Source organism: Salmonella sp. SAL-020 (assembly GCF_017372215.1).
Taxonomy (GTDB): Bacteria; Pseudomonadota; Gammaproteobacteria; order Enterobacterales; family Enterobacteriaceae; genus Salmonella; species Salmonella enterica.
The window spans coordinates 573,129-687,634 of record NZ_CP071690.1 but is presented as its reverse complement, the minus strand read 5'-3'; the positions used below and the strand labels follow the sequence as shown (position 1 = coordinate 687,634).

Here is a 114,506-nt window from a genome sequence, read left to right as displayed (position 1 = left end):
GCTGCACCAGGCGGCGAGTATTTGGATCAAGCGTGGTTTCGCGTAACTGCATCGGGTTCATTTCACCCAGGCCTTTGAAACGCTGTACGTTCGGCTTGCCTTTCTTACGCTTCAGTTGTTCCAGTACGCCCGCCTTCTCTTCTTCCGTCAGCGCGTAATAGACCTCTTTACCCAAATCGATACGGTATAGCGGCGGCAGCGCGACGTAGACATGACCATTCTTCACCAGCGCGCGGAAATGTCTGACAAACAGCGCGCAAAGCAGAGTAGCGATATGCAAACCATCGGAGTCCGCATCCGCCAGGATACAGATCTTGCCGTAGCGCAGCTGACTCAGATCGTCGCTGTCCGGATCGATACCGATCGCCACGGAAATATCATGCACCTCTTGCGAGGCCAGCACTTCATCGGAAGAGACTTCCCAAGTGTTAAGGATCTTACCTTTGAGCGGCATGATCGCCTGATATTCGCGATCGCGCGCCTGCTTGGCGGAACCGCCCGCCGAATCCCCTTCCACAAGGAACAGCTCGGTCCGATTAAGATCCTGCGCGGTACAGTCCGCCAGTTTCCCCGGCAACGCCGGACCGCTGGTGAGCTTTTTGCGTACCACTTTTTTTGCGGCGCGCAGTCGCCGCTGCGCGCTGGCAATCGCCATCTCTGCCAGTTGTTCCGCCGCCTGCACGTTCTGGTTCAGCCACAGGCTGAAGGCATCTTTCACCACGCCGGAAACAAATGCCGCACATTGACGCGACGACAGACGCTCTTTGGTCTGCCCGGCAAATTGCGGGTCCTGCATTTTCACGGAGAGCACATAAGCGCAGCGATCCCAGATATCTTCCGCCGACAGTTTGACGCCGCGCGGCAGAATATTGCGGTATTCGCAAAATTCGCGCATCGCGTCGAGCAGGCCCTGGCGCAGACCGTTGACGTGCGTCCCCCCCTGCATGGTCGGGATCAGGTTGACGTAGCTTTCCGTCAGTAATTCGCCGCCTTCCGGCAGCCACAATAGCGCCCAGTCAACAGCTTCCGTTTCACCGTTAAAATTACCGATAAACGGCTTTTCCGGCAGCGTCGGCAGGCCGTTTACCGCTTCGCCCAGATAGTCGTTCAGACCATCCTGGTAGCACCAGCGCTGCTCGCTGTTATTCACTTCATCTTTAAAAGTGATTTCCACGCCGGGACACAGCACCGCTTTTGCTTTCAGAACGTGCATTAAGCGAGAGACAGAAAAACGCGGGCTGTCGAAGAAACTTTCGTCCGGCCAGAAATGGACGCTGGTGCCAGTATTACGTTTACCGCAGGTGCCGACAACCTGCAAATCCTGCACTTTCTCGCCGTTTTCAAACGCGATGTTATAGACCTGACCGTCGCGGCGCACGGTCACTTCCACGCGCTTTGACAGGGCATTCACGACCGAAATCCCCACCCCATGCAGACCACCAGAGAACTGATAGTTCTTATTGGAGAATTTACCGCCGGCATGAAGCCGACAGAGGATCAGTTCTACCGCCGGAACCCCCTCTTCCGGATGGATATCCACCGGCATCCCGCGTCCGTCGTCAATCACTTCCAGCGATTGATCGGCATGTAAAATGACATCCACGCGTTTGGCGTGACCTGCCAGTGCTTCATCCACACTATTATCAATTACTTCCTGACCCAAATGGTTGGGACGGGTCGTATCGGTGTACATCCCCGGGCGGCGGCGTACCGGCTCAAGCCCAGTGAGTACCTCAATGGCATCAGCGTTATAAGTTTGCGTCATGGTTTAATTAGCAATTCGAATTGATTGTCAGCAACTGTGCAGTCCAAGAAAATCGACAATCTGGTTGAAATAATCTTCGAAGCCCGTGAATGCGTGATTACCACCCTCGGTCACTGTCTGACGGCAGGAGGCGTAATATGCCACCGCCTGGCGGTAATCCAGCACTTCATCGCCCGTCTGTTGCAGTAGCCAGATCAGGTCCGGCGCTTCCAGCGGGTCAATCTGCATGACTTTAAGATCATAAATATGGCGAGACTCTAGCACATATTGCTGCCCGGTGTAGGGGTTCTCGTTCTGACCGAGATAGTCGGTCAGTAATTCAAAGGGCCGCACGGCGGGATTCACCACCACAGCCGGCAGCATAAAACATTGCGACAGCCAGGTGGCGTAATAACCACCCAGCGACGATCCTACCAGCCCTAATGGCGCACCGCCATGCTCAAGCACGAGAGATTCCAGCAACTCCGCCGCATCGGCAGGATACGGCGGTAGTTGAGGGACGATCATCTCGACATGCGGATGACGCTCCGCCAGCCAGTTTTTTAGCTGGCACGCTTTTGCCGAGCGAGGGGAACTGTTGAATCCGTGCAAATAGAGAAGCGTAGACATCAGTATCCTTCCGAAGCGGTATCGGGTCGGAACCGGGTATCCTGCAGGCGATGCACTTCCGTCTCCAGGACGCCGTTCGCCTGGAGCTCCAGCGTACGCCAGCCCGGCGCGATAGTATCCAGCGTAAAGTTCGCGCAGTGCGGTTTGAACTGTACGCAGGTTGACGGCGACGCCAGCAGACGCCGTCCGTTCCAGTCGAGATCCAGCTCCTGGTGAATATGTCCGCATAGCAGATACTTTACACGCGGGAAATTCGCCAGCACGCTATCCAGCTCACCAGCATTACGCAAGCTGTGCTGATCCAGCCAACTGCACCCTGCCGGCAACGGATGGTGGTGCAACAGGAGCAATGTCTGTCTCTCTGGCGCATCGGCGAGCTTACGCTCAAGCCATTCCAGTTGGAACTCGCTCAGTTCGCCATGCGGGACGCCAAACACCTGGCTATCCAGCAACAAAATCTGCCATTGTTCACCGATTAACACGCGTTTAGCCGGGGAAATCCCCGCCTCTTGCAGCGCGCTGTACATTGCCGGCTGAAAATCATGATTGCCCGGTAGCCAAACGCAAGGCGCGCGAAAGCTTGCGATACCCTCAGCAAAATGCTGATAAGCCGCAGCGGATTGATCCTGCGCCAGATCGCCGGTGGCCACGATCAGATCATATTCATACTGTTGCGCCCGAATAGCCTCCAGCACGGCCTGGTAACTTTCCCAGGTATTGACGCCTAACAGCGTTTCATGCTTTTCGGCAAACAGGTGAGTATCTGTAATTTGTAAAATCCTGACTCGGGCCTCACCAGCCAGAGGTAGGGTTAACAGGCTTTCCAAATGGTGTCCTTAGGTTTCACGACGCTAATAAACCGGAATCGCCATCGCTCCATGTGCTAAACAGAATCGTAGCCAGTCGGCCAGAAACTGATTAATTTGATGCTTTTCGTCGCGTTGATGCAACTTTTTATTTGGATAATCATACCGCGCTTTGAAGCGAAAGATCTGCTGGCTTGAACACACTTCAGCCACCATCGCATCATGGTAGAGGCGCACCGTCAGCGACGGCAGGCTCCAGTAGGTGATGGCTGGCGCCGTTTGCTCGATCGTTACAAGCGTAGTGTATCGGGTCGATTCCACAATCGTTAACCGATATTGTACGTTGCCCACCTGATAGCTCACCGTTTCACCGGGGGCGTCATTGCGCGGCAGCAGGCGGCGCAATTGCGAAAAATTGGTTTCGCACAAACGCATCATTTCTGGGAAGTCAGGTGTATAACGCTTCATTTTTTCCACTCGTTTTTTAACTCTTGATGATGCAACTGAAGCCATTGCAAAGCGATGACTGCGGCTGCGTTGTCGATTTTCCCCTCTTCTACCCACTGGTATGCCTGTTCCCGGCTTACCACATGAACCCGAATATCTTCGTTTTCATCCGCCAGACCATGAATACCTACCGCGGTCGTGGCGTCCACTTCACCCACCAGAATAGATGAGCGCTCGCTGGTTCCTCCTGGACTCGCCAGGTAACTGATGACCGGTCGGGTGCGGCCTACGGTCAGCCCCGCTTCTTCCATCGCCTCCCGCCGGGCGACCGCCTCAATGGTTTCGCCTTCTTCTATCATGCCGGCGACCATCTCCAGCAGCCACGGCGTAACGCTTGTGTCGTACGCGGCAATACGAATCTGTTCGACCAGCACCACCTCGTCGCGTTCAGGGTCAAAGGGTAGCAAGACGGCGGCGTGCCCGCGCTCAAAAATTTCGCGCTTTACCTCGCCACTCATTTCTCCGTTGAATAAACGATGGCGGAATCGATACACATCCAATGAAAAAAAACCGCGATAGCGCGTTTCCCGTGCAATAATTTCTACATCGCTTTTGGTGAAAGTAACTGGCAAGTTGTCTGATTTACGCATTGTGCTGCCCTGCTAGCAATAATGATTAAATGATGAATTTCAAGGGTGGTTGACTGCTGTTTTATCACCCTTGTGGTAAATTGGTGCCAATTAAGGCTCGTATGGCACGTAACGCCAACTTTTTGCAGTGGCGGATTCTGCTAGAATCAGCAATTATTTTTACAAATTGATCAGCGCTAAATACTGCTTCACAACAAGGAATGCAAATGAAGAAATTGCTCCCCATCCTTATCGGCCTGAGCCTGTCGGGGTTCAGCACACTAAGCCAGGCAGAGAACCTGATGCAAGTTTATCAGCAAGCACGCCTGAGCAACCCGGAATTGCGTAAATCCGCTGCCGATCGCGATGCTGCATTCGAAAAAATTAACGAAGCGCGTAGTCCTTTACTGCCGCAACTGGGTTTAGGTGCCGACTACACCTACAGCAACGGTTATCGCGATGCGAACGGTATCAACTCCAATGAAACCAGCGCTTCCCTGCAATTAACGCAGACACTGTTTGATATGTCGAAATGGCGTGGGCTCACCCTGCAAGAAAAAGCAGCAGGCATTCAGGATGTCACCTATCAGACCGATCAGCAGACGCTGATCCTCAATACCGCGAACGCGTATTTTAAGGTATTGAACGCTATTGATGTGCTTTCCTATACCCAGGCGCAAAAAGAGGCTATCTACCGTCAGTTAGATCAAACGACGCAACGTTTTAACGTGGGTCTGGTCGCCATTACCGACGTGCAAAACGCCCGTGCGCAATATGATACCGTACTGGCGAATGAAGTGACCGCCCGCAACAACCTGGATAACGCGGTAGAAGAGCTGCGCCAGGTAACCGGCAATTATTACCCGGAGCTGGCGTCGCTTAACGTCGAGCATTTTAAAACCGACAAGCCTAAAGCTGTTAATGCGCTGCTGAAGGAAGCGGAAAACCGTAACCTGTCGCTGTTGCAGGCGCGTTTAAGTCAGGATCTGGCGCGCGAGCAAATCCGTCAGGCGCAGGATGGTCATCTGCCGACGCTGAATTTAACGGCCTCAACCGGCATTTCTGATACCTCTTATAGCGGTTCTAAAACCAACGCCGCCCAGTACGACGATAGCAACATGGGGCAGAATAAAATCGGCCTGAACTTCTCCCTGCCGCTGTATCAAGGCGGGATGGTTAACTCGCAGGTAAAACAGGCGCAGTATAACTTCGTCGGCGCAAGCGAACAGCTGGAAAGCGCGCACCGTAGCGTGGTGCAGACCGTACGTTCTTCCTTTAACAATATTAACGCCTCCATCAGCAGCATCAACGCGTATAAACAGGCAGTCGTTTCCGCGCAAAGTTCTTTGGATGCAATGGAAGCCGGTTACTCGGTCGGTACACGTACCATTGTTGACGTACTGGATGCCACCACCACTCTGTATGATGCCAAGCAGCAACTGGCCAACGCGCGTTATACCTATTTGATTAATCAGTTAAATATCAAATATGCGCTCGGTACGCTGAACGAGCAGGATCTGCTCGCGCTTAACAGTACGTTGGGTAAACCTATCCCGACGTCGCCGGAAAGCGTAGCGCCGGAAACGCCAGATCAGGATGCTGCCGCAGACGGTTATAATGCCCATAGCGCCGCGCCGGCAGTACAGCCGACCGCCGCTCGCGCCAACAGCAATAACGGCAATCCATTCCGGCATTGATAAGTTATTCGCTGGCGCTGCGCTTATCAGACCTGTGCCCTTGTAGGTCTGGTAAGCGCGGCGCTACCTGTCATAAAGCCGCGCCTGAACGTAAGACAACGTAAAGATCCTGCTATTCCGCCGCATTCTCGCCTTTTCTCGCTTCAATTTCGACCAGTCATCCTCTATTCTGAACGCATGTTGTATTTACCACTGGGTCCTGGAAGACAAATATGAAACGGACAAAATCCATCCATCACGCATCATTTCGCAAAAGCTGGAGCGCGCGGCATTTAACGCCGGTCGCCCTGGCGGTTACGGCTGTTTTTATGCTGGCTGGCTGTGAAAAAAGCGATGACACCGTATCGCTGTATCAAAACGCTGATGACTGTTCAGCGGCGAATCCGGGCAAAAGCGCGGAGTGTACAACCGCGTATAACAATGCGCTGAAAGAGGCCGAACGTACTGCGCCTAAGTACGCTACACGCGAAGATTGCGTCGCTGAGTTTGGCGAAGGTCAGTGCCAGCAAGCGCCCGCACAGGCTGGCATGGCGCCGGAAAATCAGGCGCAGGCCCAACAATCCAGCGGCAGTTTCTGGATGCCGCTTATGGCAGGTTACATGATGGGGCGTCTGATGGGCGGCGGCGCAGGCTTTGCGCAACAGCCGCTGTTTAGCTCGAAAAACCCGGCCAGCCCTGCATACGGCAAATATACCGATGCGGCAGGTAAAAACTACGGCGCGGCGCAACCGGGCCGGACAATGACCGTACCGAAAACCGCGATGGCGCCGAAACCTGCCACCACAACAACCGTTACCCGCGGCGGTTTTGGCGAATCCGTCGCCAAACAGAGCACCATGCAGCGTAGCGCTGCCGGTACTTCAACACGTTCGATGGGCGGCTGATACGCATGGAAAGAGTCAGTATTACCGAGCGCCCGGACTGGCGCGATAAAGCGACTGAATACGGGTTTAATTTTCACACTATGTATGGTGAACCGTACTGGTGTGAAGACGCTTATTACAAGTTAACGCTCGCCCAGGTGGAAAAACTGGAAGACGTTACCGCCGAGCTGCACCAGATGTGCCTCAAGGTAGTAGAACGCGTCATCGCCAGCGATGAGCTGATGACGAAGTTTCGTATTCCAAAACATACCTGGGGTTTTGTTCGCCAGTCCTGGCAAACGCAACAACCGTCGCTCTATTCCCGCCTCGATTTGGCCTGGGACGGCATCGGCGAGCCTAAGCTGCTCGAAAATAATGCCGACACGCCAACATCGCTGTATGAAGCGGCGTTTTTTCAGTGGATTTGGCTGGAAGATCAGATCAACGCGGGCAATCTGCCGGAAGGCAGCGATCAGTTTAATAGCCTGCAGGAAAAACTGATTGAACGCTTTGCTGAACTTCGCGAGCAGTACGGTTTTCAGTTGCTGCATCTCACCTGCTGTCGCGATACGGTTGAGGATCGCGGCACCATTCAGTATTTACAGGACTGCGCGGCCGAAGCGGAAATCGCCACCGAATTTCTCTATATCGACGATATTGGTCTGGGGGAAAAAGGCCAATTTACGGATCTGCAGGATCAGGTCATTGCGAACCTGTTCAAGCTCTATCCGTGGGAATTTATGCTGCGCGAGATGTTTTCCACCAAGCTGGAAGATGCCGGCGTGCGCTGGCTGGAACCGGCCTGGAAAAGCATTATCTCCAATAAAGCGTTGTTGCCACTGTTGTGGGAGATGTTCCCTGACCATCCGAATCTGTTGCCTGCGTATTTCGCCGAAGACGAACATCCGCCAATGGATAAATATGTCGTGAAACCGATCTTCTCCCGCGAAGGGGCGAACGTATCGATTATTGAGAACGGTAAAACGATCGAATCCGTGGAAGGCCCGTATGGCGAAGAGGGTATGATCGTGCAACAGTTCTATCCGCTGCCAAAATTCGGCGACAGTTACACCCTGATTGGTAGCTGGCTGATTAACGATCAGCCCGCCGGAATTGGTATCCGTGAAGATCGGGCGCTGATCACCCAGGATCTCTCCCGCTTCTATCCGCATATTTTTGTCGAAGGATAGATTCTCCTGTAAGCCCGATGCGCGTAGCGCCATCGGGCAATCATTCAGCGCCTTATCCGGCCTACCCCACCTGCACCGACAACATACTTATACTGCCCATCTCAATACCGTCGACCGGGATGGTGATAGGTTCCTTGCCGTCCCAGGCGCCAAGTACATACAGCAAAGGTAAAAAGTGCTCCGGCGTCGGGTTCGATAAGGCCCCCCCTTCATGTTGCAGATAATTCACCAGCGGGTGCTGTTCTACCGGCCCCTGCCACGTCAGATTGGCTTTCACAAAGTCATTAAATGACGCCGCCCAGGGATACGGTATATTGTCACCGTGCCAACGCACAGTCCGCAGGTTATGAACCACATTCCCGCTGGCCACCAGCATCACGCCTTCGTCACGCAGCGTCGCCAGTTTACGGCCCACCTCAAAATGCCATGCCGCCGGTTTGGTACTATCAACACTAAGCTGCACCATCGGGATATCCGCATTCGGATACATCTTGATCAATACGCCCCAGGAGCCGTGATCAAATCCCCACGCTTCTTTATCGAGCGCGACGGGAACGGGAGCCAACAGTTCAACCAGACGCTGCGCCAGCGCAGGCGATCCAGGGGCCGGATAATGCGTGTCATACAGCGCCTGCGGAAAACCGCCAAAATCATGGAGAGTTTGCGGCCTTTCCATCGCTGTGACGCCCGTCCCGCGGGTATACCAATGCGCCGACACCACCACTATCGCCTGTGGTCGCGGCAGGGCTTCCCCCAATCGCCGCCAGGCGCGGGTATAATCATTATCGTCCAGCACGTTCATCGGGCTGCCATGCCCCAAAAACAATGCTGGCATACACGTTAAAGACATGATGTTATCCTTACAGGAAAGACATTTTGTTAACATCACCATACGCTTTCTTCACAGAGGAAGAACTCAGATAACTATGATGAAGATCATCAGTTATTTTGAAGGTCAGGTTCGGACGGCAAATTGATAAGGAGTAATGGATGTCAGTACCACTTATTCTGACCTTACTGGCGGGCGCCGCCACCTTTATTGGCGCGTTTCTTGGCGTTCTCGGCCAAAAACCGTCTAACCGCGTGCTGGCTTTTTCGCTGGGCTTCGCCGCAGGGATCATGCTGCTTATCTCGCTGATGGAGATGCTGCCCGCCGCGCTTGATACCGAGGGGATGTCGCCTGTACTGGGCTACGGAATGTTTATTATCGGCCTGTTGGGCTACTTCGGGCTGGACCGCCTGCTTCCTCACGCTCATCCGCAGGATCTGGTGCAAAAAAGACAGCAGCCGCTTCCCGGCTCGATAAAACGCACTGCGATTTTATTGACGCTCGGCATTAGCCTGCACAACTTTCCGGAAGGGATCGCCACCTTTGTCACTGCCAGCAGCAATCTTGAACTGGGTTTCGGCATCGCACTGGCGGTGGCGTTGCACAATATTCCTGAAGGTCTGGCGGTTGCCGGCCCGGTTTATGCCGCGACGGGCTCAAAACGTACCGCGATTTTTTGGGCCGGTATCTCCGGCATGGCGGAAATTCTTGGCGGCGTACTGGCGTGGCTGATTTTGGGCAGCCTGGTTTCACCGATCGTTATGGCGGCTATCATGGCGGCAGTCGCCGGCATTATGGTGGCGCTCTCCGTCGATGAACTGATGCCGCTGGCAAAAGAGATCGATCCTAACAATAACCCCAGCTATGGCGTGCTTTGCGGTATGTCCATCATGGGGCTCAGTCTCGTCATTTTGCAGACGATAGGTATCGGTTAAGAGAAACGTCGCGCCGGATGCAGGCCTTTAGCCAAGCAACATCCGGCTGCCCGTCAAGGATATGCGCTATTTCTGCTCATTCATCACGCTGTCGCCTTCGCTCGTCTGGCGAAAACGTTTCGTTCGCGCTTCAAGTAATGCATCTCTGTCCTGCCGAAACGCTCTGCAATAACGCTTCATATGGCAAATATACCCTACTACCACCAGAACGATTAATATTATCCAATACCAGGCAATAAACATCCTTTTTACCCTTAAAATTTAACATCACTAAACATTTAACGTTAAAATTTTACATACCCTTATTTTGACGTATTCATATACTGGCATATTTGTGGAACAAATAAATGATTTTGATCATATAAATCAGTGGTGAAACACAATAATGAAAGAGGTATTAAGCAGAAAACAATGTCGATAAGATCACACTTCGTACTAATTTATATTGTTCTTAAAATATCACACTCCTACTATCGACTCACTCAGGCAATTAAAAAATATTGATACAGAATATACTTTAAAATAAGTAACAGCATCATGACTTATATTTAAAGACCAATCATTTACCTCATTTATTATTCATAAAAACATAGTATATTCAGAAGTATTATATTTAGAAGTTGTATATAAGGAGATATATCCATGTTTGACCAATACCGGAAAACAATACTTGCCGGCGCCGTCGCACTGACATGCGGACTCACCGCAGCCAGTACGTTTGCCGCAGGTTTTCAACCGGCACAGCCCGCAGGGAAATTAGGCGCAGTCGTTGTCGATCCTTACGGAAATGCCCCTCTCACCGCGCTGGTGGAATTAGATAGCCATATTATTTCAGACGTTAAAGTTACTGTACATGGCAAAGGGGAAAAAGGCGTTCCTGTTACTTATACCGTTGGGAAAGAGTCTTTAGAAACCTATGACGGTATTCCTATTTTTGGCCTTTATCAGAAATTTGCCAACAACGTCACGGTAGAATATAAAGAAAACGGCAAAGCCATGAAGGATGACTATGTGGTGCAGACGTCCGCCATCGTCAACCATTATATGGATAACCGTTCTATTTCAGATCTTCAGCAAACGAAAGTTATTAAAGTCGCGCCAGGATTTGAAGATCGCCTTTATCTGGTAAATACCCATACCTTTACGCCGCAGGGCGCTGAATTTCACTGGCACGGCGAAAAAGATAAAAATGCGGGTATTCTTGATGCCGGTCCGGCGGGCGGTGCTTTGCCTTTCGATATCGCCCCTTATACGTTTGTGGTTGACACCCAGGGTGAATACCGCTGGTGGCTGGATCAAGATACCTTCTACGACGGCCACGATATGAATATCAACAAACGCGGCTACCTGATGGGTATTCGTGAAACGCCTCGCGGCACCTTTACCGCGGTGCAGGGCCAACACTGGTACGAGTTTGACATGATGGGGCAAATTCTTGCCGATCACAAACTGCCGCGCGGGTTCCTGGATGCGTCTCATGAATCCATCGAAACCGTGAACGGCACCGTACTGCTGCGCGTCGGCAAACGCGATTACCGCAAAGAAGACGGCATACATGTTCATACGATTCGTGACCAAATCATTGAGGTTGATAAGTCTGGCCGCGTAGTAGACGTTTGGGATTTAACCAAAATCCTCGACCCTATGCGTGATGCGCTGCTCGGCGCGCTGGATGCGGGCGCAGTATGCGTGAACGTCGATCTGGCCCATGCCGGACAGCAGGCGAAACTCGAACCGGATACGCCGTATGGCGATGCGCTTGGCGTTGGTGCCGGTCGTAACTGGGCGCACGTCAACTCTATCGCTTATGACGCGAAAGACGACTCCATCATCCTTTCTTCCCGCCATCAGGGTATTGTAAAAATTGGTCGCGATAAGCAGGTGAAATGGATACTGGCACCGTCTAAAGGCTGGAATAAGCAGCTAGCCAGTAAATTGCTGAAACCGGTAGACGATCATGGTAAGCCGTTGACCTGTGACGAAAACGGCAAGTGTAAGGACACCGATTTCGATTTCACCTATACCCAACATACGGCATGGCTTTCCAGCAAAGGCACGTTAACGGTCTTTGATAACGGCGATGGTCGCGGCCTGGAGCAACCGGCTCTACCGACCATGAAATATTCCCGTTTTGTCGAATATAAGATCGATGAGAAGAAAGGCACCGTACAACAAGTTTGGGAATACGGTAAAGAACGTGGATATGATTTCTATAGTCCTATTACCTCGGTTGTTGAATATCAAAAAGACCGCGACACCATGTTCGGCTTTGGCGGTTCTATTAACCTGTTCGACGTTGGTAAACCCACAGTCGGCAAACTGAATGAGATTGACTATAAAACGAAAGAAGTGAAAGTTGAAATTGATGTGCTGTCGGATAAACCCAACCAGACTCACTATCGTGCATTACTGGTTCATCCAACGCAAATGTTTAAATAAATAACGGGAAGGAATTAATATGTCATCTAAATGGATTACCTCTTTATTTAAAAGCGTAGTATTAACCGCGGCATTAGTCACTCCTTTTGCGGCATCGGCTTTTACCGAGGGCACAGATTATATGGTTCTGGAGAAACCGATTCCTAATGCGGATAAAACGCTGATTAAGGTATTTAGCTACGCCTGCCCTTTCTGCTACAAATATGACAAAGCCGTAACAGGTCCGGTTTCTGATAAAGTAGCCGATCTCGTTACGTTCACTCCGTTCCACCTGGAAACAAAAGGCGAATATGGCAAACAGGCCAGCGAAGTATTTGCAGTCCTGATCGCCAAAGATAAAGCTGCCGGGATTTCGTTATTTGATGCTAAATCACAATTCAAAAAAGCGAAGTTCGCCTGGTATGCGGCTTACCATGATAAGAAAGAGCGCTGGTCAGATGGGAAAGATCCGGCGGCATTTATTAAAACCGGGCTGGACGCCGCAGGCATGAGCCAGGCTGATTTTGAAGCGGCGCTGAAAGATCCTGCCGTTCAGGAGACTCTGGAAAAATGGAAAGCCGCCTATGACGTTGCCAAAATTCAGGGTGTTCCGGCTTACGTCGTCAACGGCAAGTACCTTATCTATACCAAAAACATCAAATCCATCGATTCTATGGCTGAACTCGTTCGGGAACTGGCCACTAAAAAATAAGCAGGGAAACGATTATGGATTTTATTAAGGGATTATGGCGAGACCTACGCGCAAGACCAGTAGATACGCTGGTGAGATGGCAGGAACAGCGCTTTCTGTGGCTGTTAATGGCCATCGCGATGGGAGGGTTAATTATCCTGGCGCACTCGTTCTTCCAAATCTATCTCTACATGGCGCCGTGCGAACAGTGTGTTTACATTCGTTACGCGATGTTTGTGATGGTAATTGGCGGGGTGATTGCGGCGATAAATCCCAAAAATATCGTGCTGAAGCTGATTGGCTGCATCGCGGCGTTTTATGGCAGCATTATGGGCATTAAGTTTTCTATTAAGCTTAATGGTATCCATCATGCGGTACATAATGCGGACCCCGATTCACTTTTTGGCGTGCAAGGATGTTCGACTGACCCGACCTTTCCTTTCAACTTACCGTTGGCGGAATGGGCACCGGAGTGGTTTAAACCTACCGGAGACTGCGGTTATGACGCGCCTATCGTCCCTGATGGCGTAACGCTCAGTAGCGTACAGCAGTGGTTTGTCGATCTCTACCAGCAGTCCGAAGGCTGGTATCTGCTTCCGCCCTGGCACTTTATGAACATGGCGCAGGCATGTATGTTGGCCTTTGGGTTGTGCCTGATTCTGCTGCTGGTGATGAGCGGCGCCTGGGCATTGAAACTGGCCAGAGGCAAATAACCTGAATAGATAAACCAAAGCAGAGGTCTGCATTCAGGCCTCTGCTTTTCTCACAATAATTTTACCATTCAGCTTATTCGTCGTTCTTTGAAACTGAACAATATGGCACCGAAGGAATACAAAAAAGCCGATGACATCTCATCGGCTTTTTTCAACCATGATCCGTTCGATCAGCTGGCTTTGCGCTCATGCGCCTGGCGGTAAGCCACCAGATCTTCAATCGTGACTACCGCCATATTATGCTGGCCTGCAAACGCGATACACTCCGGCGCGCGCGCCATCGTCCCATCGTCGTTAGTCAACTCGCACAGTACACCTGCAGGTTTAAAACCGGCCAGCGTCATCAGATCGATGGTCGCCTCCGTATGACCCCCGCGCGTCAGCACGCCGCCCGCCTGAGCGCGCAGTGGGAAAACGTGCCCCGGACGGTTAAGATCGGACGGTTTTGCGCCATCCTTAATTGCCGCACGCACCGTAGTGACACGGTCAGCGGCGGAAACGCCGGTGGTCACGCCTTCTGCGGCTTCAATGGTCACGGTAAAACCGGTGCCGTAGGCGCTGGTGTTGTTTTCCACCATCATTGGCAAGTCGAGCTGCTTACGACGATCTTCAGTAATACACAGGCAAACAATACCGCTACCGTGACGAATGGTTAACGCCATCTGTTCTACGGTCATCGTCTCTGCGGGGAAAATCATATCGCCTTCGTTTTCACGATCTTCATCATCAAGCACCATCACACCGCGTCCTTCACGCAGCGCATCCAGTGCAAGTTCAACACGTTCAAAAGGCGTACCAAAAGAGGAAAGTAGCGTCTGATTCATGGTAAAAAAACCTCATTAACATTATGGTTACCAGAATCAGGGCAGTCTTAGGAGTGCCGACAAGCGGCAAAAAAATAACGTGAGCGGGTCCATGCCCGACTGGATCGTTACCCTCTCCCATCCGGACTTTAACCGTCGGCCCCGGAATTACACCGGATCTGCTGACCTTTTCGCTATGGCAAAAAGCGCTCGCGGGCTTTCAACCTGCTCTCCGCGTTCCGTCACGGCGCGCCGTGATGAGAAATGCGTTAAACATCGCTGATTTACCGCCGGTGGGGAATTTCGCCCCGCCCTGAGAATAAGCGGGTTAACTATAACGCTATTGATTACCTTCATCAACGCCTTTACTCCGTATGACGTCACACAATTCTGGTTTATGGCGTCCACATATCGCACTACAATAAGAGCTAACACTTACCAGTTCAGGGAAACCACAATGATTGACCCGAAAAAAATTGAGCAAATCGCACGCCAGGTTCATGAGTCAATGCCGAAAGGTATTCGCGAGTTCGGGGAAGATATCGAGAAAAAAATCCGTCAAACGCTGCAATCTCAGCTGACGCGTCTCGATCTGGTGAGCCGCGAAGAGTTTGATGTCCAGACTCAGGTCTTGCTGCGCACCCGGGAAAAACTGGCGCTGCTGGAGCAACGCCTCAGCGAACTGGAAGCTCGCGACAAGCCTGAAGAAGTAAAACCTGCGCCCGCCATCCCGCCAGTCGATCCACAAGAGTAAAAACGTGAACGGGCCTGACGGCCCGCTCATATAAGATCTGAATAATGTCCTGCGCCTGTATAAGGGAGCCTGCATTAGTGTTCTAATTCTAACCTTTTCGCCTGAGTCGCCTGCTGGCAGTAAAGCGCGTAACGCTTGCAAAACCAGTCGCGATGCTCCTCGTCCATATTGCCGGTTACCGCCTGGATATCAACAGGACGCCCCTCCGCCTGCATTCTGGCAAAACTGCGCGCCAGAAAATCAAAATTATTTAGTGAATAGACGTTATTGTTGTTCATCAGCATACCCTCCAGTTATTGAATTCTGTTAAGGCTATATGCTTTTTCTAATTTCAGTATTTCCCTATATGTACGGCGGTTTTATACATAACGTGCGCAAATTTAATGCGCAAAATCACAATATTCACCAAAGATAACGACGGATAAATCGCTTTTCGGACTTAAGGAGATATGGGTCACATGATATTGTAACGCAATGAAATAACAAGCATGAAAATTATCACGCGAACATCCTTCTGAAGGCGGCGACAAGGATAGAAAATATGACCTTATTTGCGGAGTATAACAGCCCCTATCTGTTTGCCATCGCGTTCGTTTTCTTTATCGGCGTGCTGGAGATGATTTCGCTGATTTTTGGCCACTTTCTTTCAGGCGCGCTCGACGCCCATCTCGATCATTATGACGCCCTGTCATCCGGCCCTGCGGGCCAGGCGCTTCATTATCTGAATATTGGACGCGTTCCCGCCCTGGTCGTCCTCTGTCTATTGGCCGGTTATTTCGGCCTCTTCGGTATCCTCATCCAGCATGGCGGGATCATGCTCTGGCAAGCGCCGCTCAGCAATCTGCTGCTGGTCCCGTTGAGCATTGTCCTGTCGGTCTTTGCCGTGCATTACAGCGGAAAAATCCTCGCGCCCTGGCTACCCAGAGATGAAAGCTCCGCCCTCCGGGAAGAGGAATTTATCGGCGGCATGGCGATTATTACCGGCCACGCCGCCGTCGCCGGTACACCTTGCGAAGGAAAATTTACCGATAAGTTCGGCCAGATTCACTATTTACTGCTGGAACCCGAAAAGGGAAAAGAATTTAAAAAAGGAGACAAGGTGCTGATTGTCTGCCGACTTTCCGCAACGCGTTATTTGGCTGAGCGTACCTTCTATGTTTAATTGAGAGGAACTTACATAATGGATGATGTTTTTGGCATATTGCCATCATGGATGTTTACCGCCATCGTTGCGGTTATCGTCTTACTAATTATCGGGATCATTTTTGCTCGCCTCTATCGCCGCGCATCTGCGGAACAGGCGTTTGTCCGTACCGGGCTTGGCGGGCAAAAAGTGGTGATGAGCGGCGGCGCTATTGTGATGCCAATCTTTCACGAAATTATTCCGATCAATATGAATACCCTAAAACTTGAAGTCAGCCGTGCTACCGTCGACAGCCTGATCACCAAAGATCGTATGCGCGTTGACGTGGTCGTTGCTTTCTTCGTACGTGTAAAACCCTCTGTTGAAGGTATTGCCACCGCCGCACAAACGCTTGGCCAGCGAACGCTGTCGCCGGAAGATCTTCGTATGCTGGTTGAGGATAAATTCGTTGACGCCTTACGCGCTACCGCGGCCCAGATGACGATGCATGAGCTACAGGATACGCGTGAAAACTTCGTTCAGGGCGTACAAAACACCGTTGCGGAAGATTTGTCGAAAAACGGCCTGGAGCTGGAAAGTGTCTCATTAACCAACTTTAACCAAACGTCCAAAGAGCATTTCAATCCAAACAATGCCTTTGATGCCGAAGGTCTGACGAAACTGACGCAGGAAACCGAACGCCGCCGTCGTGAACGTAATGAAGTGGAACAGGATGTGGAAGTGGCGGTGCGCGAAAAGAACCGCGACGCGCTTGAGCGCAAGCTGGAAATCGAGCAACAAGAAGCCTTTATGACTCTGGAGCAGGAGCAACAGGTTAAAACCCGCACCGCCGAACAAAACGCTAAAATTGCCGCTTTTGAGGCCGAGCGCCATCGTGAAGCAGAACAGACGCGCATTCTTGCTGAGCGGCAGATCCAGGAGACGGAGATCGAACGTGAGCAAGCAGTACGGTCCAGGAAAGTTGAGGCCGAGCGTGAAGTACGTATTAAAGAGATCGAACAGCAACAGGTGACAGAAATCGCCAACCAGACGAAATCTATCGCCATTGCCGCCAAATCCGAGCAGCAATCACAAGCAGAAGCGCGCGCCAACGACGCGCTGGCCGATGCGGTTCGCGCCCAGCAAAACGTAGAAACCACCCGCCAGACCGCCGAAGCGGATCGCGCCAAGCAGGTCGCTCTGATCGCCGCGGCGCAGGATGCGGAAACCAAAGCGGTCGAACTGACCGTTCGGGCAAAAGCAGAGAAAGAAGCGGCAGAATTGCAAGCCGCCGCCATCATCGAACTGGCGGAAGCAACGCGTAAAAAAGGTCTGGCGGAAGCCGAAGCGCAACGGGCGCTGAATGACGCTATCAACGTACTATCTGACGAACAAACCAGCCTCAAATTTAAACTAGCGCTCTTACAATCGTTGCCTGCTGTTATTGAGAAGTCTGTTGAACCGATGAAATCCATCGACGGCATTAAGATTATTCAGGTCGATGGCCTCAATCGCGGCGCGACGGCGGGCGACGTCGCCGCTGGCGGCGCTAACGGGGGAAACCTGGCGGAACAAGCGTTATCTGCCGCGCTCACCTATCGTACCCAGGCACCGCTGATCGATTCGCTGTTAAACGAGATTGGCATCGCTGGCGGCTCGCTAAAGGCGCTGACCACGCCGTTGGTTTCATCGGCAACGGATGAGATTAATCGCGAAGCAACGGTAAAAGAGCAATAACTCCCCGCTATATCTCCTGTCCCTGGCCATAAGGCCGGGGATTTTTTTATCTTTTTTCCACCTTGTCTGTACAAAGCGTTATGACCAGCAGGCCATTTTGCGTGGGCGATCCAGTAACGCAAAATCGGCGGGATAAAGCCCTTGCGCCAGACAGGCCACTCACCAACAATCGCGATGTCAGCAAGGGGCTGAAACGGGAAAGCCCCTCCCGAGGAAGGGGCTGTAATAAGGAAAGGGTTATGATGCACCAGGTCATCATACTGATTGTTCTGTTACTGATAAGTTTCCCAGCTTACTAACAGCCAATCAGAGGGGGGAGAGATCCCCTCTCACCCTTATTCCTTTACTTTAGGTCGAAAAAAAAGCAGCGTCAACCGCGAGATACGCGTCGAAACAAAATGTCCGACGCACCTTCAAAATCAGCGCCCGCAGCGTCTGTAACGCCTGATGACGCGGTTTTACTTCTCGCTCTCGGTCTGGATCTTTTTGATGATATTGGTCGTGGAACAACCATCTTCGAAGTTCAGCACCATGACTTCGCCGCCGTTGGCCCAGACCTCTTCGCTGCCCGCGATCTCTTCCGGCTTATAGTCGCCGCCTTTTACCAGCAGATCCGGCAGAATACCGGCAATCAGTCGTTGCGGCGTATCCTCTTCAAAAGAGACAACCCAGTCGACCGACTCCAGCGCGCCCAGCACGATCATACGCTGTTCGAGCGGATTAACCGGACGGCTGTCGCCTTTCAGACGTTTAGTCGAGGCGTCACTATTGACCGCAACAATCAGGCGGTCGCCCAGTTTGCGCGCGTTCGCCAGATAAGAGACGTGGCCCGCGTGCAGAATATCGAAAACGCCGTTGGTCATGACCACTTTCTCGCCACGCTTACGCGCGCTGGCGACGGCCTGTCTCAACTCCTCTTCGGTCATAACGCCGAAGCCGGTATCCGCGCGTCCGCGCACTGCGTTTTCCAGCTCAATAGGGGAAACCGTTGACGTCCCGAGTTTACCTACCACTACGCCCGCCGCCGCATTGGCGAAATAACACGCCTCTTCCAGGGTATTTCCCGCCGCCAGCGTCGCCGCCAGCACGCCGATCACCGTATCGCCCGCACCGGTAACATCATAAACTTCCTGCGCCTGCGTCGGCATATGTAGCGGCGCTTTATTCGGTTGCAGCAGCGTCATTCCCTGTTCGGAACGCGTGACCAACAGCGCGGAAAGGTCGTAATCGGCAATGAGCTTCATGCCGCGTTCAACCAGTTCGTCTTCGCTTTTACATTTCCCCGCGACCGCCTCGAATTCAGAAAGGTTTGGCGTCAGCAGCGTGGCGCCGCGGTAACGTTCAAAATCCGTTCCTTTCGGATCGATGAGCACCGGCACGCCCGCCTGGCGCGCCAGGGAAATCATAGTCTGCACGCTGGTCAGAGCGCCTTTGGCATAATCGGACAACACCAGCGCGCCGATCGATCCCAGCGCCTGGTTGATACGCTCATGCAACGGCTGCGGGTCCACCCCCTCAAAGCCTTCTTCAAAATCAAGACGAATGAGCTGCTGATTACGTGATAGCACGCGCAGTTTAGTAATTGTCGGATGCGTCGGCACAGAAACGAAGTCGCACTTCACATTGACCTCCGCCAACGTTTTGCTCAGCGCGCGCGCGGCGTCATCAATACCCGTCAGGCCGACCAGACGGGCGTTCGCTCCCAGAGACGCAATGTTCATCGCCACGTTCGCCGCGCCGCCCGGACGTTCCTCAACGGTATTTACCTTAACCACGGGCACCGGCGCTTCCGGTGAAATACGGCAAGTGGGGCCATACCAATAGCGATCCAGCATTACATCACCCACAACCATGACGCCTGCACGTTCAAACGCTGGCAGATTTACTTTCATTCCTGTCTCCTGAGAGATTCAAAATTTGCGCGCGATAATAGCATAATTCAAACGGCTACCAGCCACTTCCGCCAGCTTGCCTGCACCAGCGCGCGCTCTTTGCTAAAACACGTCTGCGCCACATGACCGGGAAGCTCCTGCAACGCCAGGTGGTGCAGTTCATCACGCAGTGTGGTGTAGGCTACCGTCAGCGCCTGCGCCTCGTGTTCATCCATAATGCCGTTTTGCGCCAGAAGCTCCAGGATGCGCACGTTATCAGACCAGCGCGTTAATTTAGGTTTTTCATGAGCGTAGCGCAGTACCAGATATTGCGCGATAAACTCAATATCCGTAATACCGCCTTCATCAGCTTTAATATCAAAACGATCACGATGCTTATTGCCGAGATGCGCCCGCATTTTCTCGCGCATTTCACGCACTTCAGTCTGCAATGTCTTGCCGTCGCGCGCCGTCGTCATGATAGTGCGGCGCACCGTATCAAACTGTGAGGTAAGCTGCGGGTCGCCATATACCACGCGAGCGCGTACCAATGCCTGATGTTCCCAGGTCCAGGCTTCATGCTGCTGATAATCGGCAAACGCGTCCGCTGAAGTCACCAGCATTCCCGCCGCGCCAGAGGGGCGTAGACGCGCATCCACCTCATACAAAATGCCGGAGGAAGTGCGCGTACTGAACAGATGCATGATGCGCTGCGCCAGGCGCAGATAAAACTGCCGCCCGTCGATTTCGCGTTCGCCGTTGGTCATGACGTCCATCGGACAGTCATGCAGGAAGATGAGATCCAAATCGGAACTGTAGCCCAGCTCCCATCCGCCCAACTTGCCATAACCGACAACCGCAAACCCCCGCCCCTGGCGCTCGTCCAGATGCGCTGGCTGACCATAACGCGCAACCATTTGCGTCCACGCCTGCTGCACCACAGCATCAATCATCGCCTCCGCCAGCCATGTGAGGTGATCGCTTACTTTCATCACCGGCAGCGTACCGGCAATATCCGCCGCCGCAATCCGCAAAAGCTGTGCCTGTTTAAACTGGCGTAATGCCTCCAGTTGTTGTTCTTCGTCCTCTTCCGGCACGCGCAGCAAATATTGGCGTAATTCGTCGCGGTAAGCGTCGGTAGCCGTCGGCTGATAAAGCGTGCCGGGGTCGAGCAGTTCATCAAGCAACAACGGATAACGCGCCAGTTGGCTCGCTATCATTGGCGAAGCGGCGCAGAGCATAATCAGGTGTTTCAGCGCGCCGGGAAATTCGCTCAGCAGCTCCAGATAGGTGGTGCGAGTGACAATCCCCGCCAGCAACGGCGTTATCCGCGATAGCGTAACAGCGGCGTCTTCGCGAGAACAGACATCAGCAAGCAGGTGCGGCATCAGTTGGTCCAGCACTTGCCGCCCGCGCGGGCCGATAGGGCGTTTATCCAGTTCCTTACGGAAGTCAGCGATGAGGGTCAGAACTTGTCGCCGATCCTCATCGGCTAAATGCGCCAGCACTGGCGTCGAATCATCCTCCTGTAGCGCATCCTGCCATACTTCACGCCACGGCTCTGAACGTTCTTCCTCCTGCGGGGTATCGGCTTCATCATCGCCAATTAATTCGTTGAATACGCGGCGTACATTAGCCATATGATCCGTCAGTTCGCCAACAAGCTGCGGCCAGTTCTCCGCCTTCATTCCCCAGGCCAGCCGCGCCCGATTCAGATCGTCGGCAGGCAACGTTTGCGTCTGTTCGTCATTGATGCTTTGCAGCAGATTCTCCAGACGACGTAGAAAAAGATAGGCCACGCGCAGTTGCGCCACGTCATTCTCAGGCAGCAAATGCAGCGCAGCGATAGCATCCAGCGTTGGCAGTAACGAACGCGACTGTAGCGACGGCTCGCGCCCGCCGCGGATGAGCTGGAATACCTGCACGATAAACTCAATTTCCCGAATACCGCCCGCGCCAAGTTTAATGTTGTCTTTCAAACCGCGGCGTCGCACTTCGCGGGCGATCATCCCTTTCATATTACGTAGCGACTGGATGACACTGAAATCGATATAGCGGCGGAAAACGAAAGGCCGCAGCATGGCGCGTAATTCACGAGACCAGGCGTCGTCGTTATCGCCCATTAGCCGCGCTTTCACCATAGCGTAGCGTTCCCAGTCGCGTCCTTGCTCCTGATAGTAATCCTCCAGCGCGGCAAAACTCAGTACCAGCGGGCCGCTGTCGCCAAACGGTCGCAGGCGCATGTCCACCCGATAGACAAAACCATCCATTGTGGGCTGATCCAGCGCTTTGATCAGCCGCTGCCCGAGACGCGTAAAAAACTGGGCGTTATCGAGTTCACGACGCCCGCCCCGAGTCTCGCCATGTTCCGGCCAGGCGAAAATCAGATCGATATCAGACGAAAAATTCAGTTCGCCGCCGCCCAGCTTGCCCATGCCTAAAATCAACAGCGGCTGCGGAACGCCCTGCGGGTTACAGGGGGTTCCCCATTCGCGGCAACAGGCGGCATACAGCCAGTCGCGCGCCCCCACAATGAGCGTCTCCGCCAGATGGCTCAACTGTTGTAAAATAGTCTCATCGTCCACCAGCGACAGCGTCTGCGCCCAGGCGATGCGTACCATGATGCGACGACGAAAAAACCTCAGTTCACGCATCAGCGAGGCGTCGTCACAGACACCTGCCAACGCCTCCTGTAACCAGCCAGCATAATGTCGCCATTCATCAGCCTGCGGCGATGCGGATTCCAGTTCGGCAAGCCACTCCGGATGCGCTATCACGCTATCCAGCGCAAAATCGCTAAATGTAAGTACTGACTTCGCCTGCACGCTAAGCGATGTCTCAGTAAATCCTTCTGGTAGGCGCTCAACAATGGTCTGCCAGTACTGCGATAAGGGTGAAGAGAGCGGCGTCATTTAGGGGATATCCTTTAAATAATGCCGGATGGCGGCGTTTCGCCTGATCCGGCCTACAAGTCCGCATACCGTAAGCCTGATAAGCGCAGCGTCATCAGGCGCTTTCTACGGTTCTGATTATCGTTTTCCGCTGTGCAACCAGAACGGCTGCTGGTTAATGGCCTCATTACGGAAATGTTCAATTTCAATACGTTGTCCGGTAAGAATGGCGTGACGCAATCCCTGCCAGTTTTCCAGCCATGCCTGCGCGACCATCGCATCATAATACCCGGCCAGCAGTAAAACGCTGTCGATATCGCGAGTCAAACGCGGCAACTGGTCGCGATACTTATCACCCAGCGGTTGTCCAAAAACTTTTTTTAATTCAGCAGCATGACGAGAAAGATGAATGTCGGCGAAACGCTTAAAAGAATCGGCCATTTTGGCCTGCGCCTTCGCGTCCAGAAATGGCTGCCAGGCTTTCGTCACCAGCCATTCCGTCAATGCCAGTTTCGCCATCGCCGTTTGCGTACTATAAACGGCTGTGACGGCGGACACCGCGGATGTCATCGTCGCTTCCGCCTGGGTAAGTAGATCACGTAAGTGAGCGCTCGCTTTACGTGGAACAATGCCACCAAAAAGCATTAAGGCATGGCGCACTAATCCCATAGCATCCAGCACATGTTCTTCCGCCGACTCGTCGCCGCGCAGCCAGAGCTCTTCATGGTACTGCCACTGTGACAACGCCAGATCCAGCGAGACCTCCAGCCCTTGCTCTACCGTGGCTTTCGCGGCAGTCCGCAGAATTGCCGTTGGTGTATTCTCTCGCGGCGCATTCCCCTGCGCCAGGTGATAACCTCGCGCCGCCTTACTCAGACTGCCCTGACGCAAACCGGTTTGCGACAGCAGTTGCTTCGCCAGTTTTAACACGGCGCGCGTATCGCCGCGAAGCAACTCAAGCTCCAGCTCACAAATCGGTTCGGCAAACTCGCCCGCTTTTACGTCGCCGAGATCGAGCGCAATTTCAATCCTGCTGCCATCAACGTCCAGACACCATTTTTCCCGGTAAAAATCGGTACTGAACAGCGGCTGTACGCTTGATGCCAGGCCGGCGGGCAGGTTACCATCCGGCCAGACCTCCGCCGGAAGTTGCGTCAGATCCAGCACGGGTTCGCTTAGCGCGACATTGTATTCGGGTCGCTGGTGCAGCCCGCCCGTTACCCGGCCGGCAATTTTCATGGTCATTTCATAGCGCCCATTTTCACCACGAATACGCAGCCCCATATCATGGCGGCGTAGCCAGTTATCAGGCGTTTCGAAGTAGATATTCAGCAACTGGCTGGGCGCATGATGCTCGCCGCCGAGCGTATGAAGATGATTTCGCAGCGCATCTACGGCGTCGTGATTGACGATAAACTTTAATTCGATTTCCTGAGCCATGGCCTTGTACTTATGGGTTATGTCACATCTGGGAAGATTCTTGGCGAACTTACCCGCATTATTTTTGTCAGTAGATAGTATTTTGCGCCAAATTGCCATGCAACGAGCAATTTGACGGGCGTAAAAGTTTGACGTAGCGGCAAAGGCGACACAGATGATTCCGATTGATGTCGACTACTTTGCGTAGCGACACTGATGCCGTTACTATCGTTCCACTTTCTCTGACAATAACGACAGCCTGATGCCAAAATTACGCCTGATTGGACTAACTTTACTTGCGCTTAGCGCCACCGCCGTCTCTCATGCTGAAGAGACGCGTTACGTTTCTGATGAACTGAATACCTGGGTCCGCAGCGGTCCGGGAGATAATTATCGCCTTGTGGGTACCGTCAACGCCGGCGAGGAAGTCACGCTCTTACAGAGCGATGCCAACTATGGTCAAATTAAAGACAGTTCTGGTCGTACTGCCTGGATACCGTTAAAAGAACTGAATACCACACCAAGCCTGCGTACCCGCGTGCCGGATCTGGAAAATCAGGTCAAAACGTTGACCGATAAACTCAACAATATTGATACCACGTGGAATCAGCGCACCGCCGATATGCAGCAGAAAGTGGCGCAAAGCGACAGCATCATCAACGGGCTAAAAGAAGAGAACCAGAAGCTGAAAAACGAGCTGATTGTCGCGCAGAAAAAAGTTAGCGCCGCGAATCTGCAACTGGATGACAAACAGCGCACCATTATTATGCAGTGGTTTATGTATGGCGGCGGCGTATTGGGTATTGGCTTGCTGTTAGGGCTGGTGCTGCCGCATATGATCCCAAGCCGTAAACGCAAAGACCGCTGGATGAACTAAATCGCCTTCTCTGCGGCACTGTCTTATCATTAGAGGATGATCGTTTTTAAAAGGAAAGTGGCGTGAAGATTTATCTGGTCGGTGGTGCGGTTCGGGATGCGTTGTTAGGGCTACCGGTTAAAGATAAAGATTGGGTCGTTGTCGGCGCCACGCCGCAGGAGATGCTTGATGCGGGCTACCAGCAGGTAGGCCGTGATTTTCCTGTGTTTCTCCACCCGCAAACTCACGAAGAATATGCGCTGGCGCGTACCGAGCGTAAATCCGGTTCCGGCTACACGGGCTTCACCTGTTATGCCGCGCCGGACGTTACCCTGGAAGCCGACCTCCAGCGTCGCGATCTGACCATTAATGCTCTGGCGCGCGACGATGACGGCCAGATTATCGACCCTTACCACGGGCGCCGGGATCTGGAGGCGCGTCTACTGCGACATGTCTCTCCCGCGTTTGGCGAAGATCCCTTGCGCGTATTGCGCGTGGCGCGTTTTGCCGCCCGTTACGCTCATCTTAGTTTCCGTATCGCCGATGAAACACTGGCGCTAATGCGCGAAATGACCGCGGCAGGCGAGCTGGAACATCTGACGCCGGAACGGGTATGGAAAGAGACGGAAAATGCGCTTACCACCCGTAATCCGCAGGTTTACTTCCAGGTATTGCGCGACTGCGGCGCCCTGCGCGTCCTGTTTCCGGAAATCGACGCCCTGTTTGGCGTACCCGCGCCGGCAAAGTGGCATCCGGAAATTGATACCGGAGTTCATACGTTGATGACGCTGTCGATGGCCGCCATGCTCAGTCCGCAGCTTGATGTTCGTTTCGCCACGCTTTGTCATGACCTGGGCAAAGGCTTAACGCCGAAAAACCTCTGGCCGCGCCATCATGGCCACGGCCCGGCGGGCGTGAAACTGGTCGAACAGCTATGCCAGCGTTTGCGCGTCCCCAATGACCTACGTGATTTAGCTAAACTGGTCGCCGAGTACCATGATCTGATCCACACCTTTCCGATACTCCAGCCGAAAACGATCGTTAAGCTGTTTGACGCCATTGATGCATGGCGTAAACCGCAGCGCGTCGAGCAGATTGCGCTGACCAGCGAAGCCGATGTCCGTGGACGTACCGGCTTTGAAGCGTCGGATTACCCGCAGGGGCGCTGGCTGCGCGAAGCCTGGCAGGTGGCCCAAGCGGTACCGACGAAAGAGGTGGTGGAGGCCGGATTTAAGGGCATTGAGATTCGCGAGGAGCTGACGAAGCGACGAATTGCAGCGGTCGCCAACTGGAAAGAGAAGCGCTGCCCGAACCCCGCCAGCTAAACGCCATCCAGCACGATAAATTGCCTGATGGCGCTGCACTTATCAGACCGACAAAACAGTTAGGCCGGACAAGGCGGTACGCCGCCATCCGGCAGGTCAATCATCAGAAGAAAACAACGTAAACGGCAGCCGCCACCACAAAGCGGTAAATCGCAAACGGAATAAACGAGATACGCTTAATCAGTTGCAGGAAGGTCTTGATAGCGATCAGCGCCACCACAAACGCCGTCACAAAGCCCACTGCGAACATCGGAATATCCGCTGCGGTCAGGAATGACCAACTTTTGTAGAGATCCAGAACCGTTGCGCCCATCATCATCGGCACAGCCAGTAAGAACGAGAACTCAGAGGCGGCGTAACGGCTGACGCCCATCAGCATCCCACCGGAAATGGTCGCTCCGGAACGCGAGAAGCCCGGCCACAGCGCCAGACACTGGAAACAGCCAATCATAAACGCCTGACGATACGTCATATCATCCAGCCCCGGCGCGCGCGGTTCTTTCGGCTTCAGGCACTCGGCGGCAATCAGCAACAGACCGCCTACCACCAGCGCGTACATCACGTTAATTGGGTTAAATAGCGACTTGATCGTGTCATGAAAGACTAACCCCAGCACCACCGCCGGAATCATGCCCAGCAGGATGTGAATCAACGTTAATCGACCTTTACTTTCACCTTCACGCTGTAGCGGGCGGCCAAAGTGAATACCGATGAGGCCAAACAACCGCCGCCAGAACATCACCACGACCGCCAGAATAGATCCAAGTTGAATCACCACTTCGAATGTCTTGGCCGTATCGCCTTCAAACCCCAGCAGATGACCCACAATAATCATATGGCCCGTGCTGGATACCGGCAAAAACTCCGTCAATCCTTCGACCACACCCAAAATTGCCGCTATCAGCAGCGAGTGCATATCGCTCATCAATAAACCCCTAAAATGAAAAACACTGCAAAAATGGATCTCGCGTTAAGACCCCATATATAACCGTTTGGTTTAAAAAATATAAAATTATTTATTTTTATTTCAGATTATTGCCACGCTCAATAATTACCCCTACGTTCGCCGCGCGCGCGACGGCGCCAGGCTTGCTCAGTTTGATGCGAACCCACGGAGAATTGAATCGGCTAAGCAGCAGATCCGCCACCTCTTCCGCCACGCGCTCGACCAGAGCAAAACGCCCGCCTTCGACATGATTTATCACCGTGTCGGCGATATCCGCATAACTTAGACAATCTGCGACATCATCGCTTTTCGCCGACTTACGGTTATCCCACGCCATTTCGATATCGAACACCAGTTTTTGCTCGATAGTCTGTTCCCAGTCGTAAACACCGATAGTGGTGATTACCGAAAGTTGCTCTATAAATACAATATCCATCACGACCTGCCTGCTTTTTGGCTAACCCGGATACCACTTCCGGCGAAATGTGCGTATTATCCACAGAAATAGTAAATAAAACGACACTTTCAATACGGAACAGCTTATGAGTGCAATCGCGCCTGGAATGATCCTCTTCGCGTACCTCTGCGGCTCAATTTCCAGTGCCATTCTGGTTTGCCGCATCGCCGGGCTGCCCGATCCGCGAGAAAGCGGCTCCGGCAACCCGGGCGCGACGAACGTATTACGAATCGGTGGCAAGGGAGCGGCTGTCGCGGTACTTATTTTTGACATCCTTAAAGGCATGTTGCCCGTCTGGGGCGCGTATGCGTTAGGCGTTACCCCTTTCTGGCTGGGGCTTATCGCTATCGCCGCCTGTCTGGGGCATATCTGGCCGGTCTTTTTTGGCTTTAAAGGCGGGAAAGGCGTAGCAACCGCGTTTGGCGCCATTGCGCCCATCGGCTGGGATTTAACCGGCGTCATGGCTGGCACCTGGCTGCTGACGGTCCTGTTAAGCGGTTATTCATCGTTAGGGGCGATTGTCAGCGCCTTGATTGCGCCGTTTTACGTCTGGTGGTTTAAACCGCAGTTCACCTTCCCGGTATCGATGCTGTCATGTCTCATTTTGCTGCGCCATCATGACAACATCCAGCGTCTGTGGCGTCGCCAGGAGACGAAAATCTGGACGAAGCTGAAAAAGAAACGCCAGAAAGATTGAGCTGGAACTGCGTCTGGAAGAGGGCCTCAACCGTCTGGGGATCGGCTCACAAGGGTTGACCGGCAATAGCTTGGTGATGGGCGTACATATCGAATCCGCCGCGCGTCACCCTTCCACCATTGGCGTGGTTAGGCGCGATTTTCGGCCTGATCTTCCTGGTGCTGCTGATCGTCTCCAGGCTGTTGTGGATGCCCGTCGTTTTGCTGTAAACCCGTTGGGGCGGCATGATGTCGCCCCCTTTCTCCGCTTTTACGCCGCCGGCAGCTCGGCCAGCGGCCAGCGCGGACGTACCGTTACGCCAAGATCCGCCGTAACGCCCGCCTTAAACCGCACCATTCCGGCATAGGCGATCATCGCCCCGTTGTCAGTACAAAACTCCGGACGCGCATAGAACACTTCGCCGCGGCGTTTTTGCATCATTTCGGCAAGCTTCGCGCGCAGCGTGCGGTTAGCGCTGACGCCGCCCGCCATGACCAGACGCTTAAAACCGGTGCTTTCCAGCGCGCGCTTGCACTTGATCATCAGCGTATCCACGACCGCATCTTCAAAAGCGCGCGCGATATCAGCGCGAGTTTGTTCGTCGCCGCCATTACTACGAATGGTGTTAGCGGCAAAGGTTTTCAGACCGGAAAAACTAAAATCCAGCCCCGGGCGATCGGTCATCGGGCGCGGAAAGACAAAACGTCCCGCCGTCCCCTGCGACGCCATTTTCGACAGCATCGGGCCGCCAGGATAATCCAGCCCCAACAATTTGGCGGTTTTATCAAACGCTTCACCGGCGGCATCGTCAATCGACTCTCCCAGCAGTTCGTACTGACCGATTCCGGTCACGCTAATGAGCTGCGTATGTCCGCCGGAGACCAGTAGCGCCACAAACGGGAATTCCGGGGGATTATCTTCCAGCATTGGCGCCAGCAGATGACCTTCCATATGGTGTACAGGAATGGCCGGCACATTCCAGGCAAATGCCAGCGAACGCCCGACGGTTGCGCCGACCAGCAGCGCGCCGACCAGGCCCGGGCCTGCGGTATAGGCCACCGCGTCGATATCGCTCGCCGTCAGACCGGCTTCTTTTAATGCCGCCTGAATCAGCGGCACGGTTTTACGCACATGATCGCGGGAAGCCAGTTCAGGCACTACGCCGCCGTAGTCAGCATGTAATTTCACCTGACTATACAATTGGTTGGCTAACAGACCTTTTTTGTCGTCGTAAATAGCGATGCCGGTTTCATCGCAGGATGTTTCAATACCCAGTACACGCATGACTTGTTTTACCTCGCTCTAATACCGCGCAGTGTAGGTCGAATGCGGGTGGATGTATACCCTCAGTCCCGACTTCGTGTATACTCCCTCACCTTATAAAAGTCCCGTTCAAAAAAGGCCGCGGTGCTTTACAAAGCAGCAGCAATTGCAGTAAAATTCCGCACCATTTTGAAATAAGCTGGCGTTGATGCCAGCGGCAAACCGAATTAATCAAAGGTGAGAGGCACATGCCGGTAATTAAAGTACGTGAAAACGAGCCGTTCGACGTAGCTCTGCGTCGCTTCAAGCGTTCCTGCGAAAAAGCAGGTGTTCTGGCGGAAGTTCGTCGTCGTGAGTTCTATGAAAAACCGACGACCGAACGTAAGCGCGCTAAAGCTTCTGCAGTGAAACGTCACGCGAAGAAACTGGCTCGCGAAAACGCACGCCGTACTCGTCTGTACTAATCTTTTGAGAGCGGGCTGCTCTCAATTCAGATCGAGTTGTAGTTGTAAGGCCGTGCTTCCGAAAGGAATGCGCGGCTTGTTTTCGTTTATGCATTAGCATATACACAAAATCATTCATGCTGCGTCCAGGCGGCAAGAGAGCAAGTCCCCGGCGCTTACGCAAGTCAGCGACAGGGGTGAGCAAACGTAGCCAACACTACGCAGCCTGAAGAATGACGTGTATAAAAGGGGCATATGGCTGGACGAATCCCACGCGTATTCATTAATGACCTGCTGGCGAGAACCGATATCGTCGATCTGATCGACGTGCGCGTAAAACTCAAGAAACAGGGCAAGAACTATCACGCGTGTTGTCCATTCCATAATGAGAAAACCCCTTCTTTCACCGTAAACGGTGAAAAACAGTTTTATCACTGCTTTGGATGCGGCGCGCATGGCAATGCGATCGACTTTTTAATGAATTACGACAAACTCGAATTTGTCGAAACCGTCGAAGAATTAGCGGCCATGCATAACCTGGAAATTCCCTATGAAGCAGGCACCGGGCTTAGCCAGATAGAGCGCCATCAACGGCAAAACCTCTATCAGTTGATGAATGGTCTGAATGACTTTTATCAGCAGTCGCTTACCCATCCTGCGGCAAAACCTGCGCGTGACTATCTGCAAAAGCGCGGTCTGAGCGCTGAAATTATTCAGCGTTTCGCCATTGGCTTCGCGCCGCCAGGGTGGGATAACGCGTTAAAGCGCTTCGGTAATAACAGCGATAACAAGGCATTGTTGCTGGATGCCGGGATGCTGGTCAATAACGAGCAGGGCAGCACTTACGATCGTTTCCGTAATCGGGTCATGTTCCCTATTCGGGACAAACGCGGCAGGGTGATTGGTTTTGGCGGTCGAGTACTGGGGAACGACACGCCGAAATACCTTAACTCTCCGGAAACGGACATTTTCCATAAAGGCCGCCAGCTATATGGTCTTTATGAGGCTCAGCAATATAGTGCTGAACCGCAACGCTTGCTTGTGGTCGAAGGTTATATGGATGTCGTCGCACTAGCGCAATACGACATTAACTATGCGGTCGCTTCGCTGGGTACCTCAACCACGGCAGACCATATGCATATGTTATTCCGGGCGACGAACAACGTAATTTGCTGTTACGACGGCGACCGGGCTGGCCGTGATGCCGCCTGGAGAGCGCTGGAAACAGCAATGCCTTATATGACCGACGGTCGGCAGGTACGCTTTATGTTTTTACCTGACGGCGAAGACCCGGATACGCTGGTGCGTAAAGAAGGCAAGGCGGCTTTTGAAGCGCGGATGGAGCAGGCGCAGCCGCTCTCTACGTTTCTGTTTAATAGCCTCCTGCCGCAGGTGGATTTAAGCTCGCCGGATGGCAGCACGCAGTTAGCCGCACTGGCGCTGCCGCTCATTAATCAGGTGCCTGGCGACGCACACCGTATTCAGTTGCGCCAGACGTTGGGGCTGAAGTTAGGCATTTTCGATGATAGTCAGCTTGATCGTTTAGTGCCAAAACAGGCGGAAAGCGGCGTTTCCCGCCCGGCTCCGCAGCTAAAACGCACGACCATGCGTATACTGATAGGATTACTGGTGCAAAATCCGGATCTCGCGCCGTTAGTGCCGCCCTTAGACGCGCTGGATCAGAATAAGCTGCCTGGACTTGGCTTATTTAAAGAATTGGTCAAAACTTGTTTGGCTCAGCCAGGTCTTACTACCGGACAACTTCTGGAACTCTACCGTGGCACAAATGATGCTGCGACCCTTGAAAAATTATCGATGTGGGACGATATAGCAGATAAGGCGATTGCCGAAAAGACCTTTACCGACTCACTCAACCATATGTTTGATTCGCTGCTGCAACTGCGACAAGAAGAGCTGATCGCTCGCGATCGCACTCACGGTTTAAGCAGCGAAGAACGCCGAGAGCTCTGGACGTTAAACCAGGAGCTGGCCAGAAAATGAATTTAACGGCTTAAATGCCGCATATCGATCGGGAAGCCCCCGACAGCCGCAGTGAGAGGCAGCGGCCAAAATATAAGTATGCCCTCGCTTTAAATGTCGACAGCTATACCGTCGACACCAATCAAACGAATAAGTGTGGATACCGTCTTATGGAGCAAAACCCGCAGTCACAGCTGAAACTTCTTGTCACCCGTGGTAAGGAGCAAGGCTATCTGACCTATGCTGAGGTCAATGACCATCTGCCGGAAGATATCGTCGATTCAGATCAAATTGAAGATATCATCCAAATGATCAACGACATGGGTATTCAGGTAATGGAAGAAGCGCCTGATGCCGATGATCTGCTGCTGGCTGAAAATACCACCAGCACCGATGAAGATGCGGAAGAAGCTGCTGCACAAGTTCTGTCCAGTGTTGAGTCTGAAATCGGTCGTACGACTGACCCGGTACGCATGTATATGCGTGAAATGGGCACTGTTGAACTGTTGACCCGGGAAGGCGAAATCGACATCGCTAAACGTATCGAAGACGGGATCAACCAGGTTCAATGCTCCGTTGCCGAATACCCGGAAGCCATTACCTATCTGCTGGAACAGTACGATCGCGTTGAGGCTGAAGAGGCTCGTTTGTCCGATCTTATCACCGGCTTTGTCGATCCGAACGCGGAAGAAGAGATGGCGCCGACCGCAACTCACGTCGGTTCTGAACTCTCCCAGGAAGACCTGGATGATGACGAAGACGAAGATGAAGAAGACGGCGACGATGACGCCGCCGATGACGACAACAGCATTGACCCTGAACTGGCACGCGAAAAATTCGCTGAGCTGCGCGCGCAATACGTCGTTACGCGCGACACCATCAAAGCGAAAGGCCGCAGCCATGCTGCCGCGCAGGAAGAGATTCTGAAGCTGTCTGAAGTGTTCAAACAGTTCCGTCTGGTACCGAAGCAATTCGACTATCTGGTCAACAGTATGCGCGTGATGATGGATCGCGTGCGTACCCAGGAACGTCTGATCATGAAGCTCTGCGTCGAGCAGTGCAAAATGCCGAAGAAGAACTTTATCACGCTGTTTACCGGTAACGAAACCAGCGAAACCTGGTTCAACGCCGCTATCGCGATGAACAAACCGTGGTCGGAAAAACTGCACGATGTCGCGGAAGAAGTGCAACGCTGTCTGCAAAAACTGCGGCAGATTGAAGAAGAGACCGGTCTGACCATCGAACAGGTGAAAGACATCAACCGTCGAATGTCCATCGGGGAAGCGAAAGCCCGCCGTGCGAAGAAAGAGATGGTTGAAGCGAACTTACGTCTGGTTATTTCTATCGCTAAGAAATACACCAACCGTGGCTTGCAGTTCCTTGATCTGATTCAGGAAGGCAACATCGGTCTGATGAAAGCGGTAGATAAGTTTGAATACCGTCGCGGCTACAAGTTCTCCACCTATGCAACCTGGTGGATCCGTCAGGCGATCACCCGTTCTATCGCCGATCAGGCGCGCACCATCCGTATTCCGGTGCATATGATTGAGACCATCAACAAGCTCAACCGTATTTCTCGCCAGATGCTGCAAGAGATGGGCCGCGAGCCAACGCCGGAAGAGCTGGCTGAACGGATGCTGATGCCGGAAGATAAAATTCGTAAGGTGCTGAAGATTGCCAAAGAGCCAATCTCCATGGAAACGCCGATCGGCGACGATGAAGATTCGCATCTGGGTGATTTCATCGAGGATACCACCCTCGAGCTGCCGCTGGACTCTGCCACTACCGAGAGCCTGCGTGCCGCCACTCACGACGTTTTGGCTGGCCTGACCGCTCGTGAAGCGAAAGTGCTGCGTATGCGTTTCGGTATCGATATGAACACCGACCACACGCTGGAAGAAGTGGGTAAACAGTTCGATGTTACCCGCGAACGTATCCGTCAGATCGAAGCGAAGGCGCTGCGTAAACTGCGCCACCCGAGCCGTTCTGAAGTGCTGCGCAGCTTCCTCGACGATTAATTCGCCGCACACGTATAAACGCCGCCGCAAGGCGGCGTTTTTTTATCAGGCCATGCGCAAGCGCCCTATTTGGCCTGCAGAATTTCTACACAGCGCGAGTATTCGCGCCCTCATTCCCCATTGCTATAGCCCACGCATAATGAGCGCTTGATCCAGTTCGCGATAGGCCTCGACCAGTTTTTCCGTTTTAATTCGGTTTAAGCCACTGGGATTCGGCAACACCCACACCATCGTCGCGCCAATGGCGATCTTTTGTTTACCCCAGGCGATACCACGCTGGCTGAATCCCTGTTCAAAAGCCTGTTTACCAAGCACCGCCAGCGCTGCGGGCTGGTAGTCCTCTATTTTTTCAATCAGGTTGCGTCCGCCGCTACGTAATTCATGCAACTTCACCTCAGTCGCTTGTACCGTCGGTCGATCGACGAGTTTCGTTACCCCGCAGCGAAAATCCAGTAATTTTTCCGCCTCTTCCGGTTTCAACTGTCGATCGGTGAAACCGGCCAAATGAATAACTTTCCAAAAACGATTCGCGGGATGCGCAAACGGAAAGCCGGTATTCGCCGAGGAGAGTCCCGGATTGATGCCGCAAAAAACCACCCGTAGCCCTGGCGCCAGTATGTCCTTAACCATTATTACTCCTGAGCAATACAACGTTCTTTAAGTATAACGGGTTGAAAACACATTGTTTATAAAAACAGCACCCGCACGGTTACGGCTGGATTACAGCGTAAAGTTACATTATAATCCACCGCCACGGCCCCTTAGCTCAGTGGTTAGAGCAGGCGACTCATAATCGCTTGGTCGCTGGTTCAAGTCCAGCAGGGGCCACCAAATTTTAGCTTTAAAATCATATAATTAAGCCACTCTAAAGAGTGGCTTTTTTGTTTCTGACAGGGCTCGCCCCATACCGCTATTTACGATGCCAATAGGCTGCCGCACGTACCAGGTGTGGATCAAACCCCTTTTCAAAGCACTGACTTAAACGTTTTACCGTTTTGCCTTCGCCAGTAATCCAGATGAAATAGTCTGATTCTGGTATTGTCAGCTGCGACAGGCGCGTTTGCATTGCCTGTTCATCGCCGCCAACAACATATTCCACAGTAATATCCGTCAAATGGGCGAGATAATCGCGGTATGCCGCATCCTGAATGCTCACCAGCGCGGTTACCGCAGGGCGCACAGGCAGACGGCTAAGCGATTCCAGACGACGACGTAGCGCAGGCATACCGGACTCATCGCAGACATAAACCTGACAGGCATACTCTTCCGGCACCACCAGCGAACCGCGCGGCCCGCCGATCGTCAGTGTATCGCCTTCACGGGCTTCCATTGCCCAACGGCTGGCTACGCCGCCATCGTGGATAAAGAAATCCAGCGCCAGCTCGCGACGCGCCTCGTCATACAGCGGCGTGTAATCCCTGGAGACCGGGCGAACGCCCTCCCCCCAGATAATGCCTTCCTCAGTGACTGTCGGAGGCGTAAAGCGACAGCCTGGCTCAGGGAAAAAAACTTTCGTGTGATCGTCAAAGCCCAGGGAGATGAAACCGTCCAGCGCCTCGCCGCCAAGTACGATCCGCTGAAATCCTGCGCTAATACGTTCTACCCGCAGAACGATCAGCTCGCGAAAACGCAGCTCATTACGAACACGCTGTGGGTAGCGTACGGATGATGTCGTCATTTTTTGCCTTCGTGAAGTAATACGATATATCTAAATTAAAGTTTTAAATGATAATGATTGTTAATCAGTAAAAATGCAACTGTTTTTTGATAGTGTTCTGGCAACACATCGCTAATCACAACTTCAAAATAAAACGTTATAAATTAATAGATTATATCAACAAGCGCTTTTATCCTTGCTAAAAACCATCATTTAGATATAAATTAGATATATCTAAATAAGCAGGAGGCAATGATGCAAAATCAACATGAAGGGTGTTGCAAAAACCGGGATCATATGCACGATGGTTGCTGCAAAGATCGAGAACATCAGCATGAAGGCTGCCATAGCGCGCATCAGCATGAGAACGCCAGTTGCGGCGGCGAGCACCGTCACGGACACGGCTGTGGTCGTCATGGACAGGGCGGTGGTCGACGTCAGCGATTTTTTGGCCACGGGGAACTTCGGCTGGTCATTCTTGATATCCTGACCCGGGACGCCAGCCACGGCTATGAACTGATTAAAGCGATAGAAAACCTGACGGGGGGCGGCTATACGCCAAGCGCTGGCGTGATCTACCCTACGCTGGATTTTTTACAGGATCAGCAATTTATCACGATTAGCGACGAAGAAGGCGGGCGGAAAAAAATCGCGATTACCGCGAACGGCGCGCAATGGCTTGATGAAAATCGCGAACACCTGACGCATATTCAGGCGCGGCTAAAAGCCCGTTGTGTGGGCATGGAGTTACGTAAAAATCCGCAGATGAAGCGGGCGCTGGATAACTTCAAGGCCGTGCTGGATCTGCGGATAAACCACAGCGATATCAACGACGCGCAAATCAAACGCATTATCGGCGTGATTGATCGCGCGGCGCTGGAAATCGCCGAACTGGATTAAGCGGGCTGCGTGTCCTCTTCGCGGACGCGGAACACGTTAACCAGCTCTTTTAAATGTAACGCCTGTTCGTTCAGCGACGCCGCGGCGGCAACAGACTCTTCCACAAGGCAGGAGTTTTGTTGCGTGGCGGCGTCAATCAGGCCAATCGCGCTGTTAATCTGCGAAATACCGTCAGTTTGCTCGCGGCTGGCCTGCCCAATCTCACGTAATATCACATCCATCTCTTCGACGTTATCCACCATGCCATTAATCAGGGCGCTGGCTTTCTCCACCAGGTGCATCCCTTCCTGAGTCTGACTGGTTGAATCTTCAATCAAATTACGGATTTCACTGGCTGACGAGGCGCTCTTTTGCGCCAACTGGCGAACCTCTCCGGCGACAACGGCAAAACCACGTCCATGTTCGCCCGCGCGCGCCGCTTCAACCGCCGCGTTCAGCGCCAGAATATTGGTCTGAAAGGCAATGGAATCAATGATATTGATGATATCCGACATACGATTTGCCGTATCGTTAATGACGCGCATTTTCTGCGTCACTTGATTCATCATCTCCCCATTGTTTTTCACTACGCTGGCGGCGCCGGCAGAGAGTTTGGTCGCTTCACTGGTATGGTCAGCCGTATTTTTAACCGTGGCGGTAATCTGTTCCATCGACGCCGCCGTTTCTTCAACCGAGCTGGCCTGCTCTTCCGTACGCGCCGCCAAATCCTGGTTACCGGCGACAATTTGCGCCGCCGCTGTGGAGATACTTTCCGAACCGTTTTGCACTTCCTGTACGATATCCAGTAGACGCGTTTTCATCGCCATTAACGCTTGCAGTAGTACGCCTGTTTCATCTTTATAGTCGGTGGTGATATGGCGAGTCAGATCGCCATCGGCAATCGCCTCGGCAAAGCGTACTGCGTCATCAAGCGGCCGGGTAATAGAACGCACAATATACCATCCCATTACGCCTCCGGCGGCGATGCTTATCAGCGCCAAAGTGATTAACAGCGTCCGATTATTTTTAAAATCCTCTTTGACCTGCACGCTCGCTTCATGCATCTGCGCGTCCTGAACAGCGATAAGTTCCTGGACTTTGTCCTTATAGACTTTTTGCACCTGCACCGTTCTGGTCATCATCTCCTGAATGGCCGCCTGACGATTATTGCTTTGAATATCTTTCAAAATACGGAATCTGGACTCCAGGTATTGCTGGCGCGCTTCACGGATCTCATTAATGATTTTCTGTGAATCCGCATCGTGACTATTTTCCCTGGAAAGCTCATCCAGTAGCGCCGAAATGCGCTGGCTTATCTCACTGAGTTCTTTCTGCGAGCTCTGGCTCCAGCGCCCCTCTTCATCCAGTAACATGAGCTGCTGCGCGATGATGAAATCATTAAAATTATCGATTAACAGATTGGCTTTTACCGTGGTGGGATAATCATTGGTAATAATGTCCTGCATACCCGTATTAGCCCGATCAAGGCTAAACAAAGACAGAGCGGAACTCACCACCATGAGAACAATGAATAAGCCAAAGGCCATAAATAATTTTGAACGTATTTTAATGTTATGCAAAAACATATTTTCTCCCTGGGATTGCATATCCTCATACAGGAAGATTTATCGGCAATAATGTTACTAACTTTATGATATTGATCGCTTTTTATTTCTGAACATTATTAGTAAGTAATTTTTATTGTTCACAGAAAGATGAACCAAAAGTGACATAAATTGGCACTAATAATGAAAGAAATACGCTAAAAGGTTAACCATTTCTTATTTATTAACTGAGTTTATACCTATTAATAGGTAGGAAAGGGAGAAGGAATAAATATCACATTATTTTTAACATCACAGGCCACTGGTACTCTCTATGGTGGCAGGCACCGCCTTCTATCAGAGCGCATCCGCCCGGTAAGCTTATTGCTACCGGGCGGATGTCATTACCGTTGCTACCTACAAATAAACTTAATGCAGTACCGTGACCGCATCCTCCAGCCGGCTGGCACGGTGTTTTACCATTGCGGAGACTTGTGCGCTCTCTTCCACCAGCGCCGCATTCTTCTGGGTTATGCGGTTCAACTCGTCCACGGCGCGAGTCAGGCTGGAAAGCCCATCTGTCTGTTCCTGCGTCGACTGGCTGATCCGTGCGATAAGCAGGGTGACATTTTGCACCTGGGCTACAATGTCATCCATGGTACGGCCTGCGGCGTGAACCTGCTCGGAGCCTGACTGCACCTTTGTTGCGCTGGCGTCAATTAATTTACGAATATCGTTCGCCGCATTAGCGCTACGGCTGGCAAGATGACGTACCTCGCCAGCAACCACGGCAAACCCTTTCCCCTGCTCGCCCGCTCTCGCCGCTTCTACCGCCGCATTCAGCGCCAGGATATTCGTCTGAAAAGCGATATCGTTAATTAGCGTGGTGATCGTCCCGATACGTTGCGTACTGTGAGCGATATCATCCATCGTTTTAATCACCGTATCCATCGCCTCACCTCCCTGAGTCGCCGCGCTACTGGCCGCCATGGAAAGCTTATCCGCAGCGGAAGCCGTCTCGGAATTGAGCTTCACGGACTCCGCCATCTGGTTCATGGTCGTTACCGTTTCCTGAACATTCTCCACGGTCTGACGGGTGTGTTCGTTCAGATCATTGTTACCCTTCGCCAGCCTTTCACTGCCGTTTCTGACGCTGGAAACCTGACTTGATACGTCATTGATCAGCCAGCGGCACATCAAGCCAAGCTGCCCCACGGCCCTCAGCATCAGCCCCAACTCATCGCTACGATTAAGGTGTTGTACGCTGTTGCGTTCGCCGGTCGCCACTTTCAGCGCCTGCGTCGCCACATTTTCAATGGGACGCACAATTTGCCATTCAAATAGCGCCGTACCTGCCAGCATCGCCAACGCGCCCAACAACAACGCCTGCCATGAGGCATCCGTACCGAACAGCGCCAACGCCAGCATTACGGCCATTAGCCCCATAATACTACGCACTCGCCAGCGAACAGGCATAGCGGGCAGTTTGCCCAGCAAGCCCTGACGAACCACCAGGCCTTTATGAATACGTTTACTACACCGCCCTTCATTTAGCGCCTGATATAAAGGCTCGACGGCGGCAATCTCATCATCCGTGGCGCGGGTACGGATCGACATATATCCCGTCACACGCCCTTCACGTATCATCGGTACCGCGTTGGCCCTCACCCAATAATGGTCGCCGTTTTTACGCCGGTTTTTCACAATGCCGCTCCACGGTTCGCCCTGTTTTAGGGTGTACCACATATCTGCGAAGGCAGCTTTCGGCATATCCGGATGACGCACCAGATTATGTGGCTGCGCCAGTAACTCGTTTAACTGATAGCCGCTCACCTGGACAAAAGTGTCATTGGCGTGAGTGATATAGCTTTCCAGGTCGGTCGTAGACATCAGAGTGGTATCATCATCCAGCGGGGTATTTAGCTGGCTGACGTAGGGATGAGAAGACATGATAGCGTCCTGTGCAGGTTATCTGGATGTTAATTTTTCGCTCAGATGTTATTTCGGCGCTAATCTATTTATCTTTAGTTGTTAAAATTGCTCTGGATCGCAATTTGCGATTAATCCTTAATATTTGTACGATTTTCACCTCATCCTGCGCCTTATTTTCATTATGAAATTGTTTAGCGTGGACAACCTTTTTCTTTAAAATCTGCCCTGGCTCACCTTTTTCTCACGCCGCTGCTAACGCAACACACCGTAAACCATAAAACAAGATCTGCTCAAAATGCATCCAATTGTTAACACATGACATTAAATGTTGTGTAAATGTGATTATCCCTGGTGTTTATCCCGATTTTCACTATGGGCTTAGACCCCCGCTAATCCCTGCAATACTTAATTCAGTATCATGTGATACACGGCCCTCTGGAGCTCATTTTGAACAGGTTACCTTCCAGCGCATCGGCTTTGGCCTGTAGCGCGCACGCACTGAATCTCATCGAGAAGCGAACGCTAAACCATGAGGAAATGAAAGCACTAAACCGAGAGGTCATTGACTACTTTAAAGAGCATGTAAATCCAGGATTTCTGGAATACCGGAAATCTGTTACCGCCGGCGGGGATTACGGAGCCGTAGAGTGGCAAGCGGGCAGTTTGAATACGCTTGTCGACACCCAGGGGCAGGAGTTTATCGACTGTCTTGGGGGGTTTGGCATCTTTAACGTGGGGCACCGTAATCCTGTTGTGGTATCCGCCGTCCAGAATCAACTCGCAAAACAACCTCTCCACAGCCAGGAGTTACTTGACCCCTTGCGGGCGATGCTGGCAAAAACGCTGGCGGCGCTGACACCGGGGAAACTCAAGTACAGCTTTTTCTGTAACAGCGGCACCGAATCCGTCGAAGCGGCGCTAAAACTGGCAAAAGCGTATCAGTCGCCACGCGGCAAGTTTACCTTTATCGCCACCAGCGGCGCATTTCACGGCAAATCATTGGGCGCGCTCTCCGCCACGGCCAAATCCACCTTCCGCAGACCCTTTATGCCTTTACTGCCGGGCTTCCGCCATGTGCCGTTTGGCAATATCGACGCGATGAGCATGGCATTTAGCGAAGGCAAAAAAACGGGCGACGAGATAGCAGCCGTGATTCTGGAGCCTATTCAGGGTGAAGGCGGCGTGATCCTGCCGCCGCAGGGATACCTGACAGAGGTACGTAAGCTCTGTGACGAATTCGGCGCGCTGATGATTCTGGATGAAGTACAAACCGGCATGGGGCGTACCGGCAAGATGTTTGCCTGTGAGCACGAAAATGTGCAGCCTGATATTCTGTGTCTGGCGAAAGCCCTGGGCGGCGGCGTGATGCCGATTGGCGCCACCATCGCGACTGAAGAGGTGTTTTCGGTTCTGTTCGACAATCCCTTCCTGCATACCACCACTTTTGGCGGTAATCCGCTGGCTTGTGCTGCCGCGCTGGCGACCATTAACGTCCTGCTGGAGCAAAATCTCCCGGCCCAGGCGGAACAAAAAGGCGATACGCTCCTGGATGGTTTTCGACAACTTGCGCGTGAATATCCCAATCTGGTACACGATGCGCGCGGCAAAGGTATGTTGATAGCCATTGAATTTGTCGATAACGAAACGGGCTACCGTTTTGCCAGTGAGATGTTCCGTCAACGCGTGCTGGTCGCTGGTACGCTGAATAATGCGAAAACAATTCGTATCGAGCCACCGCTCACGCTAACCATTGAACTGTGCGAACAGGTATTGAAATCAGCGCGTAATGCGCTGGCGGCAATGCAGGTGAGCGTTGAAGAGGTTTAAAAACGATGCCGGATGGCGCTGTGCTTATCCGGCCTGTTTTCTCCGGGTCGCGGCCTCTTTTTTGAATCCCATCACAATCACCACATTCCCCTTTTCCCTTTTATCTCGCGACGGCTACAGTAGTAACTCATCCGACCACATAACAATAATTTTACATACTGGATACGCTTATGAGCTACCCATCGCTGTTCGCCCCGCTCGATCTGGGCTTTACTACTCTCAGAAACCGCGTGCTGATGGGATCGATGCACACGGGTCTGGAAGAACATCCTGATGGCGCCGAGCGCCTGGCGGCATTTTATGCCGAGCGCGCGCGACACGGCGTAGCGTTAATCGTCACCGGCGGTATTGCGCCCGTTCCCTCCGGGGTCGTGATGACCGGCGGCGCGATGCTGAACGACGCCAGCCAATTAACGCCTCACCGCGTGGTGACCGATGCCGTACATGCGCAAGGCGGTAAAATCGCGCTGCAAATTCTGCACACCGGACGTTACAGCTATCAGCCGCACCTGGTCGCGCCGTCGGCAATTCAGGCGCCAATCAACCGCTTTATGCCGCATGAACTGACGCATGATGAAATCTTGCAGTTAATCGACGACTTCGCGCATTGCGCGCAACTGGCGCGGGAAGCAGGCTACGACGGCGTAGAGGTGATGGGATCAGAGGGCTATCTGATTAATGAATTTCTCACCCGGCGAACTAACCATCGCGATGACGAGTGGGGCGGCGACTATACCAGCCGTATGCGCTTCGCGGTTGAGGTAGTACGCGCGGTACGCCAGCGGGTAGGGAACGACTTTATTATTATCTATCGCCTGTCGATGCTCGATCTGGTGGAAAATGGCGGCACGTTCGACGAAACGGTACAACTGGCGCAAGCCATTGAAGCCGCAGGCGCAAGCCTAATTAATACCGGCATTGGCTGGCATGAGGCGCGAATCCCGACCATCGCCACGCCAGTACCGCGTGGCGCCTTTAGCTGGGTGACGCGGAAACTCAAAGGTCATGTGTCGGTTCCGCTGATCGCGACCAATCGCATTAACGATCCGCAGGTCGCCGAGACGATCCTGACGCGCGGCGATGCCGATATGGTGTCGATGGCGCGTCCCTTCCTTGCCGATGCCGAATTCCTGACTAAAGCGCAATCCGGACGCGCAGATGAGATCAACACCTGTATCGGCTGTAATCAGGCCTGTCTGGATCGGATCTTCATCGGCAAAGTGACCTCCTGTCTGGTGAACCCACGCGCCTGTCACGAAACCCACATGCCGATAGCGCCGGCCATACGCAAAAAGAATCTGGCCGTTGTCGGCGCAGGCCCGGCGGGGCTGGCTTTCGCGATTAACGCCGCGTCGCGCGGCCATCATGTCACGCTGTTTGACGCCCAGAGTGAAATTGGCGGCCAGTTTACTATCGCCAGGCAGATCCCGGGTAAAGAGGAGTTTTACGAAACGCTGCGCTACTACCGTCGAATGATCGATGTTACTGGCGTTACGCTGAAACTGAGCCAACGGGTGAACGCAGAGGATCTTCAGCCGTTTGACGAAGCGATCCTCGCCTGCGGAATAGTACCGCGCCGCCCGCCGATAGACGGTATCGATCATCCAAAAGTATTGACCTACCTGGAGGTATTGCGCGATAAAGCGCCGGTTGGTAAGCGAGTGGCGATCATTGGCTGCGGCGGGATCGGTTTTGACACGGCCATGTATCTGAGCCAGCATGGCGAATCCACCAGCCAAAATATTGCTGAATTTTGTACGGAATGGGGAATTGATACCAGCCTGCAACAGGCAGGCGGTCTGCGCCCGGAAGGCCCGCGCCTGGCACGTAGTCCACGGCAAATCGTCATGCTGCAACGCAAAGCCAGCAAGCCGGGCGAAGGGTTAGGTAAAACCACCGGCTGGATCCATCGCGCGACGTTACTGGCGCGCGGCGTGAAGATGATCCCGGCGGTCAGTTACCAGAAGATCGACGACGACGGATTACATCTCTTGATCGGCGGCGAACCGCAGTTGCTGGAAGTGGATCATGTGGTGATCTGCGCCGGACAGGAACCTCGCCGCGAGCTGGCGGACCCGTTACGCGCCGCAGGTAAAACGGTACATCTTATCGGCGGATGCGATGTCGCGATGGAGCTGGATGCCCGACGGGCGATTGCCCAGGGCATCCGACTGGCGCTGGAGATTTAACGACTTTACCTGATGGCGCTGCGCTTATCGGGCTTACGCCGTCATACCGGTTTTATAGGCCGGTATGACGCTTGAGCGCCTTATCGACGGTGTCCCTGCTTCACCGCTTTCAAAATAACAAACTTATTGTTGGTTGCTATCGTCGCGCAATTACCGAAAATCTTCTTCAGCTTGTGGAAATAGTCCAGATGGCGGTTCGCCACAATATACAGTTCGCCGTTGATTTTCAGGCAGCGGCGGGCATGATGGAACATCTCCCAGGCGATATTATCCGTCAGCGCATGTTTCTGGTGGAACGGCGGGTTGCAGAACACAGCGTTAAAACGGAACGGCTCCACGCCGGAGAGCGCGTTGTTGATCATAAATTCGCAGCGTTCGAATGCTTCCGGCAGGTTCGTTTCTACATTCAAACGGCTGGAATCTACCGCCATCGGCGATTCATCGACAAATACTACGTTCGCCTGCGGATTTTTCGCCAGTAAGCTCAGGCCAATCACCCCATTGCCGCAGCCGAGATCGACAATCTCCCCGTCGAGGTTTTCCGGCAAATGCTGCATAAAGAAGCGCGCGCCGATATCCAATCCGGTACGAGAAAACACATTCGCGTGGTTGTGAATCGTCCAGCCTGTATCTTCCAGTTTCCAGCTTAGCGTTTGCGGCGCGTCGGCCAGTTGCGGATGACTGAAGGTACAGTTAATCAGGCGCGCTTTCTTCCACGCCAGCGTCGTCGTGGTTGGGCCCAGCACTTTTTCAAACAGTTCCAGCGTAGAGGTATGAATATCACGCGCTTTCGCGCCGGCGATAATACGCGTTTGCGCCGTAACGACCTTACGCAAAGCGCGTAACTGCTGTTCCAGCAACGCCAGTGTTTTCGGTACTTTAATCAATACCACGCCCGGTGCCTGCGGGTAGTCAGCGGTACTGTCGAGAAACGTTACGCTGGACTCCGCGATGCCGTTATGGCGTAAATTCTCTCGCGTACCCAGTTCGCTTAAATACGAATCGCCAATACTGTATGGCGAATGCTCCGCCAGCGCACAGCTTAGCGCGCCAAACGTATCATTCAGGATCAGCACCGGGCCGCGAATTTCCGTCTCATCCAACTGTTGCAGCAGATACTCATCGGCCGCCTCCCACGCCAGAAGCGGGTTAACATCATCCGTTTGCGGAAAACGTTTCAGCGTCAGTGAACGGAAACCGTCGTCTACGTGGCTCATTAGGCCTCCTGAATGGTAAAATTGCGGCGTTATCCCTGAAAAGGGTGCGTGAGTATACACTTTTTATCAGCAACATGGAGCTTTGATGACCTCACTAACTTACCTTCAGGGGTATCCGGAACATCTCCTTGCCCAGGTGCGCGCCTTAATCGCCGAGCAGCGCCTGGGAGCAGTGCTGGAAAAACGTTATCCCGGCGCGCATGATTACGCTACTGACAAAGCGCTATATCACTATACTCAGGAACTGAAAAGTCAGTTTCTGCGCAATGCGCCGCCCATCAATAAAGTGATGTATGACAGCAAGATCCATGTGCTGAAAAATGCGCTGGGACTGCATACCGCTGTCTCGCGCGTTCAGGGCGGCAAGCTCAAGGCAAAGGCGGAGATCCGCGTCGCCACCGTGTTTCGCAACGCCCCGGAGCCATTCTTACGGATGATTGTGGTTCACGAACTGGCACACCTGAAAGAGAAAGATCATAACAAAGCGTTTTATCAGCTCTGCTGCCATATGGAACCGCAGTACCATCAACTGGAGTTTGATACGCGACTGTGGCTGACGCATCAGGCGCTGTCGGCACAATAAATTCTGAAAATGCCCCTTCCCCCGTATCTTTTTAACGGCGTGGGCATAAAATCGGCGCGTTCACATTTCGCTCATTGCCTGCCGCCACGTCAAGGATGACGATCTGTAGAGGGTATTTTTTATCCACCGCCAACGGAACCGCGCAACAACCATGCTCTCACAATGTGCCCGTTTTATCCGCCGCCTCTGTTTTACACGCCGGGCGTTAACAGTGGCGTGTTTTCTGCTTGTCGCAGCAGGCGTCGCGCTTTTCTATTCCAACTGGCTTATCGTCAACGCCTCACAGCATCTGACATGGAATGGCATTCAGACCGTTCCCGCCCGCAACGTCGGGCTGGTGTTAGGCGCTAAACCCGGCAATCGGTATTTTACCCGGCGGATTAATACTGCCGCCGCGTTGTATCACGCCGGTAAAGTGAAGTGGCTGTTAGTCAGCGGCGACAATGGCAAAAAAGAGTACGATGAACCTTCGGCGATGCAGCAGGCGCTGATAGCGAAAGGTGTGCCGGAAGCGGCCATTTTTTGTGATTATGCCGGATTCTCCACGCTGGACTCCGTAGTTCGCGCCCGGAAAGTGTTTGGCGAAAGCCGCATTACGATTATCTCGCAAGCATTCCATAATCAACGGGCGATCTGGCTGGCGCAACAATATGGCATAGACGCTATCGGCGTTAACGCGCCGGATCTGAATAAAAGGCACGGAACCTACACACGACTTCGGGAAAAGCTGGCGCGGGTTAGCGCGGTGCTGGATGCCAAAATTTTGCACCGTCAGCCTAAATATCTGGGCGCTGGCGTCACTATTGGGGCTGATAGCGCACACGGGTGCCCTTCTCGCCAGTAAAATGCCAGAGTGCGTCGCAGCGCACTGGCAAGGGCGGAAAGGCGTGCTACATTGACGAAAAATCCCTTTCTGGAGTCCGCTGACGTTTATGATACGTTTCGCTGTAATTGGGACTAACTGGATCACGCGCCAGTTTGTCGACGCCGCCCATGAAACCGGCAAATTCAGGCTCGCCGCCGTTTACTCCCGTAGTCTTGAACAGGCGCAGTCTTTCGCAAATGATTATCCCGTCGAGCATCTGTTTACCTCGCTGGAAGCGATGGCGCAAAGCGACGCGATTGAGGCGGTTTATATCGCCAGCCCGAATTCCCTGCATTTCTCCCAGACGCAGCGCTTTTTGCAGCATAAAAAACATGTCATGTGCGAAAAGCCGCTGGCTTCTAACCTGGCGGAGGTTGATGCCGCTATCGCCTGCGCGCGCGATAATCAGCGGGTACTGTTTGAAGCCTTTAAAACCGCCTGCCTGCCCAACTTCCTGCTGCTGCGGGAATCGTTGCCGAAAATCGGCAGAATGCACAAAGCATTCCTAAATTACTGCCAGTACTCTTCACGTTATCAGCGCTATCTGAACGGTGAAAATCCGAATACGTTTAATCCGGCCTTCTCCAATGGTTCGATTATGGATATCGGGTATTACTGTCTGGCGTCGGCGATCGCGCTATGGGGCGAGCCGCGCAGCGTTCAGGCGTCGGCGAATTTATTGGAAAGCGGAGTAGATGCACACGGCGTCGTGGTTATGGATTACGGCGATTTTAGCGTCACGCTACAGCATTCCAAAGTCAGCGACTCGGTACTGGCCAGTGAAATTCAGGGCGAGAGGGGATCGCTGGTCATTGAAAAGCTGTCGGAATGCCAGAAAGTGTGTTTTGCGCCGCGCGGCGCGCTGATGCAGGATCTGACCCAGCCTCAGCATATTAATACCATGCTGTATGAAGCCGGGGCGTTTGCCCAGCTTATTGAAAACCATGCCGTGGAACATCCGGGGTTGTCGCTAAGTCGCGCCACGGCAAAATGGCTGACAGAAATACGCCGTCAAACCGGGGTCATCTTCCCGGCGGACGATCTGACTCATCCCCTTACTGCGTAAAATTATGTAAATCATATGTTACAGGCCATTGACTCTACGCGTGGCCTGTCATACTTTGTTACGCGCAAAGGGGAGTAACTTCATTGCCGGTCGATCGTCATTACGATGTGTGCAAAACCACATCCGGTCACCGGGCAGCCATAAAGGAATGCGTCAGCGTATTCCTTTATTGTTGTAAGTGAGACCTTGCCGAATGGCAAGGTCTATGCATAAAAGCAACGGCTAATGCCATTCGGCGTTAGCCGTTTTTTTTTTGCATAGGGAGAAATAATGAATACTGTTGGTACGCCATTATTATGGGGTGGATTCGCGGTTGTTGTGGTGATAATGCTATCCATCGACCTGTTGTTGCAGGGACGCCGTGGCGCACATGCGATGTCGATGAAACAAGCGGCAGGATGGTCAATCCTGTGGGTAACGCTCTCGCTACTGTTTAACGCCGCTTTCTGGTGGTATCTGGCTGAAACGCAAGGGCGCGAAGTTGCTGACCCGCAGGCATTGGCGTTCCTTACCGGCTATCTGATTGAGAAGTCGCTGGCCGTAGATAACGTCTTTGTCTGGCTGATGCTGTTTAGCTATTTCTCCGTCCCTCCGGCTCTGCAACGCCGGGTGCTGGTGTATGGGGTTCTTGGCGCGATCGTGTTGCGTACTATCATGATTTTCGCCGGTACCTGGCTTATCACTCAGTTCGAATGGCTGCTGTATGTGTTCGGCGCCTTCCTGCTGTTTACCGGCGTAAAAATGGCGCTGGCGAAGGAAGATGAATCCGGCATTGGCGAAAAACCGATGGTGCGTTGGCTGCGCGGGCATCTGCGCATGACCGATACGATCGAGAACGAGCACTTTTTCGTACGTAAAAACGGCCTGCTGTATGCCACGCCGCTGCTGCTGGTGCTGATTATGGTTGAGTTCAGCGATGTGATCTTCGCCGTTGACAGTATTCCGGCGATCTTTGCGGTCACCACCGACCCGTTCATCGTACTGACCTCTAACCTGTTTGCCATCTTAGGACTGCGCGCGATGTACTTCCTGCTGTCCGGCGTGGCGGAACGCTTCTCGATGCTGAAATATGGTCTGGCGGTCATTCTGGTCTTTATCGGCATTAAGATGCTGATCGTCGACTTCTACCATATTCCTATCGCGATTTCGCTGGGCGTAGTGTTTGGCATTCTGACCATTACGCTGGTGATTAACGCCTGGGTTAACCATCAGCGCGATAAGAAACTACGAGCGCAATAATCTTTTATCGGGGTAAACCTGCCCCATCAAAAACGCCCGGCAGCGCACACCTGCCGGGCGTTTTTGTTTAACATGTCACAATACTGTTAATATAAAGTTATAAAACATGATCACAGCAAAAAATCCAGGATATTTCGCTTCCCGAACCTTCAACTTTCCTTATACTCAACCAGGCAAACACTTTGTTACATCCTGAAAGATGCGCCGTAAGAGCGTGCAGGGGATGACCAGCAACACAATACAAGGAACATGAAATGGCTACGCAACGAGCATCAGGGCTACTGCAGCGTTTAGCGCAAGGCAGTCTGGTTAAACAAATTTTAGTGGGTCTGGTACTGGGGATTTTACTGGCATGGATTTCTAAGCCTGCGGCAGAAGCGGTTGGCTTGCTTGGCACCCTGTTCGTCGGCGCCTTAAAAGCGGTCGCCCCCGTTCTGGTGCTGATGCTGGTAATGGCCTCGATCGCCAACCACCAGCACGGCCAAAAAACCAATATTCGCCCTATTCTCTTTCTTTACCTGCTAGGCACCTTTTCAGCCGCGCTGGCGGCCGTTGTGTTCAGCTTCGCCTTCCCTTCAACGCTGCATCTGTCCAGTAGCGCCCAGGATATCGTGCCGCCGTCCGGCATTGTAGAAGTCTTGCGCGGTCTGCTGATGAGCATGGTGTCGAACCCCATCGACGCGCTGCTGAACGCTAACTATATCGGGATTCTGGTGTGGGCCGTCGGTCTGGGATTTGCCCTGCGTCATGGCAATGAAACCACCAAAAACCTCGTGAACGATATGTCTAACGCCGTGACCTTTATGGTGAAACTGGTGATCCGTTTCGCGCCAGTCGGTATTTTTGGTCTGGTTTCATCAACGCTTGCAACCACCGGCTTCTCTACCCTGTGGGGTTATGCGCACCTGCTGGTCGTCTTGATTGGCTGTATGCTGCTGGTCGCGCTGGTGGTCAACCCGCTGTTGGTATTCTGGAAAATTCGTCGCAACCCTTATCCGCTGGTGTTCGCCTGCCTGCGTGAAAGCGGCGTTTATGCCTTCTTTACCCGCAGCTCTGCCGCCAATATTCCAGTGAATATGGCGCTGTGCGAAAAGCTGAATCTGGACAGGGATACTTACTCCGTTTCCATTCCGCTGGGCGCCACTATCAATATGGCCGGCGCGGCAATTACCATTACGGTTCTGACGTTGGCGGCAGTCCATACGTTAGGCGTCCCGGTGGATCTGCCTACAGCGCTGCTGCTGAGCGTGGTGGCCTCGCTGTGTGCTTGCGGCGCCTCCGGCGTGGCAGGCGGTTCATTGCTGCTGATCCCGCTGGCGTGCAACATGTTTGGCATCCCGAACGATATCGCGATGCAGGTAGTAGCGGTCGGCTTTATTATCGGCGTATTGCAGGATTCGTGTGAAACGGCGCTGAACTCGTCTACCGATGTTCTGTTCACTGCGGCAGCCTGCCAGGCAGAGGACGAACGTCTGGCGAATAACGCCTTGCGTAGCTAAGTGATTATCGATGCCGGATGGCGTATGCCATCCGGCGTAACGATAGATCTGAATCTCCCAATCCATAGGCTGTGATGGAAAGCGAATTGATGTTCACGCGCAACATCCTCGCGTAACGTTATATGTAGATGGCGTCTGCCACGGCGCTCGGTCAGCGTAAAGTATAAAGTGTCAGCCTGTGTAAATCCTCTCGCCACCCTCCCTTGCGATAAGCAAAATCAAAGCTCAACGACGCGTAATTTCTATAACGGACTTCGTTGACCTTTGTTACAATTAGATGCATTTTGAATTTTTGTGTGTTAGTGCTTGCTTACTTCACAATTTAACAAGGAATAGTTCAGGCCGCGAATTTGCCGTTTCCGCAACGCTGATAAAAACTCCAACTCTGTTGCGGCAGTGCAAACCTCAGATCACCGGCGTGACGTTAACCGATTCTCCAGGAATACTGAATGGAACTACTGACTCAATTGCTGAATGCCCTGTGGGCTCAGGACTTTGAAACACTGGCCAATCCTTCCATGATTGGCATGTTATATTTTGTGTTATTTATGATTTTGTTTCTGGAAAATGGGCTGCTCCCTGCCGCCTTTTTGCCTGGCGACAGCCTGTTGATCCTGGTCGGCGTGCTGATCGCCAAAGGCGCGATGGGTTTTCCACAAACCATTTTGCTGCTTACCGTCGCGGCCAGCCTGGGTTGCTGGGTGAGCTATATTCAGGGCCGCTGGCTGGGGAATACCCGCACCGTGCAAAACTGGCTCTCTCATCTCCCCGCACATTATCATCAACGCGCCCATCACCTTTTCCATAAACACGGCCTGTCGGCATTATTGATAGGCCGTTTTATCGCGTTTGTCAGAACACTGCTGCCCACCATTGCCGGCATATCCGGCCTGAATAACGCGCGCTTTCAGTTCTTCAACTGGATGAGCGGCTTGTTGTGGGTGCTTATCCTGACGTCGCTGGGCTATCTGCTGGGCAAAACGCCCGTCTTTATGAAATATGAAGATCAGTTAATGTCATGCCTGATGCTGCTGCCCGTGGTGCTGCTCTTTTTTGGCCTGGCGGGTTCACTGGTCATGCTGTGGAAAAAGAAGTATGGGAGCCGGGGATAACTTATGCTTAAACCACGCATAACTGCCCGACAACTCATTTGGATCAGCGCTTTTCTACTGATGCTGACCATACTCATGATGACGTGGTCAACGCTGCGTCAGCAAGAGTCGACGCTGGCCATTCGCGCGGTTAACCAGGGCGCCAGTATGCCAGACGGCTTCTCAGTTCTGCATCATCTGGATGCGAACGGCATTCATTTTAAAAGCATTACGCCTAAAAATGACATGTTGCTCATTACCTTCGATTCCCCTGCGCAAAGCGCCGCAGCAAAAACAGTGCTTGATCAAACGTTACCACACGGTTATGTCGTCGCTCAGCAGGACGATGACAACGAAACGGTACAGTGGCTGTCCCGCTTACGGGAAAGCTCACACCGCTTTGGCTAATCTCCAGGAATCCGAATCATATCACTCACTTTGGTGATTTCATTGTTTAATGACTATGATTAATAAAGCGGTGTTTAACCCACCGCGTTATTATCGGGATCACCGCCCCGGACAACGGGTCCGAACATAAGGGAAAGTTCAGGAATGAAATACCGCATCGCTTTGGCTATCACGCTTTTTACACTTAGCGCCGGTAGCTACGCTAATTCGCTTTGTCAGGAAAAAGAGCAGGATATACAAAAGGAAATTAGCTACGCTGAAAAGCACAACAATCAGCGCCGTATTGAGGGTCTGAACAAGGCGCTCAGCGAAGTACGCGCCAATTGTACTGACAGCAAGCTGCGCGCCGAGCATCAGAAAAAGATCGCTGAGCAAAAAGAAGAGGTAGCCGAACGCCAACGTGATTTAGCCGAGGCAAAAGCAAAAGGCGATGCGGATAAAATAGACAAACGTGAACGTAAGCTGGCCGAGGCTCAGGATGAGCTAAAAAAACTTGAGGCCAGAGACTACTAAATTAACGCCGAATGTAAATACTCACTCACCTGGAGAAAACTATGTCGAAAGATAACACTACGGAACATCTGCGCGCTGAGTTGAAATCCCTGACCGATACGCTTGAAGAAGTGCTGAGCTCTTCGGGCGAAAAGTCGAAAGAAGAGTTGAGTAAGATTCGTAGCAAAGCCGAGCGCGCGCTGAAAGAGAGCCGTTACCGCCTGGGCGAAACGGGTGATGTGATTGCCAAACAGACTCGCGTCGCCGCCGCCCGCGCCGATGATTATGTGCGCGAAAATCCCTGGACAGGCGTAGGCATTGGCGCCGCTGTCGGTCTGGTGTTGGGCGTACTGCTGACGCGTCGTTAATTATGGCGGACTCTCGACAGGCACAAGGACCAGGCAAAAGCGTACTGGGTATCGGGCAGCGGATTGTCACCATTATCGTTGAGATGGTGGAAACCCGGCTGCGACTGGCGGTAGTAGAACTGGAAGAAGAGAAGGCGAACCTCTTTCAGCTTTTGCTGATGGTAGGTCTTACCATGCTCTTCGCGGCGTTTGGCTTAATGAGCCTGATGGTTCTGGTCATCTGGGCTATCGATCCTCAGTACCGTTTGAACGCGATGATCGCTACCACTGTTGTGCTGTTAGTGCTTGCGCTAATCGGCGGCATCTGGACTTTGCGCAAAGCGCGTCAGTCCACGCTATTGCGCCATACGCGGCACGAACTGGCTAACGATCGGCAAATTCTGGAGGACGATCAGTCGTGAGCAGCAAAGGCGAACGCGAAAAACGTAAAGCGCTGCTTCTCAGTCAGATCCAGCAGCAACGGCTGGATCTGTCCGCCAGCCGTCGCGACTGGCTGGAGACCACCGGCGCGTACGATCGCGGCTGGAATACGGTGTTAAGCCTGCGCTCCTGGGCGCTGGTCGGTAGCAGCGTAATGGCCATCTGGACCATCCGTCATCCTAATATGTTGGTACGCTGGGCGAAACGCGGCCTGGGTATCTGGAGCGCCTGGCGCCTGGTAAAAACTACCCTCCGTCAACAACAGCTCCGCGGTTAATATCTTTTCTTTTATAGCATCGCGCCATCAGGTTATCACCCGATTACACCTGGTGGCGCGATACTTTTATGCATATAGTCTCTTTACCAATCACTCAAATTTTTTGAAAAAATTTGGCAATTTTCCTTGCTAACAATTTCTGTATGCCACGTTTATGATTCTCTCCAGCGATAACAATGACGCGCCAAACCGCGTCATTGCTCATGAAAATAGCAGCAGCCGCCGAGTCGGCCCCCTGGAGAATAAAATGAAAAAATTAGAAGATGTTGGTGTACTGATAGCGCGTATTTTAATGCCAGTTCTGTTTATTACCGCAGGATGGGGAAAAATTAGCGGCTATGCGGGCACACAGCAGTATATGGAAGCGATGGGCGTACCAGGATTCCTGCTGCCGCTCACCATACTGCTTGAGTTCGGCGGCGGTCTGGCGATTCTGCTGGGATTCCTCACCCGCACCACTGCGCTTTTTACCGCTGGTTTTACGTTGCTGACGGCATTGATCTTCCATAGCAATTTTGCAGAAGGTGTAAACTCGCTGATGTTTATGAAAAACCTGACCATTGCCGGCGGATTCTTATTACTGGCGTTAACCGGGCCTGGCGCGTTCAGCCTTGACCGTCTGCTGAATAAAAAGTGGTAAGCAATCTATACTCAATTAAAAAAGCGAGGGAATAGCGCCTCGCTTTTGTCATCTGAAGGAGAGAGACATGGGACAACTGATCGATGGCGTCTGGCACGACACCTGGTATGACACCAAATCTTCCGGGGGGAAATTTCAGCGTTCAGCGTCGGCTTTCCGCAACTGGCTTACCGCTGACGGCGCGCCCGGACCTTCCGGCGAAGGCGGATTCGCCGCAGAAAAAGATCGTTACCATCTGTACGTTTCCCTTGCCTGCCCCTGGGCGCATCGCACGCTCATTTTCCGTAAACTGAAAGGTCTGGAGCCGTTTATTCCGGTTTCCGTCGTGAATCCATTGATGCTGGAAAACGGCTGGACGTTTGATGATACTTTTCCGGCGGCCACCGGCGATACCCTCTATCAGCATGAATTTCTCTACCAGTTGTATCTGCACGCCGATCCACACTACAGCGGCCGCGTCACCGTACCGGTCTTATGGGATAAAAAAAATCATACTATCGTCAGCAACGAGTCCGCCGAAATCATTCGTATGTTTAACTCCGCCTTCGATGGGCTGGGCGCTAAAGCCGGGGATTACTATCCCCCCGCGCTGCAAAGCAAAATTGACGAGTTAAACGGCTGGATTTATGACAACGTTAATAACGGCGTTTATAAAGCAGGCTTCGCCACCAGCCAGCAAGCGTATGATGAAGCGGTAGAAAAGGTGTTTACTGCGCTGGCGCGCCTGGAGCAGATTCTCGGACAGCACCGCTATCTGACGGGCGACCAGTTGACCGAGGCGGATATCCGCTTATGGACGACCCTGGTACGCTTTGATCCGGTTTACGTGACTCATTTCAAATGCGACAAATACCGAATCAGCGACTACCTGAATCTGTACGGTTTCCTGCGCGATATCTATCAAATACCGGGCATTGCTGAAACCGTTAATCTTGACCATATTCGTCACCACTATTTCCGTAGCCATAAAACGATTAACCCCACGGGTATCATTTCCATCGGACCGTGGCAGGATCTGCTCGAACCTCACGGGCGCGACGTACGCTTTGGCTAATTTCAGGCGTCCTCCGGGACGCCTTATTAATAAATACCACAAATATTTACCAACATTTCATTCGCGGCTATTCTTAGTTTGATTACTTTAAAAACAAGTGATTGAACCATTATTGAGGCGAAAATGGATTGGTATTTAAAGGTTTTAAAAAATTATCTGGGATTTGGCGGCCGCGCGCGACGCAAAGAGTACTGGATGTTTATTCTGGTCAATATCATCTTTACCTTTGTGTTGGGCCTGCTGGACGCCATGCTTGGCTGGCAACGCGCCGGGGGTGAAGGCGTTCTGACCACCATTTACGGCGTTCTGATCTTTTTACCGTGGTGGGCCGTGCAGTTCCGTCGTCTGCATGACACTGACCGCTCCGCATGGTGGCTACTGTTGCTACTTATCCCCATTATCGGCTGGCTTATCATCATCGCGTTCAACTGCCAGAATGGTACGCCGGGCGACAACCGCTTCGGCCCCGATCCGAAACGTTTTTCCTGATGGCGGCGCGGCGCCGCTTTTAAAGCGCCGCGCGCTATTTATTTTCCGGCGAATAGCTTAGGTATTTCCCGCAGGCACCAGGCTTTTGCCTCCCCCATACTGTCGCGCCGCCAGGCCATAATAATATCGATTTCGCTGGTCGATTCCGGGCTGACCACGCGTAGCCGCCCTTCGGCAATATCCTGTTCCACCATCGAATATGGCATAGTCGCGACGCCAAGCCCGGCCAGCAGCGCCTGACGTTTATCTTCAATCGTGCTTACCGTCAGACGTGGCTGCTTATCCAGCAGTTGCACCGTTAATACCGGCCGCTCGCGCGCGGTATCCGCTACCGCTACGCCGCGGTATTTAACCCGCGTCACTTCCGAAAGCGGCTCCGGCTCCTGATGAATAGGGTGGTCAGGCGCGGCGACATACACATTCATTAACGAATACAACTTACGGGAGTTAATTTCCGACGACGATCGAAAATGCATATCCGGGGCGATAACGATATCCGCCCGTCCCTGCTCAAGCCGCTCCCATGCGCCAGCCAGTACTTCGGTAATCAATGAAAGCTGCGTATTGGCTTTAGCGGCCAGCCGGTCGATCAGCGGAAAAAAAGCAGGCGTCGGTACCAGAGCTTCAGTGACCAGCGTCAGATGCGTTTCCCAACCGCGGGCCAACGCTTCAGCATCCGTCGTTAACTTGTCTGCCGCTTCCAGCAATACCCGCCCGCGTTCCAGCAGCATACGTCCGACGTTGGTGAATTTTGTACGATGGCCGGAGCGATCGAACAGTACAACGTCCAACTCTTCTTCCAGCTTCTGCATGGTGTAACTCAGCGCGGAGGGCACCCGCCCCAACTCATCAGCCGCTGCGGCAAAACTGCCCCGGCGGTCAATGGCGTCCATCACACGCAATGCTTCAAGCGTCAGCGCTCTCTCTTTAGCCATAACGTTCTCATTCAGGAAATTTGAACATACCGGGCAGAATATCTGGCTAACAATGCAGCGTCCAGCCCCTTAACATAAAAGGAAGTAAAGAGAGGTTAATAACGATGATTACGACCCGAACCGCCAAACAATGTGGACAGGCAGACTACGGATGGCTACAGGCCCGCTATACCTTCTCCTTTGGACACTATTTCGACCCTACACTGCTGGGCTACGCGTCGTTGCGCGTACTGAACCAGGAAGTGCTGGCGCCGGGCGCCTCTTTTCAGCCTCGAACTTATCCAAAGGTGGATATTTTAAACCTGATTCTGGACGGCGAAGCGGAATACCGCGACAGCGACGGCAACCATGTACAGGCTAAAGCGGGCGAAGCGTTGCTGCTCGCCGCGCAGCCGGGCATTAGCTACAGCGAACATAATCTCAGCAAAGTTAAGCCGTTAACCCGAATGCAACTGTGGCTTGACGCCTGTCCTGAACGGGAAAACGCGCTGGTACAAAAAATCCCACTCTCGACGGCGCAACAACAGCTTCTTGCCTCGCCCGACGGTGAGCAAAACAGCTTACAACTGCGCCAACAGGTCTGGGTACATCATATTACGCTGGAGAAAGGCGAATCGCTTAACTTCCAGCTTCACGGGCCGCGCGCCTATTTGCAGTCGATTCACGGTACGTTCCACGCGATGACGCACAACGAAGAACGCGAGGCGTTAACCTGCGGAGATGGCGCATTTATTCGTGATGAACCTAACATTACGCTGGTTGCCGATACGCCGCTGCGCGCATTACTGGTAGATTTACCGGTGTAGCCAGCCAGAAAAGGAGTCGCAAGATGAGCAAAAAATCGGCGAAGAAACGTCAGCCCGTGGTAAAACCTGCCGTACAGGAGACGATGAGCGCCACTGTGCCGCTGGGCTATGAAGAGATGCTAACCGAACTGGAAGCCATCGTGGCGGACGCCGAAGCCCGGCTGGCAGAAGAAGAGGCCGCAGCCTGAAATCATGCCGGATGGCGGCGCAAGCGCCCGATCCGGCTGATAACGGGTAGACCCGATAAGCGCAGCGCCATCGGGCAACACGCTGCCCCGACGTCATGCCGGGGCGTTATTATTAATGCGCTTTACTGGCCATAATCTCGATGATCTGCTTGTCTGTCTGCTGCATTGAGCGACACGCCAGCGAACACAAATTCGCAATAGATTGTTCGACATTGTGCGCCACAATCCCTTCGTTTCCGGTCACCGCCGTATCGTCCAACGCCATCAGTACGGCTTTCCACGCCGCCGACGCGCTGGTAGAGACTTTCATCGCGCAGCTATTCGACGCGCCATCGCAAATCATCCCGCTGACATCACCAATCATACTGCTGATAGCCATTGCGATAGTGTCGTAACGACCATCTATCAGCCACGCCATACCCGCCGCCGCGCCCATCGCCGCCGTGGTTGCCGCGCACAGAGCCGACAAACGCGGAAGCTGATGGTGAATATAGATAGCGCTCAAATGCGATAACATTAGCGCGCGCGCCAGGCGCTCGTCATCGGCGCCGACATGTTCAGCAACCACCATGACTGGCACCGTGGCGGTAATCCCCTGGTTGCCAGAACCGGAGTTGCTCATCGCGGGCAACGTGGCGCCGCCCATTCTGGCGTCTGACGCCGCGCTGGTACGGATCAAAATCGCCGTGGAGAGATCTTTCGCCAGCAGACCGCGATCGCACTGTTTGGCCAGCGTCGAACCGATATGCAGCCCCCAGGAACCACGCAGTCCCTCCTGCGACAACGCGCCGTTTAGCCTGGCCGCATCGAGAATAAAGCGAATAGCGTCAAAGGGCACCGCATTCACAAACGCCAGGATCTCTTCCAGCGAGGTATGAGACAGCACTCCCAGTGGCGAGTTTTTTTCTTCTTCCTGCGCATTATCGGCCTGGGTAAATACCACACCCTTGTTGGTTTCTATCCGCACAATATTTGTATGATCGCCGACGATCGTGACACATGCCCAGCTATCGCCGCTATACACTTTCGCCCGTGAAAACAGGATATCGTTACATGGCTCCTGCAACATCACCGCGACATGTCCAGCGGCCAGCATCGCTTTTGCATCGGCAACGGCTTTAGCGGAAGCGTCTTTTAACACCTCCAACCCGGCTTTCGCATCACCGCCCAACGCGCCCAACGCCGCGGCGATCGGTAGCCCTACCATTCCCGTTCCTGGAACGGTAACACCCATACCATTTTTCATCAGATTAGGCGAAACCCACGCGTCAATGCGTTCAACTGTGCCGTCAAGTTCAGCCGCCGCCGCCGCTGCCGCCAGCGCCAGTGAAATTGGCTCAGTACACCCCAGCGCCGGTTTTACTTCTTCCTGTACGGCCAGGATAAAACTTTGCCACAATGGATTTATTTTAGATTCAAACATAACAACAACCTTAATCTCAGGTATATCAAGAGAATGCCAGGAACGGAGAAACGCATAGCAGCAGACCGGTAATAATAATCAGGTACAACGAAGCGCCTTTATATTTGTGCAATGCGGGAACCTTGTAGACCAACCATGCCGGAATTAAACAGCCCACCATACCGAAGATAGGGCTACAAATAGAGGTGAAGCTCAGTACCGGCGCATTGAGCACAATGGCGCTCCAGGCCAGCAAAATAGCGAAAATCATAATGCCGCGCTGTACCAGATTTTCCTTAATCTTCTCGGCGGGCATTTTACGGCGCAGGATATTCATCACAATGCCTTGCGTCGCTTCGCGGAATCCTAAATAAACGCCAAAGAAGGCGGTCATGACGGCAAAGATGTTCAGAATTACGCTAACCACTTTGACCCAGCCTGCGCCATCGCCGCTAATAAATTGCGCGGCGATCGCCAGGGCGGAAATATTCTGCTCGTAGGCTTTCACCGCTTCGTCATGCCCCATCGCCAGGGTGAAGGAAACCGCATAGAAAAATACGGTAACGAACAGGATGCCAAACGCAATATTCATGGCACGCAGCGCTTTATGGCGTGCGACCTCAATAGATTTTTCGCGTGAACGGTAAGAGATCACCATTGGGCTTAACGTCTGGATAAATAAAATCGAGGTCAGCGTAAATGGCAGGGTAATAATGGCGTTTTTAATCAGCATGGCCATCGGCGGCAGCGCGCCAATGTTATACAGATGCCACATACCCACCATAGAGACGCCCAGCGCCGCCACTACCAGTAGCTTGGTCAGCACCATGCCGGTGGAGATTTTGAACAGTAATTTTTCACCGCGTGAGGAAATCGCCACCAGGATGCAGATCAGCACCAGACCATAAAACGGACTATCGGAAAGTAATCCTTCCGTTACGCCGAAAGTATGCAGATAAGAGGCGCTGTCGTTAGTAATTGCCGTAGAATAGACGAACATCCAGATGACGAGCATTACAAAGTACAGCGCGCCTAATAAAATACCCCAGTTTTTGCCCAGATAGCCGCTGATCACGCTGGGGTAGTCTTTACATTCCGGGGATTCCGCCAGCGTATTAATAAACAGCCGCTGGAACAGGTACATGGCCGGATAGCCAATAATAGAAGAGAGTAAAAAGACCCAAAGTCCCATCAGGCCAACCTGGACAGGAAGAAAAACGATCCCTGCGCCGATCGCCATCCCGATACTCATAATGACCCAACCGGTGTCGGTACTATCAAATTTGATGGCTTCACGCCATTCGCTTTCTGTCATCCCTGCCCGACGCGCCGGGGCTGATGCGTCGAGGATTACGCTGGTATTACTAGCCGATTCCATAAAATTCTCGCTCAATGTGTAGGTAGAGGTTTTTTTATTTTTCGTGCCGCAGCAAGGCGATATGCAGAACGTGAGGTGCAGGTACTTTCTTGTAATAAGAAAATCATACGCGCACGATAAGAGAAAAACTTACCAATAAAACGCCTGCATTTCTTGTGGGTTAAGAATTATTTTCTATTTACTATTTATTTAATATTGTTATTTTCTCTATTTGACGCGTATCACAACAAAAAAGGGCGCACGTTGGTGCGCCCTTTTCTCAGCTTCTGTCTTCTGCGTTATCCCATAGCCTGCTCACGCTGCGCCTGTCGGGCCTATCCACAAACGACTTTAATCGCCAGACCGCCGCGCGACGTCTCGCGATATTTGTCGTTCATGTCTTTACCCGTTTCGTACATGGTTTCGATCACTTTATCGAGCGAAACCCGCGGCTCAGAGGTACGGCGTAGCGCCATTCGCGCCGCATTCACCGCTTTAACGGCGTTAATCGCATTACGTTCAATACAAGGGATTTGTACCTGACCCGCCACCGGGTCACAGGTGAGGCCAAGGTTATGCTCCATCGCAATTTCCGCCGCAATACAGACCTGCGCAGGGCTGCCGCCCAGCAGTTCTGTCAGCCCCGCCGCCGCCATCGAACACGCGACGCCAACCTCACCCTGACACCCCACTTCCGCGCCGGATATCGAGGCGTTCATCTTGTACAGCATGCCAATCGCCCCCGACGACAGCAGATAGCGGGCGATAGAGTTGGCATTGACCGGGCGACGGAATTTGTCGTAATAGGCCAGCACCGCGGGAATAATGCCGCACGCGCCGTTGGTCGGCGCGGTGACCACTCGCCCGCCCGCCGCGTTCTCTTCGCTCACGGCCAGGGCGAACATGTTAATCCAGTCAATGACGTTCATCGGATCGCGGGAGAGATTATCGCTGGAGACCAGCAGACGCCGTAACGCTACCGCGCGGCGTGGAACGTTCAGCGGCCCCGGCAGCACGCCCTCAGTATTCATGCCACGTTCAATTCCGGTCGCCATCACCTGCCAGATGCGGGCAAAGCCAGCGTCAATCTGCTCTTTGCTCCGCAACGCCAGTTCATTTTGCATCATCAGGCCGGAAACCGAGAGCCCCTGTCTTTCACACAGCGTCAACAGTTCGCTGGCGGAATGAAAATCATACGGCACCGATTTTTCTACGTCGTGCGACTGACCAAAACGCTCCTCTTCGACAATAAAGCCGCCGCCAATAGAGTAATACGTTTTGTGTAAAAGCGGCGCTTGTCCGTTCCAGGCGGTAATACGCATACCGTTTTCATGGCGCGCCAGGGTTTCAGCGTGAAAGAGAATACTGTCGGCGACGGGAAAATCCACCACATGCGCGCCACCCGCCACCGATAAACGGCTGCTGCGGGCAACCTCCTGGATAAACGCCGGAATGCTATCAATATTGACATCCTGCGGCGTATTGCCCGCCAGGCCCATAATGATGGCGGTATCGGTCGCGTGGCCTTTGCCCGTCAGCGATAGCGATCCGTAAAGATCAACCGTGATGCGCGTCGTTCGCGGCAGGTCGCCGCTGTCGATCAGCCGATCGATAAAACATTTTCCTGCATTCATTGGCCCTACGGTATGGGAGCTTGAAGGTCCAATGCCAATCTTAAAAATATCAAATGCGCTAATCATATCTCCCCCTAAGATTACCGTTCAGTGAAGATCCGTCGCGGGGCGATCCACACGATCGCCCCGTTCACGTTACATCGCCTGAGTAAAGGTGCGCGAAATAACGTCCTGTTGCTGCTCACGCGTCAGCGCATTGAAGCGCACGGCATAGCCGGAAACGCGGATCGTCAGGTTCGGGTAGTTTTCCGGATGTTCAATCGCATCCAGCAACATTTCACGGTTCATGACATTGACGTTCAGATGCTGCCCGCCTTCTACCTGTGCTTCATGATGGAAATAGCCGTCCAGCAGGCCGACAAGATTGGTTTTCCGCACCGCATCTTCTTTCCCGAGCGCCGCAGGCACAATCGAGAAGGTGTACGAAATACCGTCTTTGGCGTAGGTAAACGGCAGTTTCGCCACCGACGTCAGCGAGGCCACTGCCCCTTTGCGGTCACGACCATGCATCGGGTTCGCCCCCGGCGCGAACGGCGTTCCGGCGCGGCGTCCATCCGGCGTATTGCCGGTCTTCTGCCCGTACACGACGTTCGAGGTGATGGTCAAAATGGACTGCGTCGGCACCGCATTGCGATACGTCGGCAACACGCTAATTTTTTGCATAAAGCGTTTCACCAGGTCGCAGGCGATGCTGTCCACGCGCTCATCGTTGTTGCCGTACTGCGGATACTCGCCTTCAATAGCAAAGTCGATGGCAAGGCCATTTTCGTCGCGAATCGGCTTCACCTGAGCGTACCTGATGGCGGACAGGGAATCCGCCGCCACCGACAGTCCGGCGATGCCGCACGCCATCGTCCGATACACATCACGGTCGTGCAGCGCCATCAGCGAAGCTTCATAGCTGTACTTATCGTGCATGTAGTGAATGATGTTCAGCGCGCTAATGTACTGCACCGCCAGCCAGTCCATAAAGTGGTCGAGGCTCTCCATTACCGCGTCGTAATCCAGCACCTCATCCATTAATGGCGCGGTTTTCGGCCCGACCTGGATTTTCAGTTTCTCATCAACGCCGCCATTGATAGCGTACAGCAACGTTTTGGCAAGGTTGGCGCGCGCGCCGAAGAACTGCATCTGCTTACCGATGACCATCGGGCTGACGCAACAAGCGATGGCGTAATCGTCGCTGTTAAAGTCGGTACGCATTAAATCGTCGTTTTCATACTGCAAAGATGAGGTCACGATGGAGACCTGCGCAGCATATTTCTTGAATGCCACCGGCAACGCTTCTGACCACAGTATGGTCAGGTTCGGCTCCGGCGCTGGTCCCATCGTGTGCAGGGTATGCAGATAACGGAAGGAGTTTTTCGTCACCAGAGTGCGGCCATCGAGCCCCATCCCTCCAATAACTTCGGTGGCCCAGATCGGATCGCCGGAAAAGAGCGAATCAAATTCCGGCGTGCGCAGGAAGCGCACCATGCGGATCTTCATGATGAAATGGTCGATCAGCTCCTGCGCCTGCTGCTCTGTCAGAAGGCCCGCGTTGAAATCGCGCTCAATGTAGATATCAAGGAACGACGCGGTTCTTCCCAGCGACATTGCACCGCCATTTTGCGATTTTACCGCTGCCAGGTAGGCGAAGTAGAGCCACTGTACCGCTTCCTGCGCGTTCCGCGCCGGGCGGGAGATATCATAGCCGTATTTCGCCGCCATCTCCTGCATTTGCAGCAGCGCGCGACGGTGCTCCGCCAACTCCTCACGCAGGCGAATCGTCGCCTCAAGATTCTGTCCCTGCTCCAGATTCGACTGCAGGTCGGCGAATTGCAGCTCGCGTTCGCGTACCAGATAACGGATGCCATACAGCGCGACGCGACGATAATCGCCAATAATGCGCCCGCGACCATAACCATCCGGCAAACCGGTTAATACGCCGGATTTACGGCAGCGCAGCATATCCGGCGAGTAAACATCGAATACGCCCTGATTATGGGTTTTCCGCAGGTCGGTAAAGGTATATTCAAAATCGGCGTCCATTTCGCGGCCATAGGCGTGGAATGAACTTTTGATCATGTTAACGCCGCCAAACGGATGCAAAGCGCGTTTAAGCGGCTTATCCGTTTGTAAACCGACGATTTTTTCCAGCTCTTTTTCAATATACCCCGCATCGTGCGCGGTAATCGTCGTCGCGATGTTGGTATCGAAATCCACCGGCGCATGGGTCGCGTTCTCGATACGTATTCCCGCCATCACCTTTTCCCACAGCGCCGTGGTCGCTGGCGTCGCGTCGGCGAGAAAAGATTCATCCCCCTCATAGGGCGTATAGTTATGCTGAATAAAATCACGGACATTAATTTCTTCTTTCCAGTCCGTACCTTTAAAATCACGCCATGCTTCGGCATACAGCATATCGCTGGTATCGATATTTACCTTCATGAAAAATAATCTCTCTACAGAACAGCCGTTAAGTTATGCAAATTCCACTGGTGCTTCCACGTTGCCTAAATGAATGGCATCAAGGGCAATCATTTTCTCTTCATTCGTGGGAATAACAGCGCAAATAACCTGAGAAGGGTTAGCGGAAATAATGCGCTCGCCGTGAGAATTCGGCTGCTTATTCATTTCAACGTCTAACGTAAGCCCCAGTACGCCCAAATGTTCAATGACCAACTGGCGAATTAATACTGAATTTTCACCAATACCGCCGGTAAAAATAATGCCATCCAGCCGATGTAACGATGCCGCGTGTCCGGCAATATGACGGGCGATACGGTGGACAAACGTTTTTATCGCTAACCGGGCGCGCTCATGTCCTTCGTGCCAGGCTTTTTCCAGGACTCTAAGGTCGGATGACAACCCGGAGATGCCGAGCAAACCGGACTCTTTATTCACCACTCGCTCCAGATCGCTCAACGTCTGCCCGGTTTCTTTGGCTATCCACGCCATCGCGCCGAAATCAACGTCGCCACTGCGAGTGCCCATCATCAGCCCCTCAAGCGGCGTCATCCCCATTGAGGTATCCACGCTCTGACCATTGCGTACCGCGCAGATAGACGCCCCATTGCCCAGATGCGCGACAATCAGACCCGAGTTTTTTTCATCGAGGTCAAGCAGTTCATACGCGCGCCGCGAAACATAGCGATGCGACGTACCGTGAAAGCCGTAGCGACGCACACCCAGGCTGGAAAAATATTCCCACGGCAATCCGTACAAATAGGCTTCCGGCGCCAGCGTCTGGTGGAAACTGGTATCAAATACCGCCACCTGACGCACGGCCGGGAAAAGGTGCCGCGCCGCGTCAATGCCGCTTAAATTAGCGTAATTATGCAGCGGCGCTAAAGGTGATACCCGACGAATATTATCGATAATCTCATCGGTAATAATGACGGACTGCGTAAATAGCTCTCCACCGTGCGCGATACGGTGACCAATTAATGCCACGCTATCCGTTAAATCACGTTTTTCCAGCTCAAAGGCAATGGCTTTTAACGCGTCCTCATAATTAGAGTGCGAGAGGTTTATCGGCTTATCGCCATTAATAGATAAAAAGGCGTTTTCAGTATTCATTCCATCTGCTATTCCCGCCATTAAAACATCACAGGTAGCGAAATCCAGTACAGAGAATTTGATAGAAGATGATCCGCAATTAATGACCAGAACGACCGGAAATTCATTCATGTAGTGCCTCCGTCGATGTCAGCCTGCGTCCACGCCCTGGGGCGGAACGCAGGCTAAACGTGAGGATTAGAACAATTTGTAGACAATATTCAGGATGGTCAGCAGACCAATCAGGGTGACGAACACGTTATCCAGACGACCACGGTACTTCGCCAGCGACGGCGCTTTACGAATGGCGTACATCGGCAGCAGGCATAACAGCGAGGCGATAATCGGCGCGCCCATCGCTTCAATCAGGTCCAGAATGTTCGGGTTTGCGTAAGCTACGACCCAGGTAGACCCCATAATGAAGATCATGCTGATGGTGTTAAGCTTGCCCATAGAGACTTTGGTTTTATCGCCTTTATAACCGAATTTCAGCACCAGGCCGTTCAGCCCTTCCAGCGTCCCCAGGTAGTGACCGAAGAAAGATTTGAAAATAGCAACCAGCGCGATGATAGACGCGCCATACTCCAGCACCGTTGCAAAAGTAGATTTTGTCCCCGACAAAGAGGCGAAATGGTTAGCCAGGTAGGAAAGTACCGGAATGTTCTGCGCTTTCGCATCCGCCATGTTCTGCGGGGAGAGCGTAAACAGACAGCTAAAGGCGAAGAACATCACCACGGCGACCATCAGCATACTGGCGCGCGAGATGATCTGTGAACATTTACGCTCGGTAAATTCGCGGCCAAACTCTTTCTCATACTCTTCACGCTTAGACACCACGAAGGAAGAGACGATGGGCGAAAAGTTAAAGGAGAACACCATGATAGAGATGCCCAGCCACACCGTAACCAGTATGCCATCGTGCCCAGTCAGCGCGATATTACTGAGATCAACCTGATCGATAACCGCCGAGTTCCAGTAAGGAATCAGCGATAATGAGATTAGCACCAGACTGGCGATAAACGGCCATACCAGGTAACTCATCACCTTAACCATCAGATCTTTACCAAACCAGATCACAAAGGCCATCAGCAGCAGCAAGAACAGCGCCACGAAACCGCGATTCAACGCTGGCATCTGCAACTGGTTTTCCCAAAACGTCATGAACGTGTTAGTGATGGTGACGCCATAAATCCACAGCAGCGGACAAATCGCAAAGAAGTAAAGGAACGTGATAACTACCCCGCCCGTTTTACCAAAGTGCTCTTCGACCGTTTCCGTAATATTGCCGGACGGATTAGATCCGGATAAACACAGACGCGCCAGCGCCCGGTGACAATAGAACGCAATGGGGTAAGCTAAAACCAGCATCAGCAGAATGGGGATAAGCCCACCAAACCCGGCGCGGATAGGGAAAAACAGCACCCCGGCGCCGATGGCGGTACCAAATAAACCCAGCGTCCACGTCGTGTCCGATTTACGCCATGACGACTGTTTTGCCTGGCTGGATACAATGCTATCAGTAGTACTCATATCCTATCCTCACGAAAAGATTAAGCGTCAACTAAACCCGTAATTTGTGATACCCGAGAAAGATCGATATTGCCGCCAGAAATAATACTGACCGTTTTTCTGTTCTGAATATGGCTATCTAATTTCCCACTTAATAGTGCGGCGCAAGCCAGAGCGCCAGCGCCTTCAGTAATAACCTTATTGCGCTGAATTAAAGCGATCATGCTGTTACGAATTTCATCTTCGCTAACCAGGACAATGTCATCGACTAATTCACGAACGATTTCATAGGTTAAATTACCCGGGCGGGAGACATCACAACCATCCGCCAGGGTGCCGGTCGTTCGGTGCGTGGTTATTTCGCCAGCGTAATAAGACGCCGCCATACCGTGAACATTTTCGGCCTGTACGCCGATAACTTTAATGGTCGGGTTAATCGATTTAATCGCAATGGCAATACCTGCAATTAAACCGCCGCCGCCAATAGGCACGATGACATTATCGACATCGTACAGATCTTCCATAATTTCCAGACCAATAGTGCCCTGTCCGGCAATGACTTTTGGATCGTCGTAAGGCGGAATAAAAATGCGGCCTTCGGTTTCGACAATTTCACTCACCTTAGCGATGGTGTCATTGAAGTTGTCACCGTGGAGCACCACTTCCGCCGAATAATCACAGGTGGCCGCCACTTTTGACTTTGGCGCGCCCTTCGGCATCACGACTTTGCCGTCAATACCCAGCATTGCGCAAGAAAGAGAAACGCCCTGTGCATGATTACCTGCGGAACAGGCCACGACGCCTTTACGTTTTTCCGCCTCCGTTAACGAGCTAAGTTTGTTAAAAGCGCCACGAATTTTAAATGAACCCGTACGCTGCATATTTTCAAACTTGAGAAATATTTCGCCTTTGCAACGTTCACTAAAATAGTTAGAGCGAGGCATTCCCGTTTTATATATCTTCCCCGCCAGTCTTTTTTTCGCTTCGAGGATATCTTCAATTGCAACCGGGAGATCGTATGTAATGTGCATTATAACCTCTTAACCTGGGTATTAAAAATAAGTTACCGTTGCCCACTGTTCAAAAGAAACAGGTGACGTCAATTTCGCTAAATATGTTTATTCCATATCATTCAATTTCTATTAACTGCCTGCGTCTGCATCCATTATATGATGAATATTGTTTAGCCAATTCTACTAATACTGAAGCGGCTTTTTTGATACGATAATTTTTAGACCATACCGCCGCATAACGTGCGACGGGTAACGTGTCTTTTATGGGTATCGTGATAAATTGATTAGAGCCAAAAGGCGTGGTCATATCGCAGGGAATAACAGTTAAGAAATCAGCATTGAGAACAAGATTATATATTGTGACAACGGAATCTGTTTTAACAATGTTTTCGATGCTGATGCCATTTCGTTGTAGAGTGGTGAGTAATTCGCTGTAGTAGCCCATATTCGTTTGCGGCAACACCCACTGTTCGTCCTTTAACGATTCCAGTGTGATGGTGCCGGTGCATGTTCGGGACTTGCTGGCTACCAGGACAAACTCTGATTCAAACAGCGGCTCGACATGCAGATCCTGTAGTTGCATTTCATTACTGAGCGTACCGATAGCAAAGTCCAGCCGCCCGTCGCGCAGGGCCGGCAGGAATGAAGAGAGCTGGGCTTCGTACATGGATACCTGCGCTTTTGGAAATACCTCTTTGAACTTATGAATCATATCGGACATGAAGGTAAAGCCAATCAGCGAAGGAAAACCAAACGAGACGTCGACAACGGTATTGCACGTCATACTGTTCATCTCGTTGATCATGTTTTTCATTTCGCGGGTGATAGATTCAGACCAGGAAAGCAGTACCTGTCCCGCTTCGGTCAACGTAACGCCGGTATTTTTGCGTACAATTAGCTCAACGCCAAAATAGGCCTCAACATCGCTAATGATTTTACTGACGGCGGGTTGGGTTAACCCTAACGATTTTGCGGCAGAACCGATAGAACCACTTCTAATGACTTCCTGAAAGACCACCAAATGCTGTGTTTTAGGGAGAACAAGAGTATTCATATCTACCGCTCTGAAATAACATTGTGAACGGCAGGAAGTGTAGCAAATTAAATCTTAAAGGTTATGTGCGACCACTCACAAATTAACTTACCGCAATTTTTACATGGTCTTTATTAAATAAAGAAAACCTATTACTTCAATTAGTTACAAAAATAAAACAGCAACTTAGCCTGATTTCAATCAAAAAATAGGGTCGGGATAACGATATATTATGGCGATAACCAGCCTATTTTATCTCCTATTTTCGACATCCCATGAAGACGATATTTCAATCAATTACGGGACATTTTATCGGCAATTCCAGCGTTAAATTTAAAGCGTAATTTCTCAAATTTAAGTATAAACCGAAGGTAAATGCGCTTAAAAACCGTTACGCGTCACATTTTTTTACCTTATTTGTTTGTAAAGAAACATTTAATAAAATTTTAACCAAAATATTTCATACATTTAATTTTCATTTACAACAAATAATTTACACCGCTTTCTTGCTGTTTTTCAGGATGTAATTTTGTGAAAGAAATCGATTGCTTTTCACTTCAACTAAAAAGAGCGCAATCCATAGCGTTTTGTGTTTCTCATCACAAAAACGAATAATATTATGTCACCACGGCTGTCAATTAATTGCCGGATAGTGACGCTGGCGTCTTCTGCAACCTCTATACCCTTCACCGGCCAGATAAGCAAAAACCCGCCGAAGCGGGTTTTATGAAGAGATGAAACTGACCGATAAGCCGCTTTCTTTTGGGTATAGCGTCGTGGACAGTCATTCATCCTGCCGCCCTGTAAAAGCAAAAACCCGCCGAAGCGGGTTTTATGAAGAGGTGAAACTGACCGATAAGCCGGGTTCTGTCGTGGACAGTCATTCATCTAGGCCAGCAATCGCTCACTGGCTCAAGCAGCCTACCCGGGTTCAGTACGGGCCGTACCTTATGAACCCCTATTTGGCCTTGCTCCGGGTGGAGTTTACCGTGCCACGGACTGTTACCAGCCGCGCGGTGCGCTCTTACCGCACCCTTTCACCCTTACCTGATCCCACTTGCGTGGGCCATCGGCGGTTTGCTCTCTGTTGCACTGGTCGTAGGTTTCCCCCCCAGGCGTTACCTGGCACCCTGCCCTATGGAGCCCGGACTTTCCTCCCCTCCGCCCGTCTCCCCGAAAGGACGACGACGAAGCGGCGACTGTCTGGTCAGCTTCGGCGCGCAGTATAGAGGGTTCGCGCGACTTTGTCACCCTGCGCTGCGCATTCCTATCGCCAGAGCGGCAGCAACATTTCTGGATGCCCGATAAATATTGTCAAAAGCGCCCCGAAAAGCCTCCTCCAGCGTCACGATGCGCGTGAGTACGCTAAAGACAGCGTCGATGCCATAATGATGCACTATCCCTACATCGTGCGTCAGGCTGCCGGCAATGCCAATCACTGGCTTATGATATTTTTTCGCCACATTCGCGACGCCAATCGGCACTTTACCGCGAATACTTTGGCTATCAATCCGCCCTTCTCCCGTCACCACCAGCGTACAGTCGTGGATATGCTCCTCCAGGTTCAGTGCCGCCGTGACAATTTCGATCCCGCTGCGTAATTCCGCACCGAGAAAAGCCATTAACGCCGCCCCCATACCGCCTGCCGCGCCTGCGCCGGGCGCCGCCTTTACGTCGACATTCAGCGATTTTTTTATGATGTCGGCATAGTGAGCAAGATTTCTGTCCAGCTCAACAATGTTCTCTTCGGTCGCGCCTTTCTGCGGCCCAAAAATTCGTGATGCGCCGTTGTCGCCGATCAGAGGATTAGATACATCGCATGCGACACGAATCGCGCAGAGTTTTAAACGGGGATCGAGCTCTGAAATATCAATGTCGCTTAGACAATGAAGGCTTCCGCCACCGTAACCGATATCCGCGCCGTTTGCATCGCGCAGTTTTGCGCCTAACGCCTGCATCATCCCTGCGCCGCCGTCATTTGTCGCGCTGCCGCCAATGCCGATAATGATATTGCTTGCGCCGCTTTCCAGCGCCTGCAATATCAGCTCCCCCGTTCCCCGCGAGGTAGTAATCAAAGGGTTGCGTTTTTCTGGTGGAACCAGCGCCAGTCCGCTGGCCGCCGCCATTTCAATAAACGCGGTTTTACCATCCCCGGACATTCCCCAGCAGGCTTTCACTTTTTCACCCAACGGCCCGGTCACCCATGCGGTGCGTTCAACGCCCTGCGTCGCGGCAATCATGGCTTCGACCGTTCCTTCGCCGCCATCGGCAACCGGAACAGAGACATATTGCGCATCGGGGAAAATTTCCCGAAATCCTTTTTCTATCGCCTGCGCTACCTCGGCGGCAGAAAGGCTTTCTTTGTAGGAGTCGGGGGCAATTACGATTTTCATAGTGGTAGCCTGTTACTGCACAACGCCGGATGGCGTTTCACTTATCCAGCCTGAAATTCAGGCCCGGATCGCTACACGCCATCCGGGCACAACGTCGTTAGCGAGTGACTTCCACTTTCGCCAGTTTTTCGTAGTAGCACGCCAGCGCGCTATGGTCGTCATTACCGTGTCCATCCGCGCGTAACGCCTGCATCATTTCCATAACGGCGGCGGTCAGCGGGAGCTGCGCGCCAACGCCGTGGGAGGTATCCAGCGCATTCGCCAGATCTTTAATGTGCAGATCGATACGGAAACCTGGCTTAAAGTTTCTGTCCATGACCATCGGCGCTTTCGCATCCAGTACCGTGCTGCCAGCCAGACCGCCGCGAATCGCCTGATAGACCAGATCCGGGTTGACGCCCGCTTTAGTCGCCAGCGTCAGCGCTTCAGACATGGCGGCGATATTCAACGCCACGATCACCTGGTTAGCCAGTTTTGTGACGTTGCCTGCGCCGATATCGCCAGTATGCACCACGGAACCCGCCATCGCTTTCATCAGGTCGTAGTACTTGTCGAAAATGGCTTTATCGCCCCCCACCATCACCGACAACGTGCCATCAATCGCCTTCGGCTCGCCGCCGCTGACCGGCGCATCCAACATCTCAACGCCCTTCGCCTTCAGCGCATCGCTGATTTCACGGCTTGCCAGCGGCGCGATAGAACTCATATCAATCAATACGGTTCCCGGCTTCGCGCCTTCGATGATACCGTTCTCGCCCAGCGCAACCTCTTTCACATGCGGAGAGTTAGGCAGCATCGTGATGATGACGTCACACTGTTCAGCGATCGCCTTCGCCGTAGAGGCCGTTTCCGCGCCTGCGGCAATGACGTCGGCAATCGCTTCAGGATTACGATCGGACACCACCAGCGAATACCCTGCTTTCAGTAAGTTTTTGCTCATGGGCTTACCCATGATGCCTAAGCCAATAAAGCCAACTTTCATCGTCATAGCGTTCTCTCTTTCCATACCAGGATTATTTTTTAAAGGTGTCGGCAAGCTTCTGCGTGCTGGCGCGGAATGCGCCTAAATCGCTGCCAACGGCGACAAAGGTCGCACCCCATTCCAGATAACGGCGGGCATCCGCCTCTACCGGCGCCAGAATGCCGCACGGTTTACCGTGCGCTTTAGCGCGGGCGAAAATATGTTGAATCGTCTGCTGCACGTCAGGGTGAGAAGCATTGCCGAGATGACCCAGCGCGGCGGCCAAATCGCTTGGGCCGACAAAAATGCCATCAACGCCTTCCGTTGCGGCGATGGCATCAACATTGTCGACACCCAACTGGCTTTCGATTTGAACAATAATGGTGATGTTTTTGTTCGACTGCGCAAAGTAATCAGGCACCGTACCGAACATATTCGCGCGGTGAGAAACGGAGACGCCGCGAATGCCTTCCGGCGGGTAACGCGTCGAGGCGACGGCGCGAGCCGCTTCCTCTTGCGTTTCAACAAAGGGGATCAGGAAATTATAAAACCCAATATCCAGCATCCGTTTGATAATGACCGGTTCATTGGTTGGCACACGTACCACAGGCGCGCTGGCGCTGCCTTTCAATGCCATTAACTGCGGAATTAAGGTGGTCACATCGTTCGGCGCATGTTCGCCATCCAGCACCAGCCAGTCAAATCCCGCCAGACCGAGAACTTCGGTGGTGATTGGGCTTGCCAGTGCAGACCAGCAGCCAATCTGTACCTGTTGCGCCGCCAGCGCCGCTTTAAACTTATTCGGGAAAATAGCGTTATTCATCGCTTATACCTTCGCTTATTTCTTTAATTCTCTACATGTGATGCCGCCACCATAACTTATAGCAACGACAATAAAATGCTTATCTGAAATCAGAATGGGTCTCCGCATTCTATTTCTAATGTGGTACACATCCTGTAGCACAATATACCGTTCTGATATCTTTATCGTCTTTTATTATTATCATGGTATTTTCAAATAACTCGTCAGATACACTGAATTCGCCATTCAGTATAAACAGCCTATGGCGGATAATCATTGTGCAAACGCTCATTAAAAAGGGATTATTTAACGCTTATTTTTGAGCATACGCCCATGATACTGGGCGCTAATGCACACATTTACGCTTTACCCGGCCTACATAAAAAATTTCATAATTTGCGGTGATCTGGATCACATTCTTATATTTATACTCCTGTCATTCTTATTTCATTATGCATGAACTTTATTTCTTATATTGAGATTTAACGATTTAACCATAACCAAAATAGATAATCCTATTTCTATCATCCAGGCTGGAGAATGTTGAACAATGGCCAATATCGAAATTCGCCAGGAATCGCCATCGGCGTTTTATATAAAAGTACATGAAACCGATAATGTCGCAATTATTGTTAATGACCACGGTCTTAAAGCCGGAACACGTTTTCCGGATGGCCTGGAACTGACTGAACATATTCCGCAAGGCCATAAAGTTGCTCTGACGGATATCCCCGCTCACGGCGAAATCATCCGTTATGGCGAAGTCATCGGTTATGCGGTACGCGACATCCCGCGCGGAAGCTGGATCGACGAGTCGCTGGTTGAACTGCCAAAAGCGCCGCCGCTGAATACGCTACCGCTGGCGACCAAAGTACCGGAACCGCTGCCGCCGCTGGAAGGCTATACGTTTGAGGGCTATCGTAACGCCGATGGCAGCGTCGGCACCAAAAATCTGCTTGGCATTACCACCAGCGTGCACTGTGTGGCGGGCGTGGTCGATTATGTGGTGAAAGTGATTGAGCGCGATCTCCTGCCCAAATACCCGAATGTCGATGGCGTTGTAGGGCTAAACCATCTGTACGGCTGCGGCGTGGCAATCAACGCGCCGGCGGCGGTCGTGCCGATTCGCACGATTCATAATATCGCGCTCAACCCCAATTTTGGCGGCGAAGTGATGGTGATTGGCCTCGGTTGCGAAAAACTGCAGCCGGAACGGCTGCTGGAAGGCACCGAGGATGTTCCCGCCATCGCCGTTGAAAGCGCCAGTATTGTGCGTTTACAGGACGAGCAGCATGTCGGCTTTAAATCAATGGTCGACGATATTTTGCGGGTCGCCGAACGCCATCTGACGAAACTGAACCAGCGCCAGCGCGAAACCTGCCCGGCCTCCGAGCTGGTCGTCGGGATGCAGTGTGGCGGCAGCGATGCGTTTTCTGGCGTCACGGCAAACCCGGCGGTGGGTTATGCTTCCGATCTGCTGGTACGCTGCGGCGCGACCGTCATGTTCTCGGAGGTCACCGAAGTGCGCGATGCCATTCATCTTCTGACGCCGCGCGCCATCAACGAAGCCGTGGGTAAACGCCTGCTGGATGAAATGGCCTGGTACGATAACTATCTTGATATGGGGAAAACCGATCGCAGCGCTAACCCGTCCCCTGGCAACAAAAAAGGCGGCCTGGCGAACGTCGTGGAAAAAGCGTTGGGCTCTATCGCTAAATCGGGTAAGAGCGCCATTGTCGAAGTATTATCGCCGGGCCAGCGCCCCACCAAACGCGGCCTGATTTACGCCGCGACGCCCGCCAGCGATTTCGTCTGCGGCACGCAGCAGGTCGCTTCCGGCATTACCGTACAGGTCTTTACCACCGGACGCGGCACGCCGTACGGGCTGATGGCGGTGCCGGTCATTAAAATGGCGACGCGTACCGAGCTGGCGAACCGCTGGTATGACTTAATGGATATCAATGCAGGCACCATCGCCACGGGTGAAGAGACAATCGAAGATGTGGGCTGGAAGCTATTTCACTTTATTCTCGATGTCGCCAGCGGCCGGAAAAAGACTTTCTCAGATCAATGGGGATTGCATAACCAGCTGGCAGTGTTTAACCCCGCACCTGTGACCTGATCCAGTCAGTACCCTTCTCCGACCAGGGTATAACCGCATAATCTGTAGACCGGGTAAGCGCCAGCGCTACCCGGTATTTTTTCGCCCTTAGTCTGTAGCCTGAAGTATGTCTGCCCGACATGCTTTTTTTACTCCTGACTTTCGATAACTTCCATTTTATTTCGAAACTTTCATTTATCAGATCAAAATCACAAAAAAACATTCCGAAAGCCTATAAATTCTTTCAAAGAAAACAAACGAAAGATTTCGGAGGAAGGATGTTTATCATTTCAGGCAGAACAATGCTAAAGAAGGCGCAGCAGGAAGGCTATGCTGTGCCGGCGTTTAACATCCACAACCTGGAGACATTGCAAGTGGTGGTGGAAACCGCCGCAGAATTGCGCTCTCCGCTGATTGTCGCCGGTACGCCAGGCACCTTTAGCTACGCAGGCGTCGGTAATATCGTGGCCATCGCCGCAGAACTGGCGAAAAGCTGGAACCATCCTCTCGCGGTACATCTCGATCATCATGAAAAACTGGCCGACATCAAAATGAAAGTCGCCGCCGGGGTACGCTCGGTCATGATCGACGGGTCGCATTTCCCCTTTGCCGACAATATTGCGCTGGTGAAAAGTGTGGTTGATTACTGTCATCGCTACGATGTCAGCGTTGAAGCTGAACTTGGGCGTCTCGGCGGGCAGGAAGACGATCTTATCGTTGACGGTAAAGATGCGCTTTATACCCATCCGGAACAGGCCCGGGAATTTGTAGAAAAAACGGGTATCGACTCGTTAGCCATTGCTATCGGCACCGCTCACGGCCTCTACACCGCTGAACCAAAACTTGATTTTGAACGACTGACGGAAATTCGTCAGCGGGTTGATGTCCCCTTAGTCCTTCACGGCGCCTCTGGCCTGCCGACCCGCGATATTACCCGCGCTATTTCGCTGGGCATCTGCAAAGTTAACGTCGCGACCGAGCTTAAAATCGCCTTTTCCGGAGCGCTTAAAAACTATTTAACGCAACACGCAGAGGCCAGCGATCCCCGCCATTACATGATCCCGGCGAAAGCGGCCATGAAAGAGGTTGTACGTAAAGTGATTGCCGACTGCGGTTGTGAAGGGAAGCTCTAAAGCCCCCGGATTTAGCACGGCAAAGGGCGTTTTCATAGCTGGATCACGAAAGCCATTATTATCCTTTGCCTTCAAACCAAAAATATTATGAAGATAAACAAAAGATATCGGAGCCAGAAGTGAAAGAAATAATTTCTCGTCACAAAGCAGGGGAACAGATAGGGATCTGTTCCGTATGTTCAGCACACCCGCTGGTGATTGAATCCGCATTACGTTTTGACCTGAATAGCGGGAACAAAGTTCTGATCGAGGCGACCTCTAACCAGGTTAATCAGTTTGGCGGTTATACCGGCATGAAACCGGCTGACTTTCGTGATTTTGTCTATGGCATCGCCCAGGAAGTGGGTTTTCCACGCGAACGGCTTATTTTAGGCGGCGATCACCTGGGACCTAACTGCTGGCAAAACGAACCTGCGGATACGGCGATGGAAAAATCCGTCGAACTCATTAAGGCTTACGTCGCTGCCGGGTTTAGCAAAATCCATCTTGATGCCTCTATGTCCTGCGCTGACGACCCGACGCCGCTGGACCCAATGGTTGTCGCTAAACGCGCCGCCTTGCTTTGCCAGGCAGCGGAAACGACGGCGACCGACGAACAAAAACGCCATTTAACCTATGTTATCGGCACTGAAGTTCCGGTTCCGGGCGGGGAAGCCAGCGCCATTAACGCCGTGCATGTTACCCGCGAACAGGATGCGGCCCGCACGCTGCAAACGCATCAGGCTGCTTTTCGCGCCCTGGGGCTGGATGAGGCATTGAACCGGGTTATCGCGATTGTCGTACAGCCGGGCGTTGAATTTGATCATACCCAGATTATTCATTATCAGCCGCAGGCGGCACAGGCGCTCTCCGCATGGATAAAAGAAACGCCGATGGTCTATGAAGCGCATTCGACTGATTATCAGACGCGACAGGCCTACCGTGCGCTGGTACGCGATCATTACGCCATTCTGAAGGTCGGCCCGGCGCTCACTTTCGCGCTGCGCGAAGCCATTTTCGCACTTGCGCAAATGGAAAACGAGCTGATCTCCCCGGAACAACGTAGTCGGGTACTGGAGGTCATTGATGAAGTTATGCTAAACGAACCGGGCTACTGGAAAAAATACTACCGTCCAACCTGGAGCCAGGCGATGGTCGACATCCACTTTAGTTTGTCTGACCGTATTCGCTATTACTGGCCGCACCCGCGTATTCGTCAAAGCGTAGAGAAGTTAATCGCCAATCTGAACAACGTCACATTGCCGCTGGGATTAATTAGCCAGTTTATGCCCGTACAGTTTGAACGCCTGTCTGAGGGCGTGCTCACCCCTACGCCGCATAACCTGATTATTGACAAAATTCAGGATGTTCTGCGCGCTTATCGCTTCGGTTGCACGCCGGATGTCGCCTGAATAATGGAGAATTTATGAGCCAACTATTTGTCCGAACCGGAATCACATTCGACTCGAGCCAACAGGCGCTGGTGCACATTGGCAAAGAGATGCTGGCGAAAGGCGTGGTACATGATAGTTATCCGCAGGCGCTGGTGGAACGTGAAGCGTCTTTTCCTACCGGCATTGCGCTGGAGCGTCACGCCGTCGCTATCCCTCATTGCGAGGCGGTTCATGCGAAATCACCCGCTATCTATCTGATTCGTCCAGATAAGCCGGTCATGTTTCAACAGGCGGATGATGACGAAGAGATTGCCGTTTCGTTAATCATCGCCTTAATCGTTGAAAACCCGGCGGCACAGCTAAAACTTCTGCGCCGCCTGTTTAGTGAGCTACAGAACCCGAGCACCCTCGATGCCCTGTTAAGCGCGCCGGATGCCGAACTGGCGATACGCTTTCAGGAAACCATCCTTGAGCCTGAGCAGTGCGTCCAGGTTTGATAATAAATTGATAATAATGAGGAATACCCTATGAAACGTAAAGTAATTGTGGCCTGTGGCGGTGCGGTTGCAACCTCAACGATGGCTGCGGAAGAAATTAAAGAGCTATGTGATGCCAACCATATTGAGCTCGACTTAGTGCAATGCCGGGTCACCGAAATCGAAACCTATATGGACGGCGCCGATCTTATCTGTACCACTGCCAGGGTCGATCGCGCCTTTGGCGATATTCCCGTCGTTCACGGTATGCCTTTTGTTTCCGGCGTGGGTATTGAAGCATTACAGCAAAAAATTCTGTCCATTCTCATGGGGTAACGTATGTTTAGCGAAATAATGCGTTATATCCTCGACTTAGGCCCAACGGTGATGTTGCCTCTGGTGATCATCGTGTTCTCTAAACTGCTGGGAATGAAGCTTGGGGATTGTTTTAAATCGGGTTTGCATATTGGTATCGGCTTCGTGGGTATTGGTCTGGTCATCGGCCTGATGCTGGATTCTATCGGCCCCGCGGCGAAAGCCATGGCGGAACATTTCCAAATCAATCTCCACGTTATTGACGTCGGCTGGCCAGGTTCATCGCCCATGACCTGGGCGTCACAAATCGCGCTGGTCGCGATCCCTGTCGCCATCGGGGTTAACGTCCTGATGCTGGTGACCCGCATGACCCGCGTGGTGAATGTTGATATCTGGAATATCTGGCACATGACCTTCACGGGCGCCATGCTGCATCTGGCGACCGGTTCATACTGGCTGGGGATTCTGGGCGTTGTGGTTCATGCCGCCTTTGTCTACAAACTGGGGGACTGGTTTGCCAAAGATACCCGCGACTATTTTGGCCTCGAGGGGATTGCTATCCCACACGGTTCATCCGCGTACCTGGGCCCCGTGGCGGTACTCGTTGATACCATTATCGAGAAAATTCCTGGTCTCAATCGTATTCACTTTAGCGCAGACGATGTCCAGAAACGCTTCGGACCGTTTGGCGAGCCGGTGACTGTCGGCTTCGTGATGGGGCTGGTGATTGGTGTACTGGCAGGCTACGACGCCAAAGCCGTTCTGCAACTGGCGGTCAAAACCGCAGCGGTGATGCTGCTTATGCCACGCGTCATTAAACCTATTATGGATGGCCTAACGCCTATCGCGAAACATGCGCGTAAACGTCTACAGGCTAAATTTGGCGGGCAGGAGTTCCTGATAGGCCTTGATCCAGCGCTACTGCTCGGTCATACCTCTGTTGTCTCCGCGAGCCTGATATTCATTCCGCTGACCATCCTGATTGCCGTCTTAGTACCGGGGAACCAGGTGCTGCCGTTCGGCGACCTCGCCACCATCGGTTTCTTTATTGCGATGGCGGTCGCGGTACACCAGGGCAACCTGTTCCGCACGCTGATTTCAGGTGTCATTATTATGGGTATCACCCTGTGGATAGCCACCCAGACGATTGGCCTGCATACCCAACTGGCTGCCAATGCCGGAGCGCTAAAAGCTGGCGGACAAGTCGCCTCGCTGGATCAGGGCGGTTCTCCCATCACCTGGCTGCTGATTCAACTTTTTACCTGGCAGAATATCGTCGGCTTCGCCGTCATTGCCATTATCTATCTGGCCGGCGTACTGCTGACCTGGCGTCGCGCCCGACAGTTTGTCGCGGCTGAGAAAGCCACGGCGCTACAGCAAAGTCAAATCGCCTCTTAATTTTAGGGGAGCAATCGCTCCCCTCACCTTCCTGGAGAATGTTATGAAATCAGTGGTTATTCACGCTGAGGGAGACGTGCGCGTTGAAGAACGTCCCTTACCACAACTGCAAGCCGAGGACGATGTGTTGGTCAAAGTCGTTAGCTCAGGGCTTTGCGGGTCGGATATCCCGCGTATTTTCGCGCAGGGCGCCCATTATTATCCTATTACGTTAGGCCATGAATTCAGCGGCTACGTTGAATCCTACGGCACAGGCGTAACGGATATGCAGCCTGGCGATGCCGTCGCTTGTGTCCCGCTTCTTCCCTGCTTTCGCTGTCCGCAATGCGAACGCGGTTACTTTTCTTTATGCAAACAGTATCAGTTTGTAGGATCGCGCAGCGAAGGCGGTAATGCGGAATATGTGGTGGTCAAACGGGCCAATCTTTTCCGCTTGCCGTCTGATATGCCGATTGAAGATGGCGCGTTTATCGAACCAATTACCGTGGGCTTACACGCCTTTCATCTGGCGCAGGGCTGCGAGGGGAAAAACGTAATTATCGTTGGTGCCGGGACAATTGGCCTGCTGGCCTTACAGTGCGCGCGGGAACTGGGCGCGCGAAGCGTAACGGCGATTGATATCAATCCGCAGAAACTGGAACTTGCGAAAGCGCTCGGCGCAACGCATACCTGTAATAGCCGGGAAATGACCGCCGACGACATCCAGACCGCGTTGTCCGACATTCAGTTTGATCAACTGGTTCTCGAAACGGCAGGAACTCCCCAGACCGTCTCGCTGGCTATCGATATCGCCGGGCCGCGCGCGCAACTGGCGCTGGTGGGGACGTTACATCACGATCTCACCCTGACAACGCGTACATTCGGGCTAATTTTGCGTAAAGAGCTCACGCTCCTCGGCAGTTGGATGAACTACTCCGCGCCATGGCCAGGAGAAGAATGGGAAACCGCAGCGCGCCTGTTGGCTGAAAAACGTCTTCAACTGACCCCTCTCATTGCCCATCGCGGCGATGCGGAAAGCTTTGCAGAAGCAGTCAAAGCGCTTAATGGCGCGCCCATGCAGGGCAAAATCCTACTTCAACTTTCCTGATGGTACGAGCCAGCAACCTGCGCTGGCTCACATTTCCTTTCGAAATTTAGCGTTCACCTTTCGCAATCCTTCGTTTAAACTAGTTACAGTTAATTATCAGGCAAATCAATATGAACTCATTTGAGCGAAGAAATAAAATTGTCGACCTGATTAATACGCAAGGCAGCGTGCTGGTGATGGACCTTTCAAATACATTTGGTATTTCTGAAGTGACTATCCGTGCTGACCTGCGTCTGCTGGAAGAGAAAGGCCTTGTCACCCGTTTTCATGGCGGCGCGGCAAAACCGGGAAGTCATCTGGCGGAAGGCGACAATCAGGAAGTCATTCTGGAAGATCGGTATCAACTCGCCAGCGATCCGAAAAAGCGGATTGCCCAGGCGGCTGCGGCAATGGTTGAAGAAGGAATGACCATCATTCTGGATAGCGGGAGCACAACATTACTGATTGCGGAAGCGCTCGCGCGAAAAAGCAATATTACGGTGATCACTAACAGCTTGCCTGCCGCTTTTACGCTATCAGAAAATAAAGATCTCACGCTGGTGGTCTGCGGCGGTACGGTACGGCATAAAACCCACTCAATGCACGGCACGATTGCGGAACGATCGCTACACGGCATCAGCGCCGATTTAATGTTTGTCGGGGCGGATGGCATTGATGCGACAAACGGTATTACCACGTTTAACGAAGGTTATTCCATTAGCGGCGTCATGGCGGCGGCGGCACACAAAGTTATCGCGGTACTGGACGCGACCAAATTTAACCGTCGCGGCTTTAACCAGGTATTGCCGATGGACAAGATCGACTGTGTGATAACCGATGACACCATCAGCAAACAGGATAAAGCGGCATTAGCGAAAACAGGCGTGGAATTAATGATCGTCTAAAAAGGAGTCGGTTATGCGTTGCTGATCGCGAGAGTAAGCCCGAAGGAAAGGTCCGGCCCGCTATCACCGCCCAATGCCCCCATCAATTTACCCACATCAATCACCTGATTGAGTATTAACGCGATGGCGATAAAAGGCGGTTCCCGGGCGCTCGCTTTTATTCTTCCTGCTGCTCCAGCGCATACTTATACAGCGCATTTTTCTTCACGCCGTGAATTTCTGCTGCCAGCGCCGCCGCTTTTTTCAGCGGCAGTTCTGCCTGTAGCAGCGCCAGCGTGCGCAGCGCGTCGGCGGGCAGGTCGTCTTCTTGCGCTTTATGGCCTTCGACAATCAGCACCATTTCGCCTTTGCGACGGTTTTCATCTTCTTTGACCCACGCCAGCAGCTCGCCAACGGGCGCGCCGTGAATGGTTTCCCAGGTTTTGGTCAGCTCACGCGCCAGCACCACATAACGGGATTCTCCCAATACCGCGACGATATCTTCCAGGCTATCTAACAGGCGGTGGGTTGACTCATAAAAAATCAGCGTTCGCGGTTCCGTTTCAATGGCTTTTAGCGCATCACGGCGGCCTTTTGATTTGGCAGGCAGGAAGCCTTCATAACAAAAACGATCTGATGGTAAACCCGCGGCGCTTAATGCAGTGATAGCAGCACACGGCCCTGGTAGCGGCACCACGCGAATCCCCGCTTCACGGCAAGTACGCACCAGATGGTAGCCCGGATCGTTAATCAGCGGCGTACCGGCGTCGGAAACCAGCGCAATGTTCTGCCCTTCTTTTAGCTTCGCGACCAGCGTTTCCGCTTTTTGTTGTTCGTTATGGTCGTGCAGCGCGAACAATCGGGCATTAATCCCAAAATGTTGCAGCAATAAACCGGTGTGACGAGTATCCTCGGCGGCAATCAGATCTACAGCCTGTAACACCTCCAACGCACGCTGGGTAATATCCGCCAGATTACCGATAGGAGTAGGTACAATAAAGAGTTGGCCCTGAGAATTATCCGCCGATTCGTTTTGTTTCATTGTGTCGTCCGTATTGCCGATTTAATATTGAGCATTGCGTAAAAAAATATCACTGGATACAGTATGGTACCCTCAACATTTTCTCGTTTGAACGCCGCGCGCGCGCTGCCTGTCGTCCTGGCTGCGCTACTTTTCGCCGGGTGCGGCACCCAGGCGCCAGATCAAAGCGCAGCCTATATGCAGGGTTCAGCGCAAGCTGACTCCGCCTTTTACCTGCATCAGATGCAGCAAAGCGCAGATGATAGCAAGACCAACTGGCAATTACTCGCCATTCATGCACTGCTGAAAGAAGGAAAAAGCCAGCAGGCCGTCGACCTGTTCAACCAACTCCCGCAAAATCTGAACGATGCCCAGCGTCGCGAACAGTCTTTATTAGCGGTAGAAATCAAACTGGCGCAAAAAGATGTCGCAGGCGCGCAGGCCTTGCTGGATAAACTAAAACCTGCCGACTTTGCGCCAAATCAGCAAGCGCGTTACTGGCAGGCGCAGATCGTTGCCAGCCAGGGACGCCCGTCGCTTACCCTGTTGCGGGCGTTAATCGCCCAGGAACCGCTACTGGCGGCGAAAGATAAACAAAAAAATATCGACGCCACCTGGCAGGCGCTCTCCGCCATGACGCCGGATCAGGCCAAGACGTTAGTTATCAACGCCGATGAAAACGTGCTTCAGGGCTGGCTGGATCTGCAACGCGTCTGGTTTGACAACCGCAACGATCCGGACATGCTGAAAGCCGGGATCGCCGACTGGCAAAAACGCTACCCGCAAAATCCGGGGGCGAAAATGCTGCCGACGCAGCTCGTCAATGTGCAACGTTTCAAACCGGCTTCCACCAGCAAAATCGCTCTGCTGCTGCCGCTGAACGGTCAGGCTGCCGTGTTTGGCCGTACCATCCAGCAAGGTTTCGAAGCCGCGAAAAACCTCGGCACCCAGGCGGTGGAGATGCAGCCTGCCGCCGCTCCTGACGCGCCGGTCGAACCTGGCGTGGAGGAGACGCAACCACAAATGACCAACGGCGTCGCCAGTCCGTCGCAGGCCTCGGTGAGCGATCTGACTGATGACGCTCCAGCCCAGTCCGCTACGCCAGTCAGCGCGCCACAAACTCCCCCTGCTACAGCAAGCGCGCCGGCGGATCCCTCCGCTGAATTAAAAATCTACGATACCTCTTCCCAGCCGTTGGATCAGGTGCTCGCTCAGGTTCAGCAAGACGGCGCCAGTATCGTGGTCGGGCCGCTGTTGAAAAACAATGTGGAAGCGCTGATGAAAAGCAACACGCCGCTCAACGTGCTGGCGCTCAACCAGCCGGAAACGGTACGTAGCTTCCCTAATATCTGCTATTTCGCGCTCTCTCCAGAAGATGAAGCCCGTGACGCGGCGCATCATATTTATGACCAGGGCAAGCAGTCGCCGCTGCTGTTGATTCCACGCAGCGCGCTTGGCGATCGCGTGGCGAACGCCTTCACCCAGGAGTGGCAAAAACTGGGCGGCGGCATCGTGTTACAGCAAAAATTCGGCTCCGTAGCCGAGCTGAAAATGGGCGTGAACGGCGGCGCGGGTATCGCGTTGACGGGCAGTCCGGTCGCCGCCAGCGTGCCTGCGCAGCCTGGCGTCACCATTGGCGGTCTGACCATCCCTGCGCCGCCGACCGACGCGCAAATCACCGGCGGCGGACGCGTAGACGCGGTCTATATTCTGGCTACGCCGGAAGAGATTGGCTTTATCAAACCGATGATCGCCATGCGTAACGGCACCCAGAGCGGCGCGACGCTGTATGCCAGCTCTCGCAGCGCGCAAGGCACCTCCGGCCCCGACTTCCGTCTGGAAATGGAGGGTTTACAATACAGTGAAATTCCTATGCTGGCAGGCGGCAATATGCCGTTGATGCAGCAGGCGCTGAGCGCTGTACATAACGACTATTCTCTGGCGCGGATGTACGCCATGGGCGTGGATGCCTGGACGCTGGCGAACCACTTTTCGCAGATGCGTCAGGTGCAGGGATTTGAGATCAATGGTAATACCGGCGCATTAACCGCCAGCCCGGATTGTGTGATTAACAGGAAGTTATCATGGCTCAAATACCAGCAAGGGGAGATTGTTCCCGCCAGCTAACGCGTAAACAGGCTGGCGACGCGTGGGAAGCTGCCGCGCGTCGCTGGCTGGAAAGCAAAGGACTGCGGTTTATCGCCGCCAACGTGCGCGAGCGCGGCGGCGAAATCGATCTGATCATGCGCGACGGAAAAACGACGGTTTTTGTTGAGGTCCGCTATCGGCGCTCCGGGCTTTATGGCGGCGCGGCGGCTAGTGTGACCCGCAGCAAGCAACACAAATTATTACATACTGCCCGCTTGTGGCTCGCCCGCCAGAATGGGAGTTTTGATACTGTGGATTGTCGGTTCGATGTGTTAGCCTTCACCGGAAATGAGATTGAGTGGTTTCGGGATGCGTTTAACGACCACTCATAATTGAAGATTTTAAGGATTAGCGTGCTCGAAAGAATCAAAGTTTGCTTTACAGAAAGCATTCAAACTCAAATTGCTGCGGCGGAAGCGCTTCCGGATGCCATTTCCCGCGCCGCCATGACGCTGGTTCATTCCCTGCTTAACGGCAACAAAATCCTCTGTTGTGGAAACGGGACGTCCGCGGCCAACGCACAGCATTTTGCTGCCAGCATGATTAACCGCTTTGAAACGGAGCGACCCAGTTTACCCGCCATTGCACTAAATACCGATAATGTGGTCTTAACTGCGATCGCTAACGATCGCCTGCACGATGAAGTTTATGCAAAACAAGTCCGGGCGCTGGGACATGCAGGCGATGTTTTATTGGCGATCTCTACGCGTGGTAATAGTCGCGATATCGTAAAAGCCGTTGAAGCAGCCGTCACACGTGACATGACCATTGTGGCGCTAACCGGGTATGACGGGGGTGAGCTGGCCGGACTATTAGGGCCGCAGGATGTCGAAATTCGTATCCCTTCACACCACAGCGCGCGCATTCAGGAAATGCATATGCTGACGGTAAACTGCCTGTGCGATTTGATCGATAACACGCTTTTTCCTCACCAGGATGATTAAGGAGTACACATGAAGGCATTTTCGCCGCTCGCAGTCCTTATTTCTGCGTTGCTATTGCAAGGTTGCGTCGCCGCCGCGGTAGTGGGTACGGCAGCCGTCGGCACCAAAGCCGCAACCGACCCGCGTAGCGTGGGCACCCAGGTGGATGACGGAACGCTGGAACTGCGTGTCAGCAGCGCGCTGTCGAAAGATGAGCAAATCAAAAAAGAGACGCGCATCAATGTCACGGCTTATCAGGGCAAAGTTTTGTTAGTGGGCCAGTCGCCAAACAGCGAACTCTCCGCACGCGCTAAACAGATAGCGATGGGCGTTGAAGGCACCACCGAGGTCTATAACGAGATTCGCCAGGGTCAGCCTATCGGCCTGGGGACCGCCTCTAACGATACCTGGATCACCACGAAAGTTCGCTCACAGCTACTGACCAGCGATCAGGTAAAATCGTCAAACGTGAAAGTCACCACCGAAAATGGCGAAGTGTTCCTGCTGGGCCTGGTGACTGAACGTGAAGGTAAAGCGGCAGCGGACATCGCCAGCCGGGTGAGCGGCGTGAAACGCGTGACCACCGCCTTTACGTATATTAAGTAACCGGTGTGCCGGGTGGCGATAAGAATGTGTAAACCGCGTCGCCATCCGGTAAATCATCCGGCTTCGCTATTCCGCTTTTTCCCGCAGTTGCGATGAGGTCAGAATCGTCACGCCTTCTTGTGCTGGCGCCAGCGCTTCCGCCAGCATGGCCCGCGCCACATCCCGCGCATCAATCGATTTCCAGTTTCCTGGCAACAGCCGGAATAGCGGAGCGAAAAGCGTTTCATTCACCCGCCGCGTTGTTCTGTCGCCGAGCAGCATAGAAGGCCGGGCAATCGTCAAACGAGGCCAATTTTGCGCGATTAACGCCTCCTCCATTTCTCCTTTCACCCGATTGTAGAAAAACGGAGAGTGCGCGTTTGCTCCCATTGCGCTGACCACCAACATGTGCTGCGCGCCCAGTCGACGCCCGGTCAGCGCGGTATCAACCACCAGCGTATAATCCGCATGAATAAACGCCGCTTTACTTCCCGCTTCACGCCGGGTCGTGCCCAGGCAGCAAAAAACAATATCCACCGGGTCGGTCACCTGAGCTAACGCGTCGGTAAGCTGCGGATCGTGAGGGTTATAAACGCCGACAATATCCGTCAGCGGGCGACGCGTCGGCGCGGCGATAGCGCTCACCTGCGGCGTGTTGATTAACATTCTCAGCAGATGTCCGCCGACCAGTCCGGTCGCGCCGGTAATCAGTACCTGACTCATCCTCGCTCCTTTACAGATTTGTCCACCTTGCACTCTCGGCCCTATCGACCAGGCTTAATAGTCTACGAGGTAAGTATCCATCATTGTGGAAAATTTGCCTTACCCGACGCCACCACTGCGGAGGAAACGCATGAGTAAGAAAATTGCCGTTTTGATTACCGATGAATTTGAAGATTCAGAATTTACCTCGCCGGCAGCAGAATTCCGTCAGGCCGGCCATGAGGTCATCACCATCGAAAAAGAGGCGGGTAAAACGGTGAAAGGAAAAAAAGGCGAGGCCAGCGTCACCATTGATAAGGCTATTGATGACGTTCGTCCCGACGAGTTCGACGCCTTGCTATTGCCGGGAGGTCATTCGCCGGACTACCTGCGCGGCGACAGCCGTTTCGTGGATTTTACCCGCGATTTCGTTAACAGCGGTAAACCGGTTTTTGCCATTTGCCACGGCCCACAGTTGTTGATCAGCGCCGATGTCATTCGTGGCCGCAAACTCACGGCGGTGAAACCGATTATTATCGATGTGAAGAATGCGGGCGCGGAATTTTACGATCAGGAAGTCGTCGTCGATAAAGATCAGCTGGTGACCAGCCGCACGCCTGACGACCTGCCGGCATTTAACCGCGAGGCGCTACGCCTGCTGGGCGCGTGAGTCGCGTAACCAGTGCAGTTTTTTACCAAACCCCAGCGTGTTGTCGGTGAATTTAATTTCATCCAGCCGGATTTCCCATACCGGCGCTGGCAGCACCCTGGCGACCGGGAAGCGACGAAGGTAAGCTTTACGCGCGGCGTCGCTCTCCTGCCCCTCCAGACGGCGAATTTCCCCTTTAAACTGTACGCCGCGAATGCGCGCCACCGTTTTCGGCTGACCATTGACCGTTCCCGCAACTGGCGCGCACGCGCCAGACATTTGCGCATGGCGGGTTTTATCATCCGTTAACAGATACAGCGCGACGTTTTGCGCATCAAACAAATAAAACGCATTGGCGCACCACAGCTCTCCCTCATGGTGTACGCACCAGGTCACCACGTGTTGTTTCGCCAGCCAACGGCCAATAGCGGTAAGTGTGTCCATCTTTATTCTCGCTTATACTGGGAACCTGAAAATTATCATGCTGATGGCGACAATGACACCCTGGTATCTGTATCTGATTCGTACTGCAGACAATGCGCTTTACACCGGAATAACCACCGATGTGGCGCGTCGTTACAGGCAGCATCAAACGGGAAAAGGCGCAAAAGCATTACGGGGAAAAGGCGAGTTAACGCTGGCGTTTGCGGCGCAGGTCGGCAATCGCTCGCTGGCCCTGCGCATAGAGTATCGCATCAAACAGCTCACAAAGCGCCAGAAGGAGCGCCTTGTGACGGAACGCGAAGCGTTTGAGGCGCTGCTGTCCAGCCTGCAAACGCCGGTGCTTAAAAACGATTGAAGTGGTCGTGATACTCCACCAGCCCCGTCACGCCCTCCAGCGCATCCTCAGCCAAACGGTGTACCTGGAAAGCGCTTTCCGTACCGGGCCAACGGCAGTGAAGATCGTAATGTGCGGCCAGTTCAAAACCGAAGCGGCTATATAACGCCGGATCGCCCAGCGTCACGACCGCCGCGTAGCCGAACTCGTTGAGCGAATCCAGCCCTTCATACACTAACTGGCGCGCCAGCCCTTGCCCGCGATACTTTTCATCGACCGCCAGCGGCGCCATGCCGACCCACTGTAAATCTTCGCCCTGCACATCAACCGGGCTAAAGGCGACATAGCCCACCACCTGACCTTCATCATCCGTGGCCACCAGTCCGAGCGTCAGAAAACCATCTTCACGCAAATCGTGAACCAGCTTCGCTTCCGCATCGCTTTCGAATGAACGGCGTAACAGCGCATCAATACCAGGCGCATCAATGGGAATTTCTACTCGAATTAGCATGGTTCACCTACCGAGGTCTGTTTGGTTTCCGGCGAGTTTTTCATTCCCGCCTCAACAAAATCCGCCAGTTGCAGCAGCATAACGCGTAACGCTTTCGGCATCTGCTCCAGTTCGATGGCGTCCATCAGATTCTTCACATACAACCCTAACTCAGTATCGCCTTCAATGACCAGTCGACGCTGGAAAAAGAGCGTATCCGGATCCTGTTTACGGGCGGCGATCATTAGCAGATCGCTGGCGTCGGCGCTAAAACTGACGTCAGCATCCGCCTGCTGGCTAACGATCAGCTTTTCATTTTCAACCGTGGTATACCATTTTAAGTCGATGTCACGAACATGAATGCTTAACCAACGACCTTCGAGGAATTCCAGCTCTCCATCGGCCAGCGCCTGACGAAACTGCCAGCTCAGAACCTGTTCCAGAACCTGGCGCTTTAGCGCAAAGGGCGTCAGTTTAACCGGTACACTCATCAGAGACGGGCCAGCATGGACTAAGCGTGAACGCAGTTTATCTAACACGAGCTTTACTCCCTGTTTCAATAGTCCTGTTATTTTGCCATATCCAATAAATCACATGGCGGCGTAAATCAACAATTGGGTCTGATTTTCTACCCCATTATTGGTGTTACCAATACGCCTTTAACTGCCTTAAATCAAAAATTGTCGCAGCAAGGTTAACTAAAATCCCTGTTCGTTAACAATTTTGCGTCTCAGACGTAACCCTCAGGATAAATTATGGAGCTGCTCTGCCCTGCCGGAAATCTCCCGGCGCTGAAGGCGGCCATCGAAAACGGCGCTGACGCCGTTTATATCGGGTTAAAAGACGATACCAATGCCCGTCATTTTGCCGGCCTTAACTTTACCGAAAAAAAATTGCAGGAAGCGGTGAGTTTTGTTCACCAGCATCGCCGCAAATTACACATCGCCATTAATACTTTTGCGCATCCGGACGGCTATGCCCGCTGGCAGCGCGCCGTGGATATGGCGGCGCAGCTTGGCGCCGACGCGTTGATTCTCGCCGACCTCGCTATGCTGGAATATGCCGCAGAGCGTTACCCGCATATTGAGCGCCATGTTTCCGTTCAGGCCTCGGCAACCAACGAAGAGGCGATTCGCTTTTATCACCGCAACTTTGATGTCCACCGTGTAGTACTGCCGCGTGTACTGTCGATTCACCAGGTAAAACAACTGGCCCGCGTCACGCCGGTGCCGCTGGAGGTATTCGCGTTTGGCAGCCTGTGCATTATGGCGGAAGGTCGCTGCTATCTTTCTTCCTACCTGACGGGGGAGTCGCCCAATACCGTCGGCGCCTGCTCTCCCGCCCGCTTTGTCCGTTGGCAGCAAACGCCGCAGGGGCTGGAATCGCGCCTGAATGATGTCCTGATTGACCGTTACCAGGATGGCGAAAACGCAGGCTACCCAACGCTGTGTAAAGGCCGCTATTTAGTGGACGGCGAGCGCTATCACGCGCTGGAGGAGCCAACCAGCCTGAACACGCTGGAACTGCTGCCGGAGCTCATGGCGGCGAACATCGCTTCGGTGAAGATCGAAGGCCGCCAGCGCAGCCCGGCCTACGTCAGCCAGGTGGCGAAAGTGTGGCGCCAGGCGATCGATCGCTGCAAAGCCGCCCCGCAAAACTTCGTTCCACAGCGCGACTGGATGGAGACGCTCGGCGCGATGTCCGAAGGCACCCAAACCACGCTTGGCGCATATCACCGTAAATGGCAGTGAGAGGAGCTATGAAATATTCCTTAGGACCGGTGCTTTATTACTGGCCGAAAGAGACGCTGGAAGATTTTTATCAGCAGGCCGCAAAAAGCAGCGCTGATGTCATTTATCTGGGCGAAGCGGTGTGCAGCAAGCGTCGCGCGACCAAAGTCGGCGACTGGCTGGAAATGGCGAAATCCCTCGCCGCCAGCGGTAAGCAGGTGGTGCTCTCCACCCTGGCGCTGGTACAGGCGTCATCTGAATTAAGCGAGCTGAAACGCTATGTGGACAACGGCGATTTTCTGCTGGAAGCCAGCGATCTTGGCGTGGTGAATCTGTGCGCCGAGCGCAAACTGCCGTTTGTCGCCGGCCATGCGCTGAACTGCTACAACGCGGTCACGCTGCGCCGGTTGCTGAAAGAAGGCATGGTACGCTGGTGTATGCCGGTGGAGCTGTCCCGCGACTGGCTGGTGAATTTGCTTAATCAGTGCGATGAACTGGGCATCCGCAATCAGTTTGAAGTGGAAGTGTTGAGCTACGGGCATCTGCCGCTGGCCTACTCCGCTCGCTGCTTTACCGCCCGTTCGGAAGACCGCCCGAAAGATGAGTGCGAAACCTGCTGTATCAAGTATCCAAACGGTCGTGACGTGCTCTCGCAAGAGAATCAGCAGGTGTTTGTGCTTAACGGTATTCAGACCATGAGCGGCTATGTCTATAACCTTGGCAACGAACTGACGTCGATGCAGGGATTGGTCGATATCGTGCGGCTGTCGCCGTTGGGTACGGAGACATTTGCCATGCTTGATGCCTTTCGCGCTAACGAAAACGGCGGCGCGCCATTAGCGCTTGCCGCGCATAGCGACTGCAACGGCTACTGGAGGCGGCTGGCCGGGCTGGAGCTACAGGCCTAGCCGGATGGCGGCATAAAGACCTTATCTGGCCTACAAATAGCGATCCCGTAGGCCCGATAAGTGCAGCGCCATCGGGCATTGTTTTTGCCGTCAGTCTCATAAAGCTCACTTTGTTAACAACATTCGCTAATCTTTAATGCAGTATTAAAAGATTAACCGGTAACAAAGTGAGCCGTTATGACTGACAAAACTATTCCGTTCTCGGTGCTGGATCTGGCGCCGATCCCTGAAGGATCTTCGGCAAAAGAAGCCTTCACGCACTCGCTTGATCTCGCACGGCTGGCTGAAAAGCGCGGTTATCACCGCTACTGGCTGGCGGAACATCACAACATGACCGGTATCGCCAGCGCGGCGACCTCGGTATTGATTGGTTATCTGGCGGCCAATACCACAACATTACATCTTGGCTCCGGCGGCGTGATGCTGCCTAACCATTCACCGCTGGTGATTGCCGAGCAGTTCGGCACGCTGAATACGCTCTACCCGGGACGTATCGACTTAGGGTTGGGACGCGCGCCGGGTAGCGATCAGCCGACGATGCGCGCGCTGCGTCGCCATATGAGCGGCGATATCGATAACTTTCCACGCGATGTCGCAGAGCTGGTGGACTGGTTCGACGCTCGCGCCCCTAATCCGCATGTGCGCCCGGTGCCCGGCTACGGCGAGCAGATCCCGGTCTGGCTGTTGGGCTCCAGCCTGTATAGCGCACAGTTGGCGGCCCAGCTTGGCCTGCCGTTCGCCTTTGCTTCGCATTTCGCGCCGGATATGTTGTTCCAGGCGCTGCATCTGTACCGTACCCAGTTCAAACCTTCAGCGCGGCTGGAAAAACCGTACGCGATGGTGTGTATCAATATTATCGCCGCCGACAGCAACCGCGACGCCGAATTCCTGTTTACCTCCATGCAGCAGGCTTTCGTGAAGCTACGCCGTGGGGAAACCGGCCAACTGCCGCCGCCGATTGAGAATATGGAGACCTTCTGGTCGCCATCCGAGCAGTATGGCGTGCAGCAGGCGCTGAGTATGTCGCTGGTCGGTGATAAAGCGAAAGTCCGCCACGGGCTGGAATCCATCCTGCGGGAGACCCAGGCGGATGAAATTATGGTAAACGGGCAGATTTTCGACCACCAGGCACGCCTGCATTCGTTTGATTTAGCGATGGATGTTAAGGAAGAGTTGTTGGGCTGATTTTATAACGCCGATTTTCAACGGTGATGGTTGGCAATCGGCGATTTTTTTCGAAGTAATCATAGCCGGGCTTCAACATACGCCAGAAATTATATTCCGGCCATGCTTGCGCCTGGCGCATATTTTCGTCATTCATCGTAAATGGGAAGATATGGACAGGCACGCGCTTCTGCCCGCTGTTTAGCGCCTGCGCCACCAGTTGATAAATCTCTTCAATACCGGCATCGGTCATGGCATAGCAACCGGCCGAAACGCAGTTCCCGTGAACCATAATGAAATCACCGGTGTAGCCATTTGCCCGATCGTAAGCATTCGGGTAGCCAATATTAAATGCCAGATGATAGCGGCTGTTTGGGTTAAGCAACCCTTTGTTGGTGGCATAAAAGCCTTCCGGGCTTTTACCGTCTCCCTGTTTATGTTTTGGCCCTAAGCCACCAGACCATGCGCATATAGTCCAGGTTTTGTAGAGTTTGTAAGGCTTGTTATTGGCGCTTGCCCACAGTTCCAGCTTATCTTCCGCTTTCAGAATGCGGATAAATAACTGGTCGCCGGGGTGAATGATTTTTAAAGACGATGCGACAGGTTTTTCCACTGGCAGGTAAACGTCTTCATCGTACGGAGTGAGCCAGAAAAATTTTAAAATAAAAGCGATAAACAGGCTCAATAATACAATAGCGAGTAGTCCTTTACGCCCCATTTTCGTATTCCGCTTATTCTGAACCAGTTCAAGTATATATTTTCCTATGATATGAAATAGAGGAAAGGTCCAGTTCTGTACTTTTATAAAATAGTAATCGTTTTATCATGGCCGAACAGGGATATGAATAAATCGACTTATTACCAGAGAAAATCATCATGAGTGAACCTGCTTCCTTTTTTCTTCATGCACATATTACCGAGAGTAACCTCAAGAAATTTTTCCATTCACCGGCAACAAATATTAAAGACTATGACGACTGGTTGCCATGGTTTACTGAGGAGCAAAGGTTGTACGGCGATCCTGCAAAAATGCTTAACAATCTTGCCACATGTAATTCTGGTGAAAGTGAAAAGAATATTTATGCTGAACATATCAACTTTAATAAAGAAACACAGATAGTCACGATGGATCACATATTTCTCTCAGAGAGCTATGAAATCTTCATGCCACTCATGGCCTGTGTGCGGGGAATCGAGAAATTTATTACGCTAGGGGAAAATAATTTTGCGCTAATTTATTATTACTGGTGGGGTTCGGAGATCGCCATCGCGCTCGAATTTGGCGCCAATGGTAGCAGAATAACGGCAAATCCTAAGGCAGAAAATTTAACTATCGCCGATGCTTTTTTCGATGAACACGGGGAAGCACTCGCCGAAGAACTTTATAATAAACAGGGTTTTATTTGATACCATTTCGCGGACTTGTGAAATATTGCCAGATGAAAACAGCTCATCCGGCTCGTTCAATTACTGGTACACCGGCAGCAAATTAAAGCTCGACAGAATATGGATAACCGCGTTGCCAACACCGAAGACCAAAATCAGGGCAATCATCGGTTTACCGCCCCAGACGCGAAATTTCGGGCTGCCGAAACGTTCGCGAGATTTACGTGCCAACAGCGCAGGCACAATGGCCGCCCAGATAGTTGCAGCTAAACCTGCATAGCCAATGGCGTACAGAAAACCGTTCGGGTACAGCAGGCCACCAATCATCGGCGGCAGGAAAGTCAGCAGCGCCGTTTTAAAACGCCCCATTGCCGAGTCATCAAAACCAAACAGATCCGCCAGATAGTCAAACAGCCCCAGCGTCACGCCAAGGAAGGAACTGGCGACCGCAAAGTTAGAGAACACCACCAGCAGCAGATCCAGGCTGCGGCTGTTCAGCACGCCGCTCAACGCCTGTACCAGCACATCAATATTGCCGCCTTTCTGCGCAATGCCGATAAATTCCGGACGCGGGATGTTGCCCATCGTCCCCAGCAGCCAGACGGAATAGAGCGCCAGCGCCAGTAACGTCCCATAAATCAGGCATTTGACGATGGTACGCGGATCTTTGCCGTAATATTTCATCAAGCTCGGTACGTTACCGTGATAACCAAAAGAGGCCAGACAAAATGGCAGCGTCATCAGCAGGTACGGCGTATATGACGCGTGGCTTTCAGCCACGTTAAACAACGTGGCAGGCTGAACGTGCCCCAACAGGCTGCCGAAGGTCAGGAAGAAAGTAATCACTTTCGCGCCCAGCACAATCGCCGTCATCCGACTGACCGCCTTCGTACTCAGCCACACTACAAACGCCACCAGCAGCGCAAAGGCAAAACCTGCCGCTCGCGCCGGAACGTTCAACGACATCTCAGCAAAGGTATGATGCAGAATCGAGCCGCTCGCCGAGATATAGGCGTAAGTCAGGATGTAGAGCACAAAGGCAATGGAAATACCGTTGACAATGTTCCAGCCTTTCCCCAACAGATCTTTGGTGATGGTGTCGAAACTCGAACCAATGCGGTAGTTAAGGTTGGCTTCGAGGATCATCAGCCCGGAGTGCAGCATACAAAACCAGGTAAAGACCAGCGCCGCCATCGACCAGAAGAACCACGCCCCGGACATGACCACCGGCAGGGAGAACATCCCCGCGCCAATGATGGTGCCGCCGATAATCACCACGCCGCCAAGCAGCGAAGGTGACGTTTGGGTGGTGGTAAGTGTTGCCATTCAGCTCTCTCTCCAGTCATTTATAGTGTGACTATCTCTCAATACGCTGCACTGTACCAGTACACGAGTACAAAAGAAATAAAAAAAGCCCCGATTGTGACGATCGGGGCTGTATATTTTACTTTACGCTGTGAATGCGCAGGTCAGCGTGAGTTACGCATCACCGCCGAAACGACGGCGACCGGTAGAGTCATCACGACGCGGACCACGGCTTTCACGACGCTCGCCGCTGAAGCGACGACCATCACCACGACCACCTTCACGACGTTCGCCGCTGAAATTACGACCGCCTTCACGACGTTCGCCACTGAAGCTACGACCACCGCCGCGACGTTCGCCGCCCGCGTGCGGAACCGCATCACCCAACAGCTGCATATTCATCGGCTTGTTCAGAATGCGGGTACGCGTGAAGTGCTGCAACACTTCGCCCGGCATACCTTTCGGCAGCTCGATGGTGGAGTGAGACGCGAACAGCTTAATGTTACCAATGTAACGGCTGCTGATGTCGCCTTCGTTAGCGATAGCGCCCACGATATGACGAACTTCAACGCCGTCATCACGGCCCACTTCAATGCGGTATAACTGCATATCGCCAACGTCACGACGTTCACGACGCGGACGTTCTTCACGGTCGCCACGCGGGCCACGGTCATTACGCTCGCGCGGACCACGGTCGTCACGGTCACGGAATTCACGCTTAGGACGCATCGGCGCATCCGGCGGCAGAATCAGCGGACGCTCGCCTTGCGCCATTTTCAGCAGTGCGGCGGCCAGCGTTTCGAGATCCAGCTCTTCGCCTTCAGCAGACGGCTGGATTTTCGCCAGCAGCGCACGGTACTGATCCAGATCGCTGCTTTCCAGTTGCTGTTGAACTTTCGCGGCGAATTTTTCCAGACGGCGTTTACCCAGCAGTTCTGCGTTCGGCAGTTCCACTTCCGGAATGGTCAGCTTCATGGTGCGTTCGATATTGCGCAGCAGACGACGCTCGCGGTTCTCAACGAACAGCAGCGCGCGACCGGCGCGACCCGCACGGCCGGTACGACCGATACGGTGAACGTAGGACTCGGAGTCCATCGGAATATCGTAGTTCACCACCAGGCTGATACGTTCAACGTCCAGACCACGTGCCGCAACGTCGGTAGCGATCAGGATGTCCAGACGACCATCTTTCAGGCGTTCCAGAGTCTGCTCACGCAGCGCCTGGTTCATATCGCCATTCAACGCGGCGCTGTTGTAGCCGCTACGTTCCAGCGCTTCTGCTACTTCCAGGGTCGCGTTTTTGGTACGCACGAAGATAATCGCCGCATCAAAGTCTTCCGCTTCCAGGAAACGCACCAGCGCTTCGTTTTTACGCATGCCCCAGACAGTCCAGTAGCTCTGGCTGATGTCAGGACGGGTAGTCACGCTGGACTGAATGCGCACTTCCTGCGGCTCTTTCATAAAGCGGCGGGTAATGCGACGAATCGCTTCCGGCATGGTGGCGGAGAACAGAGCGGTCTGATGACCTTCCGGGATCTGCGCCATAATAGTTTCAACGTCTTCGATGAAGCCCATACGCAGCATTTCGTCGGCTTCATCCAGCACCAGACCACTCAGTTTAGAGAGGTCGAGAGTGCCACGTTTTAAGTGATCAAGCAGACGTCCCGGCGTACCGACAACGATCTGCGGCCCCTGACGCAGGGCGCGTAACTGCACGTCATAACGCTGACCGCCGTACAGGGCAACCACGTTTACGCCGCGCATGTGTTTAGAGAAATCCGTCATGGCTTCGGCAACCTGTACCGCCAGTTCGCGGGTTGGCGCCAGCACCAGAATCTGAGGTGCCTTCAGCTCAGGATCAAGATTGTTGAGCAGCGGTAAAGAGAACGCTGCGGTTTTGCCGCTACCGGTCTGGGCCATGCCCAGCACGTCGCGACCGCCCAGCAGATGCGGAATGCACTCTGCCTGGATTGGAGATGGTTTTTCGTAACCCAGATCGGTAAGGGCTTCAAGGATAGGAGCCTTCAGCCCCAGATCTGCAAAAGTGGTTTCGAATTCAGCCATGTAGTACGTGTGCCTCAAAATTAATGGCGGCCAGTCTACATAACTCATCATGAAATTGATCTGCAATTTTCATTGAAAAGTGTGAACCGGCTCAAAGTAGGTGTATTAACGAACAACAACGCCCTCACCCGCGAAGGTGATGGCAATCAAAAAGATTACGGGCTGATATGTTCGTCAGCTATTGCTGGTCCGATTCTGCCAGGTCATCTTGGTCCTGGCCCAGGAGCGATAATTCCAACAATGCGTATCGGTGCTCAACAAAGTTATGAACGTTGTTGGCCACCGCCAGTTTGAACAGAGCCGTGGCGCTGTCCAAATCCCCCAGACTTAGGTAATACTTACCTAAATAGAAGTTGGTTTCACTGAGATGCTCAGCGAGCGAGGTGTTATCCGTTGCGTCCGCCTTGAGCCTTTCCATCAGCGTTGCTTCGCTAATGTCGCCCAGGTAGAACTCGACAATGTTCCATCCCCATTGCTCTTTATCCGATTTTTCAAAGCGTGCTTTTAACGCTTCTTTCGCCTGCTTCTCATTAAGCTTCTGCTCAACAAGATACAGCCACAGGCTGCGGTAAGGATCATTGGGATCGTCTTGATAAAACGCCAGCAGATCATCTTGCGCTAACTTATCACGGCCGCCGTAATACAATGCGATACCGCGGTTTAAGTGCGCGTAGTTGTAAGTTGGATCAAGCTCTAGTACAGAATCAAACGCTTCATAGGCAGCATCAAAATTGCCTGCCTGCGTTAAATAAATGCCTAAGTAATTGAATACTTCAGGCATATCCGGTCTGATTGCCAGCGCTTGTGAAAAATCATTTCGCGCTAATGCCCTCAAACCAAGACTATCATACAACACTCCGCGCTCATATAAAAGCTGTGCGCGTTCGTCATCGGTTAAAGCCCGACTGGCAAGAATCTGTTCCATACGCGCCAGAATCACTTCCTGCTGTAAAGTCGGTTGCAATGGTACTGCGAGGACTTCACTTTTACGCCAGGCGGAATTACTGCATCCTGCAAGCGTAAGTGCTGTCGCAACGAAACACCAGCGCAAAAAAGGCTTCATTTCCCACTCCCGAAGACAACGATTGAATGAACGTCCTGTTCCCCGGTGGCTCAACAAGGCGTCCAGCCAGGTCTAAAGCCCTCCGCACTGCGGAGGGCAAAAGGCTACCTTACTCGGCCTGTTCGCTCGCCGGAGCTTCCGGCGCAGCCGCAGGTTGAGACTGCTCGGTTGCTTCTTTAATGCTCAGACGTACACGGCCCTGGCGGTCAACTTCCAGAACCTTAACCGGGACTTCCTGACCCATCTGCAGATAATCGGTCACTTTCTCTACACGCTTATCCGCGATTTGAGAGATGTGAACCAGACCTTCTTTACCGCCGCCGATGGCAACAAACGCGCCAAAGTCAACGATACGGGTCACTTTACCATTGTAGATACGGCCGACTTCGATCTCTGCGGTAATCTCTTCGATACGACGGATAGCGTATTTCGCTTTTTCACCGTCGGTCGCCGCGATCTTCACAGTACCGTCATCTTCGATTTCGATGGTGGTGCCGGTCTCTTCAGTCAGCGCGCGGATCACAGAACCGCCTTTACCGATCACGTCTTTGATCTTGTCCGTGCTGATCTTGATGGTATGGATACGCGGCGCAAATTCAGAGATATCGCCGCGCGGCGCGTTGATCGCCTGTTCCATCACGCCCAGGATGTGCAGACGCGCACCTTTAGCCTGGTTCAACGCAACCTGCATGATCTCTTTGGTGATACCTTCAATTTTGATATCCATCTGCAGCGCAGAGATACCGTCGCGGGAACCCGCCACTTTGAAGTCCATATCGCCCAGGTGATCTTCGTCGCCCAGAATGTCAGACAGTACAACGTAGTTGTCGCCTTCTTTCACCAGACCCATAGCGATACCTGCTACGGCGGCTTTAATTGGCACGCCAGCGTCCATCAGCGCCAGAGAAGCGCCGCACACGGAAGCCATAGAGGAAGAACCGTTGGATTCGGTGATTTCAGACACCACGCGAACGGTGTACGGGAATTTATCCATGTCCGGCATCACTGCCAGCACGCCGCGCTTCGCCAGACGACCGTGACCAATTTCACGACGCTTCGGAGAACCGACCATGCCGGTTTCGCCTACGGAGTACGGAGGGAAGTTGTAGTGGAACAGGAAGCTGTCAGTGCGCTCGCCCATCAGTTCATCAAGCACCTGCGCGTCACGGGCAGTACCCAGAGTCGCGGTAACCAGCGCCTGCGTTTCACCACGGGTAAACAGAGCGGAACCGTGAGTACGCGGCAGTACGCCAGTGCGCACGTCCAGACCACGGATCATGTCTTTTTCACGGCCATCAATACGCGGCTCGCCTGCCAGTACGCGGCTACGCACCACGTTTTTCTCGATGGCGTGCAGGATTTCGCCCAGCTCGTTAGCATCCAGAGTTTCATCTTCTGCAATAAGCTGCTCGATGGTTTCGGATTTGATTACGTCAACCTGAGCATAGCGTTCTTGTTTATCGGTGATGCGGTACGCGTCGCTCAGACGAGATTCAGCAAGCGCAGCAACACGCGCGTTCAACGCGTCGTTGACGGCTTCCGGCTGCCAGTCCCAACGCGGTTTACCGGCTTCTTTCACCAGATCGTTGATCGCCTGGATAACAACCTGCTGCTGCTCGTGACCGAATACCACCGCGCCCAGCATAGTGTCTTCGCTCAGCAGTTCAGCTTCGGATTCCACCATCAGCACAGCCGCTTCGGTACCGGCAACCACCAGGTCCAGCTTGCTTTCTTTCAGCTCGTCCTGGGTCGGGTTCAGCACGTACTGGTCATTGATGTAACCTACGCGCGCCGCGCCGATTGGGCCGTTGAACGGAATGCCGGACAGCGACAGCGCAGCGGATGCGCCGATCATGGCAACGATGTCTGGGTTAACCTGCGGGTTAACGGAAACGACGGTCGCAATAACCTGCACTTCGTTAACGAAGCCTTCCGGGAACAGCGGACGAACCGGGCGGTCAATCAGACGCGCAATCAGGGTTTCGCCTTCGCTTGGACGGCCTTCACGACGGAAGAAGCTGCCCGGGATACGACCAGCAGCGTAGGTACGCTCCTGATAGTTAACGGTCAGTGGGAAGAAGTCCTGGCCTGGCTTGGCTTTTTTCTGGCCGACAACGGTAACGAATACGGCGGTGTCATCCATGCTTACCATAACAGCGGCAGTGGCCTGACGCGCCATCATGCCAGTTTCCAGCGTAACGGTATGCTGACCGTACTGGAATTTACGAACGATCGGATTAAGCAAAATAATATCCTTTCCAATTTTTGACGGCATAATACGCGCCGTCGTTAATACCCGATCTTCTGCGCATCCTCGCGACTAATGACAACCCTAACCCTGATATGGGTAAAGCCTCTCATTAGCCGCGCGAACCTCTGCAACGGAAGATCATTCATAGCAACAATACATTAGTTTCCAGCGAATTGCTGCCATCTGCTGGAAAAAAGGGGCCATGAAGGCCCCCTCTTTCTGAAACTCGAAAGAATTAGCGACGCAGACCCAGACGCTCAATCAGCGCGGTGTAGCGTGCAACATCTTTACGTTTCAGGTAGTCGAGCAGTTTACGACGCTGAGAAACCATACGCAGCAGACCACGACGGCTGTGGTGATCTTTTTTATGCTCTGCAAAGTGACCCTGCAGGTGGTTAATCTGTGCAGTCAACAGAGCAACCTGAACATCGGTAGAACCGGTGTCGTTTGCGTCACGACCGAACTCAGAAACGATTTTAGCTGTAGCTTCAGTACTTAGAGACATTTTAAAACTCCAAAGTATTTAAGAATGAGAGGACGCCGATCTCTAATTCAGCGATCCCAGTGTACGCCGCGTAAACTGTTAAATAATTTACGCGACGTTAAGCGGCGGTATTCTACTCGCAGCGCTCTTTTATCGCAAGACGAAGCGACATTACGCTGGGTACTCTACTACCAGCCGACGAGGCGCGACACGGCCTTCGTCGTCAATTTCGCCCATACCGATAAATTTATCGTCTTCACCTTCCGTCACACGAACCAGTCCCTTCAACGGCGCGCCCGTGGTACGAACCGGGTTGCCATTTTTGAAGTATACCGAAGATGTTAACGGCAGATTAACAACAGGGTAGTCCGAAGCTGGACTGTCCATTGGCATCAATAATGGATCGAGCAACTGCGCCGCCGGAACGCCCTGCTGCTCCGCCTGTGCTACCAGCGTCTGCAAATGCTCCAGCGTCACCATACGATCCACCGGATACTTGCTGACCGTCAGACGACGCAGGTACGTTACGTGCGCGCCACAGCCCAGTTTTTCACCTAAATCATCAATAATGGTACGAATATAGGTGCCTTTGGAGCAATGAACTTCCAGCTCCAGCTCGTTACCTTCATGGCGAATAAACAGCAGCTCATAGACGGTAATCGGGCGGGCTTCGCGCGGCACTTCGATACCCTGGCGGGCATATTCGTACAGCTTCTTGCCCTGATACTTCAGCGCCGAATACATCGAGGGAATCTGTTCGATATCCCCACGAAAGGTCTCCAGCGCGCTCGCAAGCTGCTCAGCGCTGAAAGTCACCGGACGCTCCTGCACGATTTGACCATCGGCGTCAGAGGTATCCGTGCGCTGCCCCAGACGGGCAATAACACGATAGCGTTTGTCAGAATCCAGCAGGTACTGCGAAAATTTTGTCGCTTCGCCGAGGCAAATCGGCAACATGCCGGTCGCCAGCGGGTCCAGCGCGCCGGTATGCCCGGCGCGGTTGGCATTGTAGATGCGCTTAACTTTCTGCAGCACGTCATTGCTGGACATACCCTGCGGCTTATCCAGCAGCAGAACGCCGTGAATGTCGCGGCCACGACGACGAGGACGACTCATCAGTCCTCCTTGCTGTCGTCCGGGTTCACACGACGTTCTTCGTCATGTTTCACCACGTTAGTTACCAGGTTGGACATACGCATCCCTTCCACCAGCGAGTTGTCGTAGAAGAAGGTCAGTTCCGGCACGATGCGCAGACGCATCGCTTTACCCAGCAAGCTGCGGATGAAACCAGACGCTTCCTGCAACGCTTTGATGCCCGCTTTTACTGCGTCTTCATCTTTGTCGTTCAAAAAGGTGACAAACACTTTGGCATAGGCCAGGTCACGGGACATTTCGACACCGGAGACGGTAGTCATCATGCCCAGGCGCGGGTCTTTAATTTCGCGCTGCAGGATGATTGCGATCTCTTTTTGCATCTCTTGCGCTACGCGCTGAGGGCGACCAAATTCTTTCGCCATAATAAATTCTCCAGAATAAAGACAAAAAAGGGGCCATAAGCCCCTTTTTAAATTTCTTGCCGGGTGGCGCTTCGCTTACCCGGCCTACGCCTAATCATCTTCTAAGGATTTTGGATTGCAACAAGGCGGCAAGCTCGTAAATCCCCGGGAGCATAGATAACTATGTGACCGGGGTGAGCGAGCGCAGCCAACGCCGTTGCGGCCCAAAAGACGACGAAGATTAAGCGATGGTACGTTGGATCTCGATAATTTCGAATACTTCAATCATATCGCCAACGCGAACGTCGTTGTAGTTCTTCACGCCGATACCACATTCCATGCCGTTACGGACTTCGTTAACGTCATCTTTGAAGCGGCGCAGGGATTCCAGCTCGCCTTCATAGATAACCACGTTGTCGCGCAGTACGCGGATTGGGTTATGGCGTTTAATCGTACCTTCGGTAACCATACAGCCCGCGATCGCGCCGAATTTCGGCGATTTGAACACATCGCGCACTTCAGCCAGACCGATAATCTGCTGTTTCAGTTCCGGAGACAGCATACCGCTCATCGCCGCTTTCACTTCGTCGATCAGGTTATAGATGACGGAGTAGTAACGCAGATCCAGGCTTTCAGATTCGATCACTTTACGCGCAGAGGCATCGGCACGAACGTTGAAGCCAACCAGAATGGCGTTGGACGCCGCAGCCAGGGTCGCGTCGGTTTCGGTGATACCACCTACGCCAGAACCGATGATCTTCACTTTCACTTCGTCGGTAGACAGTTTCAGCAAAGAGTCGGAGATCGCTTCCACAGAACCCTGTACGTCGGCCTTCAGCACGATGTTCACTTCGTGAACTTCGCCTTCGGTCATGTTGGCGAACATGTTCTCAAGTTTAGATTTCTGCTGACGCGCCAGTTTAACTTCACGGAATTTACCCTGACGATACAGAGCAACTTCACGCGCTTTCTTCTCGTCGCGAACGACGGTCACTTCGTCACCCGCAGCCGGAACGCCGGACAGGCCGAGGATTTCCACCGGAATGGACGGCCCCGCTTCCAGCACTTCCTGACCCAGTTCGTTACGCATCGCACGCACGCGGCCGTATTCGAAGCCACACAGCACGATATCGCCCTTATGCAGCGTACCTTCGCGTACCAGAACGGTAGCCACCGGACCACGACCTTTATCCAGGAAGGATTCGATCACCGCACCGCTCGCCATACCTTTACGAACGGCTTTCAGTTCCAGAACTTCGGCCTGCAGCAGGATAGCGTCCAGCAGTTCGTCGATACCGGTGCCCGCTTTCGCAGACACGTGAACGAACTGGCTCTCGCCGCCCCACTCTTCCGGCAGAATGCCGTACTGGGACAGTTCGTTCTTAACGCGATCCGGATCGGCTTCCGGCTTATCGATTTTGTTCACCGCAACCACGACCGGCACACCTGCCGCTTTCGCGTGCTGGATAGCTTCGATAGTCTGCGGCATCACGCCATCGTCTGCCGCTACCACCAGAACCACGATATCCGTTGCCTGGGCGCCGCGAGCACGCATAGAAGTAAACGCGGCGTGACCCGGGGTATCCAGGAAGGTGATCATCCCGTTGTCAGTTTCAACGTGGTAAGCACCGATGTGCTGGGTAATGCCGCCCGCTTCGCCAGAGGCTACTTTCGTGGAACGAATGTAGTCCAGCAGAGAGGTTTTACCGTGGTCAACGTGGCCCATGATGGTCACAACCGGTGCGCGCGGTTCAGCCGCAGCGCCGGTATCACGGTCGCTCATTACCGCTTCTTCCAGTTCGTTTTCACGACGCAGGATAACTTTGTGGCCCATCTCTTCGGCAACCAGTTGTGCGGTTTCCTGGTCGATAACCTGGTTGATGGTGGCCATAGCACCCAGCTTCATCATCGCTTTGATGACCTGAGAGCCTTTAACCGCCATCTTGTTCGCCAGTTCGCCAACGGTGATGGTTTCACCGATCACCACGTCACGGTTAACGGCCTGAGCGGGCTTCTGGAAGCCTTGCTGTAAAGAAGACCCTTTACGCTTGCCGCCTTTACCGCCGCGAACCGCAGCACGCGCTTCTTCGCGATCGGCTTTGGATTCGGCATGTTTGCCTTTTTTCGCCGGACGCGCTGCTTTTGCATTACGGCCACGACCACGACCGCCTTCAACTTCACGATCGTTTTCGTCTTCGGCCTGGCGAGCGTGCTGAGAAGTGGTGACATGATAGTCACTGGTGTCTTCTACTGGCTCAGGCGTTGCGGTCCATTTGTTTTCTTCCGCCATGCGGCGAGCTTCTTCTGCTACACGACGCGCTTCTTCTTCGAGTTTGCGACGTGCTTCTTCTTCCGCTTTACGCTTCAGCTCTGCAGCTTCATTCTCACGGCGGGCTTTTTCGGCCTGGGCGGTTTTGGTCATATCGTCAGTCTGTTGATTGCTCACTTTGTCTTTTTCCGCAGCTTCACGTTTCGCTTTTTCAGCGGCTTCACGCTTAGCTTGTTCTGCGGCCTCGCGTTCAGCTTTTTGTTGCGCCTCGCGTTTGGCCTGTTCTTCTGCCTCACGACGGGCTTGCTCTTCCGCTTCACGCTGCGCCTGCTCTTCCGCGGCCAGGCGTTCAGCCTCTTGCGGATCGCGTTTCACAAAGGTGCGCTTCTTGCGGACTTCGATTTGTACCGATTTACTTTTTCCACCGGTACCTGGAATGTTCAGGGTGCTGCGCGTCTTACGCTGCAGCGTCAGTTTATCGGGACCAGAAACCGCTTCGCGGTTCAGGTGCGCCAGTAAAGTCTGTTTTTCTTGTGCGGACACAGAGTCGTCAGCAGATTTCCGGATACCTGCATCAGCAAACTGCTGTACCAGGCGATCCACGGAAACCTGTCTCTCTGCGGCCAGCGCTTTTAGGGTTACATCTGTCATGCTGTTCCTTCCTGCTACAGTTTATTACGCTTCGTCGCCGAACCAGCAAATATTACGGGCAGCCATAATCAGCTCACCGGCTTTTTCGTCGGTCAACCCTTCGATATCAGCCAGATCATCAATGCCCTGGTCGGCGAGATCTTCCAGCGTACAAACACCACGAGCCGCCAGTTTGAAAGCCATATCGCGATCTAATCCTTCCAGATTCAGCAGATCGTCAGCCGGTTTGTTATCACCGAGGCTTGCTTCCTGGTCCTGCGCCAGAGTGGCCAGTGCGTTTTTAGCACGCTCGCGCAGTGCTTCAACGGTCGGCTCATCAAGGCCGTCAATTTCCAGCAGTTCTTTCATTGGCACATAGGCCAGTTCCTCGAGCGTGGAGAAACCTTCTTCTACCAGAACGGTCGCGAACTCTTCATCAATATCAAGATATTTAGTAAAGATCTCGATAGCGGCATGTGCTTCAGCCTGATGTTTAGCCTGCAAGTCATCAACGGTCATTACGTTGAGTTCCCAGCCGCTCAATTGCGAAGCCAGGCGGACGTTCTGACCATTACGTCCGATCGCCTGCGCCAGATTACCGGCTTCAACGGCGATATCCATGGTATGTTTATCTTCGTCCACCACGATAGACGCGACGTCTGCCGGCGCCATCGCATTAATGACGAACTGCGCCGGGTTATCATCCCACAGCACGATATCGATACGCTCACCGCCCAGTTCGGTAGAGACCGCCTGAACGCGCGCGCCGCGCATCCCCACGCAAGCGCCGACCGGATCGATACGTTTATCGTTGGTTTTCACTGCGATTTTCGCACGAGAACCCGGATCGCGAGCCGCCGCTTTAATTTCAATCACTTCTTCGCCGATTTCCGGCACTTCGATGCGGAACAGTTCGATCAGCATTTCCGGCTTGGAACGGGTGACGAACAGCTGCGCGCCACGCGCTTCTGGACGTACAGCGTACAGAACACCGCGGATGCGGTCGCCCGGACGGAAGTTTTCACGCGGCAGCATATCTTCACGCAGAATCACCGCTTCAGCGTTACCGGCCATCCCTTCGGATTTAATTTCCAGAGAGATATTGTCGCGGTTCACTTTCTTCACCACGCCAGTGACAATTTCGCCTTCCTGGTCGCGGAACTGATCGACAACCATCGCGCGTTCAGCTTCACGGACCTTCTGTACGATAACCTGTTTCGCAGTCTGCGTGGTGATACGGTCAAAGGTGACAGATTCAATCTGATCTTCAACATAGTCGCCGACATTCAGGCTTTCGTCTTCAAAACGCGCCGCTTCCAGCGTAATTTCCTTCGTCGGCATGGTCACTTCTTCAACGATCAACCAACGGCGGAAAGTATCAAAATCACCGCTTTTACGATCGATTTCTACACGAACATCGATCTCCTGCTCATATTTTTTCTTTGTTGCTGTCGCCAGCGCACTTTCCAGCGCTTCAAAAATTTTTTCGCGTGGCAGCGCTTTTTCGTTGGAGACGGCTTCAACAACAGCCAAAATTTCTTTGTTCATCGCGGGCTTTTCACCTCATCCAGACTGTTAAAAGTGGGGAACCAGGTTCGCCTTCTGGATATTACTCAGCGCGAACACTTCATCTTTGCCTTCGACTGTGACGGTAATCATTTCACCGTCCACCGCTTTGATAATGCCCTGCCACTTGCGACGGTTCTGTACCGCCATGCGAAGAACCAGCGCGACTTCTTCACCCTGGAAACGCGCATAATGATCGGCAGTGAACATAGGACGGTCGAGACCCGGTGACGAGACTTCAAGGTTGTAAGCCACGGAGATAGGATCTTCAACGTCCAGCACCGCGCTTACCTGGTGGCTCACATCAGCACAATCATCAACATTGATGCCATCTTCACTATCAATATAGATGCGCAGTGTGGATGTGCGACCGCGAATAAATTCGATGCCGACCAGCTCGTAGCCTAAGGCTTCAACTGGTGCTGTAATCATCTCTGTTAATTTTTGCTCTAATGTGGACAAGCCCACCCCCAAGACATAAAAAAAGGGCCTAAAGCCCAGTTATTCTGTAGTCAGATAACAAAAAACCCCGATAAATCGGGGCTTTAGATAACTGAACCCTATAACCGCAACGGCGGTCTGGTGTACCTTCCGAAAGAATTTTTTTCAAATCCAGCTACGAAGGACATAATCTTCACAGTATATTTGAAAAAGAACTCTAAGGGAAAGTGGTTGCGGGGGCCGGATTTGAACCGACGACCTTCGGGTTATGAGCCCGACGAGCTACCAGGCTGCTCCACCCCGCGCCTGAAACGTGGCAAATTCTACTCGTTTTGGGCAAAATTTGCAAATACTGCTGGGATTTGGTACCGAGGACGGGACGTAAAATCTGCGCACAGTATAGTGACCAGGCATGAGTTATGTCAACCCTATTCCCAATATGCAGATGAATGAATATCACTCTTCGTTATACTCATCCCACCTCTCCGGCTTATACACGCATTTCACAACGTTATTTCAGTAAACCTTCACTAAACGCTTCCTGTCTCTGCTAAAAGATGATTAAATGAAAACTCAGTTATTTTGCATAAAAATGCACTAAAGCAGAAACCGATCTCATTATCAGTCAATCAAGCAGGGTTCTATTCTATGACGACGATTCTTAAGCATCTTCCAGCAGGTCAACGTATTGGTATCGCTTTTTCCGGCGGTCTGGACACCAGCGCCGCGCTGCTGTGGATGCGACAAAAAGGAGCTGTCCCATATGCTTATACTGCGAATCTGGGACAACCGGATGAGGATGACTATGACGCCATTCCTCGTCGCGCAATGGAGTATGGCGCAGAGAATGCTCGCCTGATTGATTGCCGCAAGCAGTTGGTTGCAGAAGGGATCGCAGCGATTCAGTGCGGCGCTTTCCATAATACGACTGGCGGACTGACCTATTTCAATACCACGCCTCTGGGCCGTGCCGTAACCGGCACGATGCTGGTCGCCGCGATGAAAGAAGACGGCGTGAATATCTGGGGCGACGGCAGTACCTATAAAGGCAACGATATTGAACGTTTCTATCGTTACGGCCTGCTGACGAATGCTGAATTACAGATTTACAAACCGTGGCTGGATACCGACTTTATCGATGAGCTGGGTGGTCGCCATGAGATGTCTGAATTTATGATTGCCTGCGGTTTCGACTATAAAATGTCCGTTGAAAAAGCCTACTCCACCGACTCCAACATGCTCGGCGCCACGCATGAAGCGAAAGATCTGGAGTTTCTTAACTCCAGCGTCAAGATCGTCAACCCGATTATGGGCGTGAAGTTCTGGGACGAGAGCGTGAAGATCCCGGCAGAAGAGGTGACCGTCCGCTTCGAACAGGGCCACCCTGTTGCCCTGAACGGTAAAACCTTCAGCGATGATGTTGAGATGATGCTGGAAGCAAACCGCATCGGCGGCCGTCACGGCCTGGGCATGAGCGACCAAATTGAAAACCGCATCATTGAAGCAAAAAGCCGCGGTATTTATGAAGCCCCCGGAATGGCGCTGCTGCACATCGCTTACGAGCGTCTGTTGACCGGTATTCACAACGAAGACACCATTGAACAGTATCATTCTCATGGTCGTCAGCTGGGTAAACTGCTGTATCAGGGCCGCTGGTTCGACTCGCAGGCGCTGATGCTGCGTGACGGCCTGCAACGTTGGGTCGCCAGCCAGATTACCGGTGAAGTGACGTTGGAGCTGCGTCGCGGCAACGACTACTCCATCCTGAACACCGTGTCCGACAACCTGACCTATAAGGCTGAGCGTCTGACCATGGAGAAAGGCGAGTCCGTATTCTCACCGGACGATCGTATCGGTCAGTTGACCATGCGTAATCTGGACATTACCGATACCCGCGAGAAACTGTTCGGCTACGCGAAAGCGGGTCTGTTAACCGCCTCTTCCGCGACCGGTCTGCCGCAGGTTGAGAATCTGGAAAACAAAGGCAAATAAGCCCGCGTCGTTGATGCAACAGGCCGCGAAAGCGGCCTTTTTTATTGCCAGCTTAGGCTCACATAATTTTTAAGTAAAACTAAATTGAAATTTACTAAAATAAAATCAATAATAAATTCACTTAATTAACGGTTTTATTTACTAAAAAGGTAGAAAAATGAACAGTGAACACTTTGTACGCCTAGCCTTAGATATCCTTAAATGCAGCCAAAAAGAACTTGCTGGAAAGCTAGGGGTTTCCTCCACTCAAATTAGCAAGTGGAAAAAAGGTGAACATATGTCTGATGATATGGAAAAGAAATTCAGAAAAATCACCAACATAGGCGAGTATTCTCCACTGCTTGTTGAGTGGGCAGGCTCCGTCAGTAATGCAGAAAAATGGGATCGTCTGATGCATTTTATTGCTGATAGAGTACATGACAGAGCAGAAACCGGCTACGTCACAACACCTCTACTCGACGAAGAAGGGTTCTTATGTGAAGAAACGATTGATACATTGGAAAAAATGGGGTTATCCGCTCCAAAATCGTTCCCTGTTGAATTAGATATCAACTATGAGAATACAGATGATGAAGAAACTGAAGATCTATGGGACTCCATCAGCAATAACCCTCACAGTTCAATTATTGAAAAAATCTATAACTCGCTGAATGATGTCTATGGCTTTTATGCTGCTTATGTTGATGAATTAATACAAGATGAAGGGTTGGATATCTATTCAACTGATGCCATCAATATTATGTATTCTTTGATGTCGCTTGCAGCTTGCAAAATTGAGATTGATTCAGCAACAGCACCGAATTTTCGACAATTCCGTTATGAAGTTGAGAAGGATTATGAAAACTGGTTAAGCCAACTCAAACTTCTGGCATTCCGTGCAGGAATTCCATTACGAGCAGAGCTCCTCCAGATGGTTTACGATAGTGCAGATGATCTGAGTGTTGCAGCTGAGGCTGAAAGCTTAGATTTAAATAAATCACGAATCCACCCAGATATCTACATGAATGAAATACTGACTGGTATGCGAATCATTCACCAAGTTCTCCCTGTAATTATGGAAAAACTTGAAATTACAGATTTCGAGTTGGATGAAAGCGCCTTACACATAGGAAGATAACTGAGGCGGCCCTAAGTTAGTAAAGGGCCTCCGTTTTCAACAGACGAAAAAAAGACGCTTTTCAGCGTCTTTTTCCTGGAATATTGGTACCGAGGACGGGACTTGAACCCGTAAGCCCTATTGGGCACTACCACCTCAAGGTAGCGTGTCTACCAATTCCACCACCTCGGCACGGATACTGCTATTAGCGCGGGATATCGCTGGTCGGCTGGGCCGGTGCAGCAGGTTGAGTCTGCTCGGTCTTCGCCGGCGCGCTCAGATTTTCCCACTCGCTTCCTTTATTGGTTTTGTTGCTATTGATATTACCCAACACCAGACTGATGATGAAGAACAGCGTCGCCAATACCGCCGTCATTCGGGTCATGAAGTTACCAGAACCACTTGAACCAAATAGCGTAGCGGAAGCGCCTGCTCCGAAGGAGGCTCCCATATCAGCGCCTTTACCTTGCTGCAGCATGATCAGACCTACAAGGCCAATTGCCACAATAAGGAAAACAACTAAAAGAGCTTCGTACATAATCAACCTGTTCCTTGCGGAGTTGCCGCGTACCAATGCTTCTACCAATAAAGCGGGATTTTTACTGTTTCCCACTGAAGCGGGTGTGAATACTAACCAAAGCGAATGACCTTCGCAAGGGCAATTTAAGCGCATTGTATCAACTGCGGAAAAAAACAGCAAAAGCGTTGTTTTTTGCGGGCCGTAAGGCGGCAACCGCCGCCTTTTTAGTCACTTAAACGCTTAAACGGCTTTTACCGCATCCGCGATACGATGGGCGAATGCCGTAACCTGCGCTTCATCCTCGCCTTCCACCATCACGCGAATCAACGGTTCGGTACCGGATTTACGTAGCAGTACCCGCCCACGATTGCCGAGCGTGGCTTCTACGTCCGCCGTTACCGCTTTCACCGCTTCATTTTCCAGCGGATCGCCGCTACCGGCGGTGTAACGCACGTTAACCAGAATCTGCGGGAACATTTTCATACCGCTGCACAGATCGTGCAGACTCATATGATTACGCACCATCGCCGCCAGAACTTGTAGCCCCGCTACAATACCGTCGCCAGTGGTCGTTTTATCCAACAGAATAACGTGACCAGAGTTTTCCGCGCCGATGCGCCAGCCTTTTTCCTGCAATTTTTCCAGCACGTAGCGGTCGCCCACTTTCGCCCGGGCAAACGGAATGCCAAGCTGCTTGAGCGCCAGCTCCAGCCCCATATTGCTCATCAGCGTCCCCACCGCGCCGCCGCGCAGTTGCCCCTGGCGCAGCCCTTCGCGCGCGATGATATACATAATCTGATCGCCATCGACTTTATTGCCTTCATGGTCAACCATGATGACCCGGTCGCCGTCGCCGTCAAGCGCGATGCCGAGGTCCGCCTTCTCCGCCAACACGCGCGCCTGCAACGCGCGCACGTCGGTCGCGCCCACTTCTTCGTTAATGTTGACGCCGTTTGGCTCACAGCCGATGGCGATAACGGTCGCGCCCAGCTCGCGCAGCACATTCGGTGCGATATGGTAGGTAGCGCCGTTGGCGCAATCCACAACCACTTTCAGGCCATTGAGGCTCAGTTCGTTCGGGAAGGTGCCTTTACAGAACTCAATATAGCGTCCGGCGGCATCGACGATGCGGCTCGCTTTCCCCAGCTCGGCGGAGTCTACGCAGGTGATCTCTTTTTCCATTTCGGCTTCGATGGCTTCTTCCACATCGTCAGGCAGTTTCGTACCGTCGATAGAGAAGAATTTAATGCCGTTATCATAGAACGGGTTATGCGAAGCCGAGATAACGATACCCGCCTCCGCGCGGAAAGTCCGCGTCAAATAGGCGACGGCTGGCGTTGGCATAGGTCCGGTAAACGAGGCCGACAGCCCCGCAGCGGCAAGGCCCGCCTCCAGCGCGGACTCCAGCATATAGCCGGAAATACGCGTATCTTTACCGATAATGATTTTACGCGAGCCATGACGCGCCAGCACTTTTCCGGCAGCCCAACCCAGTTTAAGCACGAAATCAGGTGTAATGGGGGCATTGCCTACACGTCCGCGAATCCCATCGGTACCGAAATATTTACGATTACTCATAGCGTTTGTTTCCCTTTGCAGACAGAGTGGCTTCTACCACCCGCATCGCCTCTACGGTTTCTTTGACGTCATGGACGCGAATGATCTGCGCGCCCTGCATCGCGGCAATTACCGCGCACGCAAGGCTGCCGTTCAGACGGTCTGATGGTCCCACGTTAAGTAACTGACCAACCATCGTTTTACGTGACATGCCCACCAGCAGCGGCAGGTTAAAATGATGAAACTCACCCAGTCGCGCCAGTAAGGTATAATTGTGAGAGAGATTTTTACCGAAACCGAATCCGGGGTCGAGCAACAATTTCTCTTTTGCGATGCCGGCCTTCTCACAACGTGCTATTTGCTCAATAAAGTAGCGATTCACCTCGGCAAAGACATCGTCATATTTCGGCGCCTCCTGCATGGTTTTGGGGTTGCCCTGCATGTGCATAAGACTGACCGGCAAGCCGGTTTCCGCTGCCGCTTCCAACGCGCCGGGCTCGGAGAGCGAACGGACATCATTGATAATATGCGCGCCCGCCCTTGTCGCTTCACGGATCACCTCGGGTTTAGAGGTATCCACAGAAATCCACACTTCAAAACGTTGCGCGATTGCTTCCAGTACCGGAATAACGCGATCCAGCTCTTCTTCCACGCTCACTTCCGCCGCGCCTGGTCGCGTTGATTCCCCCCCCACATCAATAATTGTCGCACCGGCATTCACCATTAAATTCGCATGTTTCACCGCCTCAATCAGCGTGTTATGCGCGCCGCCGTCGGAGAACGAATCCGGCGTTACGTTCAGGATACCCATAACATGCGGATGAGTGAGATCGAGCGTGGCGCCCTGAGCGAAGAGTTTCATGGTCAAAATCCCTGTTTTATTTGTGGTGAGTTAAAAAAAGAAAAACCCCGGGGCAAGCCCCAGGGTTTCGGTGAGCGCTAAACATAATGTTGTACAACAAACGTTTATTTGTCGCCCAGCTGCTCTGACATCGTGTTGCCCGGGTTCGGCGTGCGTGGTTCATCAACCGGACGCGGCGCCTGAGGCGTACCATTGCTGTCAGAGTTATTGGTGCCGT

Annotated in this window: 109 protein-coding genes, 3 tRNA genes, 1 other RNA gene, 1 pseudogene and 1 riboswitch (2 of these 115 cut by a window edge); of the genes and pseudogenes, 58 read left to right on the top strand and 56 right to left on the bottom strand. The window is 52.8% G+C overall.

Going from position 1 to position 114,506, the window contains the following annotated elements; all coding sequences use genetic code 11:
• The 5 genes in view from parE to nudF are tightly spaced (at most 27 nt apart) and all read right to left on the bottom strand, a layout consistent with a single transcriptional unit that may run on beyond the window.
• Positions 1-1,765 carry the 5' portion of a DNA topoisomerase IV subunit B gene (gene parE / locus J1G48_RS03290; protein WP_000195318.1) on the bottom strand. Its footprint begins 128 nt before the window's first position, so the window shows 1,765 of its 1,893 coding nt (coding positions 1-1,765); the start codon lies at positions 1,763-1,765; its stop codon lies off the left edge, out of view.
• A 27-nt stretch (positions 1,766-1,792) separates the two neighbouring features.
• Positions 1,793-2,374, bottom strand: coding sequence for an esterase YqiA (yqiA, locus tag J1G48_RS03285; protein WP_000105725.1), 582 nt, complete (start codon positions 2,372-2,374; stop codon positions 1,793-1,795).
• Complete coding sequence (cpdA, locus tag J1G48_RS03280) at positions 2,374-3,201, bottom strand: 3',5'-cyclic-AMP phosphodiesterase (RefSeq protein ID WP_000444734.1); 828 nt, start codon at positions 3,199-3,201, stop codon at positions 2,374-2,376. Before cpdA ends, yqiA begins: the two co-directional genes overlap by 1 nt.
• A gap of 24 nt (positions 3,202-3,225) precedes the next feature.
• On the bottom strand, positions 3,226-3,648 hold the full coding sequence (locus J1G48_RS03275; protein WP_000833404.1) for a DUF1249 family protein: 423 nt from the start codon (positions 3,646-3,648) through the stop codon (positions 3,226-3,228).
• Positions 3,645-4,277, bottom strand: a complete 633-nt coding sequence (gene nudF / locus J1G48_RS03270; RefSeq protein WP_001231952.1) for an ADP-ribose diphosphatase — start codon at positions 4,275-4,277, stop codon at positions 3,645-3,647. Before nudF ends, J1G48_RS03275 begins: the two co-directional genes overlap by 4 nt.
• Before the next feature lie 200 nt (positions 4,278-4,477).
• Between nudF and tolC the strand changes: the two genes are divergently transcribed.
• The 3 genes from tolC (at position 4,478) to J1G48_RS03255 (ending at position 8,006) form a co-directional block, all read left to right on the top strand.
• Positions 4,478-5,953 (top strand): outer membrane channel protein TolC, encoded by a 1,476-nt coding sequence (gene tolC, locus J1G48_RS03265; RefSeq protein WP_001575014.1) that lies wholly within the window; start codon positions 4,478-4,480, stop codon positions 5,951-5,953.
• A 212-nt stretch (positions 5,954-6,165) separates the two neighbouring features.
• Positions 6,166-6,837, top strand: a complete 672-nt coding sequence (locus J1G48_RS03260) for a DUF1190 family protein (protein WP_000831522.1) — start codon at positions 6,166-6,168, stop codon at positions 6,835-6,837.
• Positions 6,838-6,842: 5 nt separating this feature from the next.
• Entirely contained in the window at positions 6,843-8,006 is a 1,164-nt protein-coding gene (locus J1G48_RS03255; protein WP_000442833.1) for a glutathionylspermidine synthase family protein, read from the top strand.
• A gap of 61 nt (positions 8,007-8,067) precedes the next feature.
• Here the strand turns inward: J1G48_RS03255 and ygiD are convergent, their stop codons facing one another.
• Positions 8,068-8,856, bottom strand: a complete 789-nt coding sequence (ygiD, locus tag J1G48_RS03250; RefSeq protein WP_001520560.1) for a 4,5-DOPA dioxygenase extradiol — start codon at positions 8,854-8,856, stop codon at positions 8,068-8,070.
• Positions 8,857-8,996: 140 nt separating this feature from the next.
• On the opposite strand from ygiD, the gene zupT reads away from it, so the two are divergent.
• Positions 8,997-9,770 (top strand): zinc transporter ZupT, encoded by a 774-nt coding sequence (zupT, locus tag J1G48_RS03245; RefSeq protein WP_000115874.1) that lies wholly within the window; start codon positions 8,997-8,999, stop codon positions 9,768-9,770.
• Positions 9,771-9,836: 66 nt separating this feature from the next.
• Here zupT and J1G48_RS03240 read toward each other — a convergent pair whose 3' ends face one another.
• Positions 9,837-10,013, bottom strand: a complete 177-nt coding sequence (locus tag J1G48_RS03240) for a hypothetical protein (protein WP_000469259.1) — start codon at positions 10,011-10,013, stop codon at positions 9,837-9,839.
• 399 nt (positions 10,014-10,412) lie between these two features.
• Between J1G48_RS03240 and J1G48_RS03235 the strand changes: the two genes are divergently transcribed.
• From J1G48_RS03235 to dsbI, 3 genes are read left to right on the top strand one after another with little or no spacing between them, the layout of a single operon-like run.
• Positions 10,413-12,209, top strand: coding sequence for an aryl-sulfate sulfotransferase (locus J1G48_RS03235; protein ID WP_000460259.1), 1,797 nt, complete (start codon positions 10,413-10,415; stop codon positions 12,207-12,209).
• Between the two features lie 19 nt (positions 12,210-12,228).
• Positions 12,229-12,900, top strand: a complete 672-nt coding sequence (locus J1G48_RS03230) for a thiol:disulfide interchange protein DsbA/DsbL (RefSeq protein ID WP_000096230.1) — start codon at positions 12,229-12,231, stop codon at positions 12,898-12,900.
• A 14-nt stretch (positions 12,901-12,914) separates the two neighbouring features.
• Entirely contained in the window at positions 12,915-13,592 is a 678-nt protein-coding gene (dsbI, locus tag J1G48_RS03225) for a protein-disulfide oxidoreductase DsbI (protein WP_000345576.1), read from the top strand.
• A 170-nt stretch (positions 13,593-13,762) separates the two neighbouring features.
• Here the strand turns inward: dsbI and ribB are convergent, their stop codons facing one another.
• Positions 13,763-14,416 (bottom strand): 3,4-dihydroxy-2-butanone-4-phosphate synthase, encoded by a 654-nt coding sequence (gene ribB / locus J1G48_RS03220; RefSeq protein ID WP_001076978.1) that lies wholly within the window; start codon positions 14,414-14,416, stop codon positions 13,763-13,765.
• Between the two features lie 105 nt (positions 14,417-14,521).
• Positions 14,522-14,720: riboswitch (FMN riboswitch) on the bottom strand.
• Between the two features lie 132 nt (positions 14,721-14,852).
• Here ribB and ubiK point away from each other — a divergent pair.
• Positions 14,853-15,149, top strand: coding sequence for a ubiquinone biosynthesis accessory factor UbiK (ubiK, locus tag J1G48_RS03215; protein WP_000566824.1), 297 nt, complete (start codon positions 14,853-14,855; stop codon positions 15,147-15,149).
• Between the two features lie 74 nt (positions 15,150-15,223).
• Here ubiK and glgS read toward each other — a convergent pair whose 3' ends face one another.
• Positions 15,224-15,433 carry a cell surface composition regulator GlgS gene (gene glgS, locus J1G48_RS03210; protein ID WP_000928927.1) on the bottom strand — a complete coding sequence of 70 codons (210 nt, stop codon included), beginning with the start codon at positions 15,431-15,433 and terminating at the stop codon, positions 15,224-15,226.
• Positions 15,434-15,690: 257 nt separating this feature from the next.
• On the opposite strand from glgS, the gene J1G48_RS03205 reads away from it, so the two are divergent.
• The 3 genes from J1G48_RS03205 to J1G48_RS03195 all read left to right on the top strand — a co-directional run bounded on the left by J1G48_RS03205 (position 15,691) and on the right by J1G48_RS03195 (position 18,308).
• A complete protein-coding gene (locus J1G48_RS03205) occupies positions 15,691-16,311 on the top strand; it encodes an OB-fold-containig protein (protein ID WP_000171739.1) in 621 nt (206 codons plus the stop codon).
• An 18-nt stretch (positions 16,312-16,329) separates the two neighbouring features.
• The gene (locus J1G48_RS03200) at positions 16,330-18,009 is read left to right on the top strand and encodes a flotillin family protein (RefSeq protein WP_000342879.1); all 1,680 of its coding nucleotides are present in this window, start codon (positions 16,330-16,332) and stop codon (positions 18,007-18,009) included.
• A 239-nt stretch (positions 18,010-18,248) separates the two neighbouring features.
• Entirely contained in the window at positions 18,249-18,308 is a 60-nt protein-coding gene (locus tag J1G48_RS03195) for a type I toxin-antitoxin system Ibs family toxin (protein WP_192936148.1), read from the top strand.
• 159 nt (positions 18,309-18,467) lie between these two features.
• On the opposite strand, the gene hldE is transcribed toward J1G48_RS03195, so the two are convergent.
• The 3 genes from hldE to J1G48_RS03180 all read right to left on the bottom strand — a co-directional run bounded on the left by hldE (position 18,468) and on the right by J1G48_RS03180 (position 24,211).
• Positions 18,468-19,901 (bottom strand): bifunctional D-glycero-beta-D-manno-heptose-7-phosphate kinase/D-glycero-beta-D-manno-heptose 1-phosphate adenylyltransferase HldE, encoded by a 1,434-nt coding sequence (hldE, locus tag J1G48_RS03190; RefSeq protein ID WP_000867680.1) that lies wholly within the window; start codon positions 19,899-19,901, stop codon positions 18,468-18,470.
• 47 nt (positions 19,902-19,948) lie between these two features.
• On the bottom strand, positions 19,949-22,792 hold the full coding sequence (gene glnE, locus J1G48_RS03185; RefSeq protein ID WP_000188292.1) for a bifunctional [glutamate--ammonia ligase]-adenylyl-L-tyrosine phosphorylase/[glutamate--ammonia-ligase] adenylyltransferase: 2,844 nt from the start codon (positions 22,790-22,792) through the stop codon (positions 19,949-19,951).
• A 117-nt stretch (positions 22,793-22,909) separates the two neighbouring features.
• The gene (locus J1G48_RS03180; RefSeq protein WP_000046227.1) at positions 22,910-24,211 is read right to left on the bottom strand and encodes an inorganic triphosphatase; all 1,302 of its coding nucleotides are present in this window, start codon (positions 24,209-24,211) and stop codon (positions 22,910-22,912) included.
• Positions 24,212-24,452: 241 nt separating this feature from the next.
• Here J1G48_RS03180 and J1G48_RS03175 point away from each other — a divergent pair, with 241 nt between their 5' ends.
• Both J1G48_RS03175 and J1G48_RS03170 read left to right on the top strand, forming a co-directional pair.
• Positions 24,453-25,067, top strand: coding sequence for a TIGR04211 family SH3 domain-containing protein (locus tag J1G48_RS03175; RefSeq protein WP_001125341.1), 615 nt, complete (start codon positions 24,453-24,455; stop codon positions 25,065-25,067).
• A 62-nt stretch (positions 25,068-25,129) separates the two neighbouring features.
• Complete coding sequence (locus J1G48_RS03170; RefSeq protein WP_000708447.1) at positions 25,130-26,371, top strand: multifunctional CCA addition/repair protein; 1,242 nt, start codon at positions 25,130-25,132, stop codon at positions 26,369-26,371.
• A 103-nt stretch (positions 26,372-26,474) separates the two neighbouring features.
• On the opposite strand, the gene bacA is transcribed toward J1G48_RS03170, so the two are convergent.
• Together bacA and folB are read right to left on the bottom strand one after the other, a co-directional pair.
• On the bottom strand, positions 26,475-27,296 hold the full coding sequence (gene bacA, locus J1G48_RS03165) for an undecaprenyl-diphosphate phosphatase (protein ID WP_001281933.1): 822 nt from the start codon (positions 27,294-27,296) through the stop codon (positions 26,475-26,477).
• 97 nt (positions 27,297-27,393) lie between these two features.
• A complete protein-coding gene (gene folB, locus J1G48_RS03160; protein ID WP_000355776.1) occupies positions 27,394-27,753 on the bottom strand; it encodes a bifunctional dihydroneopterin aldolase/7,8-dihydroneopterin epimerase in 360 nt (119 codons plus the stop codon).
• Positions 27,754-27,859: 106 nt separating this feature from the next.
• Between folB and plsY the strand changes: the two genes are divergently transcribed.
• On the top strand, positions 27,860-28,471 hold the full coding sequence (gene plsY, locus J1G48_RS03155; RefSeq protein ID WP_001272784.1) for a glycerol-3-phosphate 1-O-acyltransferase PlsY: 612 nt from the start codon (positions 27,860-27,862) through the stop codon (positions 28,469-28,471).
• Positions 28,470-28,598, top strand: a pseudogene (locus J1G48_RS03150) (fumarate hydratase); the annotation flags it as partial. The gene plsY and the pseudogene J1G48_RS03150, both read left to right, overlap by 2 nt.
• Positions 28,599-28,720: 122 nt before the next feature.
• On the opposite strand, the gene tsaD reads toward J1G48_RS03150, so the two are convergent.
• Positions 28,721-29,734, bottom strand: coding sequence for a tRNA (adenosine(37)-N6)-threonylcarbamoyltransferase complex transferase subunit TsaD (gene tsaD / locus J1G48_RS03140; protein WP_001264394.1), 1,014 nt, complete (start codon positions 29,732-29,734; stop codon positions 28,721-28,723).
• A gap of 227 nt (positions 29,735-29,961) precedes the next feature.
• On the opposite strand from tsaD, the gene rpsU reads away from it, so the two are divergent.
• From rpsU to rpoD, 3 genes are all read left to right on the top strand, one after another.
• Positions 29,962-30,177, top strand: coding sequence for a 30S ribosomal protein S21 (rpsU, locus tag J1G48_RS03135; RefSeq protein ID WP_001144069.1), 216 nt, complete (start codon positions 29,962-29,964; stop codon positions 30,175-30,177).
• Positions 30,178-30,411: 234 nt separating this feature from the next.
• The gene (gene dnaG, locus J1G48_RS03130) at positions 30,412-32,157 is read left to right on the top strand and encodes a DNA primase (protein WP_000918865.1); all 1,746 of its coding nucleotides are present in this window, start codon (positions 30,412-30,414) and stop codon (positions 32,155-32,157) included.
• A 149-nt stretch (positions 32,158-32,306) separates the two neighbouring features.
• Positions 32,307-34,154 (top strand): RNA polymerase sigma factor RpoD, encoded by a 1,848-nt coding sequence (rpoD, locus tag J1G48_RS03125; protein WP_001519776.1) that lies wholly within the window; start codon positions 32,307-32,309, stop codon positions 34,152-34,154.
• Positions 34,155-34,277: 123 nt separating this feature from the next.
• Here the strand turns inward: rpoD and mug are convergent, their stop codons facing one another.
• A complete protein-coding gene (gene mug, locus J1G48_RS03120) occupies positions 34,278-34,784 on the bottom strand; it encodes a G/U mismatch-specific DNA glycosylase (protein ID WP_000237776.1) in 507 nt (168 codons plus the stop codon).
• Positions 34,785-34,909: 125 nt separating this feature from the next.
• On the opposite strand from mug, the gene J1G48_RS03115 reads away from it, so the two are divergent.
• Positions 34,910-34,985, top strand: a tRNA-Ile gene (locus tag J1G48_RS03115).
• A gap of 79 nt (positions 34,986-35,064) precedes the next feature.
• On the opposite strand, the gene J1G48_RS03110 is transcribed toward J1G48_RS03115, so the two are convergent.
• Positions 35,065-35,832, bottom strand: coding sequence for a siderophore-interacting protein (locus J1G48_RS03110; protein ID WP_000213760.1), 768 nt, complete (start codon positions 35,830-35,832; stop codon positions 35,065-35,067).
• A gap of 231 nt (positions 35,833-36,063) precedes the next feature.
• On the opposite strand from J1G48_RS03110, the gene J1G48_RS03105 reads away from it, so the two are divergent.
• The gene (locus J1G48_RS03105) at positions 36,064-36,711 is read left to right on the top strand and encodes a PadR family transcriptional regulator (RefSeq protein ID WP_000983441.1); all 648 of its coding nucleotides are present in this window, start codon (positions 36,064-36,066) and stop codon (positions 36,709-36,711) included.
• Here the strand turns inward: J1G48_RS03105 and J1G48_RS03100 are convergent.
• Entirely contained in the window at positions 36,708-38,276 is a 1,569-nt protein-coding gene (locus J1G48_RS03100; protein WP_000478462.1) for a methyl-accepting chemotaxis protein, read from the bottom strand. The two genes, J1G48_RS03105 and J1G48_RS03100, sit on opposite strands and share 4 nt — an antisense overlap.
• A 387-nt stretch (positions 38,277-38,663) precedes the next feature.
• Positions 38,664-40,184, bottom strand: a complete 1,521-nt coding sequence (locus tag J1G48_RS03095; protein WP_000094642.1) for a PAS domain-containing methyl-accepting chemotaxis protein — start codon at positions 40,182-40,184, stop codon at positions 38,664-38,666.
• Between the two features lie 429 nt (positions 40,185-40,613).
• On the opposite strand from J1G48_RS03095, the gene ygjG reads away from it, so the two are divergent.
• Positions 40,614-41,993: a putrescine aminotransferase gene (ygjG, locus tag J1G48_RS03090; protein ID WP_001576371.1), complete on the top strand. Its 1,380-nt coding sequence runs from the start codon at positions 40,614-40,616 to the stop codon at positions 41,991-41,993.
• Positions 41,994-42,163: 170 nt separating this feature from the next.
• Positions 42,164-44,182, top strand: coding sequence for an NADPH-dependent 2,4-dienoyl-CoA reductase (locus J1G48_RS03085; RefSeq protein ID WP_000121528.1), 2,019 nt, complete (start codon positions 42,164-42,166; stop codon positions 44,180-44,182).
• Between the two features lie 80 nt (positions 44,183-44,262).
• On the opposite strand, the gene rlmG is transcribed toward J1G48_RS03085, so the two are convergent.
• Positions 44,263-45,399, bottom strand: coding sequence for a 23S rRNA (guanine(1835)-N(2))-methyltransferase RlmG (gene rlmG / locus J1G48_RS03080; RefSeq protein WP_000019988.1), 1,137 nt, complete (start codon positions 45,397-45,399; stop codon positions 44,263-44,265).
• An 85-nt stretch (positions 45,400-45,484) separates the two neighbouring features.
• Between rlmG and J1G48_RS03075 the strand changes: the two genes are divergently transcribed.
• The 14 genes from J1G48_RS03075 to J1G48_RS03010 all read left to right on the top strand — a co-directional run bounded on the left by J1G48_RS03075 (position 45,485) and on the right by J1G48_RS03010 (position 55,890).
• Complete coding sequence (locus J1G48_RS03075; protein ID WP_000202966.1) at positions 45,485-45,982, top strand: M48 family metallopeptidase; 498 nt, start codon at positions 45,485-45,487, stop codon at positions 45,980-45,982.
• A 151-nt stretch (positions 45,983-46,133) separates the two neighbouring features.
• Positions 46,134-46,826, top strand: a complete 693-nt coding sequence (locus tag J1G48_RS03070; protein ID WP_000951050.1) for a vancomycin high temperature exclusion protein — start codon at positions 46,134-46,136, stop codon at positions 46,824-46,826.
• 88 nt (positions 46,827-46,914) lie between these two features.
• Positions 46,915-47,913 (top strand): Gfo/Idh/MocA family oxidoreductase, encoded by a 999-nt coding sequence (locus J1G48_RS03065; RefSeq protein WP_000617682.1) that lies wholly within the window; start codon positions 46,915-46,917, stop codon positions 47,911-47,913.
• 270 nt (positions 47,914-48,183) lie between these two features.
• Positions 48,184-49,152 carry a TerC family protein gene (locus tag J1G48_RS03060; protein ID WP_001098833.1) on the top strand — a complete coding sequence of 323 codons (969 nt, stop codon included), beginning with the start codon at positions 48,184-48,186 and terminating at the stop codon, positions 49,150-49,152.
• Positions 49,153-49,406: 254 nt separating this feature from the next.
• Complete coding sequence (sstT, locus tag J1G48_RS03055; RefSeq protein WP_000235363.1) at positions 49,407-50,651, top strand: serine/threonine transporter SstT; 1,245 nt, start codon at positions 49,407-49,409, stop codon at positions 50,649-50,651.
• Positions 50,652-51,100: 449 nt separating this feature from the next.
• Positions 51,101-51,763 carry a DedA family general envelope maintenance protein YqjA gene (gene yqjA / locus J1G48_RS03050; protein ID WP_000422141.1) on the top strand — a complete coding sequence of 221 codons (663 nt, stop codon included), beginning with the start codon at positions 51,101-51,103 and terminating at the stop codon, positions 51,761-51,763.
• Between the two features lie 3 nt (positions 51,764-51,766).
• Positions 51,767-52,150, top strand: coding sequence for an EnvZ/OmpR regulon moderator MzrA (gene mzrA / locus J1G48_RS03045; protein WP_000917516.1), 384 nt, complete (start codon positions 51,767-51,769; stop codon positions 52,148-52,150).
• A gap of 144 nt (positions 52,151-52,294) precedes the next feature.
• Positions 52,295-52,663, top strand: a complete 369-nt coding sequence (locus J1G48_RS03040) for a DUF1090 domain-containing protein (protein WP_000877297.1) — start codon at positions 52,295-52,297, stop codon at positions 52,661-52,663.
• A 41-nt stretch (positions 52,664-52,704) separates the two neighbouring features.
• On the top strand, positions 52,705-53,010 hold the full coding sequence (locus tag J1G48_RS03035; protein WP_000031219.1) for a YqjD family protein: 306 nt from the start codon (positions 52,705-52,707) through the stop codon (positions 53,008-53,010).
• A 2-nt stretch (positions 53,011-53,012) separates the two neighbouring features.
• Positions 53,013-53,411 carry a phage holin family protein gene (locus J1G48_RS03030; protein WP_000785626.1) on the top strand — a complete coding sequence of 133 codons (399 nt, stop codon included), beginning with the start codon at positions 53,013-53,015 and terminating at the stop codon, positions 53,409-53,411.
• Positions 53,408-53,707 (top strand): YqjK family protein, encoded by a 300-nt coding sequence (locus tag J1G48_RS03025; RefSeq protein ID WP_000095496.1) that lies wholly within the window; start codon positions 53,408-53,410, stop codon positions 53,705-53,707. Before J1G48_RS03030 ends, J1G48_RS03025 begins: the two co-directional genes overlap by 4 nt.
• 247 nt (positions 53,708-53,954) lie before the next feature.
• Positions 53,955-54,347, top strand: coding sequence for a DoxX family protein (locus J1G48_RS03020; RefSeq protein ID WP_001592732.1), 393 nt, complete (start codon positions 53,955-53,957; stop codon positions 54,345-54,347).
• A gap of 67 nt (positions 54,348-54,414) precedes the next feature.
• On the top strand, positions 54,415-55,401 hold the full coding sequence (locus tag J1G48_RS03015; protein WP_000531162.1) for a glutathione S-transferase family protein: 987 nt from the start codon (positions 54,415-54,417) through the stop codon (positions 55,399-55,401).
• Between the two features lie 123 nt (positions 55,402-55,524).
• On the top strand, positions 55,525-55,890 hold the full coding sequence (locus tag J1G48_RS03010) for a DUF805 domain-containing protein (protein WP_000384139.1): 366 nt from the start codon (positions 55,525-55,527) through the stop codon (positions 55,888-55,890).
• Positions 55,891-55,928: 38 nt separating this feature from the next.
• Here the strand turns inward: J1G48_RS03010 and yhaJ are convergent, their stop codons facing one another.
• Positions 55,929-56,825 (bottom strand): DNA-binding transcriptional regulator YhaJ, encoded by an 897-nt coding sequence (gene yhaJ / locus J1G48_RS03005; protein WP_001041023.1) that lies wholly within the window; start codon positions 56,823-56,825, stop codon positions 55,929-55,931.
• A gap of 104 nt (positions 56,826-56,929) precedes the next feature.
• On the opposite strand from yhaJ, the gene J1G48_RS03000 reads away from it, so the two are divergent.
• A complete protein-coding gene (locus J1G48_RS03000; protein WP_000633552.1) occupies positions 56,930-57,631 on the top strand; it encodes a pirin family protein in 702 nt (233 codons plus the stop codon).
• Positions 57,632-57,654: 23 nt separating this feature from the next.
• Positions 57,655-57,819: a hypothetical protein gene (locus J1G48_RS02995; protein WP_000039327.1), complete on the top strand. Its 165-nt coding sequence runs from the start codon at positions 57,655-57,657 to the stop codon at positions 57,817-57,819.
• A gap of 112 nt (positions 57,820-57,931) precedes the next feature.
• Here the strand turns inward: J1G48_RS02995 and J1G48_RS02990 are convergent, their stop codons facing one another.
• The 12 genes from J1G48_RS02990 to garL form a co-directional block, all read right to left on the bottom strand.
• On the bottom strand, positions 57,932-59,242 hold the full coding sequence (locus J1G48_RS02990) for a serine dehydratase subunit alpha family protein (RefSeq protein ID WP_000463074.1): 1,311 nt from the start codon (positions 59,240-59,242) through the stop codon (positions 57,932-57,934).
• A gap of 25 nt (positions 59,243-59,267) precedes the next feature.
• Entirely contained in the window at positions 59,268-60,599 is a 1,332-nt protein-coding gene (locus tag J1G48_RS02985) for an amino acid permease (protein ID WP_000443192.1), read from the bottom strand.
• 314 nt (positions 60,600-60,913) lie between these two features.
• A complete protein-coding gene (gene tdcG, locus J1G48_RS02980; RefSeq protein ID WP_000622076.1) occupies positions 60,914-62,278 on the bottom strand; it encodes an L-serine ammonia-lyase in 1,365 nt (454 codons plus the stop codon).
• 69 nt (positions 62,279-62,347) lie between these two features.
• On the bottom strand, positions 62,348-64,642 hold the full coding sequence (gene pflB, locus J1G48_RS02975) for a formate C-acetyltransferase (protein WP_000867321.1): 2,295 nt from the start codon (positions 64,640-64,642) through the stop codon (positions 62,348-62,350).
• 33 nt (positions 64,643-64,675) lie between these two features.
• Positions 64,676-65,884, bottom strand: coding sequence for a propionate kinase (tdcD, locus tag J1G48_RS02970; protein ID WP_001001844.1), 1,209 nt, complete (start codon positions 65,882-65,884; stop codon positions 64,676-64,678).
• Positions 65,885-65,950: 66 nt separating this feature from the next.
• The gene (tdcC, locus tag J1G48_RS02965) at positions 65,951-67,282 is read right to left on the bottom strand and encodes a threonine/serine transporter TdcC (RefSeq protein WP_000108129.1); all 1,332 of its coding nucleotides are present in this window, start codon (positions 67,280-67,282) and stop codon (positions 65,951-65,953) included.
• Positions 67,283-67,302: 20 nt separating this feature from the next.
• Positions 67,303-68,292: a bifunctional threonine ammonia-lyase/L-serine ammonia-lyase TdcB gene (gene tdcB, locus J1G48_RS02960; RefSeq protein ID WP_000548368.1), complete on the bottom strand. Its 990-nt coding sequence runs from the start codon at positions 68,290-68,292 to the stop codon at positions 67,303-67,305.
• Between the two features lie 97 nt (positions 68,293-68,389).
• A complete protein-coding gene (tdcA, locus tag J1G48_RS02955; protein WP_001094907.1) occupies positions 68,390-69,328 on the bottom strand; it encodes a transcriptional regulator TdcA in 939 nt (312 codons plus the stop codon).
• A gap of 819 nt (positions 69,329-70,147) precedes the next feature.
• Positions 70,148-70,522, bottom strand: an RNA gene (rnpB, locus tag J1G48_RS02950) — RNase P RNA component class A.
• Between the two features lie 32 nt (positions 70,523-70,554).
• Positions 70,555-71,700: a glycerate 2-kinase gene (gene garK / locus J1G48_RS02945; RefSeq protein ID WP_000706464.1), complete on the bottom strand. Its 1,146-nt coding sequence runs from the start codon at positions 71,698-71,700 to the stop codon at positions 70,555-70,557.
• A gap of 97 nt (positions 71,701-71,797) precedes the next feature.
• Positions 71,798-72,688: a 2-hydroxy-3-oxopropionate reductase gene (garR, locus tag J1G48_RS02940; RefSeq protein WP_000178106.1), complete on the bottom strand. Its 891-nt coding sequence runs from the start codon at positions 72,686-72,688 to the stop codon at positions 71,798-71,800.
• Positions 72,689-72,713: 25 nt separating this feature from the next.
• On the bottom strand, positions 72,714-73,484 hold the full coding sequence (gene garL, locus J1G48_RS02935; RefSeq protein ID WP_001057715.1) for a 2-dehydro-3-deoxyglucarate aldolase: 771 nt from the start codon (positions 73,482-73,484) through the stop codon (positions 72,714-72,716).
• Positions 73,485-74,013: 529 nt separating this feature from the next.
• On the opposite strand from garL, the gene garD reads away from it, so the two are divergent.
• The 8 genes from garD to J1G48_RS02895 all read left to right on the top strand — a co-directional run bounded on the left by garD (position 74,014) and on the right by J1G48_RS02895 (position 82,230).
• The gene (gene garD, locus J1G48_RS02930) at positions 74,014-75,585 is read left to right on the top strand and encodes a galactarate dehydratase (RefSeq protein WP_001273723.1); all 1,572 of its coding nucleotides are present in this window, start codon (positions 74,014-74,016) and stop codon (positions 75,583-75,585) included.
• A 257-nt stretch (positions 75,586-75,842) separates the two neighbouring features.
• Positions 75,843-76,697: a tagatose bisphosphate family class II aldolase gene (locus tag J1G48_RS02925; protein ID WP_000469979.1), complete on the top strand. Its 855-nt coding sequence runs from the start codon at positions 75,843-75,845 to the stop codon at positions 76,695-76,697.
• A gap of 119 nt (positions 76,698-76,816) precedes the next feature.
• Positions 76,817-78,088 carry a tagatose-bisphosphate aldolase subunit GatZ gene (gene gatZ, locus J1G48_RS02920; protein ID WP_000658738.1) on the top strand — a complete coding sequence of 424 codons (1,272 nt, stop codon included), beginning with the start codon at positions 76,817-76,819 and terminating at the stop codon, positions 78,086-78,088.
• A gap of 14 nt (positions 78,089-78,102) precedes the next feature.
• Positions 78,103-78,567 (top strand): PTS galactitol transporter subunit IIA, encoded by a 465-nt coding sequence (gatA, locus tag J1G48_RS02915; RefSeq protein WP_000080447.1) that lies wholly within the window; start codon positions 78,103-78,105, stop codon positions 78,565-78,567.
• Positions 78,568-78,597: 30 nt separating this feature from the next.
• Positions 78,598-78,882, top strand: coding sequence for a PTS galactitol transporter subunit IIB (gatB, locus tag J1G48_RS02910; protein WP_000824293.1), 285 nt, complete (start codon positions 78,598-78,600; stop codon positions 78,880-78,882).
• A 3-nt stretch (positions 78,883-78,885) separates the two neighbouring features.
• Positions 78,886-80,259 (top strand): PTS galactitol transporter subunit IIC, encoded by a 1,374-nt coding sequence (locus tag J1G48_RS02905; protein WP_000490601.1) that lies wholly within the window; start codon positions 78,886-78,888, stop codon positions 80,257-80,259.
• 43 nt (positions 80,260-80,302) lie between these two features.
• Positions 80,303-81,346, top strand: coding sequence for a galactitol-1-phosphate 5-dehydrogenase (gatD, locus tag J1G48_RS02900; protein ID WP_000844185.1), 1,044 nt, complete (start codon positions 80,303-80,305; stop codon positions 81,344-81,346).
• Between the two features lie 110 nt (positions 81,347-81,456).
• Positions 81,457-82,230: a DeoR/GlpR family DNA-binding transcription regulator gene (locus tag J1G48_RS02895; RefSeq protein WP_001083896.1), complete on the top strand. Its 774-nt coding sequence runs from the start codon at positions 81,457-81,459 to the stop codon at positions 82,228-82,230.
• Positions 82,231-82,387: 157 nt separating this feature from the next.
• Here J1G48_RS02895 and rsmI read toward each other — a convergent pair whose 3' ends face one another.
• Positions 82,388-83,251, bottom strand: coding sequence for a 16S rRNA (cytidine(1402)-2'-O)-methyltransferase (rsmI, locus tag J1G48_RS02890; protein WP_000812295.1), 864 nt, complete (start codon positions 83,249-83,251; stop codon positions 82,388-82,390).
• Positions 83,252-83,314: 63 nt separating this feature from the next.
• On the opposite strand from rsmI, the gene J1G48_RS02885 reads away from it, so the two are divergent.
• Genes J1G48_RS02885 through dolP form a run of 4 tightly spaced genes read left to right on the top strand, consistent with a single transcriptional unit; the run spans position 83,315 to position 86,907 of the window.
• A complete protein-coding gene (locus J1G48_RS02885) occupies positions 83,315-85,357 on the top strand; it encodes a penicillin-binding protein activator (protein ID WP_000249224.1) in 2,043 nt (680 codons plus the stop codon).
• Positions 85,315-85,710 carry a YraN family protein gene (locus J1G48_RS02880; protein ID WP_000057285.1) on the top strand — a complete coding sequence of 132 codons (396 nt, stop codon included), beginning with the start codon at positions 85,315-85,317 and terminating at the stop codon, positions 85,708-85,710. Before J1G48_RS02885 ends, J1G48_RS02880 begins: the two co-directional genes overlap by 43 nt.
• 21 nt (positions 85,711-85,731) lie before the next feature.
• Positions 85,732-86,322 carry a DnaA initiator-associating protein DiaA gene (gene diaA, locus J1G48_RS02875; RefSeq protein WP_000893481.1) on the top strand — a complete coding sequence of 197 codons (591 nt, stop codon included), beginning with the start codon at positions 85,732-85,734 and terminating at the stop codon, positions 86,320-86,322.
• A 9-nt stretch (positions 86,323-86,331) separates the two neighbouring features.
• A complete protein-coding gene (gene dolP, locus J1G48_RS02870) occupies positions 86,332-86,907 on the top strand; it encodes a division/outer membrane stress-associated lipid-binding lipoprotein (protein WP_000643280.1) in 576 nt (191 codons plus the stop codon).
• Between the two features lie 66 nt (positions 86,908-86,973).
• On the opposite strand, the gene J1G48_RS02865 is transcribed toward dolP, so the two are convergent.
• Positions 86,974-87,609 (bottom strand): NAD(P)H-binding protein, encoded by a 636-nt coding sequence (locus J1G48_RS02865; protein ID WP_001530791.1) that lies wholly within the window; start codon positions 87,607-87,609, stop codon positions 86,974-86,976.
• A 130-nt stretch (positions 87,610-87,739) separates the two neighbouring features.
• On the opposite strand from J1G48_RS02865, the gene yhbO reads away from it, so the two are divergent.
• Positions 87,740-88,258 (top strand): protein/nucleic acid deglycase, encoded by a 519-nt coding sequence (gene yhbO, locus J1G48_RS02860; RefSeq protein WP_000037599.1) that lies wholly within the window; start codon positions 87,740-87,742, stop codon positions 88,256-88,258.
• Here the strand turns inward: yhbO and J1G48_RS02855 are convergent.
• Positions 88,238-88,681, bottom strand: a complete 444-nt coding sequence (locus J1G48_RS02855; RefSeq protein ID WP_000380404.1) for a YhbP family protein — start codon at positions 88,679-88,681, stop codon at positions 88,238-88,240. The genes yhbO and J1G48_RS02855 overlap by 21 nt on opposite strands.
• A 37-nt stretch (positions 88,682-88,718) precedes the next feature.
• Here J1G48_RS02855 and J1G48_RS02850 point away from each other — a divergent pair, with 37 nt between their 5' ends.
• Positions 88,719-89,036: a GIY-YIG nuclease family protein gene (locus J1G48_RS02850; protein ID WP_000928383.1), complete on the top strand. Its 318-nt coding sequence runs from the start codon at positions 88,719-88,721 to the stop codon at positions 89,034-89,036.
• On the opposite strand, the gene J1G48_RS02845 is transcribed toward J1G48_RS02850, so the two are convergent.
• Both J1G48_RS02845 and J1G48_RS02840 read right to left on the bottom strand, forming a co-directional pair.
• Positions 89,023-89,526 carry an N-acetyltransferase gene (locus J1G48_RS02845; RefSeq protein ID WP_000908562.1) on the bottom strand — a complete coding sequence of 168 codons (504 nt, stop codon included), beginning with the start codon at positions 89,524-89,526 and terminating at the stop codon, positions 89,023-89,025. The two genes, J1G48_RS02850 and J1G48_RS02845, sit on opposite strands and share 14 nt — an antisense overlap.
• Entirely contained in the window at positions 89,520-90,044 is a 525-nt protein-coding gene (locus J1G48_RS02840; RefSeq protein WP_000884721.1) for an SCP2 domain-containing protein, read from the bottom strand. Before J1G48_RS02840 ends, J1G48_RS02845 begins: the two co-directional genes overlap by 7 nt.
• A 216-nt stretch (positions 90,045-90,260) precedes the next feature.
• Between J1G48_RS02840 and J1G48_RS02835 the strand changes: the two genes are divergently transcribed.
• From J1G48_RS02835 to J1G48_RS02825, 3 genes are all read left to right on the top strand, one after another.
• Positions 90,261-91,256, top strand: a complete 996-nt coding sequence (locus J1G48_RS02835; protein ID WP_000421309.1) for a peptidase U32 family protein — start codon at positions 90,261-90,263, stop codon at positions 91,254-91,256.
• Positions 91,247-92,143 carry a U32 family peptidase gene (locus J1G48_RS02830; RefSeq protein WP_016700141.1) on the top strand — a complete coding sequence of 299 codons (897 nt, stop codon included), beginning with the start codon at positions 91,247-91,249 and terminating at the stop codon, positions 92,141-92,143. The genes J1G48_RS02835 and J1G48_RS02830 overlap by 10 nt, the downstream gene beginning before the upstream one ends.
• Positions 92,144-92,320: 177 nt before the next feature.
• Positions 92,321-93,328 carry an LLM class flavin-dependent oxidoreductase gene (locus J1G48_RS02825; RefSeq protein WP_000130424.1) on the top strand — a complete coding sequence of 336 codons (1,008 nt, stop codon included), beginning with the start codon at positions 92,321-92,323 and terminating at the stop codon, positions 93,326-93,328.
• Here the strand turns inward: J1G48_RS02825 and J1G48_RS02820 are convergent.
• Positions 93,306-94,025, bottom strand: a complete 720-nt coding sequence (locus J1G48_RS02820) for a murein L,D-transpeptidase family protein (protein WP_000532744.1) — start codon at positions 94,023-94,025, stop codon at positions 93,306-93,308. The two genes, J1G48_RS02825 and J1G48_RS02820, sit on opposite strands and share 23 nt — an antisense overlap.
• A 158-nt stretch (positions 94,026-94,183) precedes the next feature.
• Between J1G48_RS02820 and J1G48_RS02815 the strand changes: the two genes are divergently transcribed.
• The gene (locus J1G48_RS02815; RefSeq protein WP_001294026.1) at positions 94,184-94,714 is read left to right on the top strand and encodes a hypothetical protein; all 531 of its coding nucleotides are present in this window, start codon (positions 94,184-94,186) and stop codon (positions 94,712-94,714) included.
• A 60-nt stretch (positions 94,715-94,774) separates the two neighbouring features.
• On the opposite strand, the gene mtr is transcribed toward J1G48_RS02815, so the two are convergent.
• The 12 genes from mtr to J1G48_RS02755 form a co-directional block, all read right to left on the bottom strand.
• On the bottom strand, positions 94,775-96,019 hold the full coding sequence (gene mtr / locus J1G48_RS02810) for a tryptophan permease (RefSeq protein ID WP_000224372.1): 1,245 nt from the start codon (positions 96,017-96,019) through the stop codon (positions 94,775-94,777).
• Positions 96,020-96,172: 153 nt separating this feature from the next.
• Positions 96,173-98,062, bottom strand: coding sequence for an ATP-dependent RNA helicase DeaD (gene deaD, locus J1G48_RS02805; protein WP_000807252.1), 1,890 nt, complete (start codon positions 98,060-98,062; stop codon positions 96,173-96,175).
• A complete protein-coding gene (gene yrbN / locus J1G48_RS02800; protein ID WP_010723222.1) occupies positions 98,055-98,135 on the bottom strand; it encodes a protein YrbN in 81 nt (26 codons plus the stop codon). The genes deaD and yrbN overlap by 8 nt, the downstream gene beginning before the upstream one ends.
• A 105-nt stretch (positions 98,136-98,240) precedes the next feature.
• The gene (nlpI, locus tag J1G48_RS02795; protein WP_000802069.1) at positions 98,241-99,125 is read right to left on the bottom strand and encodes a lipoprotein NlpI; all 885 of its coding nucleotides are present in this window, start codon (positions 99,123-99,125) and stop codon (positions 98,241-98,243) included.
• A gap of 109 nt (positions 99,126-99,234) precedes the next feature.
• Positions 99,235-101,370 carry a polyribonucleotide nucleotidyltransferase gene (pnp, locus tag J1G48_RS02790; RefSeq protein WP_001670767.1) on the bottom strand — a complete coding sequence of 712 codons (2,136 nt, stop codon included), beginning with the start codon at positions 101,368-101,370 and terminating at the stop codon, positions 99,235-99,237.
• Between the two features lie 241 nt (positions 101,371-101,611).
• Positions 101,612-101,881: a 30S ribosomal protein S15 gene (gene rpsO, locus J1G48_RS02785; RefSeq protein WP_000059465.1), complete on the bottom strand. Its 270-nt coding sequence runs from the start codon at positions 101,879-101,881 to the stop codon at positions 101,612-101,614.
• A gap of 150 nt (positions 101,882-102,031) precedes the next feature.
• Entirely contained in the window at positions 102,032-102,976 is a 945-nt protein-coding gene (gene truB / locus J1G48_RS02780) for a tRNA pseudouridine(55) synthase TruB (protein ID WP_000089674.1), read from the bottom strand.
• Positions 102,976-103,377 (bottom strand): 30S ribosome-binding factor RbfA, encoded by a 402-nt coding sequence (gene rbfA / locus J1G48_RS02775; protein ID WP_001040199.1) that lies wholly within the window; start codon positions 103,375-103,377, stop codon positions 102,976-102,978. Before rbfA ends, truB begins: the two co-directional genes overlap by 1 nt.
• A 220-nt stretch (positions 103,378-103,597) precedes the next feature.
• Complete coding sequence (gene infB / locus J1G48_RS02770) at positions 103,598-106,276, bottom strand: translation initiation factor IF-2 (RefSeq protein ID WP_000133064.1); 2,679 nt, start codon at positions 106,274-106,276, stop codon at positions 103,598-103,600.
• A 24-nt stretch (positions 106,277-106,300) separates the two neighbouring features.
• Positions 106,301-107,803, bottom strand: a complete 1,503-nt coding sequence (nusA, locus tag J1G48_RS02765; RefSeq protein ID WP_001031038.1) for a transcription termination factor NusA — start codon at positions 107,801-107,803, stop codon at positions 106,301-106,303.
• 27 nt (positions 107,804-107,830) lie between these two features.
• Positions 107,831-108,283, bottom strand: coding sequence for a ribosome maturation factor RimP (rimP, locus tag J1G48_RS02760; RefSeq protein ID WP_000105461.1), 453 nt, complete (start codon positions 108,281-108,283; stop codon positions 107,831-107,833).
• A gap of 207 nt (positions 108,284-108,490) precedes the next feature.
• Positions 108,491-108,567 (bottom strand) — tRNA-Met (locus J1G48_RS02755).
• 343 nt (positions 108,568-108,910) lie between these two features.
• Here J1G48_RS02755 and argG point away from each other — a divergent pair.
• Both argG and J1G48_RS02745 read left to right on the top strand, forming a co-directional pair.
• Complete coding sequence (gene argG / locus J1G48_RS02750; protein ID WP_000207646.1) at positions 108,911-110,254, top strand: argininosuccinate synthase; 1,344 nt, start codon at positions 108,911-108,913, stop codon at positions 110,252-110,254.
• A 157-nt stretch (positions 110,255-110,411) separates the two neighbouring features.
• A complete protein-coding gene (locus J1G48_RS02745; RefSeq protein WP_001083598.1) occupies positions 110,412-111,371 on the top strand; it encodes a helix-turn-helix transcriptional regulator in 960 nt (319 codons plus the stop codon).
• Between the two features lie 84 nt (positions 111,372-111,455).
• On the opposite strand, the gene J1G48_RS02740 is transcribed toward J1G48_RS02745, so the two are convergent.
• The 5 genes from J1G48_RS02740 to ftsH form a co-directional block, all read right to left on the bottom strand.
• Positions 111,456-111,542, bottom strand: a tRNA-Leu gene (locus J1G48_RS02740).
• A gap of 13 nt (positions 111,543-111,555) precedes the next feature.
• Positions 111,556-111,888, bottom strand: coding sequence for a preprotein translocase subunit SecG (gene secG, locus J1G48_RS02735; RefSeq protein ID WP_000272680.1), 333 nt, complete (start codon positions 111,886-111,888; stop codon positions 111,556-111,558).
• Positions 111,889-112,110: 222 nt separating this feature from the next.
• Positions 112,111-113,448, bottom strand: coding sequence for a phosphoglucosamine mutase (glmM, locus tag J1G48_RS02730; RefSeq protein ID WP_000071169.1), 1,338 nt, complete (start codon positions 113,446-113,448; stop codon positions 112,111-112,113).
• Positions 113,441-114,289, bottom strand: a complete 849-nt coding sequence (gene folP / locus J1G48_RS02725; RefSeq protein WP_000764713.1) for a dihydropteroate synthase — start codon at positions 114,287-114,289, stop codon at positions 113,441-113,443. The genes glmM and folP overlap by 8 nt, the downstream gene beginning before the upstream one ends.
• Before the next feature lie 104 nt (positions 114,290-114,393).
• Positions 114,394-114,506, bottom strand: partial view of an ATP-dependent zinc metalloprotease FtsH gene (gene ftsH, locus J1G48_RS02720; protein ID WP_001107481.1) — the 3' end only. The gene runs 1,822 nt beyond the window's last position; the window shows 113 of its 1,935 coding nt (coding positions 1,823-1,935); the start codon falls outside the window, past its right edge; it ends in the stop codon at positions 114,394-114,396.

What these genes read in the sequence shown, in the direction of transcription:
- yqiA (WP_000105725.1), bottom strand. Translation starts at nt 2,374, where the DNA reads ATGTCTACGCTTCTCTATTTGCACGGATTCAACAGTTCCCCTCGCTCG.
- J1G48_RS03275 (WP_000833404.1), bottom strand. Translation starts at nt 3,648, where the DNA reads ATGAAGCGTTATACACCTGACTTCCCAGAAATGATGCGTTTGTGCGAA.
- nudF (WP_001231952.1), bottom strand. Translation starts at nt 4,277, where the DNA reads ATGCGTAAATCAGACAACTTGCCAGTTACTTTCACCAAAAGCGATGTA.
- tolC (WP_001575014.1), top strand. Translation starts at nt 4,478, where the DNA reads ATGCAAATGAAGAAATTGCTCCCCATCCTTATCGGCCTGAGCCTGTCG.
- J1G48_RS03260 (WP_000831522.1), top strand. Translation starts at nt 6,166, where the DNA reads ATGAAACGGACAAAATCCATCCATCACGCATCATTTCGCAAAAGCTGG.
- J1G48_RS03255 (WP_000442833.1), top strand. Translation starts at nt 6,843, where the DNA reads ATGGAAAGAGTCAGTATTACCGAGCGCCCGGACTGGCGCGATAAAGCG.
- ygiD (WP_001520560.1), bottom strand. Translation starts at nt 8,856, where the DNA reads ATGTCTTTAACGTGTATGCCAGCATTGTTTTTGGGGCATGGCAGCCCG.
- zupT (WP_000115874.1), top strand. Translation starts at nt 8,997, where the DNA reads ATGTCAGTACCACTTATTCTGACCTTACTGGCGGGCGCCGCCACCTTT.
- J1G48_RS03240 (WP_000469259.1), bottom strand. Translation starts at nt 10,013, where the DNA reads ATGTTTATTGCCTGGTATTGGATAATATTAATCGTTCTGGTGGTAGTA.
- J1G48_RS03235 (WP_000460259.1), top strand. Translation starts at nt 10,413, where the DNA reads ATGTTTGACCAATACCGGAAAACAATACTTGCCGGCGCCGTCGCACTG.
- J1G48_RS03230 (WP_000096230.1), top strand. Translation starts at nt 12,229, where the DNA reads ATGTCATCTAAATGGATTACCTCTTTATTTAAAAGCGTAGTATTAACC.
- dsbI (WP_000345576.1), top strand. Translation starts at nt 12,915, where the DNA reads ATGGATTTTATTAAGGGATTATGGCGAGACCTACGCGCAAGACCAGTA.
- ribB (WP_001076978.1), bottom strand. Translation starts at nt 14,416, where the DNA reads ATGAATCAGACGCTACTTTCCTCTTTTGGTACGCCTTTTGAACGTGTT.
- ubiK (WP_000566824.1), top strand. Translation starts at nt 14,853, where the DNA reads ATGATTGACCCGAAAAAAATTGAGCAAATCGCACGCCAGGTTCATGAG.
- glgS (WP_000928927.1), bottom strand. Translation starts at nt 15,433, where the DNA reads ATGCTGATGAACAACAATAACGTCTATTCACTAAATAATTTTGATTTT.
- J1G48_RS03205 (WP_000171739.1), top strand. Translation starts at nt 15,691, where the DNA reads ATGACCTTATTTGCGGAGTATAACAGCCCCTATCTGTTTGCCATCGCG.
- J1G48_RS03200 (WP_000342879.1), top strand. Translation starts at nt 16,330, where the DNA reads ATGGATGATGTTTTTGGCATATTGCCATCATGGATGTTTACCGCCATC.
- hldE (WP_000867680.1), bottom strand. Translation starts at nt 19,901, where the DNA reads ATGAAAGTAAATCTGCCAGCGTTTGAACGTGCAGGCGTCATGGTTGTG.
- glnE (WP_000188292.1), bottom strand. Translation starts at nt 22,792, where the DNA reads ATGACGCCGCTCTCTTCACCCTTATCGCAGTACTGGCAGACCATTGTT.
- J1G48_RS03180 (WP_000046227.1), bottom strand. Translation starts at nt 24,211, where the DNA reads ATGGCTCAGGAAATCGAATTAAAGTTTATCGTCAATCACGACGCCGTA.
- J1G48_RS03175 (WP_001125341.1), top strand. Translation starts at nt 24,453, where the DNA reads ATGCCAAAATTACGCCTGATTGGACTAACTTTACTTGCGCTTAGCGCC.
- bacA (WP_001281933.1), bottom strand. Translation starts at nt 27,296, where the DNA reads ATGAGCGATATGCACTCGCTGCTGATAGCGGCAATTTTGGGTGTGGTC.
- folB (WP_000355776.1), bottom strand. Translation starts at nt 27,753, where the DNA reads ATGGATATTGTATTTATAGAGCAACTTTCGGTAATCACCACTATCGGT.
- plsY (WP_001272784.1), top strand. Translation starts at nt 27,860, where the DNA reads ATGAGTGCAATCGCGCCTGGAATGATCCTCTTCGCGTACCTCTGCGGC.
- tsaD (WP_001264394.1), bottom strand. Translation starts at nt 29,734, where the DNA reads ATGCGTGTACTGGGTATTGAAACATCCTGCGATGAAACCGGCATCGCT.
- rpsU (WP_001144069.1), top strand. Translation starts at nt 29,962, where the DNA reads ATGCCGGTAATTAAAGTACGTGAAAACGAGCCGTTCGACGTAGCTCTG.
- dnaG (WP_000918865.1), top strand. Translation starts at nt 30,412, where the DNA reads ATGGCTGGACGAATCCCACGCGTATTCATTAATGACCTGCTGGCGAGA.
- rpoD (WP_001519776.1), top strand. Translation starts at nt 32,307, where the DNA reads ATGGAGCAAAACCCGCAGTCACAGCTGAAACTTCTTGTCACCCGTGGT.
- mug (WP_000237776.1), bottom strand. Translation starts at nt 34,784, where the DNA reads ATGGTTAAGGACATACTGGCGCCAGGGCTACGGGTGGTTTTTTGCGGC.
- J1G48_RS03110 (WP_000213760.1), bottom strand. Translation starts at nt 35,832, where the DNA reads ATGACGACATCATCCGTACGCTACCCACAGCGTGTTCGTAATGAGCTG.
- J1G48_RS03105 (WP_000983441.1), top strand. Translation starts at nt 36,064, where the DNA reads ATGATGCAAAATCAACATGAAGGGTGTTGCAAAAACCGGGATCATATG.
- J1G48_RS03100 (WP_000478462.1), bottom strand. Translation starts at nt 38,276, where the DNA reads ATGTTTTTGCATAACATTAAAATACGTTCAAAATTATTTATGGCCTTT.
- J1G48_RS03095 (WP_000094642.1), bottom strand. Translation starts at nt 40,184, where the DNA reads ATGTCTTCTCATCCCTACGTCAGCCAGCTAAATACCCCGCTGGATGAT.
- J1G48_RS03085 (WP_000121528.1), top strand. Translation starts at nt 42,164, where the DNA reads ATGAGCTACCCATCGCTGTTCGCCCCGCTCGATCTGGGCTTTACTACT.
- rlmG (WP_000019988.1), bottom strand. Translation starts at nt 45,399, where the DNA reads ATGAGCCACGTAGACGACGGTTTCCGTTCACTGACGCTGAAACGTTTT.
- J1G48_RS03075 (WP_000202966.1), top strand. Translation starts at nt 45,485, where the DNA reads ATGACCTCACTAACTTACCTTCAGGGGTATCCGGAACATCTCCTTGCC.
- J1G48_RS03070 (WP_000951050.1), top strand. Translation starts at nt 46,134, where the DNA reads ATGCTCTCACAATGTGCCCGTTTTATCCGCCGCCTCTGTTTTACACGC.
- J1G48_RS03065 (WP_000617682.1), top strand. Translation starts at nt 46,915, where the DNA reads ATGATACGTTTCGCTGTAATTGGGACTAACTGGATCACGCGCCAGTTT.
- J1G48_RS03060 (WP_001098833.1), top strand. Translation starts at nt 48,184, where the DNA reads ATGAATACTGTTGGTACGCCATTATTATGGGGTGGATTCGCGGTTGTT.
- sstT (WP_000235363.1), top strand. Translation starts at nt 49,407, where the DNA reads ATGGCTACGCAACGAGCATCAGGGCTACTGCAGCGTTTAGCGCAAGGC.
- yqjA (WP_000422141.1), top strand. Translation starts at nt 51,101, where the DNA reads ATGGAACTACTGACTCAATTGCTGAATGCCCTGTGGGCTCAGGACTTT.
- mzrA (WP_000917516.1), top strand. Translation starts at nt 51,767, where the DNA reads ATGCTTAAACCACGCATAACTGCCCGACAACTCATTTGGATCAGCGCT.
- J1G48_RS03040 (WP_000877297.1), top strand. Translation starts at nt 52,295, where the DNA reads ATGAAATACCGCATCGCTTTGGCTATCACGCTTTTTACACTTAGCGCC.
- J1G48_RS03035 (WP_000031219.1), top strand. Translation starts at nt 52,705, where the DNA reads ATGTCGAAAGATAACACTACGGAACATCTGCGCGCTGAGTTGAAATCC.
- J1G48_RS03030 (WP_000785626.1), top strand. Translation starts at nt 53,013, where the DNA reads ATGGCGGACTCTCGACAGGCACAAGGACCAGGCAAAAGCGTACTGGGT.
- J1G48_RS03020 (WP_001592732.1), top strand. Translation starts at nt 53,955, where the DNA reads ATGAAAAAATTAGAAGATGTTGGTGTACTGATAGCGCGTATTTTAATG.
- J1G48_RS03015 (WP_000531162.1), top strand. Translation starts at nt 54,415, where the DNA reads ATGGGACAACTGATCGATGGCGTCTGGCACGACACCTGGTATGACACC.
- J1G48_RS03010 (WP_000384139.1), top strand. Translation starts at nt 55,525, where the DNA reads ATGGATTGGTATTTAAAGGTTTTAAAAAATTATCTGGGATTTGGCGGC.
- yhaJ (WP_001041023.1), bottom strand. Translation starts at nt 56,825, where the DNA reads ATGGCTAAAGAGAGAGCGCTGACGCTTGAAGCATTGCGTGTGATGGAC.
- J1G48_RS03000 (WP_000633552.1), top strand. Translation starts at nt 56,930, where the DNA reads ATGATTACGACCCGAACCGCCAAACAATGTGGACAGGCAGACTACGGA.
- J1G48_RS02995 (WP_000039327.1), top strand. Translation starts at nt 57,655, where the DNA reads ATGAGCAAAAAATCGGCGAAGAAACGTCAGCCCGTGGTAAAACCTGCC.
- J1G48_RS02990 (WP_000463074.1), bottom strand. Translation starts at nt 59,242, where the DNA reads ATGTTTGAATCTAAAATAAATCCATTGTGGCAAAGTTTTATCCTGGCC.
- J1G48_RS02985 (WP_000443192.1), bottom strand. Translation starts at nt 60,599, where the DNA reads ATGGAATCGGCTAGTAATACCAGCGTAATCCTCGACGCATCAGCCCCG.
- tdcG (WP_000622076.1), bottom strand. Translation starts at nt 62,278, where the DNA reads ATGATTAGCGCATTTGATATTTTTAAGATTGGCATTGGACCTTCAAGC.
- pflB (WP_000867321.1), bottom strand. Translation starts at nt 64,642, where the DNA reads ATGAAGGTAAATATCGATACCAGCGATATGCTGTATGCCGAAGCATGG.
- tdcD (WP_001001844.1), bottom strand. Translation starts at nt 65,884, where the DNA reads ATGAATGAATTTCCGGTCGTTCTGGTCATTAATTGCGGATCATCTTCT.
- tdcC (WP_000108129.1), bottom strand. Translation starts at nt 67,282, where the DNA reads ATGAGTACTACTGATAGCATTGTATCCAGCCAGGCAAAACAGTCGTCA.
- tdcB (WP_000548368.1), bottom strand. Translation starts at nt 68,292, where the DNA reads ATGCACATTACATACGATCTCCCGGTTGCAATTGAAGATATCCTCGAA.
- tdcA (WP_001094907.1), bottom strand. Translation starts at nt 69,328, where the DNA reads ATGAATACTCTTGTTCTCCCTAAAACACAGCATTTGGTGGTCTTTCAG.
- garK (WP_000706464.1), bottom strand. Translation starts at nt 71,700, where the DNA reads ATGAAAATCGTAATTGCCCCCGACTCCTACAAAGAAAGCCTTTCTGCC.
- garR (WP_000178106.1), bottom strand. Translation starts at nt 72,688, where the DNA reads ATGACGATGAAAGTTGGCTTTATTGGCTTAGGCATCATGGGTAAGCCC.
- garL (WP_001057715.1), bottom strand. Translation starts at nt 73,484, where the DNA reads ATGAATAACGCTATTTTCCCGAATAAGTTTAAAGCGGCGCTGGCGGCG.
- garD (WP_001273723.1), top strand. Translation starts at nt 74,014, where the DNA reads ATGGCCAATATCGAAATTCGCCAGGAATCGCCATCGGCGTTTTATATA.
- J1G48_RS02925 (WP_000469979.1), top strand. Translation starts at nt 75,843, where the DNA reads ATGTTTATCATTTCAGGCAGAACAATGCTAAAGAAGGCGCAGCAGGAA.
- gatA (WP_000080447.1), top strand. Translation starts at nt 78,103, where the DNA reads ATGAGCCAACTATTTGTCCGAACCGGAATCACATTCGACTCGAGCCAA.
- gatB (WP_000824293.1), top strand. Translation starts at nt 78,598, where the DNA reads ATGAAACGTAAAGTAATTGTGGCCTGTGGCGGTGCGGTTGCAACCTCA.
- J1G48_RS02905 (WP_000490601.1), top strand. Translation starts at nt 78,886, where the DNA reads ATGTTTAGCGAAATAATGCGTTATATCCTCGACTTAGGCCCAACGGTG.
- gatD (WP_000844185.1), top strand. Translation starts at nt 80,303, where the DNA reads ATGAAATCAGTGGTTATTCACGCTGAGGGAGACGTGCGCGTTGAAGAA.
- J1G48_RS02895 (WP_001083896.1), top strand. Translation starts at nt 81,457, where the DNA reads ATGAACTCATTTGAGCGAAGAAATAAAATTGTCGACCTGATTAATACG.
- rsmI (WP_000812295.1), bottom strand. Translation starts at nt 83,251, where the DNA reads ATGAAACAAAACGAATCGGCGGATAATTCTCAGGGCCAACTCTTTATT.
- J1G48_RS02885 (WP_000249224.1), top strand. Translation starts at nt 83,315, where the DNA reads ATGGTACCCTCAACATTTTCTCGTTTGAACGCCGCGCGCGCGCTGCCT.
- J1G48_RS02880 (WP_000057285.1), top strand. Translation starts at nt 85,315, where the DNA reads ATGGCTCAAATACCAGCAAGGGGAGATTGTTCCCGCCAGCTAACGCGT.
- dolP (WP_000643280.1), top strand. Translation starts at nt 86,332, where the DNA reads ATGAAGGCATTTTCGCCGCTCGCAGTCCTTATTTCTGCGTTGCTATTG.
- J1G48_RS02865 (WP_001530791.1), bottom strand. Translation starts at nt 87,609, where the DNA reads ATGAGTCAGGTACTGATTACCGGCGCGACCGGACTGGTCGGCGGACAT.
- yhbO (WP_000037599.1), top strand. Translation starts at nt 87,740, where the DNA reads ATGAGTAAGAAAATTGCCGTTTTGATTACCGATGAATTTGAAGATTCA.
- J1G48_RS02855 (WP_000380404.1), bottom strand. Translation starts at nt 88,681, where the DNA reads ATGGACACACTTACCGCTATTGGCCGTTGGCTGGCGAAACAACACGTG.
- J1G48_RS02850 (WP_000928383.1), top strand. Translation starts at nt 88,719, where the DNA reads ATGCTGATGGCGACAATGACACCCTGGTATCTGTATCTGATTCGTACT.
- J1G48_RS02845 (WP_000908562.1), bottom strand. Translation starts at nt 89,526, where the DNA reads ATGCTAATTCGAGTAGAAATTCCCATTGATGCGCCTGGTATTGATGCG.
- J1G48_RS02835 (WP_000421309.1), top strand. Translation starts at nt 90,261, where the DNA reads ATGGAGCTGCTCTGCCCTGCCGGAAATCTCCCGGCGCTGAAGGCGGCC.
- J1G48_RS02830 (WP_016700141.1), top strand. Translation starts at nt 91,247, where the DNA reads ATGGCAGTGAGAGGAGCTATGAAATATTCCTTAGGACCGGTGCTTTAT.
- J1G48_RS02825 (WP_000130424.1), top strand. Translation starts at nt 92,321, where the DNA reads ATGACTGACAAAACTATTCCGTTCTCGGTGCTGGATCTGGCGCCGATC.
- J1G48_RS02820 (WP_000532744.1), bottom strand. Translation starts at nt 94,025, where the DNA reads ATGGGGCGTAAAGGACTACTCGCTATTGTATTATTGAGCCTGTTTATC.
- J1G48_RS02815 (WP_001294026.1), top strand. Translation starts at nt 94,184, where the DNA reads ATGAGTGAACCTGCTTCCTTTTTTCTTCATGCACATATTACCGAGAGT.
- mtr (WP_000224372.1), bottom strand. Translation starts at nt 96,019, where the DNA reads ATGGCAACACTTACCACCACCCAAACGTCACCTTCGCTGCTTGGCGGC.
- deaD (WP_000807252.1), bottom strand. Translation starts at nt 98,062, where the DNA reads ATGGCTGAATTCGAAACCACTTTTGCAGATCTGGGGCTGAAGGCTCCT.
- yrbN (WP_010723222.1), bottom strand. Translation starts at nt 98,135, where the DNA reads ATGAAAATTGCAGATCAATTTCATGATGAGTTATGTAGACTGGCCGCC.
- nlpI (WP_000802069.1), bottom strand. Translation starts at nt 99,125, where the DNA reads ATGAAGCCTTTTTTGCGCTGGTGTTTCGTTGCGACAGCACTTACGCTT.
- rpsO (WP_000059465.1), bottom strand. Translation starts at nt 101,881, where the DNA reads ATGTCTCTAAGTACTGAAGCTACAGCTAAAATCGTTTCTGAGTTCGGT.
- truB (WP_000089674.1), bottom strand. Translation starts at nt 102,976, where the DNA reads ATGAGTCGTCCTCGTCGTCGTGGCCGCGACATTCACGGCGTTCTGCTG.
- rbfA (WP_001040199.1), bottom strand. Translation starts at nt 103,377, where the DNA reads ATGGCGAAAGAATTTGGTCGCCCTCAGCGCGTAGCGCAAGAGATGCAA.
- infB (WP_000133064.1), bottom strand. Translation starts at nt 106,276, where the DNA reads ATGACAGATGTAACCCTAAAAGCGCTGGCCGCAGAGAGACAGGTTTCC.
- nusA (WP_001031038.1), bottom strand. Translation starts at nt 107,803, where the DNA reads ATGAACAAAGAAATTTTGGCTGTTGTTGAAGCCGTCTCCAACGAAAAA.
- argG (WP_000207646.1), top strand. Translation starts at nt 108,911, where the DNA reads ATGACGACGATTCTTAAGCATCTTCCAGCAGGTCAACGTATTGGTATC.
- J1G48_RS02745 (WP_001083598.1), top strand. Translation starts at nt 110,412, where the DNA reads ATGAACAGTGAACACTTTGTACGCCTAGCCTTAGATATCCTTAAATGC.
- secG (WP_000272680.1), bottom strand. Translation starts at nt 111,888, where the DNA reads ATGTACGAAGCTCTTTTAGTTGTTTTCCTTATTGTGGCAATTGGCCTT.
- glmM (WP_000071169.1), bottom strand. Translation starts at nt 113,448, where the DNA reads ATGAGTAATCGTAAATATTTCGGTACCGATGGGATTCGCGGACGTGTA.
- folP (WP_000764713.1), bottom strand. Translation starts at nt 114,289, where the DNA reads ATGAAACTCTTCGCTCAGGGCGCCACGCTCGATCTCACTCATCCGCAT.